The sequence below is a fragment of the Rhizobium sp. 007 genome, from assembly GCF_015353075.1.
GTDB lineage: Bacteria > Pseudomonadota > Alphaproteobacteria > Rhizobiales > Rhizobiaceae > Rhizobium.
The window spans coordinates 1-114650 of sequence record NZ_CP064190.1; the positions used below are offsets into that span (position 1 = coordinate 1).

The window sequence follows — 114650 nt, forward strand, 5'->3', positions numbered from 1 at the left end:
TTAGAGAATCGCACTTCCCGGAATCACAGTCAAGAGTCAACGCCACACCGGCGTAGCCTTTTCTTTGCCTTGTGAAAGGTGAGGAATATGGAAACGGGATATATAACGACGCCCTTCGGGCGGCGGCCGATGACGCTTGCCTTGGTGAAGCGTCAGGTGGCGACGGAGCAGACCGTGACGGCTAGCGCCGTGGATAAATGGCGGGTGTTTCGCGACGTAGGTGACGCCCGCTCGCGTCTTGGCCTCCAGGATCGGGCACTCACCGTCTTGAATGCGCTCCTGTCATTCTTTCCAGCTGTCGAGCTCAGCAGCGAGAAAAACCTGATCGTCTTTCCTTCGAACGCCCAGCTATCGGCACGGGCAAATGGGATCGCCGGGACGACGCTACGCAAGTGCCTGGGGATGCTTGTCGAGGCCGGCATCATCATCCGGAAGGATAGTCCCAATGGCAAGCGCTACGCTCGAAAAGGCGATGAAGGTGACATCGAAGATGCTTACGGTTTCAGCCTTGCTCCTCTCATCGCGCGTGCGAGTGAGTTTGCGGCCCTGGCCCAGGACGTCGCTGCCGAACAGCGACGGTTCCGTATCACGAAGGACCGCCTCACGATCGTCAGGCGAGATGTCCGCAAGCTCATCAGTGTTGGAATGGAAGAGAACCTGCCTGGTGACTGGGTGGCTGCAGAAGCGTGCTTTGTCGAGATAGTTGGACGCTTTGCGCGCCGACCGACATTGCAGGATTTGGCCAGAAGCCTCGATGAGATGAGCCTCCTGCATGATGAGGTTTCCAGGATGTTGGAAACACAGGAAGAAACCCAAAAAAGCGACGGCAATGACATCGCATTTGGATGGCACATACAGAATTCAAACACCGAATCTTGCAATGAATCTGAACCTCGCTTCGAAAAGAAGCAGGGCGAAAAGTCCGAGCCAACCAAGAAGACGGAGCGCAAGCAGGAACTGGAGGCTTTCCCGTTATCAATGGTGCTGCGCGCTTGCCCGGAAATTGGAAGCTTTGGGCCGGGCGGATCAATTGGAAGCTGGCGGGAGATGATGTCGGCCGCGGTAACGGTCCGTTCGATGCTCGGTATCAGCCCGTCGGCCTACGAAGATGCCTGCGAGGTAATGGGGCAAACGGCCGCATCGATCGCCATCGCATGCATTTACGAGCGGGCGGGCCACATCAACTCGGCCGGCGGCTATCTCCGGGATCTGACCGCAAAGGCGCGGCGCGGCGAGTTTTCGCTTGGACCGATGCTTTTCGCGCAGCTTAGGGCAAACGCGGTCCCAGCGAACGTGTCAGCATGAAGCGACAGTGATCTGAGCGGATTGTCGCGCTAAGGTACTGATATAAAACGGAGAAATAGAAGAGTTTCCGGCTGGCAACTTTAGGCTCAATTGCAGGACCGACGGGGCGCCGATACTCTCTCGCTGCCACTCATTAAGTCGTTGAACCGGCATAGCATTCTCCATATCTTGCGCTGAGCATTTGGGTTGAGGTCTGAAAAACTATGATTGCTCTAACATCTACGACGGTGGAGGTCGACGATGACGTCACGGGTCTCCAGTGGGCGGTTAGTGACTTCGAAGCACTGGCGAAATTGATCGCAGTCATCGCGCTTGGGCAGGCGCAGCACGCTGTGAGGATCATCGACGCGCTCGAACCTCATGGCCCTGCTTTATCAGACGAGGAACTTTTCCGTGGAGCGCGCGGTCAAATGTCGATCCGCGGGCAAACGGATCGCGCAGAAAGATGTCTCGCGCTACCATCGGGACGGCTTTCTGTTTGAATGCATTTCCTGGATTGTTGCGCGTCAGTCGAGCAGTTCCCGCACCTTCATGAAGGATCCGCACATTGCTGCCACGACGCAAGGTCTCGACGGCCTCGCGATCGAAATGGATCCGACTGAGCCGGTGATGGTTGGTGCAACTATCTTCGAGGACAAATGCACGGAAATCCGCGCCAGAATTTTAAGGGCGAGGTGCTCGTGACCTTTGGGGAGCACCTCGCCAGCAAACGAATGCGCGATCTGGTTGCCAATGCGGTGAGTTTGATCCGGGAGCGCGGGCTTAATGGGACTGAAGAAACGAAGGCGGCCGCCAGGGTGCTGGACAAGAGCTTTCGGACCTATCGGGCTGCGCTGACCGTCGGAGCCGAGGTATCGACGACTAAGAGACGAAGAAGCTCTTCAAGGGTTACAACGGTCTCGCCAATATCAACAAGGACCAGCGCGTTGGAGCAACATTGATCGTCAGCGATTTGCGCGACTGGTTTCAGAAACTCGCTGAAGAAGTAATCAAAGCACTCAAGCAATTTGAAGCCGACCATGTTTGACATTCGCACATCCGAACTTCTTCGAGCCGCGCCTAGTTTGCCCGAGCTCGACGCCCAACAAATCCCACAGATGCTGACGCGGCACTATGCCGAGCTCGTCTCGGCAAGGCTAAAGGGAGAAGATGACGTTGCGCCCAAGGAGGAAACATGGTCGCTCGATCGCATTGCTGACGCATACGAGATTGTGGCGTCAATTGAAGTGGATCCGGAACTTCGCCGGGCTGCTGCCTTCGTTGTATGTTGATCTATGGCGATACCGGCATGGGCAAGACCAAAATCATCCGCAAGTTCCTTCGCGATCCCGCGCCGATTTTCGATCGAGGCACCGGCATGACGACCATGCCGGTAGTGGCGATGCAGATGCCCGCGGAGCCGGTCGAGCGCGACGTCTATGGTGAACTTCTCAACGCAATGAGCGCACCTGGACCGATAGGCGACGCCACCTTTCGGCTGAAAACGACCTGCCGCAGTCTGATGCGCAGCATGAGCGTGCGTATGCTGAGCATCGACGAGATTCACGCGATGCTGACCGGCACCTACCGGCAACAGCGCATCTTTCTCAATGTCATCCGGTTTCTGGCGAACGATTTGAAGGTGCCGCTGATTTGTGCCGGAACAGACCTTGCGCGACAGGCGCTGCTGACCGATCCGCAGCTCGCAGAGCGGTTCGAGACGTTTCAGCTGAAGAGGTGGGTCAACGACCAGCAACTTTTGGCGAGCCTGGGCACCATCCTCCCGCTGAGGCGCCCTTCGGATCTCGGGTCCGCGCCTGTTCGTCGGCGAATTCTGGAACTCACCGACGGCGTCACGGTGCGGATATTTCGTTTGATCGAGACTGCGGCCGCAGAGGCGGTCCGCAGCGGCAAAGAGGCAATGACCCTTGAAAGCTTCGACGGCGAGGACCTGGTTTTGCCGCAGGTCGCCATGGCACAGCATACGGAGCGCCAACTCCGGCGACAGGTGGCACGGTGAGACACGTGCGGCTGCTTCCGGTCGCACCCCGTCCTTTTGCGGACGAACTGCTCACATCCTGGCAATGCCGTCTTGCCTCCCGCTATTCCAGCACGCCACCGCAGATCGAGGCCTGGCTTGGCGGCCGGCCGGCCTCAATGCGCGAAAGCTTCGAGGCGCGGGATTCGCAGCCAGACGAAGACACGACTTGGCGCTGGGCGCGCGGCTGCAGGCTAAAGGAATGCGATCTCCAGCAGCTGGCACTATCCGAGCTAGGGCGGCCTGAAGACTGCTACGTCAGGAGTGCGCTGAACCGAGGGGTTTGCGCCGTTTGCTTAGACGAGGGTGCCGAGAGGGGCGGCGACCACTATTGTCGGCGAAGTTGGGCTCATGTGGAAGCGGTCGCATGCCACAAGCACGGTGTCCGCCTGCAGAGCGCCTGTCAGCGTTGTATTCGCAACGGATATTCCAGTTTCGATCAATGCCGGAAGGCGTCAGGCTCATCTGTCCTTCTTGCGCTTCGGTGATCTCGGCAAGAGGGCGACGGCAACCACGACAGAACAGGATGCTGGAATCGATGTCAGCAATCGGTAGTGCGATCGACGAGAGGGGAACGCGGCTCAATGCTCTGACGGCCGCTAGCCGCTTTCTCTGGGCGCCATTGCAGAACGGATTGCCGTATATCACGTGCCTCGGGATTTCGCTTCCGTATGGGAAGCCGCCGCCGTCATCGACTGCACCTTCGCCGTTATCCACGCTGCCTCTCGCTTGGCGGGCCGCCTCCATCGAAGCCATGGCTGAGCTTGCAGGCTTGGTCGAGTGTCGTGAAGTCGGAACCGTCCCGCCCTTCGTGCATGAAGCCTTCAGGAAGATCCGGGGAGGGGAGGGAGAGCAGGCGCCGGAAGAACCCGCCGCCGCGGCTCAGGATGAAGGCGCTGAGCTGAAACTGCGGAGCGATGGCGATTACCGTCGCCTGGCGCTGCAGATTCTCAAAAGCCAAGCCTGGAAGACCATGCCGTCGAACAACGGCAGGAAAAAGAACCGCGCGATCGGTCGCCTGATGAACCGTGCCCTCAGCGGCGGATAAGGCCAAACCGGTGGGCTTCGTCCATCAGGTCCCGGACGGAGGAGGGCTGCCATTTCTTGCCGCCTCGCGCGGGCCGTTCTCCCATCTGGTCCAGTTGAGAGGCGATGTCTCGCAGCGATAGATCTGGATCGGCAATGGCGATCGCCGCTACGAGCTTCATCAGATGGTCTTCCGGAGCACGGCGAGGCGACCGGGTGAGAAGTTCCTTCTCAGCGAGCTTTTCGCGGACCATGCGATGGACGGCGCGACGAAGGCGCTCAACGGTCCAGTCGTGGCCACGACGATTGAGAACCCGCACGACATTGTCCCAGCTGTGCTGAGGCCGGAGCTGCCGCACTGTCGGCAGCCAAGTTTGCGCGGACGCAATGAGTTCGTCGAGATACAATTTCTCGCGTGCTTTCGAAACCGCCTTGATCGCTTCCGGCCGGCGCTCTCGCAGACCGGGATTTCCAGGAAGCTTCCCTCGCGCTTTCGCAGCTTTGATGCCAGCCTTCGTGCGTTCTGCGATAAGCGCTCGCTCGAGTTGGGCGACAGCACCGAGAACCTGAAGCGAGAACATGCCCTGTGGCGTTGAAGTATCGATCGGATCACGAATGGATCGGAAATGAGCTCCGCGTTGCTCAAGGTCCTCGATCACCTGCAGCAGGTGGCTGACCGATCGGGCCAGCCGATCGAGGCGGACGACGACGAGGACGTCTCCCGCGCTGAGCTCTCCAAGCAGCCGCGTCAAGACCGGCCGAGCACGCGATGCCCCGGAGCCATGTTCTTGGTAGATGCGATCGCAGCCAGCGGCACGCAGTTCATCCATCTGGGCGTCGTGGACCTGGTCGTCCGTCGAGACGCGCGCATAGCCGATGAGCCGCTTCGGAGGTTGGGGGACGTTAACTGTTTGTCTCTTTGCCATCTGGCTTTTCAGCGACCCATTTCGAGGTGTTTTGTACAGATAAGAAATGCCTGAGAAAATGTTCAGTTGCAAGCGTGTTTTATGCCACGAATACAGCCCCACCAGACTCGAAACAGATACATGGACGAGGGTCGGGCCGTTAAGGCGCAGAAACGCGCGCTGACGGGCTTTTGTGGCTGAAACGCCTGAAAAGTAACGGATCTAGAGGAGGGGAGGGCGGGGAGCTGCGCTCGGACGCCGCTACTGAACTGCTGAGGGAACTACAGCGAGTTGGGGAAGCGCTGTAAAGGCGCTTCGAAGTCCCGGCATCAGCGCCCAGTACGTTGCCGAAATCTGCTCGAAAGGCCGGGAATCCAGGCGTTTCCGGTCATTCAGGGAGGCCGAAATCAGTGAGTTGCGGCGCTGTGGCAATCGCTTCCAATAAGCGGTACTTATCGGAAGTCAGAAGCGCGTTGGAAATTCGCAGCCATGGCGGAAGCTAAGGTAGATATCGCTTCTGGTTAATAGCGTATTTACCATGATTTCAATGCGTTACGATCTCGCCAAATTGCCATCCAGACCCTGCTGCCGCCGATTGCCGACGCAGGCTCGGCCTTGGCGCGGCTCGACGAGCGCATCGCCTGCTCAGCCGTAGGAAATGGATGGATCGAACGATCCCATTTCGCAGATGCCTGCGCCTCGCTGTGGATCGACGGCGAATTCGTCCATCTCGAAGACCTCGTCCTCCACGACGCCACCCGCGACATCCGCACTCCGACCGACGAACTCACCATCGCCCGCGACGTCCTGAAAACCCGCCGACGCATCGCGACCCAGCCGCCCGGCTGGGCATTGTCGGCCGACGGTCTCTGTACCCTCCGCGGCCAGGCGTGGCCTGGACCATCTTTTGGTGGCGACGGCGTCGCCGAGAGGGAAGGTGCCGCGGCGCGTATCGATGAGGCTGGAGAAGGGGAGGGGAAGGACAGCGATGACAGCGCCAGCCTGCTTGACGCCGAGTTCGCCGCCATCGATGCGGTATTGGCCCGGTCCGAACCGGCGCTCAAGCAAGCAAGGACGCCGAACCGCGTCGGTTCCCGGGAAAAGGATCCGCTGGTTTATGATCTCGACTGGGATGAAGATGCGAGGCTCGACGAATGGCACGGCGTGCTGCGGCGAACGCAAGATTTGCCGGCGGTGTTGCAGGCCATAGTTGCCCTCGACGCCTGGAACGAATTGTCGGTGCTGCAGCATGCGCCCTGGCTCGGCCGGTTGTCCGCCGCCTCGATCCTGCGCGAGGCCGGCGTCACCACTGCGGGGCATCTGGCCGCCATCAATCTTGGCCTCAAAACCATTCCCGTCGATCGCCGCCGGTATCGCGACCGCGAAACCCGGCTGCTTGCCTTTGCCCACGGTTTTTTGGCAGCTGCCGAGATCGGCCTCAAGGAACACGACCGTCTGGCGCTGGCGCGAAAAATGATGGAGCGGAAACTGGATGGGCGCCGCACGTCGTCAAAACTGCCGGAGTTGGCCGAACTGGTCATTGCGCGGCCGCTGGTGTCGGCCGGTATGGTGGCCAAAACCCTCGACGTCACACCGCAGGCGGCGCAGCGTATTGTTTTGGAACTGGGGCTCAGGGAGATGACGGGGAGGGGAAGGTTTCGGGCATGGGGGATTATGTAATATGGAGTGGAAATTGATTATTCGGATGAAAGGATTGAAGGTGGCACGCTTTGGATATGGGGCGCATAGAATGTTGAGGGAGATATGGCCATAGCGTCGCTTGTGATTTCAATTTTGGGTTTCTTGGTTGCGTTGGGCACTGCGATCGCCCGCTAAACGCCAAGCCAACTCGGCCGAGGTTCAGGCTATTCACGCCGAAACTCAGGCCGCGGCTGCTAAAAGCCAAGCCTCTTTGGCAGAGCGTCAGCTGGCGGATCTGCAGAAGAAAATCGGGATGGTAACTGATCCCGAAAAAATGTTTGAGATTCTACCCATTTGGTACATTGAACGCATGGGGCGCGATGACTGGGGATTTGGGCTACTTCTGACGTCGTCCGAGATCATGGCTGTCGCTCGAATTGAAGCGATCTCAAGTGAACGCCAGTGGATGGAAGTTACGATGCTCGAAAAAGGCCAAGGGCCCGTGGATATAAATGATATCTCTCTGCTCTACGCGCCTACCGACCGACTGAAGGCGTCCGTCAGGATCGCGAATGTGGAAGCTGCCTTCGAGCTCTGGACTAGCTAAGCTAGGAAGTCTGCCGGGATTTGGCAATCGCACAGTGCATCTGTGACCTGACAGCGCCCGTTCTGATTGACTAATTGGCGCGTCTCAGCGATCACATAAAACTTCTATCAACAAGTTCTTCACGCGAGATATTAGATGGTAAAGATCAACCGCCGTCCGGGCACACAGGACATTTCGTGGTTTCTCGATCAAAACGACGCTAAACGGCTTGATCTAGATCCTCCCTACCAACGCCGAAGCGTCTGGACGTCCAAGGATCGACGGTACTTCCTTGATACTGTGTTTCGGGGCTTTCCGTGCCCGCCAATCTATCTTCATAAGACAATCGATTCCAACGGGGCTTCTATCTATCACGTAGTTGACGGCAAACAGCGGATCGAGACGATACTTCGTTTCGCGAAAGGAAAGGTGCGTCTTCCAGAAGACTACGGCGATGATCGCCTGAATAATAAGCGTTGGCCGGATATCACGGCCGACACCGAGATGCGAAACCAGTTCCTCAACTATGCTTTCGTGGTTGAATATTTCGACGACGTCGACAGCACCGTCGTTAATGAAATCTTCTCGCGTATGAACAAAAACTCTCGCAAGCTTACGCAGCAGGAAATCCGGAATGCCCGCTTTGATGGGTGGTTGAGCCGGCAAATCGATAGCGAAGTAGAAGAAACGATCTGGAAGCAAATTGGTATCGTTACGACTGGCCGAGCGCGTCGCATGGCTGACGTGCAGTTCATCGCTGAGCTTTTTATGATCGTTTTGCAGGGGGAAATCATCGGCTTCAACCACGATGCCATCGACCTCGCTTTTGCCGAGCATGAGGACATCTCAGATCCGGACAACCCGTTCGATGCTGAGAAATTCACCAGGGCTCTAGTTGCAGCTCGTTCTTATCTTGCCAAGATGTATGATTGTGACCCCTCGATAGCAGGCTATCTTTCGAGCGTCTCTAATACTTATATCTTGTGGGCAGTACTGGTACTTTACGCTGAGAAATTGCCCGATCCCACAGCTCTTGTTAAACGGTACAGCGCATTCATGGGCGAGGTTTCCGCTGTTGGTGTAGAGCGCAAACGCATTGCCGCTATCGATCCAGATGACGGCGGTTCGGTTGAGGGCACGACGTTTAGTGACGAAGCAGAAGCGTACTTCGGTGCAAATCAAAGCGCGACAACTGAATATCCGCAGCGTCAACGGCGTTTACTTGCCTTAAAGAAGGCGCTGAAGATTGAAGATTGATAAGCGAACGAGAGACGCCTTCAACGATCAGTTGGCGATAAATCGACGTGTCAAGGAACAGGTCGACCTGCGCCAGAACCTATTCGACAAAAACTGGCATTTCGTTTCCCGCCTGAAGGAAGAGGAAAGCTTCGCTCTGAAAGTAGAGGCAGGGATTTGCGATGAGAATCTTGTCATCGACGACTTCTTTGCTTGCACCGTAGTTGTCAGAAACTCGACCGAAATCGCGGCGGCAACAAAGATCATCGAGGATAACTTCGCTGTTGTTAAGCGCAGACCCATTTCGCCCGATAAGACGAAAAGCCGACCTACAGAATTCCAATTTGATGACCTACGCATGTATGTTCGCCTCAAGCCTGGTTACGCTGGAGCGAGCGAGATCCATGGTGTCGTGTTCGAGGTCCAGGTCAAAACTTTCCTTCAGCATGCTTGGGCGATAGCAACGCACGACCTCACTTACAAAACTGACGAGGTAAATTGGGCCCGATTTCGGGTTGCATCACAAATTCGAGCCATGCTGGAACATGCGGAACTGTCAATTGAGCGCTTTGATAGTCTCGCCAGTTCCAATATTATTGCCAAAGAGTATCAGGAATACGTGGACGCCCATCGCATCATTTCCGCTTTGAGAGAGAGATTCGATCCTGTTGCGCTACCTAGGGATTTGCAGCGGCTTGCCCTCGCGATCAACGTGGCCTTGATGGCTTTGGGTGTAACCGCTGACGAATGTATGGAGTGCCTTGACAAGGACACCGCGGCGGGTCGCGGCGTCAAGGAGTTGAACCTGTCGCCGTACTCGATAGTTCTCCAGTCTGTCTTAGCGCACAAACAACTTGATACGGGAAAGCTTGCTGCAAAAGCCAGCAAAAAGCAGAAATACCGACCGATCATGCTGTCAAAGGCAGTCACCGTGCCTGACGCCGTCGCTCCGCTGTTTGAGAAAGTGATTAGGCTTTATTGACCCGGCGAGCGAATCCGGTCTTTCCTCTTTCGACTGAGCCGGGCACGGAACGCCTCCAGATCTTTACGACTGTATGAGTTGTGCTCAATGAAAAAATCGTCGGCGATGTTGGTTGCTCTTTCGTAGTCGCCATCCTTCATAGCGGAATCCGCGCGTGCAAAGGCGGTCCGCAGCGTAGTGATATCCGATTTTACGGTCACGACTCGAATGCGGCGAGCATCGCTCGGTTCGTGCTTGAGTAGCCCTGATCCATACGGGCGCCCTTCGATCTCAGCAGAAAGCTGTCCAAGCGAGGACACCATGCTCAGGGGCAACTGAAGCTTCAGCATCTCATCTTGCGGTGATTTGAAACGCAGCGCGTAAAGGGCGTTGGTGCACGGCAATTTGTCAGGATTGAGCGCAAGTCGTGGGAACAGATGCGACATGCCCGTCAGTACCGCGTCAGGCTCATCGTCGCCTTCAAATGGCTGGTGCCAAATTTTTCGCTTTTTGAACGTAACATTGGTATCAATGGTGGTGGCCGGCATAGTCTCGAGATAGGCGAGCACGCTTTTATCCGTTCCGAACGCAGTATCTAAGACGCCGACCTTTTGTCCCTGTTTGAATTGCCCAGCAATTGTTCTGGCAGAGAACATAAGCCCCGTCACCGTGGAGGCCTTGGTCGCCGCCATCCTTAAAAGGCGAGGCTTAATGCCTACCTCCTGAGCGCGCTTTCGGTCGAAGAGAAAGAATCGGCTATCCCCGAGCACGGCACCGATCTTGATATTGCAAATATCTCCGAGACAATCTGTGCCAATTTTTGAAAGTGGATCGTCACCATCATAGTGCGGTTGGTGGTGGGTGTATGGATCGCGCAGGCATGCAGAGGCCTCGGCGAGGCTCTCGACATAGAAACGTTTCAGAACGGCGCTATTCGTACCCTCTGCTGACCACCGGTCGCAGAATACCAGAACAGTTTTTTCAGCTGCTCCTTCGGTTTCGAATAGGTGCTGTTTGATTTCGATTTCAATGACGCTTTCGAAATGCTGCGCCAAGAATTGCCGCACGGACTTTGCATAGGTTGCATACAAATAATTCTGCGGCAGCACCCAAGCCATCCGTCCAAGCGGCGCCAGGAACGAGCAAGCGTGAATGACGAAGAAAGCCCAAAGATTTGCCTGCATCGGCAATTTCGCAAGTTTCGCGTCACGGAGTCGGGACGCTCGGACAAAAACCGCTTCGGAAATCTTGTGATGACGGACGTAAGGCGGATTTCCGACGATGGCATGGACGCCATCACATGCGATTTCGTTGCGGGTGATTCCCAGAAAATCGCCAAGTCGAAAGTTCTCTGCATTCGAGTCGGGATGGCGAACGCTAAGGGCTGCGAACGCGGAAGGATCGATGTCGGCGCCATAGATCGATGAAATAGGATGCTCAGCGCCCAACTCAGCTATCCGATTACGAGCACTTTCGATGAACTCGCAACCGCCGAAGCTAGGTTCTAGTACGCGATCAGCTGCCGTACGGATTGCCCATCCGCATAAGATGTCCGCCACGGCTCTTGACGTGTAGTACGCGCCGAGCGAGCGGCGCTCTTGGGAAAACTCTCGGCGGCCCAACCTGATTCCTTCCAGCGGATCGACGAGTTATGCAACAGCCGTGAGTAGATTTCACGCCCTAACTGATCGGGGCAGGGGCGAAAGCTACGTTTTTCACTGTTTTGCATCTACACCGAAGCAAGCGCCGTTTGTGCTGATCTCATATCTGGTCAGAATGCCCACTCTCGACGACCACAATGCCTCCCGATACGCTATTGAATGCGGAGCTAGATTAATCTACCGGCGTGATGCTCTTGGCATGAGCATGGCACTCGCCGTTCCGAAGCTGCTGGCAGCACTGCTTGTGCCGCTTGGCTTCCGACACGTCCATGCCGCCGAATTTGGCTTTCCATTTATAGATGCTGGCATCGCTGACGCCGTGTTTGCGGCAAAGCTCCGAGACCGGCGTGCCAGCCTCATGCTCTTTCAGGATGCCGATGATCTGTTCGTCTGTGAAACGGGTGCGCTTCATTTCCTGGTCCTCTCAATGGGCCAGAGCTTACTGCAAAATGGATTATTTCAACGGGGCAAGGTCAATTTGTTGGAAATAAACACCGGTAAGATCGAACTACGCGGGCTAGGTTTGAGTTCAAAGGCGCCGCCGGTCCTCTCATCATGTGGATTCTGTTCTTTGGCGATAGCCAGCGCTATCAAAATGCTCTGGTAGATCCGAGAATTCCCCAACAGGGCCGCGGCCCTATAGGGTTCCCATGTTTCAGGACACGCACGACCCTAGTCTCCCTGCCTCGACGGAGCCTAAATCGGCTGATCTCAGTTGGGGCACGCCTCCTTTCCCGACATTTGCCGTACCCTTCAGCTGTTCCGTTACTAAGTCCATATAGCGCTTGGCTTCGAACGGCTTGCTTTTACCGACAACAATGAAGTATTCGGCGCCCGCGGAGGACGTTATTTTGAAGGGAATCGGATAGGTGACCCCTTTGTCTACGGGCTGCGCTGACACGCCTTCCGGCGAAATCGCGTAAAGCCCTTCCTTATAATTCCATCCAGCAACAGCCACCCAGCCGTCGGCCGAGCGCGCATAGGTAAGCGTGATGTCCGATCCGACCGGACAGGGAATGCCATTGGCGTCGACAGGCCTTTCTGCGCTTGGCGCGAGCACCTCGAATTTCGTTGCGATAGCTCGGTCGGGCTCAAAGAGCTGAGGCCACGGAGCCAAGCGCGCCGCCACCCAGAACAACCCGCTTCCCAGCAAAGCCTCCTGCGCGGCCTCTACGGCAATTACCGCAACAAGAAGCCCCGAGATGATCTGTGCCCACCTGGGGAGGCGGGAAATTGCGGTCCAGAGTTTTGCCAGTATTTCCAAGAGTTCCTTCATTCGCGTGGTTCCTCACAGCAGCGGAACGAGGGGGAAATCTAACAGGTCAGAGCCCTGGTGCCATATATAGTCAGGTGTCTGAGTTGCACCGGAAAGCTCGTTCTTTACTATCTCAGGTAGCATTTTTGTCATCGTGTCTATAATCTCCCTCACGGACAGGTAGTTGGCTCCGGCGCGGCGAACTCCCGTCCCCTTGATCACCTGAAGGAGCCCCCGCGTGAAGAACCCGTTCCCGTTTCTGACGTCCTCATAAGAAAGGGCGCCACCTAGGTTCGCCGTTAGCGCAATTTTGCCTCCCTCGAAGCTCTTCTGCTGCGCTTCTAGTGAGCTGTAACTGAAATCGCTGAAATCACCCTTCGCGTTGCCCACGAGTCCGGCGTGGCATGCATCGAGAATGAGAACGACGTGCCGAGCCTTTAGGCCGAGTGCCCATTCACGGAGATGTTTGAGACGGAGCGCAGTTGAGTCGAGATTTTGGAGATCGGAGTCGTGAAGCAATAGAAAGACCTGATCCGGAGCGCCGGGTAATCTTGAAACCGTGTCCGGAAAAGAAGAACAGGACAAGATCATTTTCTCCGACTGCGCCGACCGTAGCAAAGGCTGCTTCAAGCTCTCGGTGTCCAGCCTTTGCGCCAACGAGATCGACGACTTCCCATCCCCTTCCAAGCCCCCCCTCTCGTATGACCCCGGCAACGTCCGCTGCGTCCTTGTCTGCAAATTGCAAATCGACAAGGCCAACTTGGTTGCTAGGGACCTCACTTCGAGCCGGCAGGTTCTTATAGTCGGCGATGCCGACAACGACAGCAATCTTGCGATTGTAGGGAAGGTCCCGAGGCCCATTCGCGTCTGCGGGTTTAGGGTTCGGCGTAGCGCCTTTGCTAGCTAAAAGGTCAGCGCTTTTGACGCTATCGACCGGTCCGTCCTGATAAAGTGTCAAAACCGCTTCAAGCCGAACCGACTGCACTAGAAAAGGATAACGCGAGCTGTCGTACTTGCTCCAGAGCGTTCGGGCAAGAGCTTCATCGGGATTAAATCGTCTCGACTGAATGATGCGGTATAAGGCGATAAGCTCCTGCTGGTCCTCAGCTGACCCTATTGCGCTCGCTAAATCCGCAAGGGTTTGGCTGCGCCACTTGCGGATATTGGCAATTACCGGGTCGACCTGGGCCTGGCCTTCAAACAGGCTCCGGTAGATCGTCTTGAGGTATTCATCGGTCGCTTGGGACGCCTCGGCGAGAAGGGATGGCCATCTGGGATCGTCTTTGGAGAATCCAGCCGCCACCCACGATTTGAGCCGAAGAGGGTCCAGTCGCTCGTTTGGGGGGCTCCCCGCAGGATCAACCTCCGCTCCGGCCGCAATCAGCAATTCTGCAATTTCGTGAAACCCGCCTCCGAGGTGATACCAACTCAAGGCCGCATCGAGCGGACGCTCCAGTAGGTTAGGAGGATCAGCCTTCGGCGGCGCGGGAGAGGCACCCCGCCGAAGTAGAAGCATCACGGTTTCGACGTGTCCTGCTTCCGCCGCTGCGGCTAGCGCATACTGGCCCATGTAAGGCACGTTTGGGTCGAGCCCGCGATCCAGCAAGGCACGTACGAGCCGGGAATGTCCAGCCCGGCTAGCATCAATGAATCGATTGTAAAGCTCTTATCCTCGATAAACCGGTTTTCCGGCCCGAGTCGGCCGCAAGGATCCGAAGTGAAGCATCTTCGAAACGGGCAATTGCGGCTTGCTGGCTCCAGTACATTATTGGGACGCAGATATACGGTAGGCGGTTTTCCGCTCAGGATGGAGCCGACCTGATCGGCAGGAAGCCCTCCTCATCGACCTCCAGGGCGTCGGACCAGACGTAGTCGCCGGTAATATTGATATGGTCCCAGCCCAACGGCGACAGTTTGGGGATCATCTTCTCATCGAATGGCCTGCCTTGCCGGCGCATGGCCTCCGTGATCCGTCCGAGATACCGGCAATTGAAGAGTACGATGGCGGCCGTGACGAGATTGAGGGCTGCGGCCCGGCTCGCTTGGTTTTCATGGCTCCGGTCCCGGAAGCGTCCCAGGCGATGGAAGGCGACGGCGCGGGCAAGGGTGTTTCGCGCTTCGCCCTTGTTGAGTTCTGCGGTGACGAGTTGCCGAAGAGCGGGATCCTCAAACCATCGTAAGGTGAAGAGGGTGCGTTCGATTCGCCCGATTTCGCGCAAGGCCGCTGCCAGACTGTTCTGCTGCCGGTAGGCGGACAGCTTCTTCAGGATAAGGGAAGGTGTGACCACCTTGTCGGCGAGTGCCCGGATTACCTTGCCGATTTCATCGGCATGCCCCAGGATTAGGTGAGCGTCGAGCCGGTGTCCAAACAGCGGCGCCAGACGGCCATATCTTGTTTTCGGTTCGAATGCATAGAGTTTGCGGTCCGACAGGCGCGGAATTCGAGGCTCAAAGGAGCGGCCCAGCAGCGCTGCGATGGCGAAGACGATATCGGAAACTCCGCCGCCATCGACATGCAACGCCCCGATGTCGACATTGCTTTCGTGGCCGAGAATGCCATCCAATGCATGGATGTTGCCCTTTTCAGAAGGAAAGACAGCCAAGGACCTGCTGAACGTGCCGCCGGCATTGGCCGGAAGGTCCGCGAAGGGACTCAGGTCGCGCCAATCTGAAATAAAGGGCACGGCGGCGGTTTCGGACTGTTTCCGCGACCGAGCACGCTGAAGAGTAGTGTCCATAGCAAACGTGCAAGCAGTAGGATCAGGATGGGTGCCGAGAAACTGAGGGTCATCAGCTCCGCCAGTTCGAGACCGCCCGCTGCCGTAAAGAACAATAGCCAAGCAAACAGCATCAATACTGCGCGAACGAGTACGATGCGGGAAGGTTGACCGAGGATCGACGTACATCCCCGAATATGCCCGAGCACTGCCGCCAAGATTATGATGACAAGGCTTCGCATAAACAGGATTTCTGTGACCGCGTAATCGGCAACGAGCCATTTGGCCAACGCATCCTGCAATGCGAAACAGGCATAGCCGGCACAGGCAAGTACAATTCCCACAAGAGGGGGCCTGTCGGCAGTTTCAAAGGTCATATGATATCTCGGAAAAATCTGGCGCGATGTATCCAGGGAGTTGGCGGTATTAAATCGAGAGGTACCGTTGCCCGGCCCTTTTTTCAGGAAGGACCAGGCGATACTATTGCCGATGCGCGTCAAACCGCTTCATGTAATATCTGCGCAAGGTCAGAGATCCGCCATAGGAAGCCGTCCGGTTCGCAGCTCTGCAGAGCGGAGTACATCCGTTCGGATTGATGTGCGGCGCCTATGAAGGCGCAGCTGCGCATTTTCGCGCGGCGAGCGGCTTCGAGACCAGTGACGCTATCCTCAATCACCAGGCACTCTGACGGCTGGACACCCATTGCCTCCGCAGCAAGAAGGAAGACTGCGGGATCTGGCTTATGTAGACCAAGGTCGTGAGAAGAAAAGAACCTCGGCCCTATCAGATTGAAGATCTTTGCAGAGCGCATGCGCAGGATAAGATCTTTTCGTGTTGCGTTCGAAGCGACGCAGAACGGAATACGCAGGGTCGTCTAAGCATCGACAGTTCCAGCCGTGGGTGCGAGGCCGGCAAGGATTGCCTTGCGCCATTCAACGTCGACCTCCTCCATGAAGCGCTCGGGCAGCGAAACGGTGGCGAGTGCTTCAAGCAGGGTCGCTTCTTGAGCGCGCGGAACACCGGCGAGCGTCGCTGCGATATCGGCCGGTGAGACGGTCCGACCGAGTTCAGCGAGTTTGCTGGAGATGATCTGCGCCACAAGTGTCTCTGTCTCAACCAATGTTCCGTCGAAATCGAATATGATCAGCTTCGGCGGCACGGCAGTAATTGCATGGCTTAATGAAGTACCAATCATCGACTTGCTTTCATCCCGAGATCGAGCGTGACAAAAATGGGTTGGTGGTCCGACCCGGCTGCCTCTTGGTCGATCCTCATCGAAATCAACGACGGAACGTAGTCTTCTGTGACAAAGCAATGGTCGAGCCGCATGGCCTGTTTCTCTGGCCGCTTGAAAGTCCAGCCTTCTGCTTCGCCGTGTCCGGTCATAACCCAGGCATCGAACAGGCCGTCGGCCGGCATGACCCTCTTACGCAGCATCGGCGACGCATCACCTAGCAGGTGTTCATATTCAGGCGCGCCCGGCTCAAAGTTCATATCCCCCATGATGACGCCGCCGCGAGGCCACGCCGGCAATGGCCCGGGGAAACCGGCGTCATCTGGCTCTGCACCGCCCCACGGCGCGCCGCGGCGCGCGGCGTCGAGCATGATCGCCCGCAGCGCCTCGGCTTGCGGCATGCGGTTCAAAGGGGAAACATGATCAAGATGCGTGCAGCAGAAGCGCAGCGGCGAGACAGGCGTGGCGATCACGGTCTCCAACAGCGTACGCTGGAGATGAAGCGTTCCGTAGAGGCCAATCTTCGGAAGCGTGTGGTTGGTAGCACTTTGGATGGGCCAACGCGACAAAACCATATTACCGAATTTATGGCGCAGGCCGGGCCGGCCGCCGGTTACGCTTTCGTTGAGGTGAAGGTCAATACCAGGCCCGTAGGTCCAAAATTCGCGGCCCAGCAGACCAGCGATTTCAGCGGGCTGATCGACGAAATTCCTTAGCGGATTTCCGATTTCCACTTCTTGCAACGCGATGATGTCGGCGTCACCAAGGTCAGAGACGATTCTGGCAAGATCGTGCCGTTCGTCCTTCCCGACCCCGTACTGAATGTTGTAGCTCGCAAGTGTTATCTGCACGGTTGTTGGCTCGTTTCCTGTTTGGATAGTGGTAGAGATACGAAGGGATTTGGCCCGATTTCCCTTCTGGCAATCGGGCCTTCACTCATTTCAGAAGATCGGCCGTCTTTGTAGCGATGCGTTTTAAACCGTCTTCTGGCGATAGTTTTCCGCGTTGAACGAGGTCGATCACGTTGCGCTGAGCGCGCCAGATCTCAACACCGTTTGAACCGGGATACGCATACCAAGGCCCAGCAATTTCTGCTTGTGTGGCAGCAGTGCGGTAGTTTGGGTTGGAGGAATAGAACGGCGCCAATAGGGCAGCGGCTTTCTTGTTCGTCGGCATGTAACCGGTGGTTTCAGTGATCCGAGCTGGTGCCTCCGGTCCTGTAACGAATTTCACGAACTCCCAGGCTAGTTTTTGCTTCTCAGGATCCTTTGCGAGAATCACCGCCGCATTTCCACCCGAAGGAAGGCGGCCGCTCACCCTGTCAGTAAGTGGATAAGGCGCAGTTCGCATCGCGAAGCGGTCGCCGATCGTCTGCATGAAAGAGCGAACAGAAGAAGGCGAGGTTATGTAGAAGCCGAGCTTCCCAGCAAAGAACAGTTCCTTGTAGGAGTTTTGCGACGTCGCAACATCCATGTCAGCCGCCTCCGCGATGTGGCGCAGAAACCGCAACGTTTCGAGACCAAGAATGTTGTCGTATCCGACCGCCTTCTCATCCTTGGTAAGCATGGCGCCGCCACGCTCGAGAATCGCTGCCTGCCAGAGCCAATCACTCTCGACGGATCCGACGGAATAGTTCATTCCGCAGACGTCTCCACCAAGCGCATTAATCTTGCGCGCCAACGCAATCACACCTTCCCAATCGGACGGGAAGTGGTCGGGGTCGGCTCCAGCTTTCTTTACAAGGTCCGCGTTGTAATAGACGATCGGCGTGGAGGCATTGAAGGGAATGCCGTATTGAACGCCATCGACTTGGCCCAAAGAGAGAATGGCGGGCGAGTAATTCTGCTCCAGCCATTCTTTACTTTCGGCGCCGATAAACGGCGTTAGAGGAACTGCCTGCCCGCGAGACTTCAATGTCGTCACGAGAGGGCGCAGCACCGAAAATCCCGAGAAGTAGACGTCCGGCAGGTTGCCGGTCATGGCATTCCGGGTGACGACAAGGTTCGCTTCGTTGTAATCAGGCGGGGAAACCCGGAACTCGACCCTGACGCCGGGATGAGCTTTCATGAATGCATCAGCGAGCGGCTGGTAGTTACCGTGGTCCCCGGGCCAGGCGTGGAGGACCTCGATTGTCGTTTCCGCCTGCGCAGGCGCGATCGACACCATCGCAAGGCCCCTGGCCAGGCCGAGCCATCTGATTGTACGATTGAACATGGGTTTCATCTCCGTGGAAAGCGCCCATGGGCGCCGTTGGCTCGGCCGCCGTGGGATCGGTGCCGGATAATGGACTAGTGGACTACTTGATTGCACCCATCGTGATGCCCTCGACAAAGTGGCGCTGGGCGATGAGAAAGACAAGCGCAAGAGGAATGGTGATCAGCGTCGCGGCAGCCATGAGAGAGCCGTAGGAGTCACCACCGTCAGCATCACGGAAGAACAGGATGCCGAGCGTTGGCGGCGCAAGATCCGCCGACGAGATCGCAATCAGTGGCCAATAAAGGTCGTTCCAGTGGTAGGTTACCGAGAATACACTGAAGGCTGCAATTACGGGCATCGATGCAGGCAGGATGATGCGAAGCAGGATCGTCGTGTGCGAACAGCGGTCAAGACGTGCGGCCTCAATAACCTCGTCCGGGAAGGCGCGCAGAAACTGGCTGAAAAGCAGGATCGCCAAGGGGGAGACGAGAAAAGGGGCGACCAGCGCGAAATAGGTGTCCAGTGCCTGTATCCAGGAGAGCCCCAAGAAGATCGGCAACGCGATCGCCTGAAACGGGACCAGGAGCGCGAGCACCACCAACGCTAACAGAGGCCTTTTCCCGTGGAAGCGGAGTTTGGCGATAGCGTAAGCGCAAGGAAGCGCCGTGGCGACTTGCGCAGCTAGTATGAGAGTGCACACGATAATGCCATTCAGCATAAAAGAGAGAACGGGCGTCTCCGAAAGCACACGTCCGTAGTTCTCCTCGATGGCAAGACTGCGCGGCAGAAACATTCGCGAAACGTCGAAGATCTCAGCCGGGTCACGTATGGAACTGAGGATCATCCACGCGAACGGGTCGATATCACGGCGAAGAACACGGGCAAAACGGGCCAAGACGGTAAGGCCAGAATGAACGGCATCCTCGATCCATTGTTCGAGTTTCCCCGAAGCCCGGCTACGAAACATACCTCGAAATCGCATGGAAAAGCTGCGCAAAACCGCAAACGTCGGTGATCCCTGTTTGAGGGCATCGACTTTCCGCGCCTGATTTATTGTCAGCGTTCCGCGCGGCTTTATGCAAAGAGTAGCGGCTATAACCGGTGAGATTAAATGACCAGTGTGCGGATCGCGCACAGGCGCATCGTCGGATGTCTTGTCGGCAAGATCGATCCGAGCCGGTACCGCACCATCTTTATCCCGTTCCGGCTTCTCGGCTCGGCGCCAGGTTGCCAGGAGGCGTTCAAGATTGGAGAAGCTGCCGGTATATCCGCGGTGCTTGATGTCGTGAAACAGGTGCCGCCCACGGCGGTTACCATCCTTCCAACACTGGGTGAGAAACGCCTCGAAGTATAGAGGAGATGTCGGCTGTAGCGCGCTCCTGCGTCGATCGGGTGGCGTCGCGAAAGTCAGCCATTTCGCGATGCTGCGTCGGCCATATCCTGTACGACGTGCAATTTCCGAGCACGACAGACCTTCTGTGCTCAAGGCGTGTACTGTCTTGAAGACATCCTTCCGGGACTGCTGATGTGCCCGGCGAAGCTGATTGCGCCTCGACCTCTCAGGGAGTTGGTTACGCGTCGCTCGATCGTCGTGATCAATCTCGATGTTCCCGTCAGGCAGCAATGCTCTGCCTGCAGCGCGACCGCAAAGACTCATCTGTTCCTCGATAGCGAGCCGCAAATTTTGAATGAGATGAAAGCGATCCGCCACCTGAGATGCTTGCGGCGCACCTTCACGAGCAGCTTGCGCGTAAAGCCCGCATCGATCTCGGCTTACCACCTCAATAGACGGGTGCTGCTTCAACCATCGTGCAACGCTTACCACGCTCCGGTCCTCGAGAATGTCCAAGACCTTTCGGCGTTCAAGATCGACAATGATCGTGCCGTAGCGCCAAGATTTCCTCCAACTCCAGTCATCGATACCGACGATACCTGCCGGGGGGTCGTCGTCGATCCGTGCAGCATTGCGCTTCAAGTGCCGAAGGATGGTGTCGTCACTGATCGACATCCCAAGCCGCCTCATCAAGCGCTCTCCGGGCCGCCCGCCTGTACTGTGACCGAGCAGGCCGACTATTTCGGCGACCCTCGTTGTCCTGCGGGCGTAAGGGGAGGCAATCGCTGGGGCCCGGTCAGTGAACGTTTGCCGTCTGCACTGCCGATATGTGCAACGCCAGCGGCTCAACTGGAGCTTCACCGTCACGGCATTACCTTGGATCGGCAGGTCTTGAAGCCTGCGGTACGACCAGCCGTGCCGAGTTCTGCTCCGCCATCGACAATCAGGGCATATGCCAGACGTTGGCCCGTAGGCAGACACAACCCAATCACCTTGTTCGCTGGATATGACGCTCTGCACTTTAATGCCCGGACCGGGCGACCATTTCGATTTCGTTCGCATGCCAGCCCATAGCGGCGTCACTCCTAACGATTTGTTAACCACACAAAGTGAGGAAGACCCCGATTAAGTGCCAAACGACAACCGGATGTCGCATGGCACCATTTACTTGAGATGCCGAGCACGCAACCGAGGTCTATGCCAAGTAGGAAGCAACGGCCAATCATCGATCAATATCCGTTGTCTTTAAGGAACTGATCAATTGCGGCCTTCATGATGACGGTCATCTTCACGTCGTTCTCGATAGCGGCTTTCTCCAACCGTTTCTTCGTCTCGTAATCCAACGGGCAGTTGACGTAGTGCTTGGATTCGCGATCGCGTGCCCTCTTCAGGTCACGCAAGCGAACTCTAGAATCCTCACGCTGCAGTGCTTTGCTCACTGCCCGCTCGCGCCGGGCCTCTTCAGTCGGCGCAATGAGATGGCTCGCAGGTAGGTCAACACTATGGGACAGAGGCTGATTTTCAATCCTCGCCTCTTCTGTTGGCACGCTGGGAGCCAACGTAGCAGTGTCCTCCGCAGTCGACTGGTTCACCGGAAGGCTACGCCGCGGTGCGACTGCAAAATCAGATACCGTTGTTTGCCCCTTAGCCATTGGCCGCTACCTCTTTCTGTCCCAAGAGCAGTCCTTCGATGTTCTGAACTAGGCTCATTACTTCCGCTCTCGCTTTTTTCACCGGATTCGTGAGTTCCAGCATTTGCAGAGTCCCGTAACCGTTTCGAATTTCGCGGTAGCAATTGCGCTCCATGAGTTCGGTGTCGAGCAGGTAGGAGTCGTAGCCACCTTCCTTTAGATTCTGCACAAACGGTCTGATCAGCCGATACGCTTCCAGCATTCTGGCTGGCAACGTGATCCTGGTGACAAAATTGGCGTGCGGGATCATCCGCCCTACTTTGTCGGAGATATTGGCCGTGTCGGTCGCGGCTTGTCCCGCCGCCTTAATCTCATCTTGGTTCGGCTGAATCGGCGTCAGCACAATATGGGACCCGGCGATAATGGTATCTTTTAGTACGGTGTCCTGACCGGGCGTGTCCATCAAAACGACGTCGAACTTGTGCGCTTCGTTTTCCAGGACCTGCTGGACGGTGGTTTGACGGGCAGCGGTTATGAGCTCGATGTTATCAGGCAGGTTGTCCTTTGCCTCACAGCGCTTCCACCATTCCTGCAGATTTTGGCGGCCGTCTGCATCAACTAGAAGGACACGCTTTCCCTGAAGCGCATATTCCCCGGCGATCAAGATTGCCGCCGTAGTCTTCCCAGCTCCACCTTTGCCGCTCACGGCCGAAATGCACAATGGCATACGTGACAACTCCCCTGCGAGCCGAAGCACGTTTCGGCGCGCTTTGTTGGTTCGAATGGTGGTTCCGCACCGCACGTAAACATGATGCGAGCAATTGCTCAAATGATACTGCAACATGCTTCTACCATATGGTGTAGCCGATCTGACATATTAAACCAAGTACACATCACACGAATAATCATCCTCATGCTGCGTTAGTAGCCTCATGTGCACATGTCGTGTGAACATATGGAGCCACTAACTCGTGTGGAATATTCACACGATGCGGAACCTCGCGACATGCCGCCTGAAGTGCCGGCAGATCAGTGAACCCCGGAGCCGCGTAAGGCCGGCTGCGACGCTCACACGGAAGCTGCAAGGGCGAAGAGCGAAGCGTCCCTTGCAGCTGAGTACGAGGGGCGGACAAAGGCCTTCAGAAGCGGATTTCGGAGGTGAACCCTGGTGAGCGTTCCCACGAAAAGCAACCGGGGCGAAGTCCCGGTTCTAAAAATCAAATTGGCGAGCGAAGCGAGTTTGACTCGAAGTGTTGTTTCGTTGAATTTCCCCGTAGTAAAGCTGGCAGGATACGGAAAAATGTGCTACGACGTTTTTCCACAATCGAGGGGACGTGCCCTCGATAGACTGACGCAAGCGCCAGTAGGGGGCCAAAGGCCATATGAGCGACGGGAAATTCAACACTCCTTTGGAGCCGGTGAAGAAAGATCGAACCGTGCATGTCCGCGTGTCGGGCGACGAACATGCGGCGATCGAGAACGCCGCCGAGGTAGCTAAGATGACCGTATCCAGCTTTTTCCGGTCATTGCTGTTGGAGGGCGCAGGCGTCCGGCCGATCCTAACGGGGGATGACCGCCTGGTGATGGCGGCTTTGCTCGAAGACATGCGGATGATCGGAATCAACCTCAATCAGGTTGCAAGGGCGCTCAACAGTGGCCGGGGCGTCCATCCAAGCGAGCTGAATATCAACCTCGAAAACGTGCAACGCATTCAGGCGGCGGTGATGAGCGAGCTTCGCTCTCTATCGCGACGGGCTGGTTATCAGCGTCGAGGGGAGAAGTAGCCGTTGGAAATCTTCTTCGGCGCGTTCACCGGCGAATGGGAGCAGCGACGCGCAGCGCTGTTGCATGAGATGACGTCAGGTGGACGTGGTGCCGCGGCTGAGGAAGAAATGCGGAAGCGTCTGAAGCAGTTGTCTCAACTCGGTGCTGCAGGTGGCGGCGGAGGCGCAGGCGGCGCTTCCGGTGGTCGTGGACCCGCGTCGAAGGGCAGGGGCGCTCCTCTAGCGCGGGTGGCGCCGGCGACAGTGGTTGCCCGACCGATGGAGGCGCGGCTAGCGGCCGTCGCAAAGGGAAGCCAGCCAGCAGTTGTCAAAATGGCGTCTTATGGGGGCGGAGCCCGCGTAGGGGCGATGTTGAACTACGTGTCCCGATCAGGAGAGCTGAAGGTTGAGGACGAAAACGGCAGGATCCTTGAGGGCCGCGAGGAATTGGCCCGGGTGCGCGGTGATTGGGATCATCTTTTCCAGAACCGCGCCGAAAGTCGCGACATCGGGAGCTTCAGCGTTGAGATAACGGGCTCTATGCTTGCATCCGACGATGCTTTGCACGAGTTGGTGCGGAGCACCTTATCGAGCGGCTTTGGCGATCGTCGCTATGCCTATGCGGTTGAGAAACGTGAGGACGGTTCAGTATCGGTTCAAGGCCTATTGGTGCTCAGAAGCGGGCAGGGGGAGCGGCTGACAGGAGACGCCAAAGCGGCTGGCATCATCCAGGGACGGTATGACGCCAGTGCCGTCGCCAGCGAGGCCGGTGCGACCTTCTCGTTTCAAGGGTACGGGAATGGCGTCGAGTTCGGCGCCATCCGTTTGCGTGGTCTGGTCGACCAGTATCAGGAAGTTCGCGACGATCGGGGTCGGCCGATATCTGACGAACAGGCGGCAGGGGATCTGATACAAAAGGAATGGCGCGGCGAGCTGCACAGCCGAAAGAGCCGCGACGTGATGCACGTCATCATGTCGGCGCGGGCCGGAACGGACGTAGCGGCTTTCGAGGGTGCCGCGCGCGATTTTCTAGCGCACCAGTTCGCGGGCCATCGTTATGTTTTCGCTATGCACGATCCTACCAGCGACCCGAAAGAGGCAGGGGAGGGGGGTAAGCGACCGCACGTTCATGCGCATGCGATCATCGCCATGAAATCGGATGCCGGCGATCGCATAGAGACGACTCCAGCCGTGTTTCGCGAATGGCGATCGGTCATGGCCGAAAAGGCGCGGGAGCACGGCATTGAAATGGAAATGACTGATCGGCGCGAGTTTGCCAATCCGCCCGCCTTCACGCGGACGCAGGTTCGGCCAGTGAGCCGCAACGGTCGCACGGAGCATGTCGGGACGAGCGAGCCGGCGCAGGCGCGGTATGACGCCAAGCGCAGCGGCCGACGCACGATCGCAAAAAGCGACAGGAGCCGGCAATACATCATAAAGGCGCAGGAATCGTGGCAGAAGGTCGCCATGGCGAGTGGAGATCGTCAGACCGTTGCCTATGCTATACAGCACCGAGAATACTTAGCAGCCGGGCTTTCGGCGGCAATGAAGGACGCCAGCGTCAATGTCATTCACGCAGATTTCGGATCGAATTTCCGCGCCAATTTGATTACATTGCAGGAAATGGTTTTGGAGGGTCAAGAGTTGCGCGAGACGTCACGAGCAGAGTTCGAGGCTTATGAGAAGAAGGTGGAAACGGCGTTGTTCAAGCTGGAGCGCACCGTGGCCCCAGATGACCGAGCCGACTTTGATGAGGTGGCGGGCTTGGCCCGAGATTTCGTGAACCAAAAGCGTGAGCTGGTCGAACTATACGAGCAACGTAGAGAGGCCTCAGCGGAGCAGGGCGACCAAGACGCGGGCAAAGAACCCCGAGATGCGGTCAATGACGCATGGGATGCAGCGGTCGTGAAACACGGTGAGGCTGTCGTCGTGGCCGGCAACGAAGCCATGGTGGACGTCGACCACTACCGCGAGGGGCTTGACCGGATCGAGGCTGGTGAGTTATCGGCCGAGGGCAAGGAGGCAATGCAGGCCGGGCTTGATCAAGCGATGGAGCGAGCCGCGCAAATGGCGATCGAAGGCAACTGCTATCTGCGAGAGGTTGCCAAGCAGGACCATGATCTGCAACGGGCGATCGATCAGGCGGACAACAATGTCCCGTCGCGGAACGATGACCGCGAAGAGGTCATCAAAGGAGTGCAGGCCGTGATAGTCGAGCGTATTGATCGACTTGATGAGCGTTTGAACAATCAGGATTCGCCAAATTTCATCTCAGAGGATAGCTACGCGATAAGAGGCGAGGCTAGTGCCGAACGCCAATTCCTCTCGGATATGAGTGCTCAGCTCGATAGGCTCGGAGCAGGTGAGATTCTTGATCTCTCGCGGACCGAGGTTGACTATGGTTACGATGATGAGGACGCGTATTCGGCGCGCATGAGCGGGCTCGAATATGAGCCCGAGATCGAAAGGGATAGGCGAGAGCATGAGGGCCATGTCGAAAGTGTTGCTCCTCAATTGGAGCAACTGAAAGCGCATGGCGTTACCGTCGAGACCAGCTTCAGGGTCGTCGAACCGACGCGGATTGATGAAGCCTCCTATCTCGCTGAGATGCACAAAGAGTTTGACCCCGATGCTGAGCCCGACCGTCAGGACGATGCTCGGGAGGCCCACGAGCTGGCGTCGACGGTTAATGCTACAAATCGCCTGCAAGATCGTCTAAATAAAGAGAGTGAAGCTGATCAGCGCAGCGGAGATACAACACAGACTGACCCCGCCCAACAGCACGTTCCTCGCCTCGAGGAGCTTGAACGGGAACAAATAGAACAGAGGGAACGCGACCGCGACGATCGGGACCGTTAAGGGATATGTTGAACGATAACCGGCAACAATACGTCATCCAGAGCAATGACCCGAAAGGCGACGAGGGGTTTGGCAAGTTCTTCGCCGTCGTTATCGCATTTGTATTTTTTCTAGGCTGCGTTCAGGTGGCCTCGGAAACGGTTACGGCTTGGTATCGTGACTCGATGGATTGGGTAAACGAGACAGCGATCTACCTGGGAAGCCTCTGGCCCTTCTAAAGTCGGGGCTCATTTTAGGAAGTCAGCATAAAGCATGCTGACTTCATATCAGCGGGTCTTACTCCGAAGACTCTTTTGCCAGCGTTTTCACCAGGTCGACGAGCTTCCGTCGGATCTTGCCGTCCTCAATCTTCACAAAGGCGCGATTGAGAGCCAGCCCCTCGACGGAAATCAGGAACTGCGTGATTTCCCTGCCGGCTCCCAGCTTCGGCTCCAGCGGATTGGAAGAGCCCCCTGGCCCCTCCTCGAAAAACCAGGCAACCGGGACGCCGAGAATGTTTGCGATGGCCTGCAGGCGGCTAGAGCCGACACGATTTGTGCCCTTCTCGTATTTCTGCACCTGCTGGAAGGTGATGCCGAGCCCTTCTGCCAGCGTCGTTTGGCTCAACCCTATAAGCGTGCGTTGCAAGCGGATGCGGCTGCCAAATTGGTTGCGCAGCCAATGAAATGCACCGCGCCGTGAGAAGGTAAACTATGGTCGCCTCTGCGTTACGACTTCGTCTGTGAATGCGCAATGTAGTACATCAGTCGTCAAGCGGAGACGTGAACCCAAACTCCCGCAGCACACGCCGCGCCTGTTCATAGGCCGATGCGAGGTCCGCGTTTGCGGGCTGCCAAGACTCGAACAGCTCAGCGCGTCGCTGACCAAGCGACAGATATGCGGATTTGAATCCTTCGTGATCGGCCGGCGTGAGTGAAGCCTTCGACAGCTTCTCCGTCCATATATGCAGAATGACCCGTTCCTCGGCGTCCAGCGCATCGTTCCGTTCCTGAACCTCATGAAAGCGCGCCTCAGCCTGCCGGTACGCATGCAACGCCGTCGCTGTGCTCGCCCGCAAATGCAAAGAGTTCCATTGCCTTCTTTGCAACCCCCATTTCCCCATTGGTTCACCTTACAGAAAGCCCGCTTGTCATTCGATATTAGCTCCTGATCACTATACGGCTGCCACCCCAACCTCGACGGGATCAGGAACCGTCGTGTTGAAGATGTCCATGAAATTGCGGCGCGCGCCTGGTGATTTGTCGCCGAGCTTTTCGACTTTCGCTTCGACAGTTGCTTTGAGCTGCGCAGCCTTTGGCATCAGGCCCTCCTCAATCGCTCTTATCCGAGCTTCCATGGCGGCAAGGCTGGCGGATCCTGTCGCATCAGCCTTCGCAGTCGCCGGCTTCGGCTTGGGCTGCAACGCCTTTTTGTTGACGGTTCGTTTGGCGGTGGTAGTCGTTTCCTCCTCGGCTACGGTCGCGTCCTGCTTTGCCGGAGCAGACGTAATGATCGCGGCCGCGGCCGGCTGCTTTTCTTTTGTGGGCGCCGGCGAGGTTATTTCGATGGAAGGAACTCCGCCCTTCGCATACTCCGGAGTGGTTGCAGGAACGGCTTTCGGGAGTAGATATTCGACCTCCGGCACCTGCGGGATATTGGCCTGCGAAAATTCTTCAGCCGATTTGAACGGGTTCGTTTTGAAGAATCGAAGCTTTTCCCCGAAGATCGGTCTTTGCCCTTCGATGAGCAGGATCATCTTGTTCTCCGGCATTTGCCGGACTTCCTGCGGCATCATCAGATCGCGCTCGCGAATCTGCTCTACTTTCGTGCGGCGAGGTAGGCCCATCAGCTCGATCGTGCGAGATTCCGACTGATAGCGGATCGTGCGTTTTCCAAGCGCTCGCGAGGCGTATTCCGCCGTGGCCTGGTCGTTGGCGCCGAGGACGAGCTGATAGCCGCAATTGCCGAGCAGAGAATGCCGGGAGGTTTCGCCGTAGATCTCATCCAGGTTTTTCAGGTCCTGGATGATGAAGGCGAGCTTGATGTTATAGCCGGCCACATAGGGCAGCTTCGTCATGATTTCGTCCATCCGCTTCAACTGCCGGAACTCGTCGAGGAGGAAATAGACCGGAAGAGAATTGGGATCGTGCTCCAGAGTGAGGATGTCCATCACTTGCTGTACGAACAGGGTGAGGAGAGGGCGAAGCAGGGTTATGTCGGTGATGTTCGGCGCCAGATAGATCGACATCGGCCGACGCTTCATCGCGCGCAAATCCATGTCGGTGACATTGGTTGCCGCGACGATCCGCTCATTTTTAAATGGCCGCATGGCCTTCTGGATATCCATAAGCGCGGAAGCGGCCGCGCGTTCGGATAGAGCGATATAGGAATTGAAGCTCTCAAGTGTGAACTTGGACAGGGAGGGTTCTTTTTCCTTAATGTACTTCATCAGCGCCTGCAGATCGACGCCGCTGTTGAAGAAGGAATTGACCTCGCCGAGGTTCCGGCGATCCCGATAGAAGGGGCTTTCGGTGATGTAGCTGATGACGCCGGCAAGGACTTGTTGCGCCGTCGCTTGCCAAACGGAGTTTTCCGATTCCGTGTTTTCGGGCACCAAAATGCCGGCGATGTTTTGGATGTCAGTGGTGCGATTTCCCCGTTCCGTCCGGACGAAATCGAGCGGATTATAGCGATTGGTCTTTTCCGAGCCCGGCGCGAATAGGAAGACCTGGCTGCCGTTCTGTCGGCGATAGCCCGCGGTTGCCTTGAAAACCTCGCCTTTTAGGTCAGTGACGATCATCGAGCCTTCGTGCATGAGCGCATTGGGGATGACATAGCCCGCGCCCTTACCGGAGCGCGTCGGACCGATGATCAAATGATGCCGATCGTCCTTCGTGCGGAGAATGTTGCGCCCTCTGCGGCCAAAGATATGGCCGTGTTTGCGGAACCATTTGCCACGCCGAAGCGAGGCGATGTCCTGAAACGCCGCGTCGCCCAAGGGGCTGCTCGTCGGCTTCAGGCCGATGTATGCGACCAGGCCGGCGACGATCAGTGCCGGCACCATCGAACCAAGCGCAACCTTCTGCAGGGCAGGGCTTGAGCGATAAATCCAGAACTGCTGAATTGGAACAAACGGGTTGCTCGTGATCGTCGTTTCGAGAACCCGTCCATCCTTGTAGAAGAGCTGAAGACCCAGGCCGTAGCCAAGCATCCAGACAACGAAAGCTATCCCGACGCAAAAGAGCAGATAGAGGGCTTGGAGCTCCTTGGTCACGTCTCATCCCGGGCAAAGAAGATTTCGGAGACACCGCGCTTGCCGCCGTCACGGCGGAGCTGGATGACGATCGGGATCACCATCTGGATATACGACATGAGATCCTGCTTGGAAAAACCCGCTGACATGCCGGCTTGCTGCATCATCATGGCGAGCTGTTCATAGGCGCCCATCGGCGTATCGGCGTGAACTGTGGACATGCTGCCCGGATGGCCGGTGTTGATCGCGCGCAGGAAGGAGAACGCCTCCGCGCCACGAATTTCGCCGACGAACAGACGGTCAGGACGCATGCGCAACGACGACTCGAGCAGGTTTTGAATGGTCACGTCTGCAGTGCCCTGATCACCTTTCGACGCGATCAGGTGAACCGTGTTCGCCTGCGGCGGGAAAAGCTCGCGTGTGTCCTCGAGCGTAATGATCCGCTCATGCGGATCCACGCTTTTCAGGCAGGCGTTAAGGAAGGTCGTCTTGCCGGATGACGTGCCGCCGCTGATCAGGATAGAGACTCGCTTGGTGATAGCGGTGTGGATGAAATCGTAAATCCGGCTTGCGCGCAGGTGTCCGATCAATTCCCGGTCAATGTCGCTAAGGCCGCCGACGGCCACAGATACTTTGTCGAGCGAACCGTTATCGCGATACTCCTCGAGCGTGAAGTTGTTCACGACCTGCTTGCGTATCGAGATCGAGCCACCGTCAGGGGCAGCCGGCGGTAGGACGATCTGAATACGTTCGCCAGTCGGAAGCGCCGCGCTCAGTATCGGCTTGGAACGGCTGATAAACTGGTTGGTCGCCGCCGCAACACGCTCGCCGATGTTCTGGATTTCATCAGCCGTCAGGGCGTCGATGAAATGGTGTTCCATATGATCGGCGCCGAACCGCTCCACATAGACGTGGCCCGGCTTATTGGCGGCGATTTCGACCGCCTTTGGGTCATCAAGGAACTGCTTGATCGGTTCGAGGGCGCGATTGAGGAAGTAGTGCGGATCGCGTTTGATCGTGTTACCTGCCGCGACGTTCACGTTGAATCTCCTTCATCGCTTCGGTCACCGGATCGTCGTACATGGCGCTAAAATCGACGTCCTGGCGCACGTAGACAAAGATTCGCTCGCCTTGGCTGACGCTGATGGTGGGAGGAATACGGAGATTTTCACTGAGTACCGTATTCGCCATGTCGCTAAAGGTCTGCGCGATCGTCTCCCGTGCAATCTCTTCGCCTCGTGCGGCATCGTCGCTGTTGTTGGAGGCTTCCTGACTGCCATATCCGGTCAGATAGCTGGCAGCGCCGCCGACGATAGAAAGCATGATCGACGCTCCAAATCGTTCGCGAAACTTATTGTCGACATGCCCGGTCAAGCCAGATCGGCCCAGGCTGTCCGTGCCGATCGAGTTGAGGCGTACGGAAACGCCATCATCTCGAATGAGCCTGGTCCAGATGACGAAGATACGCTTTTGTCCGCGAGTCACCTCCGACTGATATTCGCCAATGAGGCGCGTTCCGGTCGGGATCAGAATACGCCGGCCGTCGAAGGAATAGACATCTTGGGAGGTAATGGCGCGAATCTGGCCGGGCAGGTCGCTGTTAATGGCCGTCTCGAGGATGCCGGGGATCAAGGTTCCCTCCGGTATCATCGCGTCGATACGCTCGATCTGCCGGGCCTTAGCGCTCCGATCGGCAAGGCCCGCCGCCGCAGCCAGGTACTTGCTGTTCCGGTCCTCACCGGCAACGCTCAGCCCGGAATCGCCTTGGCCTGTCAGGCTGCCGTTACCGCTTCCGTTTCCTTTTTGATCGAGCTTGATCAGGCCCGACTTGTAGCGCTCGGGAAACGCTTCGACCGGCGCAGCTTCGGGCGTCTCTTCAACGACCTCTGGCGGCGCTGGAACCTTGAACTCAGTCGTATCGACGGCTTCCTCAACCGCTTCAGGTGGCGTCGGCAGTTTGATGACTTCTTGTTCGGGCTCCGGTTCCGGCTTTTGTTCGTCGCGGACAAAGGACGGCGGCCGGAATGTCGTAGTCTGAAACTCCTCGTCGCTGTCAGCAACATCGCGTGGCTTTTCGTTCGCTGTCGCAAGGACAAAATAGGCGGCCACAGCGCCGCCCAGGAGAAGGGCGGCCATACCGAGAGTTTGGTTTCGTCCTGCATTGCGATAGCTGACCGCCGTTTCGTCGGCCGTCGTCATGGCTTCAAGTTCGGGGCTGCGCTTCATTAGTTGCCGCTCCTCCTACGTTCCGTCGCCTTGGTGTCATGGGCCGGACCGAGAATGTCCGGATCCGGAGCGCCGAAGTCAGGCTTGCGAAGGTTGAAGATGCATGTCCACTGGTTGCCATCGCGGAGCGTATATTGCGTCGCCACACCGTCGACGACGATGTATTCGCCCTCCTTGCGGAAATTGCGCAGCGTCTCAGAGAAGTCCGACTGCACGGCAAAAATCGCGGGAACGCGGCTGCCGAACTTGAAGAAGGTCTTTTTCCCGTCGTCGAAAATCATCGTAGGCTTCAGTGCTGGGTCACCTGAAAACGAATAGTCGATATTGACGTTGGCCTTGTCGAGATTTGACATGTTCGGGTTTGCAGCCCGGTACTCCGCTTCCTTGCGCAGCGAAGCATTCAGGTCCTTCTCAGGATAGACGAACCGGATTCCGAAGATCTGCTTGCCATCGGTCGGAGCATGGTCGTTGAGCTCGAGGAAATAGATCCTCTTGCTCGTCACGACGTTCATGTTGGTGGCGACGTTCTTCGCAATTGGCTTGACGAACAGGATATTGCCCTTCTCAGACGGGGCGACCTGCCAACTATCTGTGTCGCCGAGCGATATCGTTTCGAATTTTTCGTCCTCATCAAAGATGATCATGGTGGAGATGCCGTAGGTGGCAGAAACTTTCACCACATTGTTCGACTGGTAGACGACGCTGGTGACACGCGAATCGAGCGAGCCCGGCCGTGGCGCCTGCGCAGCGTTGACGTGAGTCATCGTCGCGGCCATGACGGTCGCAGAAAGCAGGAGGCGTTTGATCATTTATCGTCTCCAGGCGTCACCGTCTCTTGATCGCGACGGTAGTTGTAGACCTGGAAGCCCAGCGGGTTTTCGAAGCGCCATTCATTGGTCGACGGCGTGTCCGTATAGCGATAGCGGACGACCGAAATGTAATGCCGGGTGATGGAATCCGTGTCCGTTTTCTCCGTGGTTGAAAACCGCACTAGGGCCGTGCTGGCATTAGAAAAGGTGACGGATTTGATATCGACCGTCACACTCTTGTTCTTCCCCAAAGCCCGGGCAGGATTGTTGGGATTTGCCGCGCTATAGAGTTCCTGCAGCTCACGGGCCGCGTCGCCCGTGGAGAGTAGGGCGGCAATGCCGAAATTCTGCTCAATCGCAAAGGGGTCGTATCCCTCACGCGAGCGAATATAACGCACGACGTTGGCCTGCGTGACCGCCTGCTGATCTGTAAGATTCGCCGAGCGTGTGAGACCGGTTTTGATCTCCATATATCCGGTGTTCTTGTCGACCTCGACGATGTAGGGTTCGAAGCTCTTCAGCGGTACGAGCATCACCAGCGTCGTTAAGGACAGCAAGGTTATTGCGCCGAAAATCGTGGTGACGAACCATGCGAGCGTGCGAGACCGCTTGGCCTTCTTTACGATTTCGTGCTCCCACCGATCGCCGTCTTGAAAATAGCTCCGAAGAACTGCTTCATTTGTTTCTGCCATTCGTCTAGCCCTTAAACCTAGCCCTTACTTTCGCGCCTCAGCGAGGCGTGCTGTTGTTGCTGATGCGGTTTTGCATCGCCTCAGCGCTGGCGTTTCGTATGTTGGCTCGCATGCCTTCTTGTGTGCGCGCCCTGGCTTGCATTCCCGCATTGCCTGCTGCTCCCGCTAGGCGCTGCCCTCCCGACAGGGCCGAAACCGGCGCCGATATGCCAGCAAATCGGCCGACTGCGCGCGCGACATTGCCGAGACCGGCAGCCACACCACCGGTAATCCCTTGCGCGAGAACCTGAATATTAAAGAGGACAAACGCGCCTGCTGCGCAGAGCAGCAAGAAAGCGGAGATGTCACTGAGCTGAAGGCGCCTTTGGCTTGCAGCGCTGCTGACCTTTGTCAGTTCCGGGTCCATTGCTGCAATAAGGAATGCCGCCACGACATAAACGAACAGCGGGATCAATGCATACATCAGCACCTGTTGAAACCAGGCGACGCCCAAACCCCTCGTCTGGTCGAAAAGCATGCAACCGATGAAGATGGGAGCCGTCCCGATCAAGACCCACATCATCACCTTTGCAAGCAGAAGGATTGCCAATGCTACCGCGATGAAAACAGCGACGGCGAACATGATCAGAAAACCGACCATCGACGGCAACACCGAAAAATATCCTGACTGTTCCGCGAAGGCTGAAGCTGCCTCGTTGGCCGTTCGCCAGATCATCGACAGGCCGTTTGTCGGTTCCGTGATACCGGTCCCTGTGGCGGTGAGGATAGCTCGGCCAACGTCCTCCGGGGTGTCGTTCAACCAAGAATAGAAGAGGGTGTTAAAATAGTCCCAATTCCTTACCAGCGCGAGGATGATCAACATACGCGCCACCCGGCCGATAATTTCGCTGACGCTGACGCGAGCGGTTCCCATGAACAGTTGGAGACCGTAAAAGCCCACATACGCGATGAACATGATCGTCAGTAGCGGCATGACCTCATTGCCGACGATCCCGTAGGCTCGCGACGAGAAATTCGCTCCGGTCTGTTCAATTCTTTCCAGCAACGCCCCAAGAAAGTCGTTCATCGCCAACCGTCCTTAATTCGCCGCCATGGCGTCAATAGCCGCGAGGGCGTCGGCTGCGTTGCCATTGACACTTGTCATCGGCCCACATTCGAAGCGAGGATCTGACGCATAGGAGGTTAGGTTGGCAGGCCTCTTGCAGGGAGCGGTCTTTTCCTTCGCCGCCGTGCCGCAGCCGGCGAGGCCGGCCACGATCAAGAAAGGAAAAAACACCTTCGCTGGTATGGTGATTTTACTGGTCACTGTAGCTGAGAGCCTTCTTAGAATTAGAGATGTCGGTCAGGCGTCTTTGGTTGTCGGCCTGGAGCGACGATACGGCTCCGTTCATCACGCCGATCAGCTCGTTGATCGTCAGCCCGGCTTGCACCTGAAGCTGAGTGTTCTGATCGATCGAGCCCTTAATGTCCTTGGCTTGGCCGATATTTGCGCCAGCCTGCTCGAAAGACGAGCGGCGAGTCTGGACGGCCTGCTGCGAACCGGTGACGAGGGCAGCGACGCCAAGAACGGTGTTCACCATCTCCTCGTAGGACTTGTCGCCGGAAAAGGAGCTGCCCGACTGGCCGGACAGATTTTTCACCAGTTGCAGGCCGTTGATGAAGGTCGTTGCGACCTTGGCGACATCGCCGCCCATACCCCCGAAGTTTGGAACGCCACCCGACATCAGGCTATCGAACGACGGCATCTGTGCGACGCTGAAGCCATTGCCAACGGCAAGATTTTGCATCTGGTTGGCATCGCTTCCACGGTCGCCGGTCACTGCTTGAAGGGTTTCCTGGACCGTTTTCAGCACTTCCTTGTTAGTGCCAAGGATATCATCGGTCGTCTTCGACGTTCGCTGCGCAATCTCAAGATTGGCACCGTCGATCACCGGGACCTGCGCCAAAGCCGAGGACGCAAGGGCGGCCACCGAATACGCCGTCAAAATCAAACGTTTCATGGCAGTTCTCCTCATTGAGCGTTCAACATCAGTTCTACGTTGTCCTCGCGTTCCCGCTTTTGGACGCAAGCCTTCTCCGTCGGGCTCCATTCGAGCTCCTGGCGCGGATCGCACAAACCGGTCGTTTCGCGATCCTCCTTATCGTCATCATCCTTGAAATCGCTCGTGCGCGAGGATCCGGACAGGCCGCTAAGATCAACCGCGTTACGGGAGTTCATCAGATCCGCCATCGTTGTGCCGAGGCGGATGACCTGGTTCATCATTTCGAGATTGGCATTGCGGGCACCGGAGTTGTGGTCCCAACTGTCCTGGATTGTGCCGCTGGACATCGCGCTCAACTGTTGCAGCCACGACGCGACGTTGCCGCCGCCTTCCCCGATCGCCTGCGACGTCGCCATGGAATTGATGGTAGAATCTCGCATCCCGGTAAAGGACGTCGATCCACCGCCATAGTTCACCGGGATATTGGCAACGTCGGAACCGCCGAAGGCAGGAAGCCACTTTTGGGTGATGTTCGCGACATACCCTTGCGTTTCCTTGAATGGAGGAATCCCGCCATACTTCTGTACGTTGCCGGGTCCCGCATTGTAGGCGGCCAGCGCCAGATTGGTGTTGCCGTTGAACCGGCGAAGCTGTTGCTTCAGGTAGCGCGCCCCGCCTCGGAGATTGTCTTCGATATTGTGCGGGTCGACCCCGAGATCTTTTGCCGTGCCAGGCATGAGTTGAGAAAGCCCGATCGCGCCGACCGGTGATTTCGCACACGGATTGAACCGGCTTTCCTGATAGACGAGCGCCATGAAGAGGCTTTCGTCGACGCCTTCTTCCTGGGCAACTCGCTTCACAAGGCCCGTGATTTCCGGGTTGGCCGTTGCGGCGGAAGCGGCGTCACCGCTGCGACCTGGACGATACATCGAGCAGGTCACGCTCTTGCTGACCGTATGACGGTCACTATCCGTCTTCTCGATTTCCGTCGTCGTCTGGCCGCGTTTGGTGTCGGTCTCGAGCACCTTGCCGTCAAGCACCGGCACCTGAGAGTGCGCCGTTCCGGAGGCACCAAGGCACAGCGCAGAAATCACCCACAAAGCAGGACTCTTCCTCATTCGGCCTTCTCCCATCCGCAAAATTCAGCCAACCAATTTTCAGGCTCGTCACCATATTGTTCCCGAAGCGCCGCGCACTCCTCGACAGTCTCCTTGCGGCCGGAAAGCACCTTCACGAGATCGGGCATGGCGGAGAGATCGAGCCGAGCGATAACCGAGTCATTGCCGTGCTTGATCAGGAAAGTTCGCTTTTCGGGCGGAGTGTTCTTGATGAAGTTGAATTCCTTCACCGTCAGGCCAAAGCGCTTGATGTAGCTCTCTTCGTCGGCCCGCGGGTTCGGAAAGTGAATGTTCGTCGCCGACTGCTCGATCAGCGTATGCGAGGCTTTTGCCTTGGCGATATCCGCCGCGGACTGGGTGCCGAAGCCAACAATGCCGTTGAGCTTGCGGATGGTTTTCATCTTGTCGACGATGAACGCCGAAAATGTTTCGTCCATAAGGAGCTGCCAGCCCTCGTCCATGAAGAGCATGACCGGGTTTCCGTCGAGCAGCTCGTCAAGACGATGATAGAGGTACATCAGCGCCGGCGTGCGGAGATCCTCGTTGCCGAGGATGTTCGTCATGTCGAACCCAAACACGCTGCGCCCCGAGAAAGAGAGGACGTCGCGCTGGGCGTTGAAAAGCCACGCTTTTTCTCCTTCGATCCAAGGCCGCAGGCGAGAGTGAAGGTCATTGGCATCCGCCCGCGACCGGCCCACAAGGAGGGCGGCCAGGTTCGCTAAATTGCGCTCCGTCGCAGGTTCCTGCATCAGGCGGACGATCGCCCTTTCAAGCGTATCCTCGTCTTCCTGAGTGAAGTCGCTGCGATCACCGGAGCGCAGCATTGCCTTCAAGAGGCGAAGGAGGAATTCGCGGTTTGGGCCGGTATTTTCGAGCTGCAGCGGGTTAAAGCCGGTCGGCGTTCCCGGTGACAGCACCTCATATGAACCGCCAATCGCCCTTACGAAGATTTCCGCGCCGCGATCCTTGTCGAAGAACACGGCTTTCGGCGTCGGTGAAACGCGCATCGCCTGTGCGAGCAGGAAAGTCAAAGCGACCGTCTTACCGGAGCCGGTTGGTCCTGTGACGAGGAAGTGCCCGATGTCGCGGCGATGGAAGTTGAACCAGTACGGCGTCTGCGACGTGGTTTCGAGGATCGTGATCGGCAGTCCCCAATGAGTGCGATCGGCCTGGCCCGTCGCGAAATTGTGCATCGAGGACAAGCCGGAGAAATTCGCGCTCGACAGCATCGCTTTGCGGGCGATGTAGCTGTGGTTGCCGGGCAGTTGCGCCCAAAAGCCTGCTTCCAGGTTCAGATCTTCGCGAAGCCAGTTGATATTCATGTCGGTAAGGCAGGCGCCGAGTTCGGAAACCGTGCGGCTGAGGCCTTGGAGGTCGCGGGAGAGGCATAGAAGCGAAAGATGATGGAAGCCGAAGACGGCTTCCTGGTTCATCAGGCTATTGAGCGCATAGTCGATATCCTGCTCGACCGAGCTGCCGGATTCGTCCGACGCTCTGATTTGCCGCTGCAAGCGGCTAATTCGCTCTTGGGCGATCGGCTTGTCGGCGATCGTGAAGGATTGCGTCAGAATGAATTCGTGGTTCACCTGCAACAAGCCATCGAGCATGCCCGGGCCGGTAAAAGGCGGGTATTCCTTGATCGACAGGAGCGCGCCAAAGCGGTTGTCTTCATCTACCGCCGCTTGAGCCTGCATGGTCCGTTTGCTGAAATGGAGTCGCGACGTGCCCACGTAATTGCGGATACCCATGCGTGGCAGGCGCATTTTACGCGGCACGCCGCATGTCAGAATCGTATTGAAAAATTCGCAGGGCTCGGAGTAGGGCTCGCCCCTTTCCTTCTCCTCCTGTCCTTCGATCTTGGCCTCGTCGTCATTCCTGCGACGATAGGTAATGCCGAGCGCCCGCGCTCCATATTTGTGCAGATCGCGCACGATGTTGCCGATCAGCTCTTCAAGCTCTGTAACATCTTCGCGCGTTTGCTGGACCCGAGCATCTTTGTTGGCCCTGTCGAAGATCCTTTTCAGCGTGTCGCCGACGCCAAGAGCGCCCCGCATGCCAGAGCGCACAATGGTCAGGTAAATCTCGTTCGTGAACATGCGCTTATGGCGCAGTTGCTCCATATAACGCTTGTTCAAAAGATTGCAGAACGATGAGTCATACGCGCCGCCAATCTCTGTTTCGACATCTCGGCGGATCACGGTCGACCAAAGAGAATAGCGGCTGGATCCCAAGGCTCGGATCATCGTGTTTTGCACGACCGAGCGCATGTTGAGCTCAGCCTGGTCTTCCGTTTGGAAGAACAGGCCATCAAGTTTGATGACGCTCAAAAGTGAGCCGTTTTCCAGTCCGATCACCGTATCGGAGACGTGCCGCAGATAGGGTATATGAGTCGACATGGGCCGCTCATTGCTGGCGACCTTTCCAAATCCAAGCTCTTCTTTGACGACTTTCAGCATGATTACGGTCCGTAAGAGTTGGTGCCCCAAAAGCGCTTGTTGGGCGTGCGCGGCGTCTTGCGCGACGTCACCTGCAGCACGTCGAGGATCTTGTTGTCCCAGGTGCAGAGCGAGAATAGGACGAGGTAGGCAACCGGCGCGATCAGCAGCGCCAGAAGGTGGTTTGTTGCCAGCCAGCCAATGATGGTGACGCCGACGATCAGCACCACCGCCATATAAGGCACACCCCAAAGCGTTGGGGACCGTGTTAATCCGATCACCAGCGGCGTCAGAGATGGCTTTTCGTCCTGAAACTCGCTCATGATCAGTTGCCGCCGCCGACAGACGAAATCATCTGGTCAACGATCGACGGCGCACCGAAAACAAGACCAATGCCAATGACGACCGCGCCCGCCGTGAACCACGAAAGACGGCCGGCGAAGGCGAGGAAGCCAAGTCCGATGACGGCAATGATCGCCATCAGGCGGCCGAAAGGACCGGTGATGAAATCGACGATCATCTGGACTGCGGTTTGAAGCGGCGCGAAGGCGCCTCCTCCAGCAGCCTGCGCAAAGGCGATATCGGCGCCAACGATCTGGATAGCGGCCACGAGACCGAACAAAGCCGCAAGCTTGACGGCCTGAGACTTCCCTGTTTGCATTGCAATCTGCATACTTCTCTCCTTCAAAAGTGCATCACACCGCCGACAAACGTGCCGGTTTTCTTCACAGCGATGACACCAGCGTCCCCGCTGTCACTCGCATCCGAGACCGCTTGCTGAGCGGGCTTTCTGGATTTGCCTTTTGCCGCCGGCATGGGCAGCCCGAGCTGATAGTTCACGACCTTGGCGACGTATCCGATCGTTTCTTGAAAGGGCGGGATGCCACCGTGTTCATAGATCCGCTGTTCGCCGCTGTTGTAGGCGGCCGCGACGAGTAGCGGGTTTTGGAACTCATCGAGCAGTACCCGCAGATACTTCATGCCGCCCTCGATGTTCTGCGCCGGATCACAGACATCCTTGACGCCAAAACGAGCGGCCGTAGCCGGCATGAGCTGCATCGGCCCGCGAGCGCCCTTGGGCGAGTTGCGGCTTTGATCAAAGCCGCTCTCTGCCCAGGCGATTGCCGCCGCGAAGACTTCATCGACGCTGTACTTCCGCGCCGTCTGGATCACCAAAGACTTAATTTCGTCAGTGTTTAGCGGAGACGGACCACATTCATGCACTTCATTGGTGCTGCTGTTTGCCTGAAAATGTGCATCAAATTGCTTTATTGAGCCTGTCGGTAGTTGCACATTTTCAGCGTTTTGCGCCGCGCCAATGACGGTCGCAGAATAGCCTAAAGCTGCATCAATATGGTTCGATCCCCTAAATTTTGGTTGGTTTTCATCTGCGTTGTCGGTCTGCTTTACGACTCCATCGGTGCCAAGAACGAACTCCTTTTCGGACCCATGCCATCGTTCCTCAAAGTTCGTTGCCAGCTCAGTATTACTCTTAGTCTGCCAAGTTCTTTTATTATCAGCAATATTTTCAGTTTTATGACCGTCTTGGGCGTGACAAATCCCGCCCAGGATCATGGTCAAAAGGGCAGTCCCCGCCAATGCGGCCTTACCCGAACTGCCTGCAATTCTAGCCCTTTTTTCCATCGGCCCCCGCCACTTGCGGTGTTGTGATTGACACGAAAACTGAGTAAGTTGGTGAACGCGTGACATCGATGTGGTTCAGCGATACACTTTTTTGCTGCACACTTAAACCCCTTTTCGCGTGGCAATAGACGGAAGCAATATGGGTAAGGGCTAGAAAATGAAACGGATGATAATTGCTGCAGTCGCAAGTTGCGTAATGGCAACACCCGCCTTGTCCGTTACGGACATCAACAAGGACTACATTAAGTCCCTGGTAGCACCGGGAAAGACCGTGCTGGTGATCGAGTATTATGACGGGAGCGGCAAAGTCGGCGACCGCAAAGGCTATGCAACAACAGCCGGCTTCAAGGCTGTTTCGCCAACTGACTTCCGTGTAGACGAGAAAACGACACTGCACCTTTATGGGCTTGAGCCTTGCAAAGGCGAGATGGTCAATCGCAACGAAGACTTCTCCGGGACATGCACCGACTTTGCGCAGCAGCAGCTTCAAATCATGCTGCAAAACCCCAAGGTCGTATTTTGCCGCGCCTTCGTGAGCGAGCAAGGTGCCCCGGTCCAGAACGCGACTTGCTACGGCTACTATAATTTTCCCGGAAGTCTCGATTCCGTCGATATGTTTGAAGAGCAACTTCTATCGCTCGGTGCACTCCGCCTCTCAAAGAAGCCAGACGGAACGCCTGTTCGTCCAGATCTCGCCAAGGCCGAGGAAATCGGCCAGAAGGGCTCATTCGGAATGTGGGCCGATCCGAGGGTTAAGGGCCAATGAGGAAAACTCTCATCCTCCTGTCGGTCCTCTTGCCAGCATCAGTCGCCGCAGCGCCCGATGGATATTTCGATCTACTGCCTGGCGTCACTTTGGAAACGGGCGATACGTGGTCCTCGGACGGCAAGCGCTTCCGGCTCTATGGCGTTCAATCATGTTTGCGCGGCACTTCATATACCGACAAGCACGGGCAGAAGCGCGATTGCGGCGAGGCCTCCCTTGCCGTGTTTGCTGCCTACATCAAGGACACCAAACCTGTTTGCGCCCCGGTGGCGAAGAAGGATGATACCGCCTACGTCGTCTGCTACGCCACCGTCGGAAAACAACGGCTCGACCTCGCGAACGTCCTGATCACAAGTGGATACGCCTTCGCAGCCCTCAACGGTGAGGGCCTGCCCTATCACGTCCCTTATGCCGTGGCCGAACAACTTGCTCGGGATAAGCGAGCAGGCCTCTGGCAATTTGAAGACGTGCAGCACCCGGCCATTCTCCTGAGCCGTGAGGTGAATGCACGAAAAAAGAAGGCAAACCCATGAAGCGATACCTGTCCGCGGCCGCGGTTCTTACCGCGATCGTCCAACCCGCTACGGCAGCTGATCTCGTCAAGAACCCGGCGGTGACGATCAGGCAGCAGCAGGATTGGTCCAATGTTCCGATATATCCCGTCTACAAAGGACGTGTTGCGGTCATGGATGGCCGAACCCTATGGTATCCTCAATATGCACAGCGCGTGCGCCTCGTCGACATCGATGCGTGCGAGCTCCCCCAATGGGCTCTTGATCCGAAATGGCTGAACCGTGAATGGCAGAAGGCACCTTCGCCAGTCCCTTGCGGCCCGCTCGCCAAAGCCTGGCTCAAAAGGACCTTAGGTAACAAGTCGGTCGAATGCAGCGTCGTATCCTATGGCAATGACGGAATCCCGCAGGCGCGTTGCACGTCAGGCGGGCGCGACATTGCGGTGGAAATGCTTCGCGTCGGCTGGGCGCGTCTGGCGTCCCCTAACTCATACAACAGTCAGTACCTAGCTTATCAGCGGCACGCCATGGCCGCTCGCTATGGCATGTGGGCCACCTATGTCCTCGACATGAACGAATGGCGACGTAAGGCAGTGGACAAGACGTTAGAGCGCCAGCCGATCGCTGATGCCAACCTCCTCGCCGAGCGCGAAAGTGAGATTTCACCTCCCTTCATCGACGCACGCAGGAAGCCTAAGAGGACAGACCGATAGTTGCCCGACTTCGCGCATATTGCGAACTCGTTCGCAACGGATCCGCTGGCGAGCCTGCTGCTCGCCATTCCGCTGTCGTTCGCGCTGATCGTCGTCTCGGAAAAAATCTGGTGGGTGCACGCGCCGTTGGCCGTGGGGCTTCTGATCGTCTCAATCCTCTTTCTCGATCAACGTCATCTGGCGCTCGACTGCTTCCTGGCCGGTCTCTTCGCCTTTCCGCCGCTATGCCGGGACATCCCCAATCAGCCGCTTCTCTTTCGGATCGGGATCTTCTGGTTCTCAGCCTTCGCGCTCATCGCTGCCGTCATCTATGCGGCTGGGGATCGGGTGCAACACGTCGTTCCGATCGACAAGCTGTTCGTCGGTCGGGCTTCTTCAGCCGCAACGATCAATGAGGACCAACTGACATGAAACGTCTGCTCTATGCCGCCGCCAGCCTTACCGTTCTTGCTTTCGCGCCAACAGGCGCAAAGGCTGAGGATGCTTCCTGGGGCTGCCAGGTGCTGCTTTGCGCCGCCTCACAAAACCCGTCATGGCAAGGCGTTCCCTACTGCGTCCCGCCGATGAAAAAGCTCATCTCCGCAATGTCAAAGCCGGGGTTCGATTGGCCTATTTGCCACGAGGCGAAAGCCGGAGAACCTGGCCGGGAAGTCTTCGAGGAATGCCCTGCGGGCTCTCAGCCCGCCTCGAGCAGCAATGGAGATGATTATGGTTTCCGCGATGAAAAGGATCTGTGTGTCCGCATCGTAGACAAGTGCAAGGATCGCTCCGAATTCCATCGCCTATATGGAAACGATGAAGCCAATGAGCAGAGCCGTATCACGCTCGAGGTCATTCGAAGCGGTCGCGATGACGATTTCTGGAATCAAGACAACGGCTGCAAGGTGAAAGTAACTTCGCCCCGGCCCCGTCGGGCGGACCCCTGGTTTTTTGACATTCCAAACGACAAGGGCGTCAAAGAGCGCTTCTGGTTTAATCTCAGAACCTAAGGGGGAGCCCTATGAACCAAAATATCCTATTGGTGGTCGCAGCGAGCGTCGGCCTCGTGGCCGGAGCTGGGGGCACCTATCTAGCGACCGCAGAGCCAAAGGTGGAAGCTCAGGCTATTTCAAAGGCCGAATTGGTCGCCGCTATCTCCGCCGACCCGTCCCTCTGCCCGATCCCGACAGTCGAGGCGCCGTCGGAGGCCGAAGCAACAACGGCCTACCGCAAAGCTCACGCGGCGTCTCCCCTCGTTTGGGACAGGAACAATATGCCGGAAATTTCCGTGGCGCTCGGACAATGCGACAAAGCCGCTTCAAGCAGCTAGTGCTGCCCGCTTTCGTCTCCGAATGAGTTCAAGGGTGCGGGCCATCTCGTTGGTCTGCATCATGAGCGCTTCGTCGCCTGACAATCCCGGCTTTGATCCGATGAAGTCTGGCTTTGACGCAAGTGCAACATGAACAGATATGCGCGCCGATTGATCAGTCTCATTGGCCGATCCACCCAAAAATGCTCCAACACCATGCTGCTTACAATACAGCACCGCCTCCATAGAATTGTTGATGCCGCCCAGGTCAGGCATCTTGATTTGAATGTAGTCGGCGGCCTTCTCGTCGCAAAATGCTCTAATATCAGACAAATTGTTGCACCAGTCGTCGGCGATTATTCCCACATTGATGCCGGATTTCTTCAGTTCATTTCGAAGGGTCTTCATCCGTTCGATCTGGTGCTCTCTGGTTCTTTCCAAAACGGGTGTCTCTACGAGTAGTTGAAGCGGCCCTGCGGCCTCAGCGGCCCTGCCGATTAACTCTGAAACCATAGCAATGTCTTGAGCAAAAATATCACCAAGTAACCCATAGAAATCGAAATGAAGAGTCGGCCGGTAATGCTCCACGCCGATGGCAACTACGCGAGATGAGATTTCACGGATGTGCTCAAGCAACTTCTCTCCGTTCCGTCCGATTTTGCTTTCGATGTCCGTAAAGTATGTGTGTGGCAGTATCTCTGGACGCTTCAGTATCATGCGATCAAGTTGCAGAGTATTGTGCGGCTCACAGCTCACAGAGATTGCGATTGGGCTTGTTGAGACCGACGTCTGATATTCGCGTGCGAGAACCTCGGCCATTGTCTCTTTGTGATTTAGCGAAACAGCATGCAGAATCGCCTGCGTCAACCCATATCGCAACGCCACCGGCAATTGCTGGCCGTCGACAACGAAATCGTCGAACTCTTTGGCAAGTCGACGGAATTCCGAGATTGGCTGGCCGCGTAGACGATCCGTCACCGCACCCTCGAGCTGGATCAGCCCTTCGCTGCTCCGAAAAAGAGGATCTCTCCCCGAAACGCCTGCGAAAACGACGTCGCAGCAATCGCCAAAGGCAACTTGGCCGTCCTCGAGGATCAACATAATTGAGACGGCATCGGCAGGCTCAACGATGTCGACAAACCCAGGTGTCTTCGGGCTGCCCCGATAGATGAACCCGTCTGGCGTCGCGCCAGCCTTCACAGCCGCGAAGTCAATATGAAAGTAACCAGACCGGCCGCCGGAGCAGACAACGCTATCAATTTTCATGTCGTGTCCCAATTTTGTGCTGCAACCAGACGACAAGCTGACATCTATTTGCGAGGGGTGTTTCCGGGGTTGTGTCTTGACCTAACAATGCCGGCGAACCTATGCCGCATCGCTATCATCACTCTCCACGATGAACTGCACTCGATCGCCGGCCCAGACTGATTCTGAATAGCAGATCGGGCGTCCAGTCTCGTCGACATCGACCTTCTGCGTGCAGAGCACCCAGCGGGAGCGCGGCTGTTGAAGCACGCGCGCCTCATAGTGGGTCGGCGGGCGCGTGGTGATAGCGGTATGAAGGCGGGTATAATCGTGTATTCCGTAGGTCTTCAAATGTAAACTTGAGCCTTGCTCCAATTTGAGCTGGGCAAATCCAGGGAACCGTTCGGACGGATAGTACATTTGGCCGAACGCGATAATGACGCCATCCGCGAGCGATACACTCTCAACGACAACCACTAGATCGCCCGCCTTGATTTTAAGGCGCTGCGAAACCTGGTCCGATGCGGGCACTTCCTCGACCCTCTTCAATATCTTGCCAGGATCGACTCCTTGACGTTTTAGATTCTCTGAATACCGGGTTCGCTTCGAAATCTCATAGTTGATGATCCCATCGTGAACGAACGTGCCGCGGCCTTGTTCGATGCGCACGAGGCCATCATCTTCGAGCATCGACATTGCGCGGCGGACTGTGTTTCGGCTAACGTCGAAGCGGGATGCGAGTTCTGGCTCTGTTGGAAGACGCGACCCGGGACCGAGACCTTGAGTGGAGATATCCTCGACGATTTTTTCACCAATTTGCCGCCAAAGAGCCTCTCCAGATTTTCGTTCAAGCACTGTCTAGCTTCTCCTATCTGTGGAATTCCGAGCATTGTCGATTGTGGTTATCGGATCATTTTAGTTCAGTTCGAAGGCTGCATCCAGCCGGTCGCGAAACCAATCCCCGACAAGCGTTACGGATAGGGCGGTCAGGAATATCACCGTGCCGGGGGCGACCGCCGTCCACCAAGCGGTTGTCATGAATTCGCGCCCGCTGCCGATCATCAGGCCAAGGCTTGTCAGCGGGGGCTGGATTCCGAGGCCGAGGAAACTCAAGCCGCTTTCAAGGAGAATAATGCCTGGAAAGTTGAGCGTAATCTGCACGAGCAATGCCCCGCCAATGTTTGGAAGAACATGCCTAGAGTATATGCGGATTGGATGAAAACCAAGATTGCGTAGCGCTTCAACGTATCCCAACTCTTTTGCAGAGAGGACCAGGCCACGAACTAGTCGCGCATAGACCTCCCAGCCGTAGAGTCCGAGCAAGATGACAAAAAGGAATACGCTGTTTCCAAAGAAAGCCAGCGCGGCCAGGGCGAAGATCATGAATGGGATAGAGGCCTGAAAATCGACAAGCGCTGAAAGAATATCCTCCCAGAGACCCTGAAAGTGAGCTGCCAGAAAGCCAAGTAGTGTGCCGAATCCGGCTCCTACTAAAGTTCCAGTGATCGCAATTAACAGGCTAAAGCGCAGAGAAAACAGAACGCGGCTGAAGACATCTCGACCAAGTTCGTCGGTTCCAAAATAGTATCCGTGCGGCCCACCCAAAAACGATGGCGGTTTGAGGCGGATGAGGAGGTTTTGATCATTGTAGCCATACGGGGCGAGAATGTCCGCTAGCGCCGCACTCATCGCAGCCACTACCAGAAACAATATCGCGCCCACGATCACAAGACTTGGGAGCCGTCTCGTCGATGTGAGCTCGTTCCTTCTTCCGATCGGATCCACAGCGGCTTGCTCCGTCATCGCGATATCCCTCCCGTCTTCGAGCCGATCCTCGGATCAAGCCAGCCATAGATTAGATCGACCAGAAGATTGGCCATCACCATGGTTAGGGCCGAGATAAAGACGATCGTTTGCACAACAGCCACCTCGCGTGCTGCGACTGCGGTTACCGTGAGTCGGCCAATACCAGGCCAAGCAAAAACCGTTTCAACGATTACTGCTCCGCTTAATAGTTGGCCGACAATGAGCCCGAGCATTGTGACGATAGGAAGCGCTGCGTTGGGAAGGGCATAGCGTAAAACGCGCCATGATGAGGGTAATCCGTTCGCCAATGCCGTCTTCATGTATGCTTGTGACAGTACATCCAGCATCGACGCTCGCGTGAAACGCGCAAGTGTTGCTGCATTCCACAGGCCAATAGTCAGCGCGGGCATAACTAGGTGAGCCAAAGTCGCGCTTCCTGAACTCGGAAGCCACCGCAATGACATCGAAAACAGCATAATGAGCAAGATCCCGAAGAAAAAAGTTGGGACGCTATGACCGACGACCGCGAGGGAGATGACACTACGATCGACAATGGAATTTCGCATCACTGCTGCGGCGATGCCTGCCGGCAAGCCGACGATGAGCGCCACGGTCAGTCCCGCGAAACCAAGCATCAACGTTGCGGGAATTCGCTCAGTCACCACTTGGAGCGCCGGACGTCCGTCGCGGAAGGACGTACCAAAATCGCCGTGCAGGACGCTTGCAACATACCGAATATACTGAACATAAATCGGTGCATCCATGCCCCAGCGGGCGCGATACTGCTCAACGACGCTTGCGGGAGTGTCTTCGGGCAGCAGTATTTTGATCGGATCGCCAGCGAGACGAAGCATCAGAAAAACAAATGTGACGACGAGAACCAGAGAAAGGAGGGCCCGAAGAGTTCTCACAATCAGGAACCGAGTGCTCATGCGCGGCCACCGCCTTCAGTGTCTGCCGGCACAGCCGAGTGGCAGGCCACCTGGCGTCCTTGGCGAACATCCACCAACGCGGGCTCAACCCATCGGCAAATGTCGCGTGAGAAGGGACACCGGCGTTGGAATCGGCAGCCAGACGTTTCCGATGCTGGATCCTGCAGTTCGCCACCGAGCAATCGCCCAGCCGAGGGATGTTGCCGGCGTGTCGTGGGCACCGCCGCCAGAAGGGCTTGCGTGTAGGGATGATAGGGATTCTTGAATATGTCGGCCGTGGGAGCGATTTCGACAATACGTCCGAGGTACATGACAGCAACGCGATGGCTAATATGCCTCACGACCCGTAAGTCATGGGAGATGAACAGGTAGCTCAAGCCGAATACCTGTTGCATTTCCATTAGGAGGTTCACTATCTGAGCTTGCACCGAAACATCGAGTGCAGAAACCGGCTCATCGCAGACGATTAGCTTCGCCTGCATCGCCAGGGCCCGGGCAATAGCGATGCGCTGCCGCTGGCCACCTGATAGCTCGCGCGGAAGTCGATGCTCGATGCTGGCTCCGCCAAGGCCAACCCGATCCAGCGCGTCGACCATCTGGTTGTGGCGCGCGCGCTTACCGCCGGCCAATCCATGAACGGAAAGAACTTCCTCTATCTGAGCGCCAACAGGCATCCGAGGGTCCAAAGCACCGGCAGAGTCCTGGAAAATCATCTGCATGTTGCGTCGAGACTTCCGCCAGGCAGCTTCGCTAAGCTTGAATAGGTCTGCGTTCTCGTAATGAACAGTTCCACTCGTCGGCTTCATGAGCCCGAGCGCAATTCGTCCCGTTGTCGATTTCCCAGATCCGCTCTCGCCTACAAGCGCGAGCGTTTCTTTGCGGCCAATGGAAAATGTTACATCATCGACCGCCTTTATCGTGCGTGCCTTCGGCCCAAACAAGCCGCGAGCCGACGCGAACGACCGCGACACGGCCGTTACTGTCAGTAATGAAGCCGGGTTCATTCGCCAGTTCCCAACGGAAAATGGCATGCTATGACGGCCCCGCTCGACGTAGTCGTGCGATGGGGCGTCACCTGCCAACATTTAGTTTGCGCCGCCTGACAGCGAGGCGCGAATGCGCAACCAATCGTCGCGTTGGAAAGCGATGCCACACTACCCGGTATCGTGACCAATGTGTCTGCCACTCGATTGATGTCGGGCGACGCATCAATCAAGCCGCGGGTATAAGGATGCCTCGGCTGATCCAGCACGGTGTCGGTTGCGGCCTCTTCCACGATTTCGCCGGAATACATAACGGCAATTCGATCGGAGGTCTGGGCAATGACACCAAGGTCATGGGAGACGAGGATGATTGCCATCCCGAGCTCGCGGCGGAGGTCACTCAGCAAGGTCAGTATCTGAGCTTGTATGGTAACGTCGAGGGCGGTCGTGGGCTCATCTGCGATGAGAAGTTTCGGCTCGCATGATAGCGCCATGGCGATCATTGTGCGTTGGCACATTCCACCCGAGAGCTCGTGGGGAAAATCATTCAATCGTGCCCGCGCGGCGGGCATCCGTACGAGGTCGAGAAGTCTCACCGCCTCCGCAAGCGCTGCCGTACGCGACAAGCCCTTGTGAACGATAAGCTTGTCGGCAATCTGGGTTCCGACGCGGCGCACAGGATTTAGCGAGCCCATCGGATCCTGAAAGATCATAGCGATCTCTCGGCCACGCAAACGGGCGAGCTTTTCGGACGATAAGCGTTGCACGTCTGATCCATTGAAGTGGATTTGGCCCTCGATTTGCGCGTTATCCGGTAGGAGGGACAGGATCGCCGAGCAAAGAGTGCTCTTGCCACAGCCACTCTCGCCGACGATGCCCAAACATTCCCCAACGCGAACGCTAAGCGAAATGCCCCTGACGGCATGGATAGGGCCATCACGGCCCGAGAGCCGAACGCTGAAATTCTCGATCCGCAATAGGTCGTTGCCGTAGGGTGTTGGCGAAGGAGTGGGTGCTGCGATACCTCGCAGCGCCCGACCGCTTTCTTCGAAACTCAGTTCAATCAGCGACACTAGCGCGGCCCCTAGTTTGCGGCTCGAGCAAAGGCGAGATTGTCTGGACGGAAGTCCGTTCTGTAATCTGCGGTCGGCAACCAAAGAATACGGCGCTTCGCCGCGAAGAACTGTGGCGTCCGGTAGAGCGGGAACGCGGGAACCTCGTCGCCCAGGATATCGAGGATACCCCGGAAAGTTTCCCTTTGGCTGTCCCCGTCGAGCGTTGCCAGCTTATTGGCGAGAGTGTCGAGTCCTGGGACACCGTTCGGAAAGCCGCGTTGGCGAGTAAGGGATTGATTGCCGAAGAAGCACGACCCCAAGGCTTCCGGTGCGGCGAACTCGAAACCACAACCTCCCATTACGGCCGCACGGCCAGGAGCGAAAGCCTGCGACCAATTCTCGACGATTTCGAGCTTGGCGTTGACACCGACTGCCTGCCACATGGCTTGGATGGCCTGCATGACAGTCTCGCCATTGACGTAATAATTGGCCAGCACCCGAAGCGTTACAGGCGCGCCCGAGTATCCTGCTTCCTTGAGCAATTTCCGCGCGCGATCGGGATCAAACTTAAATCCTTGCCGGCTTTGATCGTACAACGCACCAAGGGCGGGTAGTTGGAACTGGTTCTCGACGTTGGTCTTTCCATTCCAAATTGATTGGACGATCGCGTCGCGATCTATTGAGAGCGCTAGAGCTTGGCGAACTCGTTTGTCCGCAACGACCGGTTCGGTGGCCACCATCCAGAGCTGTTGCATTTGATCCAATAGGGATGGCAACACGTGGAGGTCGGTGGTTGCCTCGATCGTCGCGAACTGGTCGGGCGTGATCTGCGTAATCAGATCGAATTCGCCACTGACCAGTCCGGCCACGCGGGCTGCGGTCTCAGGCACCTCCCGAAAGGTGATCGTGTTGAAGCTCGGGCGCCCGCCAAAATAGTCGTCGAAAGCGGAAAATTTGATATGGTCGCCGTCTTTCCATTCGACGAATTTTAGGGGTCCCGTACCGATCGGTGCTCGTTTGAACGCCGCTTGCCCCTTTGTCGTATATGCGCGCTTGTTGACGATCGCCGCAGAATAATGCGCTAACTTCAACTCGATTGTCGGATCGGTCTCGCAGCTTACAATTCGCACCTTATAGCGGGAAACGACTTCGGCAGGCTTCCAGCATCCAAAAAACGCTTTGGCCGACGGGAGCATTGCACTCTCGCCAAAGATTCGCTCCGAGGAAAAGGTGAAGGCAACGTCATCGGAGGTGAACTCGTCTCCGTTGTGGAATTTTACGCCTTGCCGGAGATCAAGCTCGACAGTACGGCCGTCAATCCGTCTCCACGCCATCGCCAGCGCCGGAACGAGAATAGAACCCTTCGACGGATCGAGGCTCTCGGCTTTGTAGTCCCGCCTGATGAGGTTGTCGAAAACCGAACCGTAGACCCGCAATTCCGTGGCAAGCGGTGTATCGGCAGGGTCCATCTTCGACCCGAGGGAGTTCACAGCGATTGTGAGATTGGGGCGGTCTTGAGCGCTAGCCCCCGTTCCTAAGAGCGTAGCGGCAATTGCTAGGGCGCCAGCCAAAGCAGGTATGCGAGGAAGCCAAAATTGCATGACGAAATGCCTTTCTTAGTTGGCGTTCGAGGACGGGATCAACCCGCGCTAACGCCGGTCTGAGGAGCTTCAGCCGAGTGTCCGGCACTTGGGGGTGTTCGCTTTCGGCGTTTGTTGCCCGCCGGCCCAATCACGCCATGAGTAATCGCCCTGTTTCCTCGCCGAGGGACGCCAAGGGGAGGTGTGGGACAGTTCGCATGGCACCGTGGCGTGCCAAAAGTTCGGTAATGTCGTTGGGTACGATGCCGGGCGGTTCGGCGAGGGTGAATTCGAAGCCACCTGCGTCGTCTAACCAATAGTGGACGACGCCTGGTTTCAACAAAGCACGAAAAGATCGCGGCATCCGCAATATCTGCGCTGTACTCGGTGCCCAAACCATTGCGATCGAGCCAGTTACGAAACTGCGGTAGTGATGATTGTGGCCGGACGCTACGAGGCGGAGGTTGGCATCTCCAAGTGCGGCTAGTAGGCGGTTGCGGCCCTCCGGGACCACGCAAATATCAGGGGAACTATCCTCATCGAGCCTTTCCACGCACAGCGGCTTGTGAAGAAAAATGGCGAGTGGGCGGGTCCGGTCGCGCGATACGATGTCGAGTAACCAGTCATACTGGTCCTCCTCTCTTTGCACATTGCTGCCAAGGAGGAACGCATTGAGACCTATGAGGCGCCATGCGCCGAGCTCGCGGGTCCAGCGATCTGTGCCGAATACTCCTAAGTAGCGCTCGATCCGTTCGTGATTGACGTGTTGTCCTAGATAGGGGTTGGGGTTCAGGTCGCCAATATCGTGGTTTCCAGGCACGGCCGACCACGGAACAGTAATTCGATCCAACTGCGACCTAGCAAAGACGTGGTCTTCTAAGCAATCCGGATCGTCAAGCGCGTGATCTCCTGTCGATACAACCATATCGGGATTCTCGCGCGCAATATACGAAAGGCAAGACTCCCACCCGTGTTGATTGTACGCGCGGACCTCGCTGAGATGTAAATCGGAAACTTGGATAACATGATGCCGTGTCATATTCGTACTTAAGTCTTCGATCAGATACACCTGAAGCTCCCATGAAATACATGAGGCTTAAATAGGTAGGAACGTTTACAGGTTTGTGACGGTGGCAGGATTTTTTGCAGAGAAACTTCATGTGATGAGGTCGGGTCCCTGCGCTTCGAGGAGAGGGCTGAGCAAAGCGGCGATGGGACCGCACCTAGATCAATGCGGCACGAGAATTTACTTAGCCGGCGACGGCGCCTGTTGGGGAAGACCAGACCCATACTTTTCTGCTACAACACGTCGCGTATCGCGACCTTCTTCCATCTCTAGAGGAAGCTCTCCCTTCGGGATTTCTGTGCGAGAGACGTGCGACTGCATCGTTGTCGGGGACGGTGGGGTTAAGAACGCGCGGGCGGGTTTGAGGGAGGTCGCGGTCGTGCTGCAACCTGGCTACCCGGCGGCAACGTCGCCTCATCGTCTGCGCAGCCATCGGACTCGATGCCCAGGAACCGTCGGAATGAAGTTAGCTTCGGAGTGGGGAGAACCGGGTCAACGGTTGGGCTAGGCTGGCGCTGCAACCTATGTGAACGTGTGCATCGACCTGCCGTGAACTTGAGCAGCGAGGTGTCGGCGCCGATATCATTGCCCACGTAGCCAGCCCTATCGAGTGCGCAGCGACAATGAGATGGACTGGCGCGTGCGGTTGCCGCTCGAACGCTCCAACCTGCGTGGCGGATCGTTCAAAACCGGCCCACCCTACCGTGGGCCCGCCACGTGATCAGCGGGCCCTACACATAGCGCATTCACAAGGGCGGCCTACCAATCCAAAGCGCGGCGGTGTGACGACAATGACGCTCAGAGCTGCGTACACCGGGATCGGAATGAACCAAGACGGCGGCCGAGGAAAGGTCAGCCCAAACGACCTCGGCTGAGGTTGCCGATGGATCGATGATGCATCAACGCTATGCTTCGGGACATTTCGTTGCGCTGAATCATGAGCGCTTCGTCGCCACCTCGGCCAGGCTTCGCAACCATAAAGTCCGGCTGAGTCGCAAGAGCGATATGTGTCGAGACACGCGCAGATTGATCCGTCTCGTTATAGCTTCCCCCGAGAAAGGCACCCATTCTGTGTTCTTTGCAATAAAGGACTGCCTCGATCGTATTATTAATACCCCCGAGATCGGGCATTTTGATTTGCACGAAATCGCTTGCGTCGGCGGCGATTAGCGCTTTGATGTCGTCGAAGGTATTGCACCACTCATCCGCGATAATTGGAACGTTGATCCCTGCCGCTCGTAGTTGCACACGGATTTCGTGAAAAAGCGTGAGGTGTTCGTCGCGCGTCGCGCCGGTTACCGGTCCCTCGATAACTAAGTCGAAGGGCTTCGCTGCTTCGGAGGCGCGGCCAAGACACGCTACAATCGCCGACACGTTGTTGCTAAACAGATCGCCCAGAGTTCCGCCCATGTCGACAACTATGCGAGGTTGGTACCCCGGGTCTCCGATCGCCAGAATGCGCGACGCCACGTACCGGATGTACTCAAATAAATTCTCCGCGCCAGCGGTAAGTTGTTGCTGCGCATTTTGGTAGTACGAGTGCGGAAGCAGATCCACGCGTTTAAGTATCATGCGGTCGAGTTGCTTTGGGTCATCAAGTTCGCCAGTCGAAAGTATAGGTATTGGAGTAGTCGAAATACCTGTCTCGTATTCTCGTGCTACGACCTCCGCCATCGTCTCTCTTCCAATGAGCGATACAGCATGGAGAAGCGCCTGCGTGATCCCGTAACGCACCGCAATATGAAGTTTCGTGCCACGACTGTCGTGGGCATCAAATTCCTCTGCAACTGTTTTAAAGGAACTGATATCCCGACCTCTCAACATGCCAGCAACTTCACCATTTAAACGGTCCAGGTGCATGGAAGGGAGGAAAATGGGATCTCTGCCGTATACGCCTGAGTAGACCACGTCAGTGCAGTCACCGAATGCTACTTGGCCGTCTTCGAGTACTAATACCACCGAGATTGTCTTCGCTGGCTCGGCGATAGTGCTGAAATGTGGGGTCGCAACTGGTCCCTTATAAGTAAAGCCGTCGACAACGCGCCCCAACCGAACCGCCGCGAAATCGATGTGGAAATACGCAGATTGACCGGTTGGAAATATAACGTCGCTAATTTTCACGATAAGTCTCCCCTGTTCAAAGATGCAAATGCATACGAACTAACTTGGGGGATGTAGTTACCATCGGGCAGTCCTCCCCATGCAAACTTGAAACGCTGCAAGTGCTAGAAAAAACAAAATCGCTGAAGTCAGGAACGAAAGCTTTAGTCCATAAAATAGTAGGTCTGGCCCACCAGTCGCAACTATTCCGTAGACGGCAACCCCAATTGCGCCAGTTCCTTGCTTGGCAGTATTTAGGAAAGCACCTGCCGTGCCGGCCCGGTCGAGCGCTACGCTTCCCAAGAGAATGTCGGTCGCAGCCGGCGCTATCAGCCCCGCCATTCCCACTGGGATGAGCAGAAAGGCGACAATGCTCGGATCAACTAAGCTCTCCGACATGTAGAAATAAAGCACAAAGTACCCAATGCACGCGACCGTTAAGCCGGCGATTAGTGGTAGGCGCGGACCGAATACGCTGCCGAGCCAGCCACCTCCGATGCTCGCCAACACGAAGGCAAAGCTGAACGGCAGAAAAGCTAGCCCTGTTTCCGCGGGAGAATAATCGTGCTGTCGCTGGAAGTAGAGCGAAAGCACAAACACGACGCCATAGTAAGTTATATTTGTCACGCAACTAACGGCAATGGCGGCAGTGAACCCTGCTCGGCCAAAGAGATCCAAAGGCAATACGGATTCGCCTCGCCGCCGTCCCATAATAAGCGCGGACACGCCTGCTGTGACAGCTAGGAGAAGGAAGCCGACCACCAGCGGTTCCGTGAGGCCACGTCGCCCCGCCTCGATCGCAGCGGCGATGAAACCCAGGAGCGTGAGGGCTACAAATGTTTGTCCCACAAGATCGAACCGCGCCTTGGCATTTCTCGGTGTGGCGCGAATATAGCGAAGCGCGAAGAGGGCAGTTGCCAGACACAAAATACCCTCGGCCGCAAACGCATTCCGCCATCCAGCAATCGTCATGAGGTATCCGCCGACTACCGGGTTAAGCGCAACTGCCGCTCCGCCCACGGCCGTCCAGACTGCGATCGACCGTGCTCTGAGCCGAGGGTTTCCGTCACATTCCCTGGCAATGAGTGCAAGGGAACATGGGATAATGAGCGCTGACGCCATACCGGCTAGCGCTTGGGAGACGACGAGGGATGCGATAGTTGTGCCGGCCGCGGTGCCAAAAGAACCGAAGGCGAAAATGCCGACACCCCAAAGAAACGTTGGTCGCAACCCGAGACGATCGCACAGCGTACCCCCCGATAGAAGAAGGGCTGCGAACGCGAGCATATATGCGTTCACGATCCACTGCAGTGAAGAGACGTCTGCACCAAACTCAATCTGGATCCGATAAATAGCAAGATTCAGAATCGCTGTATTGCACTGGACAATGACATGGCCCAAGCATGTGACTATTAGAGTGTTTTGTATTGTCATGTGATGAGTTCCGGCCGCGGCCATCCCACTCTCCTTAGACTTCGGATCGGACACATAAAATCGATCGCCCTAAATGAAGCAGGGACGCTAATCTTAGTGCGACTTATCGAATAGGTTACGAACGAGTGGAAATGATCGGCTGGCCGCCCGGTCCGCTCGCCGCGCAATCTGCCTAAACTGCTTCGACTGTCCAACTGTGAGTGTTGTAAGATAAATTCAGGTTCGGACGATCTCCGATAAGTTCGTCAATCGCGCAAATGATATTCGTCCATCGTTCTGGCCCGGCTTGGCTCTGAATATCGAAGGACAAGCGGAACATGTTCAGATATTGGTCCCTAGTTGTTAGCTCACTGTGCCAGCCTTCGACGTGTATGCATTGGGAAAGTGAGGTATCGCTCGTCAATATTTGGGAGAGGCGTGGGAACAATTCCTCTATATCTTCGTATACGCGGCGAATTCCGGGAACCATGCTTCTGACGATCCCGTCGACCTCGCGTTGGAAGGGGTCGTTGGCAAGGTCGCGCAGGCACCAAATCGCCGTGAACTGCCCGCCCGGCCGCAGGATCCTCCGTATCTCCCGCAAGGCGCACTTGTGATCCGTCCAATGAAATGCATCGCCCATCCAGGTCCAGTCGACACAGGCGTCGGGAAGGCCGGTCGCCTCCGCAGTGCCCGCCTGCCAGGAAACCTCCTGTGCGGCTCCAACCGCGTTCGTTCCCACATCGCGCATTTCATCGCTCGGTTCTATCGCAAGCCCACGCCAGCCCGCCCACGCAATCATGTTGGTTAGGGTCCCGGTGCCCGCACCGATATCTGCAAAAGTTCCGTTTGGTGCCCCTCTCGCGGCTCGCAGGAGATCGATGACTTCGCGCGAGTACAAGTACCTGAAGAGGTACGCTGGCGCGACGCGCGAGAAGTCATTCGATGTCTTTCCGAGTAAAGGGCGCATTGTGTAACTCCGATATGGATTTATCACTCATCGTATACGTGAGTGTTCCAATTTGTTTGAGCGGCGGTTGGAACTCTATTGAACTGAACGGCTATGCCGCCGGCGTTCTGTGGAAAACTCCGCGGGAGATAGTCCGTGGCCCTTCCAAAATCCGGCGCGCTAAGCGTCTCAGCCCAGGCGGCGATCTCTTTGAGCATAGGCGTCTCAACGTTCAGTCGATGCGCGATTGCCACGAGCAGTGACAGTCCGAAATGGGTGTCCTCGTAGAAAATTCGATGAGAAAAATCGATTCCAAATCCAATCCCATTGCTAGCGCGGACTAGCGGAACCATTCCCTTGAATGCTCGATTCGTTTTGAAGATGGCGTGAAGGCTCGAGCCGTCGGCTATAAAGTCTTGATAGTTTCGGAGAAGATCGTCACGCAGCGGCGTCAAGGATGCAAGATCGCACCCGTGTTCGACTCTCACCCTTTCGATCAGCCGATACTGCTCGGCAGCACATTCTTCAATATAGGCTGCGCCAAGTTCGGTCAGGTCGCGCCACCAGCCGTGGTGGCCAGTGAAGTTGGCGTCCGGGTTATCCGAATGCGGGCCGATAAGACCGTAGAGGGCCGGCATGTGCAGCACCGGGTTGCCGAACGCCAGTGTGAGTTCGAGAAAACTGCTGGCGACGATAAAATCAACCCGGAAAAGATGCTCCAGTATGTGCTTTAGCTCATCAACCTGGTCGCCTGGGCCCGGTTTGTGACAAGCGAATACGTGGGTCCTCGGGCCGCCACCGGCAGCTACGGAAACGCCAGGCACCAAATTGTATGCTGTGTACGGCGCATCTTTGGTTCCCCAGATCACGACGTTCGGTGGCAACATGCTATCGGCTAGCCAATCGAAACCGGCATTGCCCGGAATGGCCCCGACAAAGACGGGATGATGCCGGTCAACGAAGGGGGCTATCGACGCAAGGATGAGCGCCCTTACATGAGCCGGAACAGCCAAGATTACAACGTCCGCGCCGACAATCGTGTCGCGAGGACTGTTCGAAATATTCTGCGGGCGACCTCGACACTCGCTTCCATCGGGAAGGACCGCCAAAAATCCTTTGGGCGGCATGGCGGCGCAGAGCTCAGTTGCTTTTCGAGTGTAAACCGAAATCTCCACGCCCGTGACATGCGAAAACAGGGCGGCATAGAGGTGCGCTGTTCGTCCGCCGCCGCAAATACACACCTTTAACGTTCGCATAGATGTTTCCTACAAATTGATCACTCAGCGTCTGTTCTTCAATAAAGATCGCATGCCTGGTGAGCGGGTTTCCGGCAGAAAGTCTCTATGAGACCTCGTCGCGCCTGCCGGCAATCGCTGCTGCCGTCTCCACTAGGCCGTCGACGAGGCGCTGATTGTCAGCTGCGCGACGCGCAGCGATTCGCAGATAGCGACCGCCCTCGCCCATCGTTTTTCCGCTGTTGTGCCGAACAAGAATGCGATGCCGCTCGAGGAGTGCATCGGCCAGAGCCGGTCCGTCCGGCCATTCGTCCGGAGTACGGCACAGCGCGAAGTTAGCGTGAGGCGGAATGACGATCATTCCTGGGATCGAGGAGAGCAGCCCAAATAAATTGTCGCGGTCGGCTCGAACCTGTTTCCAACTCGCCTCTGCTTCCGAGCGGAGGGAGCCGATGCGGCTGAGGAAGAATTCTGCAAGCGAATTCACATTCCAGATCGGAAGAAATTCTCGCAGCCTCTCCGCAAAGGCAGTGTTTGATGAGAGGACATAACCAACACGCAGACCGCAGGAACCATAGATTTTTCCAAGACTCTTTAAAACCACGACGTTACTGAGAGCATCCAAGTCAGATTCTAAACTTTCGTGATGGCCCAGATCTGCAAACTCGACGAACGACTCGTCCAGAAGAAGCATTTTGCCGCGCTCTCCGAGGCGTGTCGCCAATTTGACCAGCTTTTCCTTTCCGACAACTCTTGACGTCGGATTGTTCGGAGAGATTACAATTGCCGCATCAACGTCGGTCTTCTCGACGAAGCTCGCGAATTCGTCGACGTCGAGATCGAACGACGGAGCACTGAGGGGAAATCGGACCAGGCGACCGGGAAGCGCAGTGTATTCGTAGGGGTTAAACGAAGGTGTAGGAACGGCGATCCGAAGACCAAGCCCTCTGAGAAGCACCGGAATGATCTCGGCAACACCGTTGCACACCACGAGTCGATTGGGGTCCTGTTCGATGAGCTCCCCAATCTGCTTTGCGATCTGTTGATGCGGCGACGGGTAGCTGCCAAGCAATTTTGGAAGAGCGACCCGAAGCTCTTCGAGGAGCGTACTTGGCGGGAAATAGTTATTTACCAAGAGAACATGGTCCGCCAGGTCATGTTGCCAATATCCGCCGGGCAAATCATTTACCAGACGACTACCTGCGGTAGACGTATTCCCAGCAAATGGGTGAAGAGCAGTTGATACGTTTGCGCCAGCGGTCATGAGAAGGTCCTATCCGTTCGTTTTGATGTCCGCGATTGCCGCGCGGCTGACCTATCCGATTGCGCGAATAACGAGACTGGCCGAGGCAATGACCGAGAATAGTGCGATGGCCGTGTACATGAGCCCGTTCGGAGCTTTCACCCGTATCGAGGCGACATGTAACGCTGCAAGTAGTAGGAAGCTTAGGTTTACGATGACCACAAAATTACCTGGGGGAATAATGGGCCGTAGAAGAAAGAGAAGCGCTAGCGCCGGGATATCGTAGGACAGCGGCACTCCCAGGAAGCGACCGTCGTTCGATAGTCCAAAATTGGCAAAATAACTGAGCCTAATCGCGCCCGCTAGCAGCAATGCCGTGCCAGTCGCTAGCGAAAGGCTCGATGCTTGGCTGAGTTGGATGATAATGACGGCGGGCAACACGGCGCCGTAAATAATGTCCCCGAATCCGTCGAGGCTTTTTCCCATCTTTGCGATATTAGGTTCGCGGTTTTTCGTGCGTCCTGCCACGACGCCGTCAAGATGGTCAGCCAAGACTGCCCAAAGAGCTGCTCCAACAGCCAGGTCGAGGTGACCAGCCATGGCGAGGTAAAGGCTAAGTGCGGAGCAAAGGAGGCCGCCGGTGGTGATCGCGTTGGCCGGGTCGATTAGGTATTTAAGCACTGCGACTCCTCCGTCATCTCACATCATCAAACGTGGCGGCGAGCCAGTACTCGCGCCCGGCCAGCTCCGCCGCTCCGTTAGGGTTCTTGGAAGTAGCGATTGAAGCGATCGATATGCTCGTTCGTCCCGAAACGCGCCGGTTGGTGCGCGGCTATATTCGGGGCTGGCGAAAACAGATCCTCGGCAATTCGGAGGTCCGCCTCGCTGTCGATTTCGTACCAAGAGATCGTCGCAACGGGTCGCGCCGAGCTTCAGGCCCTTCTTTTCAATCAGATGCCCAAGCAGCTCTTCGGTGTAGGCCTTGGTCGCCCCCGACCCGATCAGGTCGTCGAGCACCGGTACAATCACCTTCCTCAAGGTCTCTCCCGAGAACCTTAGGAGGTTCATCGTCTTGAAAAGCGCCGGGCCGCCCGTCACCGATAAGTTGGCGGCGGTCTGCTTCATGCGGACCTCGGTGATGATTCCGTCGGGGCCGAGAACGACCGCGGAACCTTCCATCCTCTCATCGAATGGGGCGACATCGGCAGCATCGCTGGACGGATCTTCGCGAAGCCGGCCCAATGCGTCCTCTTCGAAGAAGACGTCGCCCCCCAGCAGATAGCTATCTCCCTGCAGCAGGGCCTCACGCGCCAACCACAGGGAGTAAGCGCTGCCGGTCTTATCGAACACCGAGGATTCGATGTAGTCGATCTCGAGCCCTCCAAATCTTCGGCCGCACGCGTATTGAATGGCGTCCTTGCGGTAGCCGACGACGATCGATACATCCCGGACGCCGATCGCTTCCAGATTGCGCAGCGCGTTGTGGAGGATCGAGACGCCGTGGACCTCGACGAGGGGCTTCGGCCGAAGATCGGTCAGCGGCCGTAGCCTCGTTCCGAAACCCGCTGCAAGAATCACGGCCATCTGTGGTACGCGAGACGTCGTCATTTTGAGCTGTCCTTCCTCTCTTTGCGTGCGGCAGCGCCGCCGTCGGCGGATCATTCCCAGGCGTTCAGAGTTTCAACGAGCTGTCCGAGACCGGCTTTGAGACGGTCGAGCGGAATCCCATAGGAGAGACGTAGGCCCAGTGGATCGCCGAAGGCCGTGCCCGACACCCCGGCGACACCTGCTCTCGAGAGAAGGGTGTGGACGACGTCATCGGCGTTTCGGGTCGCGCCATTCAAAATTGTTGGGCGCAGCAGGTCCGAAAGGTCGAGGTAGAAGTAGAATCCGCCTTGGGCCCGTGGCACCGGCACGCGCTCGAGAGACGAGAGAATTTTCAGGCCCTGCTGCCTCGCGCTTGCCAGCTGCGCGCGCAGCTGGTTCTCGTAACTGCCGTCACCCCGCTCGAGGTGGGCGAGCACCGTGTGCTGCGCGATCACATTCGGGTTTGATGTGGTGTGGGACTGCAGCGCCTTGACAGTGCTGATGAAGTCCCTTGGGCCGGCAAGGTAGCCGATCCGCCACCCGGTGAGCGCCAGGGTCTTGGAGAACACGTTGATGATCAACGTCCGCGAGCGGACCTCGGGCGCCACAGTAACAATGGAATGATGGATGTGGGTCGAATGCGTGAACGCCCCGTAGCATTCGTCGAAGATCACCCAGAAGTCGTGTTCGATCGCGAGCGCGGCGATGCCGGCCAGGGTTGCGCGGTCGTAGACCACCCCCGTGGGATTGCCTGGCGTGTTGACGATGATTGCGCGGGTCTTGCCTGTAATGGCACTCTTGAGGTCTTCCAGCCGCGGCACGAACCCGTTTCCTCGGGTATCGACGAAGACGGGCTTCGCGCCGGCGATCAGCACCTGGGCTGGGAAGGTCGTCCAGTAGGGAGCTGGAACGATGACCTCGTCGCCCGGGTTCAGCAGAACCATCGCGGTGTTGAACAGGGCCTGCTTGGCGCCGGTCGTCACGGCGATCTCGTCGGCCGTCCAGATCTGGCTGGTTTCCACCGAAACCTTGCGCGCCAAAGCGTCCCGCAATTCCGCCATCCCGACGGTGTCGGTATAGCGGTTGACGCCCTTGTTGATGGCATCGATGGCGCCGTCGCGGATAGTCGGGGCAAGGTCGCTCCAGATCTCGCCGGCGGTAAGATCGATGATCTCCTTTCCGGCATCGGCCGCCGCTTTTGCTGCAGCGCGGGCGGCGGCAGTGCCCGATGATCCAAACAAGGTTGTCCGTTGCGCCAGCATCTGCGCGTCCCTCCAGCAGCATTTTCTATGATTTCGTCGGCAGGCGTCGGTGTCAGGCGGAGCCGACCAGAGGCCCTTGAACCCGGCCCGCTCGGCGAGAGCGTCGTGAGCCTCCATGAGAAATGCGACCTCGTTGGAGAGCACCAGGTTCCGCAGAATCGCCGCGGGTGCCTTTTCATAATGGCCGTTCTTTGTATTCGGAGCCGTCGATGCAAGTCGTGTCATTGTCATCACCTTCATAAAGCTGACGTTCAATGACTTTGGTAAAGTAATCAAGTGGTATAAATAATATATTATCCTCTATATTATTCATGGAATCCTATATTCCAGAATATATCGCACGGAGCCAAGCGGTTACTCAATATAGGAGAGAATATAGAGGATCCTATATCCTAAAATATATCCTACATGCCTCCGAAACCCTGCTATGAGGCGGCCGAGAATCGCTGGAAATCCCCTCATCAGCGATGTGCACCCAACAGCAGAGGACGCGGGAAGGCGGCGGACGATAAGAATGGATGTGCGGAGAGGGCGTTGTCACGTTGTTTGAATGTGGCCACGTGAGGCCGACCCTGCGCTTTTCAGGCAGGCCGTGCACTCACGGCTTCCCACGCGGCCATTGCCTGGCGTCGATGGGTTCGAATTTGTGCTGCGGAGCGATTGGTCTGGGAAGGGACGAAGAGATTTCGGACGACGGAGAAGATCGACACGAAATGTTGCAATGAGCCAACCGACCGGAAACCCTGTCGCGTTCGCTCCCGTTTTCTCAACGGCAGGTGAGAATTCTCCGCCCGGTTGTTCAAGCCTTTATGCGAGCGGTGTTCCACGTTCGGCATGACCTGGCGTTTGGCCGCCCCGTAGGAGCGCAATTTGTCGGTGATCATACGCTTTGGCGGCATGCCCTGCTTCTTCAGAAGTCGCGTCAGCAGGCGCTTGGCCGCCTTGGTGTTACGGCGCGTCTGGACGATCTCGTCGAGCACATATCCGTCCTGATCAACCGCTCTCCACAACCAGCATTTCTGACCGTTGATGCGCACCACGACTTCATCGAGGTGCCAGACATCGCCTTTCGTCGGCGCCTTGCGGCGTATGCGGCGCGCATAATCAAGGCCATGCTTTCGGCACCATCGGCGGATGGTCTCGTAGGAAACGACGATCCCGCGATCGAGCAGCATTTCCTCGACATCGCGCAGGCTCAGATTAAAGCGAAAGTAGAGCCAGACAGCACGGGCTACGATTTCGATCGGATAGCGGTGGTTCTTGTAGGTCGGTGCACTCACGGTCATGGGTGCGCTGCTACCTCAATTTCCTTACCGCTCAATCAATGTGACAGTACCGGCGGGTCAGCTTCTTGATAAACCGGTGGTCCTGCTCAATCGTGTTGTTGAGGTATTTGACCTGCCGGATCTCGATCAGCCAGAACCATCCATACAACAGCAGCAGCCAGTTGATGTTTTGCAATCCTGCCAGGTTCGCGCCGCTCTTGTCGATGACGACCTTTTCGGGCCAGCCATTGGTCTTAATCGTGCGGGCGAAGAAAGCGCTGGCCGCGGCCTCATCGCGGTGCTCAGACAGCATGAAATCAAGGGTTTTGCCGAATTTGTCGACAGCCCGATAGAAATAGGTCCACTTGCCTTTGACCTGGATATAGGTCTCGTCCATCCGCCAGGAGCTGCTGGTTGCGGATTTGCGCCGCTGGGCCTGGGAGGCAATCAGGGGCGAATATTTCACGACCCATCTGTTCAGCGTCGCGTGGTCAACGGTAACGCCGCGCTCGGCCATAATCTCTTCCAGATCACAATAGGAGACCGCATATCTCACGTAGAAAAATACCGCGTATAAAATCACGTCTTTCGGGTAATGACTGCCTTTGAAATCGACCATGATCGGGAAACTCAATCTGCCTGCTCATCTTCAACCCGGATCTACGCCTACCATACTGGTTGCAAACCCGGTGAAAAGTTTTGCGACAGAACCAATTATGTCGCCGAATCCGTCGATGCCGGTTCGGTGTGCGCCCAGCCACCACGCCGTCCAGATGATCCGCGAGAACGGCCCACAAAGCCACCGCTATCGCTATTTCGATCTGGCGATTCAAAGCGAGATACAGAGAAATCGATGAGCACAGCAAACCGGCCGTGGTTATGGCATTGGCAGGATCGATGAGGTAGCGAAGCATGCTTTGTCTCCAGGCACAAACGGCTAACAGGCCATCTCACGTGTGATGAACATCGCCTCCGCGATGCGCAGATCAGCCTCGCAGTCGATCTCGTACCACCTGACATCATCGCATTTGGCAGCCGCGATCCGAAGACCCTCACGTTCGATAAGCTGCGACAGCAGCTCCTCGGTATAGGACGTCACGGCGCCACAGCCGATGAGATCGTTGAGATACGGAACGATGGTCTGCCGCAAATCTTCGCCGGCAAAACGGATGAGATTCATGGTCTTGAAAAGAGGCTGCGCTCCCTCGTTGAGATCCGACGCGGTTTGCTTCATCCTGACCTCGGAAATGTAGCCCTTGTCATTAAGAATGACCGCGGAACCTTCCATCGATCGCTCGAACGGCGCGACCGCAGCGACATTACCTGCATCGCATAGAGTCAGATTGCGGAGGGCGTCGAGTTCGAAAAACACATCGCCTTCCAGCAGGTAGGCATCGCCTGACAGCAAGGCATGGCGAGCCAACCAAAGCGAGTATGCGCTGCCGGTCTTGTCGAAGACCGTAGATTCGACATAGCTGATGTGGATGTTCCCAAACCAATTGCCGCAAGAATACTGGATGGCGTCCTTGCGGTAGCCGACAACGATGGTCACCTCCCCGACGCCAAGGGCTTCAAGGTTGTGCAAAGCGTTGTGAAGGATCGGGGTCCCGTTCACCTCGACCAAAGGCTTTGGCCGAAGATCGGTGAGCGGTCGAAGGCGAGAGCCCATGCCCGCAGCCAATATGACAGCTCTCGTTGGAGCATTCGTTGCCATAGCAGTTCCCCTCCTATTGTTGACACGGACGCGTCTTGCCGTCTTCCCAAGCGTTGAGAAACTTGACTAGCCGACCAAGGCCTGATTCCAGCTTGTCGGGCGGAACGCCGTAGGAAAGGCGAAGGCTGAACGGGTCGCCGAACGCGGTCCCGGAGACCGTCGCGACCCCCGCTTGTGCGATCAGTTCCCAAACCAGCATGTCCGCGTCGCGGTCGCCGATCACCAGCGTCCAGGGCTCCGGCGCCAGAATGCTTTTGAGGTCGAGATAGAAATAGAAGCCGCCCATTGCCGTCGGTGCCTGGATCCTGGACAGACCCGAAAGGACGCCAAGCCCGACCTGCCGCGCAGTTGAGAGCTGCGATCGAAGCAGTTGCTCATAGCTGCCGTCGCTGTTCTGGAGATGGTAAAGCACAGCGTGCTGGGCGATCACGTTAGGGTTTGATGTCGTGTGGGACTGGAGCGCGTTCACGGCACTGATAACGTAATCCGGACCCGCGAGATATCCGATCCTCCAGCCGGTCAACGCAAGCGATTTGCTGAAAGCGTTGACGATCAGTGTCCGAGACCGCACCTCCGGGAGGACCGATACGATCGAATGATGGGCTACGTCGGTGTGGATGAACTCGCCGTAGCATTCATCGAAGATGATCCAAAGGTCATGGTGGATCGCAAGCTGCCCGATGCCACGTAGTATTTCGGCGTCGTAGACGGTGCCCGTAGGATTGTTCGGCGTGTTGATCACGATCGCACGGGTCTGTGCGGTGAGTGCAGTTTCGATGTCCTCGATGCGAAGTGCGTAACCATTGGACCGAGTGTCTACATGGACAGATATACCGCCGGCGATCCGCACCTGAGCGGGAAATGTCGTCCAATAGGGCGCCGGGATGATGACCTCGTCGCCAGGATTGAGCAGCACCATGGCAGCATTGAAGAGAGCCTGTTTGGCGCCGGTTGTAACCGCGATCTCGTTGGCTGCCCACAACTGACCGGTCTCTGTCGAAACCTTCCTAGCTAGCGCTTCGCGCAATTCCATTATGCCCACCGTATCTGTGTAGCGGTTCACTCCCTGCCGGATTGCTTCGATCGCGCCCTCCCGAATTGTTGGAGCGAGATCAGCCCAGATCTCGCCGGCGGTCAGGTCGATGATCTCCTTGCCGGCATCGGAGGCTGCCTTCGCCGCGGCGCGCGCTGCAGCGGTCCGGGATGATTTGAAGAGACTCGTCCTGTGCGCAAGCATGTGCGCCTCCTGGCGATCGCGTGTTAAAGTCCTCCGCCGGCATGCCAGCGGCACAATTAGCCGTGCTTCGGTAGATATCGCTCTTCCGCCGCCGCGAGTTCCTCGTAACGCAGCAATCCGAATACTTCGTCGAGCGTCGCAACCTCCGGCTCGATGCCGGCGATGCTTTCCTCGGCGAAAATCCGGCTGCAAACCTCTCGCATGCCGGCCACGGCCGCGCGCATGGCGTGGTTGGCCCAGATGACGGTCGAGATGCCGGCCTCCCGATACGCCGAAACGGGTGTCCGGTAGTATTTCGTGGGCACGATCACAACCGGCATCTTGTTCTGCCACTGATCTGCGAACGCAAGAACCTCCGCGGGCTCGCTTTTCCGCGAATGAATAAGTATGGCGTCCGCCCCAGCTGCGGCATAAGCCTCCGCGCGTGCCAGTGCCTCATCGAGGCCGTGGCCGGCAATCAGGGCCTCGATCCGAGCGACCAAAACGAGATCACCACCGGTAGTGTCCTTCACCGCCTTGAGGCGTCCGGAGAACTCGCCGATTTCGGCCAGCGGATGCCGGTCGCCGACAAAGGAGTTCATCTTCGGAAAACCCTTGTCCTCGAGGCACACGCCCGCCGCGCCGCGCTGCAGCAGCTTTGCCGCGAGCAACCGTGCATTGTTGAAGTTACCGAAACCACTGTCGCCATCGACAAGGATTGGCAGATCACTTGCATGTGCCATGCGGCTGACGACCTCAACGACGTCGGTCCAACTCGCCTCGTTCGCATCGCGGTAGCCGAGGCTCGCCGAAATCGAGAGGCCGGACGCCCAAAGGCCGGCAAACCCGGCCTGGCGCGCTATGGCGGCCGAAAGGCCATCATGAGCTTCCATCAGAAAGGCGAGCTCGTTCGATTGGATCAAGGTGCGTAACGCTGCCGTGCGATCCTCGACAGTGCCGATGCTCTTCGGCACGTAGGGCGTAGCCTTTGATCCCTCGACCGAACCGCACTCTCCAATTGCGCCTTCGATCTCTACTCCCTGTGGCATCACTTCGGTTGTTGACGATTTCAGCATAGTCACGCCTCCTTCATAAGGAGACGTCTACTGAAAACACTATAGAAGCAAGTGGAGAACAAAATATAAGTTTGTATATATTAGTGCCAGATTCGCTATGCGCCAATAACTCGTTGATTATAAACCGTTAAAACAAAACTACGAAAGTATATGTGCACGTATATTTTTATTTATATTCCAGCTTGGCGGAGATGGGGTGGAAATCCCACCTCTGCTGTGGCAATGGCAGCCACGCTGCATGACGGGAGGAGTGATTGGAGCATCCTCGGAATAAAGAGGGCGCTTCTTCTGCCCTTTCGAAATCCCAGTTGACTGAGCCGGCTGGAGCGCCGAGGCGGCCGGCATTGCTCCACCACCTCCCCCTGAATTGGCGATCTCGCTCAGTTGCCGCTCAAAGGTCGCCGCATCTGCGGACGGAGCCGCGGGTGGGTATTGCCAAGTTGTTTGACCTTTCTGCGTGGGCTATTCGAGCTGGATGAATACCCCATATCAAATGCCGCGCCTGAAAGGCTTTCGCTTTGCCCGTGAAATCATTGCCTATGCGGTGTGGGCTGCGCTCAGCACCGCCGATGTGGAAGACCTGCTCGCCGAACGCGGTGTCATTGTCAGCCGGGAAGCAATCCGGCTTTGGGTCAATCGTTTCGGGCGGCATTTTGCAGATTGTGTTCGGCGAGATCGGCCTGCGCCTCGCGACAAGTGGCACGTCGACGAGGGTGTGCCGCGAGGTACCCACAGCAGTGTGGGAGCCGAGCTGCACGGAAGATGAGGGTATGGCCCCTCGAAACCGACCGTCAGGGGTAGGTTTCAAACCACTGCAAGCTGCGACGGTAAAGAGCCGTGGTGGTGAGCGTTGCAGAAAAGGCGGATCTCAATCCGTCAGGTGAGGTTTAGAGAGACGAGCGCAAGCGAACCGCTGATGACGTGTCGAAAAGTGCAAGATGATGTCGAAACCGGGAGGAATTCGTTAGCCCGGGACGAGTCTGGGGGGCGACCTGATTTCTGCCCAGGCGGCATCCGGCATGAAGGCGGCGTGACTCTTAACCAGGCTTTCGTGTGGAACGTGGGAACCTGTCGCTCCGATGTTAAGGGAGAAACCCAAGCAGGCGGTCCCTGTGAGGGTGAGATTACCGAAGCGGGGCACAGGGACGGAGCAGCCCGTAGTAGCGTTGAAGGCCCTGTAATGGGGCTGGAGCGAAGGGGTTGCGTTGTTCAGCTCTTGAGTGAGGACAACCGGCGACGGGAGGATCCTCGTGGATAGAGCAAAGCCGTATGCGATTCCGAAAAGGGAGGTGTGGGAAGCCTATAAGAGGGTTAGAGCCAACCAAGGAGCGGCTGGCATTGACGGCCAGACGATTGCGGACTTTGAGGCTGATCTTACGAACAACCTGTACAAGCTCTGGAATCGGCTGACGTCGGGCAGCTACTTTCCGCCGCCGGTGCTGCGGGTCGATATACCCAAGAGCGATGGGAAGACGCGTCCGCTGGGCATACCCACAGTCGCCGATCGCATTGCGCAGATGGTGGTCAAACGCCATCTGGAACCGACGGTGGAGCCTAAATTCCATCCGGATTCCTATGGGTATCGGCCCGGCAAATCGGCACTCGATGCGATCGGCGTGGCCCGGCAGCGATGCTGGCGTTACAACTGGGTTCTTGATCTCGATATCAAGGCTTTCTTCGATAGCATCGATCCGGACCTGCTGATGCGGGCTGTGCGCAAGCACACCGATTGCCCGTGGGCGCTTCTCTACATCGAGCGATGGCTAGAAGCGCCAGTGCAGATGCCGGACGGAAGTCTCGTCGCCAGAGAACGGGGAACGCCACAGGGCGGGGTGATCACTCCCTGAACGCAAAAGGTAACTTTACGTTCGAGCGGACAATTCCACTCGATCGTTCTCGTTCTGTACTTGATCTGCGTCTCAAAAGGTAATATTCATATGACGCATGCCGCGATCAACCGATGCGCAAAAAGCGGAACGCCTCAATACGGCCCATGGGTTGCTCGCGCGTGGGCTGAGTGTGACGGAGGCTGCCTTGTCCTTGTCGCGTCAATTCGCATTATCCCGGCGTCAAGCCTATCGGTACATCGAGGAGGCGCAGTCGATCGGCCGCCCGGTGCCGGTTGTCGAGCCGGTGACGGCGGTGACGTTCAAGCTTCCGCCGAGTTTGGTCGATGCTGTCCGGGCTCGGGCGGCGGCGGAAGGGACAACCATCAGCGATATGGTGAGTCGGGCGCTGCGAGCGTTTCTCGGCGAAGCTGGCGGCCATGGCTGACCGGCGCGGCCATGATCGCAGCGTCGAGTTCGAGCATAGCTTCGATCGTCTCCATGCCGTCAAACTGGAGCAGGTCTACGGGATTTTGGTCCCAGAGCAGGTGCGTGCCATCGGCACAGAGCCGTGCGTGAGGGGGAATAACGATGAAGGTCGCCGCGATCTACGCCAGGGTATCCTCCGAACAACAAAAGGAGGAGAACACGATCGCCAGCCAGACAGCAGCGCTGGTCGAGTTCGCGCACGAGCAGGGATACAGCGTCCCCGATGAGTGGGTGATCGAGGATGAGGGCTTCAGTGGCGCCAGCCTGTTACGGCCTGGTCTGGAGCGAATGCGCGATCTGGCTGCAGAGGGTCACTTCAGGCCATCCTGATCTACGCGCCGGACCGGCTGAGTCGCAAATATGCCTATCAGGTCCTGCTGACCGAGGAGTTTGCCCGTCATGGCGTGGAGACGATCTTCCTGAAGGCACCACATTCGGACACGCCGGAAGATCAGTTGATGCTGCAATTCCAGGGCATGATCGCCGAGTACGAGCGGGCACAGATTCTCGAACGATCCCGCCGTGGCAAGCGCCACCGCGCCAAGGCCGGGGAAGTCTCTGTGCTGTGCGGCGCGCCCTATGGTTATCGCTACATTCGCAAGACCAGCGATGCGCCGGCACGTTACGAGATCGACACCGCTGAATACGAGAAATATACGGTGGACGGCCTGAGCATCGGCGCGATCGCCCGGCTGTTGCGCGAGATGGGGCTGCCCACGCGCCGACGGGTGACCCGCTGGGAGCGCTCGGTCGTTTGGGCGATCCTGCGCAACCCGGCCTACAAGGGTACAGCCTGCTTTAACAAGACACAGGTCGGGGCGAGACAGAAGGTGACGAAGCCTTTCCGCTTGTCAGGGCGGGCGGTCCATGGGGAAAAGAGCAGTGGTCACGAACGGCCGCGCGATGAATGGATTGAGATACCGGTCCCGGCGATCGTCAGTGACGAGACATTCACGCTGGCGGCAGAGCGCCTGGCTGATAACAAGCGCTTCGCGCCCCGCCGGACCATCGAGCCCAGCATCGTCCAGGGATTGGTCTCTTGTCGTAAATGCGGCTATGCGTTGTCACGGACGTCGACTCGCAGTTCGGCGCGCAAAATCCACTACTACCGCTGCCTTGGCTCGGACGCATGGCGCCATCTTTGCGGGGCGGTGTGCGACAGCAAGCCGATCCGCCAGGATCTGCTCGATCAGATCGTGTGGCAGGAAGTCATCCGCCTGATTGAAGACCCGACACTCATCCAGGTCGAACTCGACCGGCGCCTTGATGCCGCCCGTGCGGCCGAACCGACGAAGCGGCGCCAGGAAGCACTCGAACGCGAACTGACACGGATAGGGAAAAGCAAGGAGCGCCTGCTCACGGCCTATCAAGAGGATCTCGTATCCCTCGACGAACTACGCCGCCGGATGCCGGAACTTCGTGCCCGCGAGCAATCCATGCACGCCGAACTGCAGGCGATCGTCGATCAAGCCGCCGACCGGATGTCGTTCCTACGCTTGGCCGAAACCTTGACCGCCTTCCTTCAGCGGCTGCGCGAGTCGGCGGGATCGCTGGACATTACCGAGCGCCAGAAAATCGTCCGACTCCTGGTCAAGGAAGTATTGGTCGACAACGATACCATCATGATCCGGCATTCGATCCCGTCACATCCCAAAATGCCACCCAGCGGCAGCGAGCCGCACTCAAGTGGCACATTGCCGACGGACGACAAAAGTTACCTTTTGCGTTCAGGGAGTGATCAGCCCCCTCTTGGCAAACCTCTTTCTTCACTATGCGTTTGACATGTGGATGTGTCGGAATTTCCCGGACATTCCGTTTGAGCGCTATGCTGACGACGCGATCTGTCATTGTCGGACCGAGGACCAGGCGATGGCGCTTCAGAAAGCTCTGGACGCGCGTTTTACTGACTGCGGGCTGACGCTTCATCCTGACAAGACTAAAATCGTCTACTGTAAGGATGAAAGTCGGCGAGGTACTCACCCGGTCTACAAGTTCGACTTTCTCGGCTACACTTTCCAGCCGAGACTGGTGAGCAAGAAGGCCGGGGGCATGAGTGTCTCATTCAGTCCCGCTGCCAGTCCAACGGCGCTCAAGGCGATCCGGGGCACGATCCGTAGTTGGTCCTTGCACCTTCGCAGTGACAAGGCTCTCGATGATCTGGCACGGATGTTCAACTCATACATCCGCGGCTGGATCAATTACTATGGTCGGTTCTGTCCTTCAGCTCTCCAACCTACGCTCTGGAGCATCGAACGATACTTGGCTCGATGGGCTACGGGAAAGTACAAGTCCTTGCGTAGGCACAAGCGGCGATCCCGACATTGGCTTTTGCGCATCGCGCAGCGCCAACCTCGGTTGTTCGCCCATTGGCCTCTGCTTCATGGATACGGTCGAACAATGGGAGCCGGATGATGCGAGAGTATCACGTCCGGTTCTGAGAGAGCGTGGGGGTGAAACTCCCCCGCGCCACTCGCCGTGTGGTGGCCATCAATGGCAAGAAGCAGTGGCTCTGGCGTGCCATCGATCAGGACGGCTTCGTCCTCGAAGTGCTGGTGCAAAGCCGCCGAAATGCCAAGGCGGCAAAGCGCCTGATGCGCAAGTTGCTGAAGGCTCAAGGGCGGACACCACGGGTCATGATCACCGACAAGCTCCGGTCCTATGATGCCGCCAGGCGCGACCTCATGCCCGGTGTCGAACACCGGTCGCACAAAGGCCTCAATAATCGAGCGGAAAATTCGCACCAGCCGACCCGACGACGCGAAAGGATCATGAAACGCTTCAAGTCGGCACGCCAGCTTCAGCGGTTCGTTTCCATCCATGATCCGATTGCCAACCTGTTCCACTTTCCCCGCAATACGCTGTCATCGGCTCAACATCGAGACCTGCGTAACGCCGCCATGCAAATCTGGAACAAAATCGCGTGTGTCGCCGCAGCCTGACAGCCGTCCCGGCCAGCTATCGCTGCATCAATCCGCTGATAACTTTACAGTGCCGGCGCGCCACCACCCGACGGCGTAGTCTCAAAATGGTGCCAGCCATCCGGGAGATCTTCTTCAAGCGGCAAATGAAAGTAGGTGCGGTGGAGATCATGATGCAGCCCGTCTCGCTCGAAAGTGCGATAGCTGTCGCCCAGGAGCCGAAACCCCGTTCGGTCCAACAGCCCGGTTTCCTCGCCGAATCCACGGCGGGCGGCATCAATCATCTGTTCCCCCACTTCAACTGTGCCTCCCGGCACTTGTATGGGAACTTCAGGAAAATCCGGTTCATCGAACACCAAAAGACCACGAGACGTGGTGCCGTAGACCAAGGCTTTCTCAATCAAAATGCCCCTCCATGCGGGATCAGCCTTAATCGACTGAAAAGTCAGAAATCTGATGACATCTGTAACAGCCGGGCCATTTCCCGGTGGGAACGGAGCACTGCCACCGGGACATTTGGCCCATGCCGATCGATAGATTGGATGAAGATCGGTGCGTATTTCTTCTCGAAATTCCAGATATAGGAAAGGAACTCCCGGTTTGGCAGCCGTTCAGGGCAACCCGGCGCCATGGCTGGTCGCACCGAACCATAGAAGCGGCCAACGCGTCTTGCCAGTCCAAACAAGGCGACACGCCGGGGAACACGCACCCACAGAACCAGATCAGTGTGCGCTAATCTGAGATCGAAAGACGATGCGCCGCTGCCGTCCATGACCCATCGGCTGCGCCGGGTCATTTCAGCGATGAGAGTCCTTTGCTCCTGACGGTCACGCTCTTTCCAGCCCGGCAACCATCTTACATCGCGATCGAGTGATTGGAATTCCAGATTAAACGAATTGGCGATCTTCTGGGAAAAAGTCGTCTTTCCCCCTCCAGAGCAACCGATTACGAGAACTCGATTGGCTCTTGCCAGTTTCGCCGCCGCTTCGCTTAAAGCCACGTATCGAGGCATCGCACGTATCCTTGTCGATCAGGCTTTTGGGGAAGCGGCTTCAATTAGCAGATGCCGAACCGGATCTCGCTGCACAAATTCCGCCTCTACGTGCTTCAGCACATGGCGCTGTCCTGCAAATGGCACCATCGCCAAGGCCGCCTCGAACGACACCCATCGAAATTCGCTGTGCTCGTGGTTGATCATCACCGCCGCATCTGCATCCACGAAGACCGGTAGCATGCTGATGGCATCACGATCGGCCTCATAGAATTGCTCGCATATATCTGCGGAATACAGGCGGCCACAGGTCAGACCCGTTTCTTCGCGAACTTCACGCAACGCCGCTTCCCATGCCTTTTCACCGTCTTCGATGCCGCCAGCTATCTGGCACCATTCACCAACCATCGACGCAGAAGCAGTACTTCGCATCGAGAGCCAACTTCGCGGATCAGGACGACCGACACAGCAAAGGAGCGGATGGGAATATCGGCCATGAATCTAGTTCTCCAAGTGGGATGCATCCGCCAAGCGGAGGACTGCACGGCTCCGCCAATAATCCTCCTGCCGAAGGTGGGTGATGCTGCCCGATTTTGCCGGAAAGCTGACAAAGCCAACAGCTTCGATCGGCATCATGATCCAGGCCGCGATGACGAAGGTGAGCGCAAAACCATGAGTGACGATGATCTGGGTTTCGCAGGGGCGTGATGCAATGCGATCTATGGATCGATAGACCCGCTCTGCGATTTCACGTCTGGTCTCACCGTCCTCGATTCCGCCTCGATGGTCCATCCTATCGTAGTCGGGAGCTGGGATCTGGCGTGCATCGAGCCATGCTTGCGGCATGCCACCAGCAGAACCATAGCTGAGTTCCCGGAGATCGCTGGTGGTTTCGATCGGGCAGAGAAAGCGGTCAGCGATAATTGCGGCAGTTTGCGAAGCCCGTAATAGATCGGAGCTGAAAATTTCCACGGGAGTGTCACCGATTGTTGCGGCCAACTGATCAGCTGTGACTCCCGCGTCAGCTTCACCTTGCGCGGTCAGGCCAGTATCGTACCAGCCTCCAACCTTGCTTTCGACGTGATGGATAGACTGAGTATGCGTGACAACAAATAGGTTCTTCATGGCAATTCGTTTTGAATTTCTGTCGCGATAATCCCGATCAAAGCGACGGTTTTGCAATCGAACTTTGCACCGTCGCAGAAGTCAACTTTTGCGACAAGGTTTCTTGCTTCGCTATGTCGTGCTGATGTCGCGCCCAAATGCGTTTCACCTGTGCCTCGCTACATCCAGTAAGTTTCGCAGTCCTGCTGATACTGTTGCCGCCAGACCGGAAGGCAATAATGCGTTCGTGTGTCACCAGGTCAGCTTGGCGTCCGGCATACTTCCCGCTCGCCTTTGCCAGTTCGATGCCCTGCCGCTGGCGCTCTCGGCGATCCTCGAAATCATCCCGAGCCATTTGCAGCGCGAGCTTCAGAAGCATCCCTTGGATCGACTCGAGCACGATCTTCGCGACGCCATCGGCACTTGCCGCTAAGTCGCTCAGATCCACGATACCGGGGACGGCAAGGCGCGCACCCTTATCGCGAATTGCTGCGATAAGCTTTTCAGCTTCAGGCAAAGGCAGACGGCTGACGGTCAATCTTCTCCGCAACGACAACCTCGCCCGGCTGAAGGTCGGAGATCAGCCGTAACAGCTCCGGCCGATCGGCGCGAGCACCGGATGCTTTCTCGCGGTAGACGCCGGCGATATAGTATCCGGCTTCCCTCGCCTCAACGATGATCGATTCCTGACGATCGAGATCCTGCCCTTGCGTGCTGACACGCAGATAAACACGAGCAATGCGCATTTCCCCTCCAGGACGGCTCAGCGCTTAGCTTACTGGCCTAGCTCAAAATTTGAAAGAGCGATCCTATTTCAACAGGCTTTAGTGGCCTATTTTATTGAGCCTATGCCGGCACAATATCTCCGATGGCGTGAACACAAGGCCAAGGTCGGCTACCACCCACGTCCGTTGAGGATAACCTTGGGGTGATTCGTAGCGCGTAACTTTACACGCTAAGGACGGGCATCTAGGCTCGAGGCAATGATTCGATAGTGGCCCACCACCATGAACACCACCAGACGTCCGTCTATGAAAACACCGCCTCATCCAGGCCAATTCGTGCGCTTCAAGATCATCGGGCCGCGTGGGCTGTCGGTGAAAGACGCGGCTTTTGCTTTGGGGATCCACCGGGTCGCGCTTTCCCGGTTCCTGAATGAACAGGCGGCGCTCTCGCCGGAAATGGCTATTCGCCTCGAAAAAGCTTTCGGGGCCGACATGGAATACTTGATGAGAATGCAAACTGAATACGATATCTCGCAGGCAAAACTAAAATTCACAAGCGTTAAAGTCGTCCAGAATTTCCAGTGCAATGAACAAAACAGAAGTAACTCTGAAACCCTCACGAGGGAATTTAGATCCCGCTTCATCGAAGCCAGTACAAATACAAACTCGGAAGACAAAAAGCCTGCGTAGGCTTTTGAAATACTAACGTGCAAATACAAAGCGGGGATCGAAATGGGTAAAACGGCGCTAAAAGTCGTAGCTGGCATGGACGTAAGCCTGAACAAACGAGCAAAGGCAGCGGGGTCGTCCAGCCAGAGGCCGCAAACCAAAGCCAATGCGGCTATGAACCCAAGCGTCATTGACGACGAAATTTTTCTATCTCCGATACTACAACGCAAGGCGTTTTACGCAGACGAACAGACGATAATTCTGAACATGGATGTATCCGATGCGCTTGAGCTGCTGGCGCAGACGGGAATGATGGTGAACTGCATTGTTACTTCACCACCGTTCTACGGACAGCGCGACTATGGCGTTGACGGGCAAATAGGCTTGGAGGAGCACCCCTCGGCCTTCATCGAAAAGCTTGTCGCCACACTTGACGGGTGCGACCCGATCTTAGCACCCAACGGCAGCATGTGGGTCAACATCGGCGATACCTATTGGAGCGGGAAGGGGGAGCATAAAAGCGGAGAGGCGAAACAAAACGCCCGCCGCTTCGGCATCCGTCCGCAGGACAAAAAAGGTGACGGCAAATGGTGCATACCAAAGCAGCTGCTGCTGATACCGCATCGCTTCGCGATCGCGATGCAGGACAACGGATGGACGGTCCGCAACGATAACGTATGGCTGAAACCAAACCCAATCCCCGATCAGGTGCGGGATCGGTGCTCGATTTCGCACGAGTACGTTTTCCACATCGTTAAAGAACGTTGGTACTACTTCAACAAGGAACCCGTAGGCCGTGTGACCGACTCTGGCTCGGTGCTGCCGCCGCTGGATACGTGGGAAGTACCGCCAGTTCGTGGACTACACCACGGCCACAAAGCCCGTTTCTCAGAAGAGCTCGTCCGCATTCCGATTCTCACGACTACACCTTCAAGAGGAGTCGTTCTCGATCCTTTTGCAGGGAGTGGCACGAGCCTCGTCTTCGCACGAAAGAATGGATTCCGGGCCATTGGAATCGATATCAAAAAAGACTTCTGCAAGATGATGGTGAAAAATCTTGAGAAGTTAGAGTGCGGAGCGATCTAGTGGCGACTTACCTTTCAGCAAAAAGGATTGAAAAAGCGATCCAGCAACTTGGTGATTCACGCGCCAAGAGAACGCCCCTGTTTGACTTTATGATCGTTAAACGCACGCTTGCCATAAAGGGCGCCAGTAGTGTTGCGATCGCCGAGTCAGAGCCGGCCTTTATCCAGGCGCTGGAGGAGATTGGCGCGGCCGGCCTGGGAGATGACGATCATTACTACTTCAACCCCCTCGCGCTGCTGGAAGCTGGGAAAACTGGCTATAGGCCACAACGCTACCGTTCTAACGGCACGAACTCGACGATATCCGGTACCCCGTGGCGGGGAATAATTGACCTCAGCGACGAAAAGCCTCGCAAGGCCAGTCTTGCCCCGGGATACGATGCGCGGCTTCCCAAGCTGGTGCTATCCACGGACAAGCGGAAGCTTCTGCCGAACCTTACGGAGGCAGCCGTTTGTTTCTGGCGGGGCCAAGAACTCGATCCCTTGCTTGTCGAACTTTCGACCGACGCCGATCGCCTAAAGCGTTTGACGGATGAATTCGTAGCCAAAGTGGGCCTCACATCCGGCGAGATTAGCGCGGTTTTCGATAGTGCTGTGGACGCCAGTGGCACAGATGATGGAGGTCCCTTTGTAACGGCTCCACCCAGCCCGCAGGACTACCTGCCCGCCAAAACGCTGGCTGCAGGCGAGACCAAGGAGGAAAACCTATCAGAGGTTTCGTTCGGACTTGTCGCCGCGCTCGCAGCCAAGAATTTTGCGATTCTCACCGGCCCTTCTGGCACAGGCAAATCCCGCGCGGCGCTCAAACTCGCCGAGGGCTTGCAGCGCCACTATGCTGGCCAAGTTGAAGGTTCGATTTTCGAGTTAGTCGCTGTGGGACCGGACTGGACTTCACCGAAACGGCTTCTCGGTTTTCGCACCCCGTTCGGGAAGGAGCGGAAGCTTCCGGACGGCACATCGTCGCACGAGAGCTACGAGATTACGGACACTATCCGGCTTATCCTTCGTGCCAGTCATTCAGACGCGGCAGACATTCCGCATTTCCTCATCTTCGACGAGATGAATCTGTCCCATGTGGAGCGGTACTTCGCGCCCTTTCTGTCGCTAATTGAGGCCGCCAGCATTCTAGATGCAGAGAGCGGTATTTCGCTTATCGGCACGGACGATCTGAAGCTCATCGCCGCAGTCCTAGAAGCGGATAGCCCGGGCTGTCGAGAAGCGGCAGCAGCGACAGCCATGCTCGCAGAGGGGCGAGATTTTATACTGCCGGCGAACCTGTTCTTTGTTGGAACCGTCAACGTTGACGAAACAACCTATATGTTTTCCCCGAAGGTTTTGGACCGCGCGCATGTGATTGAGTTGGATGCGGAGCGTCCCAGCGGCTACCTCCTCGCTGCGAGCCGAACCGAACCGGGCGGTACCATCAACGTCGGTCAAGCTGACATTGCATTGAAACGGGGTATCGAGGCGCGCGAAACCCAAAAATATGCGGTGAGTAATCCCGCCACGATCTTGGATAACTTAACACATGCAGGGTTCACAGCAGCCGAACTGGAGCCTGTTCGCGACGGTCTGGTGGTAGCTCTTGACGGAACTTATGACCTTATTTCGCCCGTTGGTTTTTCATTCGGTTATCGAATCTCTAAGGAGGTATTCATCTACATTGCAGAGTGGATGACTAACCGCCTGGCAGGTGGCGCCGATAAGGCGACGGTTCTGGCCAGCTGGCAGAATGCACTGGACCAAGCACTCTTGCAAAAAGTTCTGCCCAAGATTCATGGAAATCGGCGTACCTTGGGTGACAGTCTGCGTGCGCTCTCGGCGTTCTACGCGGGCAATGATGCAAGCTCGACCCCCAGCGCCAGCTACACGTTGGGGCTTGGGACTAAGGTAGAGATACCCGCTGCGCAAAAGCTGACGATCGCTGGTGCGGCCGATCAACTCCCTCGCTCCCGGCGAAAGTTGGATGCCATGCATGATCGTTTGCATGCGACCGGTTATGTGTCGTTCGTAAGCTGACGCAATGACCGTTCCTCTCCACAGAGTTCGCTTCTCATGGGGACCCAAAACCCATCTCGAAATAGAATGGTCGAAAGGGCGCGGCCGGGAGATTCCTGACCTTCCCGACGTACCGCTCCTCGTTTTTGCGGAGGAAGAAGTCGATCCCGACGACCATGCCGCGCGGGGCATCCCGCCAATATGCTGGCGGGGGGATACTCCTGTCCTGTTTGAGCGGTTTCAGCTCAGAGAGAACACCGAATATCTCATCGATGTGACGCTCCCGAAAACCATGGGCGAGCTTCTGACGAATAGCCCACGCCCGAAAGGTTGGCCGTTCAGAGAAAGGCTGGCGACAGTTTTTAGAAGCGATCCGCCTCGCCGATGGCGGGAAAATGCCGACGGAAGCACAACGATTTCGGGGTTGCTGAGGCTACGGAGCCATGCAGGCATCCTGGACCTAAGCCTAGCGGAAAATGTGCCGCTGATCGCCGAGGTCGTTTGTCGCAAAATTGGATATCTTGACGAGTTTCGGGCTTTGCTGGACGAGGTAGCGGAGGAGTTCTCCGAGCTCCTCCTTCAATACGATAGCCCCGTGAGCGCATCGTTCAATCTGGCGGACGTGACGCCGGAAACGGAAGCGGCGCTTCTGTTTCAACTGCGTCATACGATGGCAGAACGGAACCTTCCGGTTGCACTGGATGAGATCCGGCGCTCCTTTCATACCCGCTTGGATCAGTGGCGGGGGACAGAGGATATCGGGTCTGTGCAGGAACCCGATATTCCGGCTTTTATCGAGGAATTCGAGCCATCCGTTGTTGTGAAAGGCGGGCCCCTTGCTCAGCTTTTCCGGGGATACAGCCCCCGCGAATTCCCGGTGATTGAAGCACGGGAAACCATTGACACTGCAGAGAACCGTTACGTCAAATTCTTTCTTGAGGAGCTACAGCTTATCGCCCAGCGGCTCGCAGGCAGCCTGTCGCGCAACGGAAGAACCGCTTCTCTCCGCGAAGTTGAAGACTGGATACATACCCTCGATGAAGAGATGTCTTCCGGGCAGTGGCGAAGGATAGGCAATTTCCGAAGCTTTCCCTCGAATTCGCAGGTACTTCAGAAGCGTCGAGGGTATCGTGAAATTCTAAAGCTCGATCTTTCCTTGAGGATGAGCCTTGAGCTGCCTTGGAAGCGTGCGGAGCACCTGGCGGACGGATTGATCGGCGACATCCGTCCTGTGAGCGAGCTGTATGAATACTGGTGTTTCTTCCTTCTGCGGCGCACTTTGGCAGAACTTGCGGAAGCGGAATTGCCGAGCGACGGATCGCTAATCGATACAGCAGACGGCGGTTTACAGGTGCGCCTTCTCCGGGGCAAGCGCAGCCGGGTCAGCTACCTGTATCGACGGGACGCAACCCGCTCCCTCGAAATGAACCTGTTCTACAACCGTACTTTCCCGCGTCCGACTCGTGATCTCTCGATATGGTACGGCAGCTATACAGCCAAGTTCGACCCTGACTACAGCATCGAGATCATTGTCGAGGGGGAAGGTATCTCGCAGAGGCATTGGCTCCATTTTGACGCCAAATACCGGCTCGACTCTGTGGATCTCGGGGCGCTGTCCGCGATCGAGGAATTGCCTGATGAAGTTGAGGATGCCGACTATGAAAAGGAACTCGCCCGTGTCCACCGGCAGGACGACCTTTTCAAGATGCATACCTACCGGGATGGAATTCTCAGCAGTCGCGGTGCCTATATCCTCTTTCCTGGAGATGGAACGTCAACCAGGCTTGCCGGTAAGCGAAAGAACCTCTTTGTGCGGCACCCATCAGCCTTCACCGGAAGCCCCGAGTATCTATTTCCTAGCGTTGGGGCATTTGACCTTTGCCCGGGCAGGGATGGCGTTCAGCGACCGCTAATCAGGGAGTTCCTGAGGCAAGTCCTTGATGCTGTCTTCATGGGCACCCCTTATCAAGAGGAGGTTGGCCTGCTTTAAGGGGTGTATACCTTCGCGAGAATCAGCTGCAATCGCTCAGTATGAGAGCCGTCGTACAGCCGTGAACGGCATAGGTGTCTTGTCTTCCCAGTTCTGCCCGACGATCTTAGTCTGACGAAGAGCCGAATACGCGATGGCGCCATTTGCCTCGAGTTCAGTCAGCATGACACCCATCTCATTGTTGAAGGCTAACTTGTCGGCAAATGAAGCTTCGTGACGGATATCCTGAACATCTCTGAGATAATCGAAGAGCGCCGCTGCCGTCTGCTTGGCGTCTTGGCTCAGCTCGTCCTCCATATGGAGCAACAACCCCGTCGAGATGTCTGCGAGCCCGAGGGCATCGCCGCTTTGGACACGGGTTACAGGCAGGCGCATATGATCCGGAAACTGTTTCTCCATCGACTCCGGGCTCGTGCCGTTTATCTCTCCGAGGATCTTATGGACCGACGTAATGAAGTCGGGGGTATCGAATATGTCGGGGTTCTCATAACCAAGGCCGCGCGCAAGTGCCCGACGGGTAGTAACGCTGGCTGCGTTGCCGGCTTCCACGCGCTGGATCGTTCTTACGTCCAGACCGGCGTTTTCCGCGACGGCCTCCTGTGACCAATTAAACGTTTCGCGGATGCATTTAACCCAGAATCCGAGAACTTTCGGATCCAGCCTCGTCGCGTTGATTGTCATGTAAGGAAGCCTTTCGATTGTGTGATTTAAGGCCACCATAGCTTCTGTCCCGATGCCGCAACACGACACCACTACGACAGTTGCCCGACTGATGCTATGAAATCTGAAACTCGGGTTATGCGACGAGGCATTGTCTGCAGGATTGCGGGCAAGCTCGCGCGAGAGCGGGTTAAGGACAGTCACGGACGTTCTTACGTCTGCTTGAGACGCATCAAGGAGGCTTGACTGGGCATTCGCATTTGCTCACAGTAGCAGTGGCCTTAGCGCACAGGCCGGTGTGCCCACCCATGCGAAGCAATGACAGTGCGTCGATTCTGGTCAACTTTGAACCGGTCCCGATTGGGCGGATTTGACTAGCAGTGGGCACATGGTCGGATCCGTGTCTTTCAGGAATTGGATCATGGCTACGGCAGAATCCCTCGACTTCATCAGGGCCCTTTCGAAGAAGCTCGCACGCGCGCGACGTATTAAGCAATTCGTTGCTCTCGACGAGACTGCCCAGCAAATGGGCTATCCACACTGGAACGCTCTAACGTCAGCTCACAAGAAGGGGTGGCGACCGAGTTTGGCGCAGATCGACGTAATAAGGGCGATCGTCGACGCCGTGAACCCTCTAAAAGCCCAAGAATCTGCCACCGCGGGTTTGGACGCACTTTGCTCCGTGCCAGGTACTACGATAGTTGCCTCGATCGCCAGAGATCCCGCTGACCCCTTCTCGGCCGACGAGATACTGGGCGAACTCGATGGCCACAAATTTAGTCTCAGCGTCGACTGTGACGATGTGTTCATGCAAGGCCGCGGATGGCGGGTAGTTGTTCCCGAGGCGCCGTCAGCGACACCCGAAACCAGTGTTACCGATAGGCGGATTAAGTCGAACCCAATCCTGAACGAGGGCTTTGTAGAAAAGGCCCTCAGGGTAGCCCAGATCCGCGCTGAGCAGGTGCGCGCCCGGATTGCATCGGACTGGCCCCGCCGATCAACGGTGCCTGACGCCAATGGAAAAGTGCAGCACCCGTTATTCGAGTCATGTTCCGATCGGTGGTTCTGCTTCCATTGCGATCAGGTAATTACCGGGACACAGATCTCCAAAAACCTTTGGCACTGCCCCGCCTGCAGCGCCTCGCCGATCGACATCCAACCAGCGGATGAACGGGTGGCCTGGCACAATGAGGGGTGTGTCGAAGCTCAATGAAGCTTGGCACTTAGGCCGTGGTAGCGTCGGTTTCCGTCGCCGCTGCCGCGGCCCAAAACGCTCGCTTCGCCACCGCCGATAAAGTCGGCAGCACTGTGGTCTGAGCACATCATTGTGCAGTCGGCATAAGAAGGGGACTCAGGAGACCGATGCGAGCCAATCGCGAGGGTCTTCCAAGACGGAATTCATCTCATTGGCGTTCAGAGTGCCCCGTGTGGCGATCAGGTAAGCCGCCATATAGGTGAGCTTTTGCCTTGATTCCCGATTGGTCCGCGGCAAGTAATTGACGATCGCCAGCCGGCCAACTTCTTCGTCTCGCGCGACGTCCAACAGTCCTTTTGCATCGGCGACGCTCGCAACGCCACCAACTGTCCTGCGTTCATCCAATACGCGAATGGCATCCGCAGCCGCCATTTGCGCCGCGATATGCCGATCCATCAACTCACCAAGGGAAACCGCAGTTTCCGCGCTATTCTCTTCTTTGTGTCCGGTCCCACCCGAAGGCCTCACGATTTCCACATTAGAAATACCAGTCAAAGCCGTGCAAAAGCCTGAAGAAAAGTATCCCCTACTACGGGACCGAAGCGAATCCGAAATTAACATCCCAAAACCCACCTGTTGTCCGCACCAATTTGAAGGCGCCACTACGTTGCATTTAAACGCATTGATTGAGGACGAAGGCACGATAGGGTAAGAAATCAAACGAAACCAAACGAAACCAGAGCTCGCAAGCCCTTGTTAAAAAATGGAAAGTTTTTTCTCCCTCCGCCGAAGGACGGGAGCGATTTCAAAGAATTATTCAAGCGATTAGCCGTGGCGGGAGCAGGGCGACCATTGGGCAGCGATGGTTTTCCTGCAGGGCCATGGACGCCCGAGCTTCTTGCAGAGGCGATTTCACATATAGATTCCAACCGGATTGGGGTCGATCTTCGAACGGTGCAGCTTTGGTTTCAAGAAAACGAGAAGGGGATTAGCACTGCCAACATTCGTTGGCTGGCAAGGATTTTTGGGTGCGATGATCCGGTGGCAACCAGCGAATGGCAGATGGAGCTTGGTGCGGCGCAATCTCGGTTAACGGCCAAGAGACGAGATTTGAAGAAATCAGGGGCCGGCGCTGCGCTCGCGGTTCCAGAAATGTCATGGACTGCAACCGTGGAGGATGACACAGAGTCCCGGGCAGAGCTGGCCATAGAGAGTGATGCCAAGTGGCCGAATCGGCGTTTCAGTTTGGCAATGAGATCGGAAGCGCTTTTTACCCGCGGATCTCCCTTGAATTTGCCGGCGTCGGTATTTGCCGGTGCCACCGCTCTTGGCTTTTTGTCGTACATCACGGGTATTCACAGCGCCACTTACGTCCGGGCGGATGGCGTCGTGAAGCAGGTTGGGTTTCTTTGGGCACCGAATTGGACATTCCTCTTCATGGTGCTTCTACCACTGTTTCTTGCGATCGTAACAGAGCTGTTGGTCTTCTGGAAATACGAAGCGCGCTTAAAGCTTATGGCCCAGGGCACCCGTATGAAAAGCGAAAATGCTTGGGCGCGAAACGTCGAAGCTTCTTCGTATACATATTGGGCGGTTTTCTTGATTTGTGTATTGTTCGCCGGTCTTTTTCAGTGGATCGGCGTGTGCTTGATCCCATTGATCAACGGTGGTGATGACTACGCGACGAGTTGGGGCACGTTGGCTATTGTGCGCCCTGAAGTTATATCGGTGCCAATGTCGATTGTGTTCACGGCTCTCGCATATCTATACATGTGCCTGTGCTTTTACCTGTTCTTCGCTGGTCTCATTTTGCTTCACACGGTGGTCCATGATCTTTGGAAAACTGGAGAGACAGCGAAGACCCGACCGGAGGTGGAATCTCGACACGAGCTCGATGAACTTGGCCTCAGGGTGATGCGCGGAATTTTTCGGTGCACTGTTTTGGGTGTTTTGGTCGCCATATGCATGAAGGCCCAAAGCTCTTACCTGACATCGAATGGAGAGAACATCGTGGACTGGTTGCTCGGCGATATGTCATCAGCGCTGTATGAGCATAAAGATGTTAGCAACGGGTTCAGCTATAGAATGCCGACACACTACAGCAGCCTTCTTGTCGCTATTTCAACCTGTGTTGTCTTTCTCATTGCTACCATCCGTTTAAGCGCGGGCCGTCGATATCCTATGCTTTTGTGGAAGATGTCGGCGGTTGTAGGGTTGCTCGTTGCTGCCTACCTCCTGATCGGTGCATTTGCTGGCTTTTCGATCCTCTTGGGCATCGGAACGCTGCTCGGGATATACGGCCTCTGTGATCCAGGGTTCGGGCATAGCGAACGAGTGAGGTAGGAAATCAGAGTGTATCATAGTTGGCTTGATCGTTGGGATGAGCGGCGGGCGCGGCGCGGCGAAGAGGGGAAGGAGAGAACGGCCGTCGTCCTTGACGCGGAACGCGCCTTTCCAGGCGCCAAGAAGATAACAAGTCTCGAGGAGTTTTGTGTTCTTGCGGATCATGCAGTGGCTGATCCAGCCTTCTTCGATGAGCCGAGTGGGAGCGATCAAGGCTTTCAAAGGCAAGACGGGTGGCTGAAATTTTCATCGGGCATCTCAACTGACATTGAGGAGAACGATGTCGTCTGGGCGAAAATCACAGAAAGCGGGTCGTTTGATCAGGCATTGGTGATTTTTCACCACTGGAATGCGAGGTCCCGAAATCGACAGATTGCCAGCTTTTTCTCGAGGAACGGCATCACGGTCGTCGAGATTGCTATGCCCTATCACTTCGAGCGCAGCCGTCCTGGTTCCCTGCACGCCGATTACATGCTTAGCGCCAACCTTGGTCGAACGATCCAATCCGTAAGGCAGGCCGTATTGGATGGGCGAAAGGTCATTCGTTGGTTAAAGGGCGAAGGCTATCGAGACATTTCGGTTCTCGGTATGAGCTTGGGTTCCTGGGTCGCTGGATCGATCGCAGCGCTCGACCCAGCTGTGTCAAAAGTCTCGTTATTTCTGACGGCGGGGAGTCTGGCCGATATGGTATGGACGGGTCGCGCGACACGAGCGATACGCGACAGCCTTGAGGCTGAAATTGATCTTACCGGTCTCCGAAGGGCTTGGGGGCCGCTTAACCTGGAGAATTACGCGCATCGTCTGGCGCGACCGGATCTCGATCTTCACGTTGTGATAGCGAAGAGAGATAAAGTGGTGCTGCCAGAGCTGTCGGAGAGGTTCATACAGAGGCTGAAGGACGTCGGAGCTAGGCCAAATATCTTGGAATTAAACTGTGGTCACTATTCACTCGCCATGCCACCCTACATTTTGTTGGCCGGTCTGAGCTTGAAGCGGTTTCTATCGTGTACTGACAAGGCCCGGCGAACATGAGCTGGGCGTCGCGCGTCCGTTTAGGCCGCGGACTTTCATATGGATACTTTAAGCAAATGCTGTTGAAATAGACGGTATGGCAAAAGTCCCGCGTCCGCCTCGCTCGAAACCGCTCCTCACCGATGAGAGCGGCCAGCTCCAAAGTCGCCGTGTCCGGAAACGGAACCCGGCGCAACCCGCCCTGCCCTTCGATCCCATGCCGGATCGAGTGGAACCCGCCCTGGCTTTGCTGAAGCAACGTCCACCGGCAGAAGGGTACGCTTGGGAAGTCAAATGGGACGGGTATCGAATTCACGTCCACGTCGAGGCCGGTCGAATACGTGTTCTAACGAGAGGCGGATACGACTGGTCGCATCGCTTCCCGGCCATCGTGGACACTGCCAAGGAGTTGGGACCGGCGTCTATGATCCTTGATGGCGAGGCCTGCATGTTCGATGATCAGGGCCGCTCGGATTTCAACTTGTTGCAATCTAGCCTGGGCGCAGACGGCCGACGGAGCGGGAATCTCGTATCGCCCGCAATCATGATGACCTTCGACCTGCTCTATTTCGATGGCCACGATCTGCGAGGGCTCGAATACCACGCTCGCCGCCATCTGCTCGAAGACCTGCTGCAGGGCAAGGAAGGCGCTATCCGACTTTCCGAAGAGATCGACGCCGATCCTGTTGACCTTCTGGATCACGCCTGCAGGCTCGGACTGGAAGGGATCGTAGGGAAGAAACGCGACAGCGTATACCGATCAGGCAAAACGGGCGACTGGATCAAATGCAAATGCGTCCAGAGCGAAGCATTCCTCATCGTTGGGTATGAGCCCTCCGTGGGCTCTTTTGGAGGCTTCCGCTCTCTCCAGCTTGCGGCCTATCGCGGCGACGATCTGCGCTACGTGGGCAGCGTAGGAACTGGATTCAAAGAGCGGGCGTCGCTCGCTCTGCGGACCTCTATGGACAAGCTGCCTTGGAAGCGAAAGCAGCCGCCGGTTCCATATTCAGGCAAGCGCAAGGTGATATGGATTCAGCCGACGCTCATCGCGGCGATTGAATACAGCGCCTGGACCTCGGATAACAAGTTGCGCCACCCGTCCTACAAAGGTTTGCGAGAAGTGCAAGACAATGCCGAGGTTTACCGGCTAGGCGAAAACGAGGGAACATGAAGCGGTCACTCAAGGGAAACATCTATCGATCTTTCGGCCTGCATATCCGCGCCAATAAGGCGGATGCGGAAAACGAGGAAGGGCGGCTGCTCATAGCCGAACACCGCAAGCCGGAAAATCGTCGTCCGCGTAAGGTGACTTATGATGAGATCATGTCTGACCTTGCGTCCGGAACGCCTGGTCGCTTCCTCGACCGCAAAGTGCAGGCTCTGATGTCCTTCGACCTGTGGCCGCCCACATCGATGACAGAAAGCTTCGACAAGGTGCAGGAGCGAGGCGTCGACAATGCGTGGACGACATCGGTCAAAGGCGTTGAGCACTTGATCATCGTTTCGCACCCGGACATTTACGGGACTATCTGCCTCGAATTTGGCCCGCATCGAGCAACGTTTACGGCTGACGGCTCGACCTACCAGGTGAAAGGCAAGTCAGCCGCCATGGCGCTGATGGCCGTCCATACCCTCATGAACCGACTGCGTTATGGGTCTCCGGAGGAAAAGGCCGATCTCGGACAATGGGTGACTGTGATCTCGGAGTGAGCCGGTGCTGACGCCTGAATGGGAATTAGGAAGGGGAAATATGACCGAAAGCGCCGATCTCGACCGAATGGCACAGGAAGTCCGCAAAGCAGCTGAAGAGTGCGGCGCGATGATCCTGGAAACCATCCTCGCAAGCGAAAATCTTCCAGCGGTCGCCGTCGATGGCGATACCTTCCCGTCCCTCGTCAAACACCTTCGCCCCAAGTTGATTTACATGGTGCTGACGAAATTCGAGGCCACGGAGGACGTCGAATCGCACTTCGAACAAGAGCTGGACCGCGATCTCAAGAAGCTGGCGTCGAAATGGAAGGCGAAGGACGGTCAATCTGCTCGGCTGGTCCTTGGCCTCGTGGCAGACGGTGTACTGCATGGGATCGTCGAGACAGCGGACTGGTTCGATGAATTCGACATCGAGGCCGACGAGCTGGCGGAGGCTCGACAGCAGGCCGAAGCCGATGCCTTCGCTCGCCTTCAGGAGGCCGACGCCAAGAGCCGTGAAACCGAGGAAAAGAAGCGGCTCGCTCCCATCGTGAAAAAGCTGCTCGCTGATCCGCGTTTTGTCGCATCAAAGATCAGCGCCGCCAAAAGATTGACATTGGCGGAAACGCTGTTTCCTGAGGAAAGCCGAACCACGCTTCGGAAGGCGGTAGATCAAGCTGCGAACGAGGTGTGGCTGGCAAGTCCGGCCAGCAACACGTAACTGGGAAAATCGACCAACGGATTATGGAGACCCCGGAAAAAGCGTTGGCACGAGATCAGCGCGGTAGCTGACCTAAAATCCAACGATTTCCCTGTTTGTTGCCGCAGCCCAAGCACCTCAGGCGGGGTTGCAAAGAATGGAGCATGGCATTGCCCCATTTTCGTCGCAGCTCGTATCGGTCGATCCACCCTTCCCGCTCGCATGAGGGGCAGCTACCGCCCAGGGTATTCCACTGCGAAAGATCATCGATAGCCGTACCTAGCGGGTCCTGGACAAGCCCGATATACGTGATCGCATCCCTGCTCGGGCGACCTATTTCAATGCCGCGACGATGTTTCATCGTTCCACATTTGTTCGCATCCGGGCAGGGTGTCAAGGCGACGGAGAGGGAGCGAATGGAATTCGAGGGAAAGACGACGGCCGAGCTGTTGACGATGCACGCGGCTATCATGGAAGAGCTGCGCGGCCGGAATGTCCTCAGGAGCGCCAACAACCCGACCGGGGACCTGGCCGAATACCTCTTCTGCGCCGCTTTCGGCTGGCAGCAGGCCGCGAATTCAGTCAAGGGGTATGACGCCCTCGACGGTGCTGGAATCAGATACCAGGTGAAAGGCCGCCGTATCCATCAGCGCAAACAAATCCCGGCAGCTCTCCGCGATCCGCGACCTGAATGGTTTCGACATCCTCGCCGTCGTTCTATTCGACGATGATTACCAGATCGTCAGGGCAGCGCTGATTCCGGCGGCCACGGTCAAGGAAAAGGCCGTCTATATCGCACACACCAACAGCCACAAATTTCTGGCAAGGGATGGCGTCTGGGAAGTTGCCGGTGTGATGGACGTGACGGATAGGCTCCGGGCCGTGCCGTAATGGATTAGGTTCGGTCGACTGAGCGTGTCCGTGGGGTACGACTCGCAAGTCATTTCGCGCGCGATCGCGTCCAGTGCGTCCCGCTTAAAACCCCTGCGTTTGCACGGGGTTTTTCTCTCACTCGAATGGGATCGTCTGGATAAAAGCCGCGAGCCGCTGCGCCTCCTTCATTGTCAGATCGGCAGGCAGCGAAAGCGTGACCGATTGGTCAGGCCGGAGCTGGAAGGGGTGCTGAATAAAGCCTTCGGCCTGCTCACTCACTTCACCAGGGACGTCGGCGTCGTCCTCTGCATCCAGATCATCCGGATTGATCGCCTCAACGCTAACTGCCTCACCCTTGGCAACCTCACCGAGAGAGATCAGGCTATGGCTCCATTCCATGCGCGTCTTATATCCCTTTCTCCCGTTCTTAAACTCGCCGCAGCCAATTCCTTCCAGCTCTTTGAAGATCCGAATGACCTCGGAGTAGGAAAGCTTCACCAAGAAGGCTATACGATCGGCATACGATTCCGAAACGGCCTTTTTGCGCGCAGCAAATGAATCTAACATGGCCCTTGCGTTGTTATCGCGCTTATAAATGTCTCTAAGACCAGAAACCATTGTGTCTTCAATCGTTTTGTTCATTCAAATCTCCTTTTTACAACCAACACCTTAGTTTGGAGAGATTATAGCCTTATTCTCTTTTAGTCAAGCCTTACGCGCTTTAAAAAATTTATAAGACATACTATGAAGCTGTTAGGCTATTTTCCTCATAGGAAAATAGTGGCGACACAGAGCGTACAGGTAAAATAGGGGGGGCGTTCGCGGGACGCGGCGGAATCCTCCGCTAAGGCTCTGGCTGTAGGACTACCGAGATAAATGCGTCACAACTCGGCAGCACTACTGAGCTGCCCAGCGCTTTTTTCAGGTCAGGAAATGGGTCCCGCCCCATCGCTTTTGCGATCTTCCGCCAGGCCAGTCCGCCCATGCCAGGTATCCGCAGAATCTCGACTGTAGACAGGTGTTGCATGTCTCCAACCACCTCATATCCGAGCTGGTTTAGCTCAGCGAGGAGCCATGGCTTGAGTTTCAAATCCGCAAGTTTCGTGTCCATGTCGAGATAAGATCAGCCCTTGGAGCGCCCCGCAATTGTAGAATTATACAAACCTGGATTCGGAACTCTGCGCGGAGTCGCCAAGGCAAGGGGCTGATCTATTCATTCCGTTCCTTCGCCAAGGGCCTTCAAGACCCCAAGAGCCCGTTTCCGAACCGTGGCATCCTCAATGCGAGTGAACGTCCGAATGAGTTCAATCCCTTCACCGCTGGTGGCGAACTTCATGATTTCCGCGTGGAGGCGAACTTTTGGATCAGCGCTGATCTCGCCGGCGTCATCGGGCATCTCATCGAAAAAGTACGAAACCGGGACTTGCAGGGCAATTGCGATCAGTTGAAGGCGGCTCGCTCCCACCCGATTGATGCCCTTCTCGTATTTCTGCACCTGCTGAAACGTATGGCGCGGCTGGCGCCGCGCCATCGTTATCGCCGTCGTTGCTGGTGCTATTGATGTTCGTTTGGGACTCTACGCGACTAAGCAGGCTGAGAACGGCACGCAACGTTTCCTCGTCGAAGGTCCGAAGCTTTTCGATCGAGGCCAACAGAAGGGCCGCTGCAGTATCGGTCTTGCCCCACAGATGGGGAGCGGCCGGCGACAGCATTTCTTCCGGACTCGCGCCGAGGACCTCACAGAGATGGACGAGTCTGCTAACGGTGAGCCGGGAAACGTTATTTTCATAGCGCTCATAAACCCGCTCGCTAAGACCAAGCATGGTCGCCAGTTTCTTCCGAGCCAATCGCCGCCTGTCGCGGGCTTGCCGGAGGCCGATGCTGATTTGCCCTTCAAGTTCGGCGCTGAGAACAACCTGACCGGCGAATGGCTTGCGATAGATCGATTTGCCAATCAGGGGATCGTCTATTTGCTGCAAACCGAGATCTAAAATCCATTGCTCGAGAGACGGCCCTGCCATTCGTCCTGCCGATTATTACTAGTGGTATGGACCTTTCTAACCCAAACGGTTGTATTTGGGGAGCCCCTAAAACGCCGTAAATGGAATCAATTTGGCGCATCGTTGACGCGAGCCCGCTCTATGCCTACGGCACGAAGCCCGCTAAAAAGCGGTCTTCGCCCGTACGGGTAACGATCGGCTGCGCAAGAGCCGCTGCGCCGCCAGATCCTTGACTGCACCAATTTGCCTCTAAATCCCGTTTACAGGCCGCTTCAAAATCAGCATATTACCTGCCGGAAAATAGCAATCACGAGTTGGTGATGACAAGTCGCTAGCCCTTCTTGTCATGCACCGCGGGGGCCGTCCTGATCTATGAGAGGGCGGCCCTTTCCACATCTGAAATGGCGGCCTGACGGCCGGCTCTGCCTTCCTGAAGGAGGGAAAGAGGGCGCCGCCCTCTCTCCCTCACAAGGTAAAAAACGGTCTCCCCGTCCTTCCTCCCCTCGCCTTCGGCTCGCTCCGTGCAGGATCGACGCGGATCCGCATGCGCGGATTTTGCGTCGCCCCTTCGGCTCAGGCCTCGGGCGGGCGAACCCCCTCCGTTTTGTTCCCTTGCCTCCCTCTCTCCCGCTGCTCCGCGCGAACTCGGGGAGCAGGAGCGGGGCTCCTGCCCCTCGGGCAGACGCTAGACCGCTTCGCGGAAAGGAAAGGGCTAGAACAATGATGCGCGTCAACACTGCTTACCTGCTGGACCCGGAGACCACGATTTTTAGGCCGGTGGAGCTTCCGGTCGATACGGGTATCCGGCCGATTTATGACTTGATCGGTTGCCGACTGCTTGAAGTCGTACGGTTTGACGAGCGGCACACACTTTTCGTCGACGAGGACGGATTGCGGGACGGGCTAACCGCCTTCACCATCTTTGAGGGTTTCCCGCAGCCGATCGGCGGCAAGATCGTGCTCGTGGGGGGCGATGGCAGCACCCCGTACACCTCCCCCCTCATCAGCCTTGAAGACGCGGCCAAGCATTTCAAATGCTGCCGCCCGGTTCTGGACCCGGTGTTTGCCAAGGCCGATGAGATTTCGGCCGGTGGCATCATCATCGCCGGAGCGCTCGCAGGCTTGCAATGCCGCATCGAGCGCCGCGCCCCTGTCATTGTCGAAGGAGAGGCGTGATGAAAATCGCAGCACTCGAAAACAACATCCTCGCCATCGTCGCAGGAACCTTCGCCGCAACCATTGCGGCGGAGGACATCGAGGCGCAGTTTCACGCCCTCACTCACTTTCCTGACCGGCGCACGAACGCCGAGCTTTCAGAGCTTGCGGAGCGGTTGAACCAGTTCGCCGCTTACGTTGCCGAGCTTTGGGACAAAGCCTGCGCTCCGGTTCCGGAACCGGAAATTGAAACCTTCACCCGCCGTCACGTCGAATTGACACGGCGCTATTGGGCGGCGGAAGGCCGTTGCATGAACTGGTTTATCACCGGTCCCGCTCGCTTCCCCGTCGCCCGCAATGAAAAGCGCATGAAGATTGCCGACGCGCGCCGCGCCGACCTGAAGGCGCACGAGGCGATGGCCCGCAAGGCAGTGAAGCGGAAGGCGTTCCCGCATGGTGCGGATGATGAGCCGATCCGTTCCGGCGATCCGGTGGCCCTACAGAGGATCATGACACGTATCGAGGAGACGGCGCTTGCCATCGACCGGATGAAAGCCGCAAACGCGATCATCCGGCGGATGGAAAAGGACCTCGCCAGCGACGAGGACATGATTGCCGCCGTCGTCGCGAACGCCAGTCTTTCCCCGGAAGCCGCAGCCAGCGGCATCAAACTAGCACCATGGCAGTCCCGGCGCGGTTTCACCACGACCAACAGCCGTGCCGAGCTTCGCCGCCTGCAGCAGCGCCTTGCTGTCCTCGCAAGGATGAAGGAGCGTGGCACCCAAAGCCAGGAGGTCGAGACGAACGCTGGAGCCGTCGAGATCAAGGAAAACGCCGATATCGCGCGTATCCAGTTGATCTTTCCCGGCAAGCCGGACGACCCGACGCGGCGCGTGTTGAAGGCGAACGGCTTCCGCTGGTCGCCCTCGCAAGGCGCTTGGCAACGGCACTTGAACGAGTCCGGACGCTACGCCGCCCAGCGTGTGTTGAAGACGATCAGCGGCGCCAACGCCGCCTGATCGGGGTCGGTTGCGGCTGGGGGCGGAATGACACACTCTCATGAGCGATTTAGGTTTTCCGGGCGCGTTTAGGCTACCCCACTGACGCGAGGTTGGTCAATTTCATGTAGCCTGTGCACGGTGCTGGAGATGCCAGTCCGAACCGATGGTTATCATACTCTCATCCGCGGATTTTTAACCGCCTGACCATATTCGATGCGGGCTTGCCTCTCTCTAAGAACGGCTATCTATCCCAACGTGTGTCGAGGGTTCCCTGATCTTTGGCCGCCATCTCCAGCATGCTGCACAGGCAGAAATAAAGCAGGCCGCGATCAGGCCGGCAGTGATCTGACGAGGTATATCACCAATCTCGGCTGCCAGGGTCGCGGCGATTGTGGTATTCACACCGCGTAGCGCGCGCAATGCGTCAACCAGAGGCGCAAACCGCCAAGTCTTTATCGCGTCTTCAATCGTTTGATCCAATGTTGCAATGCGATCCTCGATCTGGTGGAAAGCGCGCTTCAATTCCTCGAAGGCCAATTGCTGATGCGGGTAGCGGAACTTCCGCAGCTCGTTGATCCAGCGCCAATGGATTTTCGTCCAATAGCTCGGCCGAGTATATCGAAGGCCGTGGCGAAGCAGGAAGCTCAGAAGTTGCTGCTTTGCGATCTTCAGTGCTTCCGTTGCCTGCTTGCGGGTTCGGATCAGGTCCCGCATGGCTTCCTGCTCTTCGTCAGGTGTCCAAATGGGCGTCAATTCACCGGAGCGCCATAGCCGCGCCAGCATCTCCGCATCGCGACGGTCGGTCTTGATCCGATCTCCAACACGGCGTGGGATCATGGCCGGGGAGACGACCGCACAATCAAATCCAAGCATTGTAAGCAACCGGTGCAGGCCGTATCCGCATGGCCCCGCCTCATAGCAGAAAACCGGGTTGGCGCCGGCGGAGACAAGTCGCTTGGTGAGCCGCAAAACTGAATCGGCTGTATTCTCTATGACGCCGTGGAACCGGACCTCGCCGTTCCGCCCATCGTCTGCGCTCGCAACCGCTATCGTGTCAGCGTGAACATCAAGACCTACATAAACAATACGTTCCATGAACTTTTTCCTTTCGACCATAGTGGTTCGTAAGGAAAACCGAGCGGCGGCTACGCCGCAAATCGCTCATCTGGTCTAAGCGGTCATGCAACGTGTACGCGACGAAGTATTTTTCCGCACACTCGTCGTTGGACATGCTTTCACGGACAGCAGAAGTCGGCCCAAACCGCGCGACGATCAGGATGAGCCGGCGAATCTCGTCTTGATCGTCGCGGTCTGTATCATATTTAACGCCCTCGGCACACATAAAGCGAACGCATAGCTGCCTGCTTGCAGCTATGCCGCGCGTGTTCGATCGGCCTCTAATTGCGCAGTTTCCTCAACCTGAAGCAAATCTGGTCGAGCGTTCGAGGCCGTTCCATCCAAGGCCATGGTCTGCAGCCAGTGCCTGAACTGCTGAGCTTGCTCACTATGCGAACACCTCGGTTCGCTACCGATCCAGTAGGTCGATCCGCTTGCCCGTACATGAGGCAACACCGGCGTGAGCGAGCCATCCGCGACAAGGTCCGCCACGACAACGTTCGACACCACCAAGACACCACGACCGGCCAGGACCGCTTCGAGAGCGATGTAGAAATGTGAGAAGCGCGCCGCATTTCGCTCGTCCGACGGTGCGCCCGCGACTCCATTGCGGCGCGCTTCCTTCAACCAGCTAGATAGTTCTCCCGGACGCGTCTCGGCCTTCATGAAGGGAACACCGTCAAGGTCATCGAGGTGGCACCAGGCCGATCCCGTCTTTGCAACAAGTATGAGTTCCTCGCTAAGCAGCGGCTCCGGAGAAAGCGCTTCGGGCAAGATTTCGCCGCGGCGGATAACAACATCAAAAGGCAGTACCTGCCAATTCTCTGGCGTATGAGTCTGGCGGACCGAGACATCGATGTCCGGGAACGCTGCTTCGAACATCGGCAGCTTGGGCAGCAGCCACCGCATGGCAAAGGATGCTGGCGCGATGATATTGAGCGGCTTGCGGATGAGACGCGGCGCCATTTCCTGCGCAACGGCCGCGATCGTGTCGAAGGCTTCCCCCGTCACCTGAGCCAATCGCCTGGCGGCGGGCGACGGGGCCATGCGGCGACGGTTCTCTTCGAACAGCGGCTGGCCAAACCACTCCTCGAGGATTGCGACCTGCTTGCTGATTGCGCTTTGCGTTACACACAGCTCATCGGCTGCTGCGGTCACGCTTCCGGTCCGCACAACAGTCTCAAGCGCGATCAGCGCGCGGGGCGGCGGAAGTGATCGACGCATGTAGTTTCCTTTTTCTCATAGTAGAGAGTAGTTAAATTCATTTTACTCGCCGATCAAGCCCCAATAATATTTCAGCAACTAAAGTAACAGTGATGGCAATATTCTAAAATATACTATTGTACATCATTATTGTGACAGCCAGATAAAACGAGGTTCAGATGCACGATTCGTTGGCAAAAGCGACGCGGCCGGACGATGCTGTCCTGGTCAATGGCCGATCCTACGCCTGGCCCACACGGCCGGCAGTCGTGATTTGCTTTGATGGTTGCGATCCCGCCTACATCGCCGCGGCGAAGGCCAAGGGATGCATCCCGACGATCGAGCGTATGATGAGCCAAGGCTTCTTTACCGAAGCCCTTTCGGCCATGCCGAGCTTCACCAATCCAAACAACGTCTCCATCGTGTGCGGTGCGCCGCCCGCCGTGCATGGTGTTTCCGGCAACTTTTATCTCGACCGTCAGACGGGCGAGACGGTGATGATGACCGACGCCGAGCCGATGCGGGCTGGCACCATCTTTGCCGGCTTCTCTCAGGCAGGCGCGAACGTCATCGCTATCACGGCAAAGGACAAACTGCGCAAGGCGCTGGCCTCCGGCATGACCGGGATCGCGTTCTCCGCGGAGAAGGCCGATGTCTGCACCCAGGAGGAGCATGGTATCGACAAGGTGACGGAGCTCGTCGGACGGCCTGCCCCACACTCCTATTCCGCCGACTTGTCGCTGTTTGTCCTTGACGCAGGAATAAAGCTTCTGGAGACCCGCAAGCCGGACATTCTCTATCTCTCGCTGTCGGATTACGTTCAGCACAAGCATGCTCCGGACGCGCCGGACGCGCTCGATTTCATGGCTGAAGTCGACCGGCGGGTTGAGCGCCTGCTCCATCTCGGCGCTGTCGTCGGCATTGTCGCCGACCATGGCATGAACGACATGAGCAGGGCCGATGGCAGCCCCAACGTGCTCTACCTCGGCGACTGGCTCGATCAGGCCTTCGGCGCGGGCGCGACGCGGGTGATCTGCCCCATCACCGATCCCTTCGTTCGCCATCATGGCGCCCTGGGGGGCTTTGTCCGCGTCCATATCCTGGACGATGGCATTGATCACGCAAAGCTCCTGGCCGCCATTCGTGCTTTGCCGGAAGTCGAGATCGCCTTGCCGCGCGCCGAAGCCTGCGCCCGCTTCGAACTGCCTGAAGACCGTGAGGGCGACATCGCCGTGATCGCCCATAAAGGTGTAGCACTCGGCGCACGCGCAGCTGATCACGATCTTAAACAGCTTGCCGGGGAGCGCCTGCGGTCGCATGGCGGCCTTGCGGAACAAAAGGTTCCGTTCCTGATCTCGCATGCGCTTAACGAAGACTATGCCCGCGGTGCGAACGAAATGCAGCTGCGCAATTTCGACATCTTCGACTTCGTGCTGAACGGTTTGCGCACATGAGCAGCCGGGCCATCACCGTCATACTGGATGGTCTTCGACGAGACCTCGTCCGACCGGAGACCATGCCAAACCTCCTTGCTCTGACGGAGCGGGGTACGAGCTTTGAAGGCCATCGGAGCACCGCGCCGTCCGTCACACGCGTTTGTGCGTCGACGTTTGCGACCGGATGCTTTCCATCCCGCCATACGCTGGAGGCCAACACCTACGCGCTCGAGCAAGCCGGACGATTTGTCGTGGCCGACACGGGACTGCCGGACTTTCTGGCCCTGAAAAAGCGTTTGACGGGGCAGGGTCTCGCAGTGCCGACCATGGCAGAGCGGTTGCGCGGCTGCGGTGGGGTGGCGGTCTTCTCCAACGTCTCGCCCGGCGCGGCTTATGTTCATGACCCTGAGGGGTTTGGACATGTTTATCACCGAGCGGGGTCCTTCGGTCCCGGTCGCAGGATACTGCCTGAGGCCGAAAGCCTCAGTGTCAGCCCCGACCTAAACGGTGACGCGGCGATGGCTGAACGGTTTATCGCCCATCTCGAAGCGGATCCGACCGCTCTGTCCATTATGTGGTGCGGGCATCCAGACACCACGCAGCACGAGGAGCCCCTAGGCTCGCCAGTACATCTTGCAGCGCTACGCCACGTCGATCAGCGCGTTCGCCGCGTTGCCGATGTTGTCGATCGGCTGCGGGGCAAAGGCGAAGACATCCTTTTTATCGTCGGCGCTGACCACGGTCATCAGACGGTCCATGCCATCATCGACGTGGACGCGGAGCTTCGAGCGCTTGGACAGGGCGATCTTCTTGACAGCGGCGATCTTGCGGTGGCCCCGAACGGAACGGCGGTACTGCTCTATGCTCGCGAAGCGGTACACGACCGCGTTGTCGCGCTTGCCGACCGACTAAGGCCGCTTCCATGGGTCGGGCAGATGTTCACCGGATCCAAACTGGCGGAGATTGGCCAGGCGACTGCACGGGGCCTGGCGATGTTCATCTCGCTTGCGGAGACGGACGAACCGAATGCGTTCGACATTCCGGGTCAAAGCTATGCCGCAAAACCGCTCGCCGGCAAGCCTGACCGGCTCGGTTGTGGCCAGCATGGCGGCCTCGGCCGCTACGAGCAGTCTCCATTTCTCGTGATCGACGGCGCGGGGTTCCCTGCAGGGACGTGCCGCTCGGATGCCACTTCAATCATGGACCTCGCGCCGACCATTGCTTTCCACCTCAACCAGCCAACGGACCACTTTGACGGACGACCGTTGCAATCGAAAGGGACCAACTGACATGCTGAAGGATTTTCGAGTGAGCCGCCGCGAGGCGATGCGCCTCACGGCGCTGGGTGTTGCCGCGACAGCTCTGCCGCTGTCGGCGCTGGCTCAGTCCAAGGGGCAAGATACCTTGCGCGTTGCCGTGGCGCCCTACCTGCCGACCCAGTCGGACACGGAAAAGGCCTATCGACCGCTCAACCAGTTTTTGGCCGACAGCGTCGGAATGAAGCTCGACATGAAGGTCGCAAGCGACTGGGCCGGTGTGTCGACTGCGATCTCTTCGGGACAAGCGGACGTCGCGTTGATGGGCCCTTGGGGCTACGCGCTATGCCACGCGAATTCCGGCGCCGAAATCTTCGCGACCGAAACCAGCGACGGCGCCCCCACCTATAAGGCAATCATCGTCGGCCGCAAGGGATTGGACTTCTCCAGCTTCCCGAAAGATGCCAAGGGGCTCAGCATTGCCTTTGGCGACAGCGGAGGATTTTCCGCCTGGATGTATCCGCAATACTGGTTCAACAAGCAGGGCATCGATCCACGCAGCTACTTCAAATACACAGAAGGCGTCGCGCCAGCCGCTATCATGACCAGTGTCGCCTCGGGTCAGATCGATCTCGGATGCATTTGGGATTCCTTGCGTTGGCAGATGATCCACAACGGCACAATCACAGAGGATTCTCATCAGGTCGTTTATGCTTCCGAACCGCTTCCGAACGGCGGCTATGTTCATCGTGCCGATTTGGACAAGGGCATCGTTAGCAAACTACAGGACGCGCTCGCATCAATCGACGCCAAGAAGGCGCGCCAGCTTAACATCCCGGAACCCAATACCGGCTTCGTCCGCGACTCCCACGCCAGTTACACGGTGGTTGACGAGATGGGCAAAACCCTCGGGCTACTCTGATCCGGCATCGGCGGCGGCCCAGGCTTTGCCGAGCCGCCGCTTTTCTGAAAGGTACGAAGATGAGCCAAATGACCGAGGCTGACGCGGTTTTCTCAGCGGCAGATGTTTCAAGCGCCAATAATCCACTGCGCGTAGGTGACCGCTACGTCGAGCCGCGGCGGCGGCGTTTAACCCGGCGCAACCTTCCCACAGTGATCTTACTGGGTGTTGCGATCACCTGGCTTATCGTGTCCTTCTGGCTTTCGGAGATCGATCTGGGCAGGCTGATAGAAGGGCTACCGAGGTTAATCAACTGGCTCGGAAAGGCGTGGCCGCCGAACGTGAAAGAGTTTGACTGGGTGATCTACCGCGCCTTTCAGACACTGGCCATCGCCACAGCCGCAACCTTCATCGCCTCGATCCTGGCTCTGCCGCTTGGCGTGATGGCGGCCCGCAACCTGTCGGGTGCGGCTTTCGCCGTCCCCTTGCGCATGATGCTCAATGCACTGCGCGGCATCGACACCATCATCTTCGCGCTGCTGTTCGTTGTTGCGGTCGGCCTTGGTCCGTTCGCGGGCGTCCTCGGCATGATCCTGCATTCGATCGGCGTGATCGGCAAGCTCTATAGCGAAGCGATCGAGACGCTCGATCCAGGCCCGATCGACGCCGCCCGCATTACCGGTGCGAACGGAGCGAAGCTAACCTCTTTTGCCGTGCTGCCGGCCGCGCTGCCGAGCTTCACCTCGACCGCGCTCTATATGTGGGAAGGCAACGTTCGCACTTCGACCGTTCTTGGCCTTGTCGGGGCCGGCGGGATCGGCATGGAAATCAAAAATTCCATCGATCTCCTTAATTTTCCGAGGCTCCTGACCCTAACGGTCGTTATGCTGGTCCTCGTCGCAGCGATTGACTGGTTGAGTTCGACGCTTCGTCGCAAGTTGGTGTGAGTTCTCAGATGATGTCTCTTCTCGAAATCCGAAACCTGTGCAAGAAGTTCGATCAGACGAATGCACTCGACAGGGTCGACTTCACGCTGAACCCCGGCGAGTTGACAGTGCTGCTTGGCCCAAGCGGCAGCGGCAAGTCCACACTTTTCAAAAGCATCATGGGCCTGGTGACACCGGACTCCGGCGACATTCTGTTCGAGGGCACCAGCCTGCCGAAGCTCAGTGGCGCTGCGAGGCAGCAAAGGCTGCGCGATCTGGGCCTTATCTTCCAAGGCGGCAATCTTGTGAATCGGTTATGTGCGATCGACAATGTGCTTGGCGGCCGATTGGCACATGTGCCGACATGGCGCGTGGTTACGCGGCGCTATCCTGATGCCGATCGACAGAAGGCATTAGCGACGCTCGATGCCGTCGGCCTTCTCGATCGAGCCTATCAACGCGCTGACAGCCTATCCGGTGGACAGCAACAGCGTGTGGCGATCGCCCGCGTCATGGCGCAGGAATGCCGATTGGTTCTGGCAGATGAGCCAGTGGCAAGCCTTGATCCTGAGACCGCCGGAACCGTCCTTGCGACGCTGAAGCAGGCTACACGCGCGCAAGGCATTGGCGTACTGTGCAGTCTGCATCAGCTGAACTACGCCACCGACTACGCGGACCGCATCATTGCCATGCGCCATGGCCGGCTGGTACTGGACGTGTCGCGGGATGAGTTTGGTCGACACGATCTTTCGATGCTTTATTGCAAGGCGGCCTGAGATGACGATGCTTTCGGCGCGTCAGTTGGCGAAAGATATTGAATCACGAATTCTCTCGCCGGACGTATCGGTGCGTTGCTCTATTGCCGCCATCAACCAGCAGGAAGAGATGGTGCATGCCTTTCGGTTTCGGCGTTCGGAAGATAGCCTGATGGAGGCAGCGAAAGCGCCGGGGCCGCTGGCGGGAATACCTTTTGCCGCCAAGGACGTATTCGACACAATTGATTGCCCGACTGCTTATGGCACGGCCATCTATGACGGGCATCAGCCCGCTCGAGATGCGGCGGTGGTCGCGCTAGCCAGGATGCGGGGCGCCGTTTTGATGGGTAAGTCGGTCGCAACGGAGTTCTCGCTCTTTGGGCCCGGACCGACCCGCAATCCCTGGAATCCTGCTCATACTCCAGGGGGGTCGTCATCAGGTTCGGCCGCCGCTGTCGCAGCGGGAATGGTGGCATTCTCGTTTGGGACACAAACGGCAGGATCAACGATCCGCCCGGCTGCCTTCTGCGGGATTGCTGGGTTCAAGCCGAGCTTCGGTCTCATCCCTGTGACGGGGGTAAAGCCGCTAGCACACTCACTGGATACTGTTGGCGTTTTTGCGGCGAAGATCCCGGATGTGGTCTTCGTGTTGAGTGCGCTTTCAGGTCATGAAAGCGCTACCGACGATTCGAGCTCCTCTTTCCGCATTGGCGTTTGCACAGGGTGGAAAGGCGCAAGCGCCGGAAATGACGCGCTCGAATCGCTCGAGTGGGCCATCTGCCTTGCCGAGCAGGCTGGAGCTCATATCGTTCGGTTGAAGCTTCCGGCGACGCTTGAAATCGCGCATGACGCTCACCGTGTCATCATGGCCTTTGAAGCAGTTCGTGCGCTCTCTCTCGAGCACAAGGAGCATCGACCGCGCCTCAGCCACCGGATTCGATCTTTCCTCGACCGAGGAGAGATGGTGTCGATCGAGTGTTATCAACGCGCGCAGAAGCAAGCGTCGGATGCAAGGCGCGCCGTCGCAGATATCTTCCGCGACGTGGACGCGATTCTGACCCCGAGCGCGCCAGGTCCAGCACCTCTTGGGCTGGAGCATACCGGATCCTCCGAGTTCAATCAGCTTTGGAGCCTGCTTCATCTTCCCGTAGCCAACGTGCCAGGATACCCTTCATCAAATGGGCTTCCGCTCGGCTTGCAGGTGATCGGACCGATCCTCATGGATCAACGCACGCTTTCAATCGCAGCGTTCTTGGAGTCCGCTCTTGATCGCAAGTAGCATGCGGACGTCTATTCCGCTTTCCTTGATCCCCCGATCGAAGTTTTGGCCTGGCTCTGTGGGACTACACGCCATACCTTGTGCAGGGCAGAGACGAGGTGGTTGTTCTCAAAGGAACTGCGTACCGTCAAGCGGATGTAGCGGTCAGAATCCCGCATAGCCTGATATGCGCACTCCCGTATTAGAATGTTGTGCTCGATGGCAAGAATGCGCTTCAACATAGTGCCTGTCGGCCATTCATCTGGAAGTCTGCAGAAGACGTAGTTGGTCGCCGAAGGAGTGACTTGCATCCCATCGATCGCACGAAGGGAGGCCTCAAAGTTCTCGCGTTCAATGCGGATCCGGTGGAGGCTTTCCAAGAGTTCTGCTTCATACTCGGGAAGCAGCCAGAGCGCATATTCGCCGATGCCGTTGACGTTCCACAAGGGCAGCCGATCGCGCACCGTAGCTACAAGATCCTCGTCAGCGCTCAGCATGTAACCGAGACGCATGCCGCCCAAACCATATACTTTTCCGAGGCTCTTCAGCACAATGAGGTTTGGGTGGTCGGACAAGTATGGTTCAATACTCTCCGCGCGACCATTTGCCGGGAAATCTATAAAGGACTCGTCTACAATCAGCCGGCATGCCGCTGATTCCAGTACGCGGGCAAGCCGTCTCAGATCCTGTGAGGCGACAAGGCGACCGGACGGGTTGTTAGGATTGATGACGACAGCTGCGGTCGCGCCTCTCTCTCGTGCAAAATCCCCAAATTTGTTGACGTCGAGGTCGAACAACGGCTCCCGGAGCAAAAAGCAGAAGACGCGCTCGGCTGGCAGCGCAATCTGGAAGCCATTGAACGTTGGCGTTGGTATCGCTAGATACGGGTCGAGCACAGCATATAGTGCTTGTATAAGGTCGGCGACCCCATTCCCGACGGCGACGTGCTGAGGAGGGCGCCGAGTCATCTCCCCAACTCGCCTCGCCAGATGTTCGTGGCCGGAGGGATAGAACCGGAGCACCTGTGGGAGTCGCGCCGCCAACTGGTCGAAGAAACTTTGCGGCGGAAAAAACGGATTACACAGCAACAGATGTTCTGCAATGGGACGGCTCCAGTACCCTCCCGCCGTCCCGCTCACCCTCGCGTATCGCTCTTCGGCAGGCGCCAGGAGGAAGTTTGCGATCTCAAGGTCAACCGCGTCCTCGATCCTAACGCAAACTGCGGGCCCCTTTTCGTTCTCTCGAAATTCCTTATGCGAGCGCGCGGGGAGCGGCAGAGACTCGAGATTGCGTCCTAGTCGCGCCTGCCGCTCGATCCAGAATCTCAACGGCCCATCAACGGACGCTTGGTCGAGTAAGCACAAGCAAGGTTCGCTGTCACGCTTTCGCGGAGGCGCCGTCTCTGGGGATGGACGCCATCCGGCAATCCAATTGGTCGTGGGACGAGACAATACTTGTCGAATTGCCTCTGTTGAGCATGCGATATTTGCAGCAGCAACGAGCAGTCGGCATGGCCCCGCGTGCAGCTCGTCCAACACTGCAGCAAGCACGCTCTGTTCGTTTCCAATATCCAACACAACTATCGTTACGCCATCAGGAGTCGTCTTCTCGAGAACCTTCCGCACAGCCGACGAAGCATTTCCTACGAAGATCTTTGCGATTCCGACTTCCACAAGCTGCGATATGAGACGTTGGATCAACGGCAGGCCCTGCACGAGCGCGAGAGGCGCTGCCACTGAACCGCCCCATGTGTGTATCCGATGCTCTGGCGAAGCGTCGATGATGACCGCGACGACGTCTTTGCACGCCTCCATCATAGCTTCCATCCCGCTGGTTCGAGGTTCATCTTGGGGGCTCCTGCTAATCGGTGCCCCGAATTTGCGCTCGCTTCGTCCGCGGTGACATATGGCAACCGTGCCGATAAGGACAGCACCGGCCCAAGTGTCGCTGTCCCGACTTCCCCAAACAGCACGAACCCGAACACCGCAGCGTAGATGAGCTGCAGGAAGTCAAAAGGCGCAATGAACGACACGTCCGCGGAACGCAACGCGTAGGTCACATAGATGTGCGACAGGGCCGAAGCGACGCCGAGTGACAAGAGGATGGGCAGCGCTTGGATCGGCGGTGTACGCCAGAACCATATTGCAAGCGGGAGCGACAGAAGGGCCACCACGGCCACGAAGTGAGTGACGATCGACAGAGCGTCGAGCTCTGTCGCCAATCCTTTGACACACAAGATCGCCATGGCACCGGATACAGCTGATACGAGCGCCGGAAGGACGCTCATATTGGTTCCAGCGTTCGCGAAGCTGAGACGCGGCGCGCCTGCAAAGAGGAGGGCAACCACCATCGCGAGTAACAGGTACAAAGTCGCGCTCAACTCGATGATCACCAGCGCTGGGACCGTCGCGCCGTAAATTATACCGGCAACCCCGTCAACGCTCTTGCCCGACTTGTCTGTGTCCGAGGATCGTCCCCGTGTCGGAGCTGCAACCGAGCTATCAAGATGGTCCGTGAGGCGCCAACGCATATCGACGTTCCTCCGTCCGGACTTATAAAACCGACGGGCGCCTGGGCGCTGCATCGAGAGTCGCCTCCGGAGCGAACAAGCGTTCGGCCGCGCGAACGTCGCTCTCGTTGTCGGCCTCGAACGAACGCAGTCTGTCATGTGCATGGCTGAAAGGTTCAATTTGCCCTGGTCCACCAGGGAGCCGAGCACTTGCTCGGTGTAGGCGGCCGGGTGCTGCGCTACTTGGTCGAGTGCTGGATCGAGAATGTCCGCTGCTGTTGCTTGTGAAACGCGGAAGAGATTAATGGTCTTGTAAAGCGACATGCCGGCTCGCCGAAACGTCTCCGCGTTCTGCCTCATACGGAACTCGGCGATTCGCCCATCTGGCGCGAGCGCCGCGGCCGATCCTTCCAACGTCTCGTCGAACACAGCGAGAGCGGATGCGTCCACCGCCCCGTAAGCAAGGAGCCCACCCGCGACGGTGGTCTCGAAGACCACATCCCTCCGAGCAGGATCGTATCGCCGCGGCAGGGCGTATCGCGTGCTCGCCAGAGGGAGTAGGCACTCCCCGTCCGGTGGAAGACCGACGACTCGGCGTACGGGTTCCCGCATGAGCGCTCGATTGCCTCCCTGCGATAGCCGACGACTATCGTCGCCTGAGCAACACCCACCTCTGCCCGCCGCGACCGTGCTGCGCGTAGGATCGGAGTTCCCAGGATGGGGATTAGCGACTCCGGCTTCCGCCGCTGTGCAAGCGGACGGAGTGGCGATCCCGAGGCCTGCCGCAAGGATTACCTCCTGTCGGGGTGCGTTCCTATTGGTCATCGCCGCTTCCTTCGAGCGCGTTTAGCGCAGAGCGTTCAGCGCTGCGACCAGCTGCGGCAAACCCTCGCGCAGATCTTCGCCAGATACCCCGTAAAAAATCCTGAGACCGTGTTTGTCACCGAACGCGCTGCCGGACACAGTCGCTGTGCCCGCCTCCTGTATAAGGTAGGCAGCCAAGTCATCGACGGTATCAATCGTGCGGGCGACGTGGCGTCGTCCCAAGAGCTCCCGTACATCGAGATAGAAATAGAAGCCACCCTGCGCGTGTGGCCGCGGAACGTCGCGGAGCCTCTGGAGCATCCCCAGACCCGCCTCGCGATTGATTTCGAGCTGCCCCATTGCCCAACGATGAAATTGGCCGTCGTCCGAGCGGAGATGCTCCAGGACTGCGTACTGGCTGATCACGTTGGGGCACGACGTGATGTGGCTCTGCAAGGCCCGAACGGACGCGATTATGTTCGGGGGCGCCAACATATAGCCGACGCGCCAACCTGCAATCGCGAGCGTCTTGGAAAACGAATCGATGATGATGGTGCGCTCCCGAACCTCCGGGATCAGTGAGACAAGATGATGGTGTTGGTAGGGCGGATAGACAAAGGACCTGTAGCACTGATCGAAAATGATCCACAGATTGTGCTTGATCGCGATTTCGGCTACAGCGCGCAGATGACTCTCGTCGTACACAACGCCGGTCGGATTGTTCGGCGTGTTAACGATGATCGCACGGGTCCTTTCTGTCACCGCTTCCGAGATACTGCCGATGTCCATCTGCCCGTCTGCGGTATGCTGAATGTGCACAGGCAAGGCACCTCCAAGCCGAATCTGGGCTGGATAGGTCTGCCAGTAGGGCTGGGGGATGATGACCTCGTCACCGGGGTCGAGTAGGATGAACGTCAAATAGAACAGGCCCGGCTTCGCACCAGCGGTCACCGCGACCTCGTCCGCCGTCCACTCCTGACCTGTATCGCGTGAGAACTGCTCCGCAATGGCCAACCTCAATTCGGGCAATCCGATGGTATCGGTGTACCGGGTTTTCCCGCCTTTTACCGCCGCGATCGCGGCATCGGTCACCAGGTCCGATGTGCCGAGCGCGAACTCGCCGATGGTGAAATCAATGACGCGGCCGCGCTCGGCTGCAGGTTTCGCCGCCGCCCTTGCAGCTGATGTTCCAGACGGGCGCATGCCTTGTGCCCGCGCTGCAGGCGACGGGACGCGATGGACTTCTTCATGATCAAACATCTGAGATCCTGTTTTCGTGGCGTGGTGAATGCGTGGGTATCGGTTTTTCAACGTGTCCCCTGCCATAGCCGTGGCAGGTAACGCAACGAGGGAACTTCAAAAGTCGTGCCAGCTGTGCAGAAAGAACCTCAAAAAAATCTTCTGCTTGTTATTCAATGGCTTAAGTGATCTTGCAGCAGAACCAAGCCGAACAGCCCCCGTGCCACGCACTCGACAAAACCGACAGTCGTGTCGGTCATGTAAGCAAGTACGTCCTCTGTCCACGAGGCTAGCGAGCTTCGACACCTCAGCCTGTCTGGTTGGCGACCTGGCGCCGCTTTCCGTTAAGAGGCGATGAAAGATAACCGTCACGAATACATCTATGGCAGTACCGATCCCAAGGCTAATGAGGGGCTTGGAACGGTCATGGAATCGTTTTCGTCGGATTTCTTGGCTTGTTGCAGGTTGCGCTCCGTACAGTTTCTGCGTGGTATCGAGACACGTTGGCTTGGCTAAACGAAACCGCGACCTATCTTTTGCGGGCTTCTGGCCTTTCTAAACGGAAAGTTCAATTTTCGAGATCGGCATGAAGCATGCCGATCTCATACTAACGGCCAGTGATCGAGACCGAGCAGCTCCCTGATCGTCTGCGACTTGAGGATTGAACGATGAGCAAGCCCCTGCGGGAAGACGGCCCCCCTTTGACGGAAAGGGTGAATGACTACGACGAGGTCCACTCCGCGAGCTACCTGCGCCTACTCGACGCCGACGCGGAGGGCGCGGACTGGCGCGAAGCAGTCAGGATCATTTTCGGCATCGATCCCGATGTTGATCCCGTTTGCGCCAAGCGTATTCATGAGACGCATCTCGCTCGGGCCCGCTGGATGACGGAAGTCGGTTACCGGCACCTGCTCGATCCGCGCATGCAATAGTCGTTTCTATTTCTGCAGCTTTGAGCAGAACCGGCGAGCAAGAGCAAGTGGCGGGCTCCGCCCCCGAATTCTTAGAGTTGAGAATTCAACCGCAGCCTGCTTAAATTCGCGCAACCTCCCAATTCATAGAGTACCTTGCGCGGAACACCGTCCGCGGGGGGACTTGCTATGATGGGGCTGTGTCATACCGGGATCACGTTTTTCGCTTGGCTCAAGTGGTGGCCGCATCTGGTGCAAGCGCGCGATAGAGCGTCGCGCGGCGTACCCCAAGAGAAGAGTTCCTCGTCAAGAGGAATTTTTTCTTATGCGCTGTATGAACCGTTTCGATTAGGTCTCGCCTATGAATCGCAAGCCTTTGTCCGTCAGGCCCAGAGACGTCAAGCTTCCTTGCGTCAACACGGGATGCTGAACCATCGCAAGCTTATGATCGAGCAGGACGCGGATGCGTCGCCACGGTACGAGTTCTTCGCCACTCACGATCGCCGTCATGTCGGCCATGGCATTGCGGCGTTGAGGCTCTGTCATTACTGATCGACTATGCTCATGCGGTTCCTCCTTGACCCCCCTGGTGTCTTCAGAAACGCTCGTTATTGTCCTCTTCATAGCCAGGATAGTCATCTTCCTTGGCGTAGTATTCCGCCGCGTCATACGTGCTCGTCTTCTTGAAACGGTTCGCCAGATTATTATCAACCGCAACAAGGCGTGACAGGCCGTGAATTTTCAGGCGGCACGCCACGCACTCGAATTGGCTCGGCAGGTAATCCTGCGTTTCGACGACCAAGCCTTGCTCAGCATCCAGCTTCACAACCGCGGGCGTAATCGCCTCGCCCTGAACAAGTGCGATCGACGTGCAAGCAGGACAAGTCACGCGATGTCCCACCTGCCGCATTGCCCATACCTTTGCCGATTCCACCAAAGAAGGACGCTCGTCATCGCCCAGCGCGAGCCATTCCTTTCGGTGAGCCTCGACGTCGGCCAAAACCGCCTTCGCGCTCTTGTCTGCCTCCGCGGCAATGAGCTTTTCTGCAACCTCAGCTTCCAAGCCGTCGATAAAGTCCGTTAACGTCAGACCCATCGTCGCAAGGAGCGCCTTGTATGCCGCATAGAATTGCGGTTGCCAGGAAGAGCTGGCAATTCCCTCAAACACCGCTTCGCCTGAATGAAGTTCGCTGTTGCGCCGTCGGAGCTATGGCTGAAACTGGGTGATGACGGTTTGAGAAGGGCGGCGTATCGAGGCGGGTGATGAAGCCTGCCAGAACCTCTCAAGGAGAGCGATACGCCATGAACGAGACGATCAAAGCCGCAGAGCGCCGCTTGATCAGCCTCGTCACCCAAATTGCAGCATAGCTCTGCGCCGTCCCGTGTGCACCACACAGAAGCTATGGTTCTCCGAAACGAATAATTCCGGATAGATCCCAGTCAGCCGCTTGAACACTTCCGTGACAGTGATCGATTTTGGCGCGGTTTTACCCTCATTGGGCTCAAACCCGAGCGCATGGTACAGGTTGGTCCAGTTTTTATCATTGTCGGCAAGCAAGGCCGGGCTGACATTTGACAGGGCGGCCCTGCCCAGTAGTTCCAGAGCCAGGCTGGACCAGAGCGCCTGCTCCCATCCGTCGGCAGACTCCGCCATCCGTTCGGCATAGCGCAGCGCTTTCGCGAACAACGCTTCGGCATCCCAGTTATCAGGTGTCGGCCCGGGCTCAATCGTCTTCTTCACTGCAGCCTCCCCAAATACACGCGCTCAAGCCTGCGTCCCTCGCAACCGGACGGGACCAGCGCTCGGGCATGGAGCATGCGCCAGTTATCAATGACCAATGTATCGCCTCGCGTCGCGAGCGCGATCGGCTGGCACGCTCGGAGACGCATCGCCTCCCGGAATTGCGCGGAGCCCTCCTCGCCGGCTTTGCTGGCGGGCTGTATAAATACCTCATCCCATCTCAGGATGGCACCCTCTTCCACCGGCTGATAGATTCGCAGCAGCGGAAGTTTTCCCTGGACCGGACGGACGATCGCCCGTGCGAGAAGGTCAAGTCCGACGCTACGGGCCAGCTCGGCCCCGTCAATCAGCATTGTCGGCACTTCCCAGAAGCCGACGACACAGCGCAGCATTAGGTAGCGCGGCGGCGCGCGCCAGTGCGCCATGTCGGTATGAAACGGAAAGGCCTGGAGCCCATAGAGCCCGCTATAGGAGTTTGGCGTCGAGGCTTCTTTCGCGGCCGGCGTCAGGGTGTGCACGGGATCGCCGTCGCCAAGCGACAACGGCTGGCCGAACGACGCGGCCACATCGCCAGCCGATCACTCCGGCCGCCAAGCCGGCATCAGGGCATAGCCGCGTTCGAGCACCTGGTCCCGAAGGCTGTTCATCCAACCATCCGTTGCTGGTTTCTCTGTCAGCACGATAGCCGGATGCCACCCTCACGCGCAATCTCACTTTTGCCAGCGGAGTTCGCCGGCGACGCGGAGCGCTACATACTCGGAGCGGCGACGGCGAACGGGCGGTCTCCGGCCGATACTACATGGAACCGCTTGCCGGGGGCAGTCGGTCCCGGTTTCCGCCCTGCGGTCGGCGCTTCTCTAATCGGCGTGTCGAGGTCAAGCGCCTTTCGCGCATTTTCTGGGCGGAACGAGTGAGATCGTCGTCCGCAGTCGGCCACAAAGATGACTTTGCGGCTTGGCGAGTATGGACTAGGCGCTGTAGATAGTAGGCCATTTGAAAGCCCTCCATATTTGCTGAGACCCGATGACCCCACCTAAAATTCGACCAGCGGAGCCTTCTGATTTACCTGGCATTTTGGCTCTCTATCGTCAGCTCAACCCCGGCGATCCTGTTCTCGATCTTCCCTCAGCCGAACCAACGTGGTTGGCATTGCTTTCGTGCGGCCTGACAACAGTGTTGGTGGCCGAAATGGAAGGAAAGCTTGTGTCGTCCTGCACACTTGCGATTGTGCCGAACCTGTCTCGGGGCGCTCGCCCTTATGGTGTGATCGAAAACGTGGTTACCGACGCAGATTATCGTCGGATGGGACTGGGACGCGCTGTTTTGCATGCTGCACGCGACAAGGGGTGGGAAGCCAACTGCTACAAGGTGCTGCTTGCGACGGGCTCCCAAAGGGAGTCGACTTTGCGGTTCTACGAGGGGGCAGGCTTTCAGCGAGGCGGAAAGACGTATTTCGAGATTCGCCGACCTTAACCCCGGACAGCGACTTCATGTCCGCTTGTGGCGCAATCCAGCTGCGCCTGCCCTTTTAACCGGTCAAGCGGTGCGCGAAGTGGCTTCGGCCGCTGCGCCGCTTCGCCTGGTATGCTCATTGTTTCCTTCAGTAGGGAAAGGGCGCTCTGCCCCCTCTCCCCTGCAAGGGGAAAATCGGCCTCCCCGTCCTTCCTCAGCTCGCTCGGCTCGCTTCGTGCAGGATCGACGCGGATCCGCATCCGCGGATTTGCGTCGCCCCTTCGGGCGGGTGATCCCCCTCCGATTTGTCCCCTTGCCCCCTCTCCCCCGCTGTTCCGCACGAGCTCGGGGAGCAGGAGCGGGGCTCCTGCCCCTTCGGGCACGAGACCGCTTCGCGGGAAAAAGGGAAAAGGGAATATCATGACCGAGATCATCACCATCGCATTGAACAAGCTGGACGCCGATCCGAAGAACGTCCGCAAGGCCTACAGCGCCGAGGGCGTCGAGGCGCTGGCCGCCAACATTCGAGAAGACGGCTACCGCCTGTTACAGAACCTCGTTGTTCGCAAGGGCGAGAAGAAGGGCCGCTATTTCGTGACGGCGGGCGGCCGACGCCTTGCCGCACTCAATCTGCTGGCCAAGGCGGGGGAGATCGCCAAGGATTTCCCCGTCGAGTGCAAGGAGCGCGAAGGCGAGATCGCCACGGAAATCAGCCTTGCCGAGAACATCTTGCGCGAGGACATGCACCCGCTCGACCAGTACGAGGCATTCGACGCGCTTGCCAAGCAAGGCAAGGACGTTGCCGACATCGCGGCCCGTTTCGGCACGACCGAAATCATCGTTCGCAAGCGGCTGGCGCTCGCCCGAGTGTCGCCGGTCCTGTTGCAGCTTTATCGCGATGAGGACATGAGCTTTGCGCAGCTATCGGCCTTCACCATCAGCGATGACCACGAAAGGCAGGTGACGGTTTGGAACGCGCTTCCCTCTTGGAACCGCGATGCGCATTCGATCCGGCGTGCGCTCACCGAGGAAATGATTGCCGCGACGGATAAGCGCGTGCAATTCATCGGCGGACTGGCGGCTTACGAGGAAGCCGGGGGAGCAGTCAAACGTGACTTGTTCGATGACCGTAACGCCGGATATGCGACGGATGCCGCCTTGGTCGAAAAGCTCGTAGCGGAAAAGCTCGAGGCGACCGCCTCGAACGTTCGCGCCGAAGGCTGGAAATGGGTAGAGTGCTCCCCAACCGCCCCCGCTGGCTATCATGCCATGAAGCGCCACTATCCGGAGGCGATTGCTCTTTCCGAGGAAGATCAGGCCGCGCTTGATGCCGCACAGACCGAATATGACGAGCTTGCCGAGTTGATCGAAAACGGCGTGGCCGACGACGAGGCAGAGACAAAGCTGACGGAGGTCGAAAAACGGATAGACGCGCTCAATGCCCGGACGGAAGGGTACAGCCCCGAGGCGTTGGAACAGGCGGGAACCCTCGTTTTCCTCGACTATTACGGTCGGCTTGCCATCGAGCGCGGTCTCGTAAAGCCGGACGAAAACGCCGAGATGGAGGACAGGGATGATGATGGTGAGGGCCACCCGAGCGGCAAGGGCACGGAAGCACCCAAAGTCCCGTCTATCAACCATTCGGCGGCCCTGATTGAGGACCTTACGGCACATAAGACTGCTGCGCTGCGCATCGAACTGGCGAACAATCCGGAGGTCGCCCTTGTTGCCGTCGTTCATGCGATGCTGTTGCGCGTGGCCTACCCGTACAACACGGAGCAGAGCGCCCTTCAATTGTCGCTGACATACGAGCGCTTGGAGCCGTCGATCAAGGACGCCGAAAGCTGCAAGGGCCTGGCCGCCTTCAATGACCTTGCAGACAACTACGGCCATCACCTGCCCGGCAATCCTGCCGATCTGTTCGATTGGCTCTTGGAGCAGCCGCAGGACAGCGTGCTTTCGCTGCTGGCGTTCGGCGCAGCGCACGCGGTCAATGCGGTGGAGAAGAAGTTCACGGACCGGAAAAAGGGTATCGAGCAGGCGAACCAGCTTGGCCACGCGCTCAAGGTGCATATGTCGGATTGGTTCGAGACGACCGGCGACAGCTATTTTAAGCACGTCAACCGGACGACCATTGAACTTGTGGTGGCCGAGGCGAAGGGCGGTGAAGCGGAATTGTCGGTGAGAGCCGCGACTAAGAAGTCCGAGGCGGTGACAATCGCGGACCGCCTTGTTAACGGAAGCGGCTGGCTACCGGCCCCTGTTCGGATATCCTCACCCGAACAGATCGACGAGGGCAAAAGCTCTGCCGAAGACGAGCAGTTCCCCCAAGCGGCTGAGTAACCAGTCGCGGGCCGGTCACGTTACCCGCGTGATCGGCCCTCCCGCTGTTTGGAGCGCACCGATGATTGCGGGCAGGATCGACCTGGCCCGCAATCATGTTGAGGGGAGGCCCGACCCCCTCCCCTCAGTCCCCTTCCCGCCCGGTTTCGGACGGCGCGATTGCGTATTTGTGTTGATGAGGATATGAAAAAAAGGATATGATAATATCCTCGAAAGGATATATGCCGATGCCGCTTTACATCAAGGATCCCGAGGTGGACAGGCTCACCGAGGAGCTTATCGGTCTCACGAAATCCAGCAAGGTTGAGGCGGTTAAAGCCGCGCTCAAGCACGAGATCGCCAACCACAGAGGTAGTCTGCCAATGCGCGAGCGGCTTGCCAAGTCCCTCGCCATGGCGCGCGAAGCTGGCCCGTTCGCTCCCGGCGACCATAAGCGCGAAACAGATGAAATGTGGGGCGAAGACTGAATGCTGTTCGTTGATGCGTCTGTCGTCGTCGCCATCCTCGCCCAGGAGCAAGACGCCGCCGAACTCATGGGCCGGTTAGAACGGGACGGCGGTCCTTTTTACGTATCAGCCGTGGTCCGTATGGAGGCCACCCTGTCGCTGACGCGCAGGCTGGCCGAGGCGACCGGTAAGGACAAGCCCGCCACTGCCGAAATGATGGAGATCGCCCGCCGCTTGGTCGATCAATTCGTTGCCGATCTGGAAGCGCGCGAGGCAATGATTTCCGGCGATGTAGGTAGCAAAGCTCTCGATGCCGCTCGGCAGTTTGGAAAAATTGTGAATCATCCGGCCAAGCTGAATATGGGCGATTGCTTCACCTATGCCTGCGCCAAGGCTTACCGCATGCGGATTGCCTACAAGGGCGATGATTTCGGCCAGACCGATCTAGGCTGGTAGAATCAC

General features: G+C 57.3%; 110 protein-coding genes and 11 pseudogenes. 50 read left to right on the forward strand and 71 right to left on the reverse strand.

Annotated features, from left to right (window positions below; genetic code table 11):
- Positions 1–87 precede the first annotated feature (87 nt).
- Together repC and ISN39_RS33295 are read left to right on the forward strand one after the other, a co-directional pair.
- The gene (gene repC / locus ISN39_RS33290; RefSeq protein ID WP_194732238.1) at positions 88–1305 is read left to right on the forward strand and encodes a plasmid replication protein RepC; all 1218 of its coding nucleotides are present in this window, start codon (positions 88–90) and stop codon (positions 1303–1305) included.
- 393 nt (positions 1306–1698) lie between these two features.
- On the forward strand, positions 1699–1989 hold the full coding sequence (locus tag ISN39_RS33295) for a hypothetical protein (RefSeq protein WP_194732239.1): 291 nt from the start codon (positions 1699–1701) through the stop codon (positions 1987–1989).
- A gap of 136 nt (positions 1990–2125) precedes the next feature.
- Here ISN39_RS33295 and ISN39_RS33300 read toward each other — a convergent pair whose 3' ends face one another.
- A complete protein-coding gene (locus ISN39_RS33300; RefSeq protein ID WP_194732240.1) occupies positions 2126–2335 on the reverse strand; it encodes a hypothetical protein in 210 nt (69 codons plus the stop codon).
- Between ISN39_RS33300 and ISN39_RS33305 the strand changes: the two genes are divergently transcribed.
- The 3 genes from ISN39_RS33305 (at position 2325) to ISN39_RS33320 (ending at position 4370) form a co-directional block, all read left to right on the forward strand.
- Complete coding sequence (locus ISN39_RS33305; RefSeq protein WP_194732241.1) at positions 2325–2576, forward strand: hypothetical protein; 252 nt, start codon at positions 2325–2327, stop codon at positions 2574–2576. The two genes, ISN39_RS33300 and ISN39_RS33305, sit on opposite strands and share 11 nt — an antisense overlap.
- 17 nt (positions 2577–2593) lie before the next feature.
- Positions 2594–3304, forward strand: coding sequence for a TniB family NTP-binding protein (locus tag ISN39_RS33310; RefSeq protein ID WP_246763583.1), 711 nt, complete (start codon positions 2594–2596; stop codon positions 3302–3304).
- A gap of 772 nt (positions 3305–4076) precedes the next feature.
- A complete protein-coding gene (locus ISN39_RS33320; RefSeq protein ID WP_194732244.1) occupies positions 4077–4370 on the forward strand; it encodes a hypothetical protein in 294 nt (97 codons plus the stop codon).
- On the opposite strand, the gene ISN39_RS33325 is transcribed toward ISN39_RS33320, so the two are convergent.
- The gene (locus tag ISN39_RS33325) at positions 4357–5274 is read right to left on the reverse strand and encodes a recombinase family protein (RefSeq protein WP_194732245.1); all 918 of its coding nucleotides are present in this window, start codon (positions 5272–5274) and stop codon (positions 4357–4359) included. The two genes, ISN39_RS33320 and ISN39_RS33325, sit on opposite strands and share 14 nt — an antisense overlap.
- Before the next feature lie 517 nt (positions 5275–5791).
- On the opposite strand from ISN39_RS33325, the pseudogene ISN39_RS33330 reads away from it, so the two are divergent.
- The 4 genes and pseudogenes from ISN39_RS33330 to ISN39_RS33345 all read left to right on the forward strand — a co-directional run bounded on the left by ISN39_RS33330 (position 5792) and on the right by ISN39_RS33345 (position 9698).
- Positions 5792–6933, forward strand: a pseudogene (locus ISN39_RS33330) (RHE_PE00001 family protein).
- Positions 6934–7060: 127 nt separating this feature from the next.
- The gene (locus ISN39_RS33335; RefSeq protein WP_194732246.1) at positions 7061–7501 is read left to right on the forward strand and encodes a hypothetical protein; all 441 of its coding nucleotides are present in this window, start codon (positions 7061–7063) and stop codon (positions 7499–7501) included.
- A gap of 135 nt (positions 7502–7636) precedes the next feature.
- Positions 7637–8737 carry a DUF262 domain-containing protein gene (locus tag ISN39_RS33340; protein ID WP_194732247.1) on the forward strand — a complete coding sequence of 367 codons (1101 nt, stop codon included), beginning with the start codon at positions 7637–7639 and terminating at the stop codon, positions 8735–8737.
- Positions 8727–9698, forward strand: a complete 972-nt coding sequence (locus ISN39_RS33345; protein ID WP_194732248.1) for a hypothetical protein — start codon at positions 8727–8729, stop codon at positions 9696–9698. Before ISN39_RS33340 ends, ISN39_RS33345 begins: the two co-directional genes overlap by 11 nt.
- Here ISN39_RS33345 and ISN39_RS33350 read toward each other — a convergent pair.
- From ISN39_RS33350 to ISN39_RS33415, 14 genes and pseudogenes are all read right to left on the reverse strand, one after another.
- Positions 9692–11299: an N-6 DNA methylase gene (locus tag ISN39_RS33350; RefSeq protein ID WP_194732249.1), complete on the reverse strand. Its 1608-nt coding sequence runs from the start codon at positions 11297–11299 to the stop codon at positions 9692–9694. The genes ISN39_RS33345 and ISN39_RS33350 overlap by 7 nt on opposite strands.
- Positions 11300–11510: 211 nt before the next feature.
- Positions 11511–11750, reverse strand: a complete 240-nt coding sequence (locus tag ISN39_RS33355) for a transposase (protein WP_348652032.1) — start codon at positions 11748–11750, stop codon at positions 11511–11513.
- Between the two features lie 243 nt (positions 11751–11993).
- Positions 11994–12614 carry a hypothetical protein gene (locus ISN39_RS33360; protein ID WP_194732250.1) on the reverse strand — a complete coding sequence of 207 codons (621 nt, stop codon included), beginning with the start codon at positions 12612–12614 and terminating at the stop codon, positions 11994–11996.
- Between the two features lie 12 nt (positions 12615–12626).
- Positions 12627–12983 carry a hypothetical protein gene (locus ISN39_RS33365; protein ID WP_194732251.1) on the reverse strand — a complete coding sequence of 119 codons (357 nt, stop codon included), beginning with the start codon at positions 12981–12983 and terminating at the stop codon, positions 12627–12629.
- A 64-nt stretch (positions 12984–13047) separates the two neighbouring features.
- Complete coding sequence (locus ISN39_RS33370) at positions 13048–14241, reverse strand: ankyrin repeat domain-containing protein (RefSeq protein WP_281438351.1); 1194 nt, start codon at positions 14239–14241, stop codon at positions 13048–13050.
- A 154-nt stretch (positions 14242–14395) separates the two neighbouring features.
- Entirely contained in the window at positions 14396–15331 is a 936-nt protein-coding gene (locus ISN39_RS33375) for a Tn3 family transposase (RefSeq protein WP_348652035.1), read from the reverse strand.
- Positions 15247–15810, reverse strand: coding sequence for a hypothetical protein (locus ISN39_RS33380; RefSeq protein WP_194732253.1), 564 nt, complete (start codon positions 15808–15810; stop codon positions 15247–15249). The genes ISN39_RS33375 and ISN39_RS33380 overlap by 85 nt, the downstream gene beginning before the upstream one ends.
- Before the next feature lie 374 nt (positions 15811–16184).
- On the reverse strand, positions 16185–16505 hold the full coding sequence (locus ISN39_RS33390) for an HAD hydrolase-like protein (RefSeq protein WP_194732254.1): 321 nt from the start codon (positions 16503–16505) through the stop codon (positions 16185–16187).
- On the reverse strand, positions 16502–17395 hold the full coding sequence (locus ISN39_RS33395; protein ID WP_194732255.1) for an endonuclease/exonuclease/phosphatase family protein: 894 nt from the start codon (positions 17393–17395) through the stop codon (positions 16502–16504). The genes ISN39_RS33390 and ISN39_RS33395 overlap by 4 nt, the downstream gene beginning before the upstream one ends.
- Positions 17396–17480: 85 nt before the next feature.
- Positions 17481–18758, reverse strand: coding sequence for an ABC transporter substrate-binding protein (locus ISN39_RS33400; RefSeq protein ID WP_194732256.1), 1278 nt, complete (start codon positions 18756–18758; stop codon positions 17481–17483).
- Positions 18759–18840: 82 nt separating this feature from the next.
- Complete coding sequence (locus ISN39_RS37320; RefSeq protein ID WP_348652036.1) at positions 18841–19584, reverse strand: carbohydrate ABC transporter permease; 744 nt, start codon at positions 19582–19584, stop codon at positions 18841–18843.
- 12 nt (positions 19585–19596) lie between these two features.
- Positions 19597–21135 (reverse strand): annotated as a pseudogene (locus ISN39_RS33405) (ISL3 family transposase); the annotation flags it as partial.
- Between the two features lie 167 nt (positions 21136–21302).
- Entirely contained in the window at positions 21303–21725 is a 423-nt protein-coding gene (locus ISN39_RS37325) for a hypothetical protein (RefSeq protein ID WP_246763586.1), read from the reverse strand.
- Positions 21718–22431 (reverse strand): ParA family protein, encoded by a 714-nt coding sequence (locus ISN39_RS33415; RefSeq protein ID WP_096771607.1) that lies wholly within the window; start codon positions 22429–22431, stop codon positions 21718–21720. The genes ISN39_RS37325 and ISN39_RS33415 overlap by 8 nt, the downstream gene beginning before the upstream one ends.
- A 655-nt stretch (positions 22432–23086) precedes the next feature.
- On the opposite strand from ISN39_RS33415, the gene mobC reads away from it, so the two are divergent.
- The 3 genes from mobC to ISN39_RS36025 are packed head-to-tail and all read left to right on the forward strand — an operon-like array spanning position 23087 to position 26544.
- A complete protein-coding gene (mobC, locus tag ISN39_RS33420; RefSeq protein ID WP_194732257.1) occupies positions 23087–23488 on the forward strand; it encodes a plasmid mobilization relaxosome protein MobC in 402 nt (133 codons plus the stop codon).
- 3 nt (positions 23489–23491) lie between these two features.
- Positions 23492–26326 (forward strand): conjugal transfer protein TraA, encoded by a 2835-nt coding sequence (locus ISN39_RS33425; RefSeq protein ID WP_194732258.1) that lies wholly within the window; start codon positions 23492–23494, stop codon positions 26324–26326.
- A 5-nt stretch (positions 26327–26331) separates the two neighbouring features.
- Positions 26332–26544 carry a hypothetical protein gene (locus ISN39_RS36025; RefSeq protein WP_210388721.1) on the forward strand — a complete coding sequence of 71 codons (213 nt, stop codon included), beginning with the start codon at positions 26332–26334 and terminating at the stop codon, positions 26542–26544.
- A 58-nt stretch (positions 26545–26602) separates the two neighbouring features.
- On the opposite strand, the gene ISN39_RS33430 is transcribed toward ISN39_RS36025, so the two are convergent.
- From ISN39_RS33430 to ISN39_RS33495, 15 genes are all read right to left on the reverse strand, one after another.
- A complete protein-coding gene (locus tag ISN39_RS33430; protein WP_194732334.1) occupies positions 26603–26983 on the reverse strand; it encodes a helix-turn-helix transcriptional regulator in 381 nt (126 codons plus the stop codon).
- 85 nt (positions 26984–27068) lie between these two features.
- Positions 27069–27428: a hypothetical protein gene (locus tag ISN39_RS33435; RefSeq protein ID WP_194732259.1), complete on the reverse strand. Its 360-nt coding sequence runs from the start codon at positions 27426–27428 to the stop codon at positions 27069–27071.
- Positions 27429–27479: 51 nt separating this feature from the next.
- The gene (locus ISN39_RS33440) at positions 27480–29579 is read right to left on the reverse strand and encodes a type IV secretory system conjugative DNA transfer family protein (protein WP_194732260.1); all 2100 of its coding nucleotides are present in this window, start codon (positions 29577–29579) and stop codon (positions 27480–27482) included.
- Complete coding sequence (gene virB11 / locus ISN39_RS33445) at positions 29576–30598, reverse strand: P-type DNA transfer ATPase VirB11 (RefSeq protein WP_194732261.1); 1023 nt, start codon at positions 30596–30598, stop codon at positions 29576–29578. Before virB11 ends, ISN39_RS33440 begins: the two co-directional genes overlap by 4 nt.
- Positions 30579–31784, reverse strand: coding sequence for a type IV secretion system protein VirB10 (virB10, locus tag ISN39_RS33450; RefSeq protein ID WP_194732262.1), 1206 nt, complete (start codon positions 31782–31784; stop codon positions 30579–30581). The genes virB11 and virB10 overlap by 20 nt, the downstream gene beginning before the upstream one ends.
- On the reverse strand, positions 31784–32593 hold the full coding sequence (gene virB9, locus ISN39_RS33455; protein ID WP_194732263.1) for a P-type conjugative transfer protein VirB9: 810 nt from the start codon (positions 32591–32593) through the stop codon (positions 31784–31786). The genes virB10 and virB9 overlap by 1 nt, the downstream gene beginning before the upstream one ends.
- Complete coding sequence (locus ISN39_RS33460) at positions 32590–33285, reverse strand: type IV secretion system protein (protein ID WP_127635980.1); 696 nt, start codon at positions 33283–33285, stop codon at positions 32590–32592. The genes virB9 and ISN39_RS33460 overlap by 4 nt, the downstream gene beginning before the upstream one ends.
- A 37-nt stretch (positions 33286–33322) precedes the next feature.
- A complete protein-coding gene (locus ISN39_RS33465) occupies positions 33323–34351 on the reverse strand; it encodes a type IV secretion system protein (protein ID WP_194732264.1) in 1029 nt (342 codons plus the stop codon).
- A gap of 12 nt (positions 34352–34363) precedes the next feature.
- Positions 34364–34591: a hypothetical protein gene (locus tag ISN39_RS37330; protein WP_246763587.1), complete on the reverse strand. Its 228-nt coding sequence runs from the start codon at positions 34589–34591 to the stop codon at positions 34364–34366.
- Positions 34581–35285 (reverse strand): type IV secretion system protein, encoded by a 705-nt coding sequence (locus ISN39_RS33470; protein ID WP_194732265.1) that lies wholly within the window; start codon positions 35283–35285, stop codon positions 34581–34583. The genes ISN39_RS37330 and ISN39_RS33470 overlap by 11 nt, the downstream gene beginning before the upstream one ends.
- An 11-nt stretch (positions 35286–35296) precedes the next feature.
- Positions 35297–36385 (reverse strand): lytic transglycosylase domain-containing protein, encoded by a 1089-nt coding sequence (locus ISN39_RS33475; RefSeq protein WP_194732266.1) that lies wholly within the window; start codon positions 36383–36385, stop codon positions 35297–35299.
- Entirely contained in the window at positions 36382–38841 is a 2460-nt protein-coding gene (locus ISN39_RS33480) for a VirB4 family type IV secretion/conjugal transfer ATPase (RefSeq protein WP_194732267.1), read from the reverse strand. Before ISN39_RS33480 ends, ISN39_RS33475 begins: the two co-directional genes overlap by 4 nt.
- A 2-nt stretch (positions 38842–38843) precedes the next feature.
- Entirely contained in the window at positions 38844–39143 is a 300-nt protein-coding gene (locus tag ISN39_RS33485; RefSeq protein WP_194732268.1) for a VirB3 family type IV secretion system protein, read from the reverse strand.
- A 2-nt stretch (positions 39144–39145) separates the two neighbouring features.
- On the reverse strand, positions 39146–39493 hold the full coding sequence (locus tag ISN39_RS33490; protein WP_097596271.1) for a TrbC/VirB2 family protein: 348 nt from the start codon (positions 39491–39493) through the stop codon (positions 39146–39148).
- Between the two features lie 11 nt (positions 39494–39504).
- On the reverse strand, positions 39505–40464 hold the full coding sequence (locus ISN39_RS33495; protein WP_194732269.1) for a lytic transglycosylase domain-containing protein: 960 nt from the start codon (positions 40462–40464) through the stop codon (positions 39505–39507).
- Between the two features lie 157 nt (positions 40465–40621).
- On the opposite strand from ISN39_RS33495, the gene ISN39_RS33500 reads away from it, so the two are divergent.
- Genes ISN39_RS33500 through ISN39_RS33525 form a run of 6 tightly spaced genes read left to right on the forward strand, consistent with a single transcriptional unit; the run spans position 40622 to position 43764 of the window.
- On the forward strand, positions 40622–41230 hold the full coding sequence (locus tag ISN39_RS33500; protein ID WP_194732270.1) for a hypothetical protein: 609 nt from the start codon (positions 40622–40624) through the stop codon (positions 41228–41230).
- Positions 41227–41763, forward strand: coding sequence for a thermonuclease family protein (locus ISN39_RS33505; RefSeq protein ID WP_194732271.1), 537 nt, complete (start codon positions 41227–41229; stop codon positions 41761–41763). The genes ISN39_RS33500 and ISN39_RS33505 overlap by 4 nt, the downstream gene beginning before the upstream one ends.
- On the forward strand, positions 41760–42455 hold the full coding sequence (locus ISN39_RS33510; RefSeq protein WP_194732272.1) for a thermonuclease family protein: 696 nt from the start codon (positions 41760–41762) through the stop codon (positions 42453–42455). The genes ISN39_RS33505 and ISN39_RS33510 overlap by 4 nt, the downstream gene beginning before the upstream one ends.
- Entirely contained in the window at positions 42456–42866 is a 411-nt protein-coding gene (locus tag ISN39_RS33515; protein ID WP_194732273.1) for a hypothetical protein, read from the forward strand.
- Positions 42863–43444 carry a hypothetical protein gene (locus tag ISN39_RS33520; RefSeq protein ID WP_194732274.1) on the forward strand — a complete coding sequence of 194 codons (582 nt, stop codon included), beginning with the start codon at positions 42863–42865 and terminating at the stop codon, positions 43442–43444. Before ISN39_RS33515 ends, ISN39_RS33520 begins: the two co-directional genes overlap by 4 nt.
- A gap of 11 nt (positions 43445–43455) precedes the next feature.
- Positions 43456–43764, forward strand: a complete 309-nt coding sequence (locus ISN39_RS33525) for a hypothetical protein (RefSeq protein WP_246763588.1) — start codon at positions 43456–43458, stop codon at positions 43762–43764.
- Here ISN39_RS33525 and ISN39_RS33530 read toward each other — a convergent pair.
- The 21 genes and pseudogenes from ISN39_RS33530 to aepX all read right to left on the reverse strand — a co-directional run bounded on the left by ISN39_RS33530 (position 43753) and on the right by aepX (position 67470).
- Positions 43753–45009 carry a methylaspartate ammonia-lyase gene (locus ISN39_RS33530; RefSeq protein WP_194732275.1) on the reverse strand — a complete coding sequence of 419 codons (1257 nt, stop codon included), beginning with the start codon at positions 45007–45009 and terminating at the stop codon, positions 43753–43755. The two genes, ISN39_RS33525 and ISN39_RS33530, sit on opposite strands and share 12 nt — an antisense overlap.
- A gap of 99 nt (positions 45010–45108) precedes the next feature.
- Positions 45109–45843 (reverse strand): phosphonate metabolism transcriptional regulator PhnF, encoded by a 735-nt coding sequence (gene phnF, locus ISN39_RS33535; protein WP_194732276.1) that lies wholly within the window; start codon positions 45841–45843, stop codon positions 45109–45111.
- Between the two features lie 60 nt (positions 45844–45903).
- On the reverse strand, positions 45904–46791 hold the full coding sequence (locus ISN39_RS33540; protein ID WP_194732277.1) for an ABC transporter permease: 888 nt from the start codon (positions 46789–46791) through the stop codon (positions 45904–45906).
- Positions 46788–47726 carry an ABC transporter permease gene (locus tag ISN39_RS33545; protein WP_194732278.1) on the reverse strand — a complete coding sequence of 313 codons (939 nt, stop codon included), beginning with the start codon at positions 47724–47726 and terminating at the stop codon, positions 46788–46790. Before ISN39_RS33545 ends, ISN39_RS33540 begins: the two co-directional genes overlap by 4 nt.
- Positions 47723–48730 (reverse strand): ABC transporter ATP-binding protein, encoded by a 1008-nt coding sequence (locus tag ISN39_RS33550; RefSeq protein ID WP_194732279.1) that lies wholly within the window; start codon positions 48728–48730, stop codon positions 47723–47725. The genes ISN39_RS33545 and ISN39_RS33550 overlap by 4 nt, the downstream gene beginning before the upstream one ends.
- A complete protein-coding gene (locus tag ISN39_RS33555; protein ID WP_194732280.1) occupies positions 48727–49782 on the reverse strand; it encodes an ABC transporter ATP-binding protein in 1056 nt (351 codons plus the stop codon). Before ISN39_RS33555 ends, ISN39_RS33550 begins: the two co-directional genes overlap by 4 nt.
- Before the next feature lie 11 nt (positions 49783–49793).
- Positions 49794–51365 carry an ABC transporter substrate-binding protein gene (locus tag ISN39_RS33560; protein WP_194732281.1) on the reverse strand — a complete coding sequence of 524 codons (1572 nt, stop codon included), beginning with the start codon at positions 51363–51365 and terminating at the stop codon, positions 49794–49796.
- Positions 51366–51495: 130 nt separating this feature from the next.
- On the reverse strand, positions 51496–52413 hold the full coding sequence (locus ISN39_RS33565) for a metallophosphoesterase (protein WP_194732282.1): 918 nt from the start codon (positions 52411–52413) through the stop codon (positions 51496–51498).
- 849 nt (positions 52414–53262) lie between these two features.
- Positions 53263–54531, reverse strand: coding sequence for a methylaspartate ammonia-lyase (locus ISN39_RS33570; protein ID WP_194732283.1), 1269 nt, complete (start codon positions 54529–54531; stop codon positions 53263–53265).
- 57 nt (positions 54532–54588) lie between these two features.
- On the reverse strand, positions 54589–55968 hold the full coding sequence (locus ISN39_RS33575; RefSeq protein WP_194732284.1) for an MFS transporter: 1380 nt from the start codon (positions 55966–55968) through the stop codon (positions 54589–54591).
- Positions 55969–56116: 148 nt separating this feature from the next.
- Positions 56117–56893 (reverse strand): class I SAM-dependent methyltransferase, encoded by a 777-nt coding sequence (locus ISN39_RS33580; RefSeq protein WP_194732285.1) that lies wholly within the window; start codon positions 56891–56893, stop codon positions 56117–56119.
- Positions 56894–56916: 23 nt separating this feature from the next.
- A complete protein-coding gene (locus ISN39_RS33585; RefSeq protein WP_194732286.1) occupies positions 56917–58128 on the reverse strand; it encodes an NAD/NADP octopine/nopaline dehydrogenase family protein in 1212 nt (403 codons plus the stop codon).
- An 85-nt stretch (positions 58129–58213) separates the two neighbouring features.
- On the reverse strand, positions 58214–59371 hold the full coding sequence (locus ISN39_RS33590) for an aminotransferase class I/II-fold pyridoxal phosphate-dependent enzyme (protein WP_194732287.1): 1158 nt from the start codon (positions 59369–59371) through the stop codon (positions 58214–58216).
- Between the two features lie 51 nt (positions 59372–59422).
- Positions 59423–60031 carry a CDP-alcohol phosphatidyltransferase family protein gene (locus tag ISN39_RS33595; RefSeq protein ID WP_194732288.1) on the reverse strand — a complete coding sequence of 203 codons (609 nt, stop codon included), beginning with the start codon at positions 60029–60031 and terminating at the stop codon, positions 59423–59425.
- Between the two features lie 77 nt (positions 60032–60108).
- Positions 60109–60958 (reverse strand): annotated as a pseudogene (locus tag ISN39_RS33600) (phosphocholine cytidylyltransferase family protein).
- Positions 60959–61008: 50 nt separating this feature from the next.
- Complete coding sequence (locus tag ISN39_RS33605) at positions 61009–62199, reverse strand: aminotransferase class I/II-fold pyridoxal phosphate-dependent enzyme (RefSeq protein ID WP_194732289.1); 1191 nt, start codon at positions 62197–62199, stop codon at positions 61009–61011.
- A 581-nt stretch (positions 62200–62780) separates the two neighbouring features.
- Positions 62781–63485, reverse strand: a complete 705-nt coding sequence (locus ISN39_RS33610) for an IS6 family transposase (protein ID WP_194732290.1) — start codon at positions 63483–63485, stop codon at positions 62781–62783.
- A 52-nt stretch (positions 63486–63537) separates the two neighbouring features.
- Positions 63538–64083: pseudogene (locus ISN39_RS33615) on the reverse strand (IS6 family transposase); the annotation flags it as partial.
- A 318-nt stretch (positions 64084–64401) separates the two neighbouring features.
- The gene (locus tag ISN39_RS33625; RefSeq protein WP_194732291.1) at positions 64402–65178 is read right to left on the reverse strand and encodes a phosphocholine cytidylyltransferase family protein; all 777 of its coding nucleotides are present in this window, start codon (positions 65176–65178) and stop codon (positions 64402–64404) included.
- A 13-nt stretch (positions 65179–65191) separates the two neighbouring features.
- A complete protein-coding gene (locus ISN39_RS33630) occupies positions 65192–66415 on the reverse strand; it encodes an aminotransferase class I/II-fold pyridoxal phosphate-dependent enzyme (RefSeq protein ID WP_194732292.1) in 1224 nt (407 codons plus the stop codon).
- A 56-nt stretch (positions 66416–66471) separates the two neighbouring features.
- Positions 66472–67470: a phosphoenolpyruvate mutase gene (gene aepX, locus ISN39_RS33635; RefSeq protein ID WP_194732293.1), complete on the reverse strand. Its 999-nt coding sequence runs from the start codon at positions 67468–67470 to the stop codon at positions 66472–66474.
- Between the two features lie 475 nt (positions 67471–67945).
- On the opposite strand from aepX, the pseudogene ISN39_RS33640 reads away from it, so the two are divergent.
- From ISN39_RS33640 to ISN39_RS33665, 7 genes and pseudogenes are all read left to right on the forward strand, one after another.
- Positions 67946–68182: pseudogene (locus ISN39_RS33640) on the forward strand (IS6 family transposase); the annotation flags it as partial.
- A gap of 538 nt (positions 68183–68720) precedes the next feature.
- Positions 68721–69314, forward strand: a pseudogene (locus ISN39_RS33645) (reverse transcriptase domain-containing protein); the annotation flags it as partial.
- A gap of 190 nt (positions 69315–69504) precedes the next feature.
- On the forward strand, positions 69505–69744 hold the full coding sequence (locus ISN39_RS33650; protein WP_246763590.1) for a ribbon-helix-helix protein, CopG family: 240 nt from the start codon (positions 69505–69507) through the stop codon (positions 69742–69744).
- Between the two features lie 143 nt (positions 69745–69887).
- Positions 69888–70115, forward strand: coding sequence for a recombinase family protein (locus tag ISN39_RS37780; RefSeq protein WP_281438350.1), 228 nt, complete (start codon positions 69888–69890; stop codon positions 70113–70115).
- Between the two features lie 44 nt (positions 70116–70159).
- The gene (locus tag ISN39_RS37345; protein ID WP_281438352.1) at positions 70160–71566 is read left to right on the forward strand and encodes a recombinase family protein; all 1407 of its coding nucleotides are present in this window, start codon (positions 70160–70162) and stop codon (positions 71564–71566) included.
- Positions 71520–72197, forward strand: a complete 678-nt coding sequence (locus ISN39_RS33660; RefSeq protein WP_246763591.1) for a group II intron maturase-specific domain-containing protein — start codon at positions 71520–71522, stop codon at positions 72195–72197. The genes ISN39_RS37345 and ISN39_RS33660 overlap by 47 nt, the downstream gene beginning before the upstream one ends.
- A gap of 65 nt (positions 72198–72262) precedes the next feature.
- Positions 72263–72724 (forward strand): annotated as a pseudogene (locus tag ISN39_RS33665) (IS6 family transposase); the annotation flags it as partial.
- Positions 72725–72768: 44 nt separating this feature from the next.
- Here ISN39_RS33665 and ISN39_RS33670 read toward each other — a convergent pair.
- The 5 genes and pseudogenes from ISN39_RS33670 to ISN39_RS33690 all read right to left on the reverse strand — a co-directional run bounded on the left by ISN39_RS33670 (position 72769) and on the right by ISN39_RS33690 (position 75544).
- On the reverse strand, positions 72769–73107 hold the full coding sequence (locus ISN39_RS33670) for an NUDIX domain-containing protein (RefSeq protein WP_246763592.1): 339 nt from the start codon (positions 73105–73107) through the stop codon (positions 72769–72771).
- A 41-nt stretch (positions 73108–73148) separates the two neighbouring features.
- Positions 73149–73715, reverse strand: coding sequence for an AAA family ATPase (locus ISN39_RS33675; RefSeq protein WP_194732295.1), 567 nt, complete (start codon positions 73713–73715; stop codon positions 73149–73151).
- An 18-nt stretch (positions 73716–73733) separates the two neighbouring features.
- Positions 73734–74191: pseudogene (locus ISN39_RS33680) on the reverse strand (NUDIX domain-containing protein).
- 4 nt (positions 74192–74195) lie between these two features.
- Complete coding sequence (locus ISN39_RS33685; protein WP_194732296.1) at positions 74196–74819, reverse strand: histidine phosphatase family protein; 624 nt, start codon at positions 74817–74819, stop codon at positions 74196–74198.
- Positions 74820–74856: 37 nt separating this feature from the next.
- Positions 74857–75544: pseudogene (locus ISN39_RS33690) on the reverse strand (recombinase family protein).
- A 261-nt stretch (positions 75545–75805) separates the two neighbouring features.
- Here ISN39_RS33690 and ISN39_RS38280 point away from each other — a divergent pair.
- The 4 genes from ISN39_RS38280 to ISN39_RS33710 are packed head-to-tail and all read left to right on the forward strand — an operon-like array spanning position 75806 to position 81265.
- Positions 75806–76213, forward strand: coding sequence for a HigA family addiction module antitoxin (locus ISN39_RS38280; protein ID WP_348652033.1), 408 nt, complete (start codon positions 75806–75808; stop codon positions 76211–76213).
- A 42-nt stretch (positions 76214–76255) separates the two neighbouring features.
- The gene (locus ISN39_RS33700) at positions 76256–77278 is read left to right on the forward strand and encodes a site-specific DNA-methyltransferase (protein ID WP_348652034.1); all 1023 of its coding nucleotides are present in this window, start codon (positions 76256–76258) and stop codon (positions 77276–77278) included.
- Complete coding sequence (locus tag ISN39_RS33705; RefSeq protein WP_194732297.1) at positions 77278–79296, forward strand: DNA methyltransferase; 2019 nt, start codon at positions 77278–77280, stop codon at positions 79294–79296. The genes ISN39_RS33700 and ISN39_RS33705 overlap by 1 nt, the downstream gene beginning before the upstream one ends.
- Before the next feature lie 4 nt (positions 79297–79300).
- On the forward strand, positions 79301–81265 hold the full coding sequence (locus tag ISN39_RS33710; RefSeq protein ID WP_194732298.1) for a DUF2357 domain-containing protein: 1965 nt from the start codon (positions 79301–79303) through the stop codon (positions 81263–81265).
- Positions 81266–81301: 36 nt separating this feature from the next.
- Here ISN39_RS33710 and ISN39_RS33715 read toward each other — a convergent pair whose 3' ends face one another.
- Complete coding sequence (locus ISN39_RS33715) at positions 81302–81946, reverse strand: helix-turn-helix transcriptional regulator (protein WP_194732299.1); 645 nt, start codon at positions 81944–81946, stop codon at positions 81302–81304.
- Between the two features lie 400 nt (positions 81947–82346).
- Between ISN39_RS33715 and ISN39_RS33720 the strand changes: the two genes are divergently transcribed.
- The gene (locus ISN39_RS33720) at positions 82347–83138 is read left to right on the forward strand and encodes a hypothetical protein (protein ID WP_194732300.1); all 792 of its coding nucleotides are present in this window, start codon (positions 82347–82349) and stop codon (positions 83136–83138) included.
- Between the two features lie 138 nt (positions 83139–83276).
- Here the strand turns inward: ISN39_RS33720 and ISN39_RS33725 are convergent, their stop codons facing one another.
- Positions 83277–83576, reverse strand: a complete 300-nt coding sequence (locus ISN39_RS33725) for a hypothetical protein (RefSeq protein ID WP_194732339.1) — start codon at positions 83574–83576, stop codon at positions 83277–83279.
- Positions 83577–83873: 297 nt separating this feature from the next.
- Here ISN39_RS33725 and ISN39_RS33730 point away from each other — a divergent pair.
- From ISN39_RS33730 to ISN39_RS33755, 6 genes and pseudogenes are all read left to right on the forward strand, one after another.
- Positions 83874–85483 (forward strand): annotated as a pseudogene (locus ISN39_RS33730) (hypothetical protein).
- On the forward strand, positions 85473–86495 hold the full coding sequence (locus tag ISN39_RS33735) for a dienelactone hydrolase-related enzyme (RefSeq protein WP_194732302.1): 1023 nt from the start codon (positions 85473–85475) through the stop codon (positions 86493–86495). The pseudogene ISN39_RS33730 and the gene ISN39_RS33735 overlap by 11 nt, the downstream one beginning before the upstream one ends.
- A gap of 76 nt (positions 86496–86571) precedes the next feature.
- Positions 86572–87645 carry a non-homologous end-joining DNA ligase gene (gene ligD / locus ISN39_RS33740; RefSeq protein ID WP_194732303.1) on the forward strand — a complete coding sequence of 358 codons (1074 nt, stop codon included), beginning with the start codon at positions 86572–86574 and terminating at the stop codon, positions 87643–87645.
- Entirely contained in the window at positions 87642–88184 is a 543-nt protein-coding gene (locus ISN39_RS33745; protein ID WP_194732304.1) for a hypothetical protein, read from the forward strand. The genes ligD and ISN39_RS33745 overlap by 4 nt, the downstream gene beginning before the upstream one ends.
- Positions 88185–88224: 40 nt before the next feature.
- Entirely contained in the window at positions 88225–88884 is a 660-nt protein-coding gene (locus ISN39_RS33750) for a hypothetical protein (protein ID WP_194732305.1), read from the forward strand.
- A gap of 395 nt (positions 88885–89279) precedes the next feature.
- The gene (locus ISN39_RS33755; protein ID WP_246763593.1) at positions 89280–89594 is read left to right on the forward strand and encodes a hypothetical protein; all 315 of its coding nucleotides are present in this window, start codon (positions 89280–89282) and stop codon (positions 89592–89594) included.
- Positions 89595–89871: 277 nt separating this feature from the next.
- Here the strand turns inward: ISN39_RS33755 and ISN39_RS33760 are convergent, their stop codons facing one another.
- From ISN39_RS33760 to ISN39_RS33765, 3 genes and pseudogenes are all read right to left on the reverse strand, one after another.
- Positions 89872–90378, reverse strand: coding sequence for a hypothetical protein (locus tag ISN39_RS33760; protein ID WP_194732306.1), 507 nt, complete (start codon positions 90376–90378; stop codon positions 89872–89874).
- Between the two features lie 274 nt (positions 90379–90652).
- Positions 90653–90847: pseudogene (locus ISN39_RS37350) on the reverse strand (hypothetical protein); the annotation flags it as partial.
- 286 nt (positions 90848–91133) lie between these two features.
- Positions 91134–91559, reverse strand: a complete 426-nt coding sequence (locus ISN39_RS33765; protein WP_246763605.1) for a helix-turn-helix transcriptional regulator — start codon at positions 91557–91559, stop codon at positions 91134–91136.
- Between ISN39_RS33765 and ISN39_RS37355 the strand changes: the two genes are divergently transcribed.
- From ISN39_RS37355 to ISN39_RS33775, 3 genes are all read left to right on the forward strand, one after another.
- Positions 91482–91727 (forward strand): hypothetical protein, encoded by a 246-nt coding sequence (locus ISN39_RS37355; protein WP_246763606.1) that lies wholly within the window; start codon positions 91482–91484, stop codon positions 91725–91727. The genes ISN39_RS33765 and ISN39_RS37355 overlap by 78 nt on opposite strands.
- Positions 91728–92456: 729 nt before the next feature.
- Positions 92457–92912 carry a protein psiB gene (locus ISN39_RS33770; RefSeq protein WP_194732308.1) on the forward strand — a complete coding sequence of 152 codons (456 nt, stop codon included), beginning with the start codon at positions 92457–92459 and terminating at the stop codon, positions 92910–92912.
- The gene (locus ISN39_RS33775) at positions 92912–93910 is read left to right on the forward strand and encodes a hypothetical protein (protein WP_246763594.1); all 999 of its coding nucleotides are present in this window, start codon (positions 92912–92914) and stop codon (positions 93908–93910) included. Before ISN39_RS33770 ends, ISN39_RS33775 begins: the two co-directional genes overlap by 1 nt.
- A 213-nt stretch (positions 93911–94123) precedes the next feature.
- Here the strand turns inward: ISN39_RS33775 and ISN39_RS33780 are convergent, their stop codons facing one another.
- Positions 94124–94987: an IS110 family transposase gene (locus tag ISN39_RS33780; RefSeq protein ID WP_246763595.1), complete on the reverse strand. Its 864-nt coding sequence runs from the start codon at positions 94985–94987 to the stop codon at positions 94124–94126.
- 276 nt (positions 94988–95263) lie between these two features.
- Positions 95264–96232 (reverse strand): LysR substrate-binding domain-containing protein, encoded by a 969-nt coding sequence (locus ISN39_RS33785; RefSeq protein ID WP_194732310.1) that lies wholly within the window; start codon positions 96230–96232, stop codon positions 95264–95266.
- Positions 96233–96390: 158 nt separating this feature from the next.
- Between ISN39_RS33785 and phnA the strand changes: the two genes are divergently transcribed.
- The 6 genes from phnA (at position 96391) to ISN39_RS33815 (ending at position 102764) form a co-directional block, all read left to right on the forward strand.
- Positions 96391–97665, forward strand: coding sequence for a phosphonoacetate hydrolase (gene phnA, locus ISN39_RS33790; protein WP_194732311.1), 1275 nt, complete (start codon positions 96391–96393; stop codon positions 97663–97665).
- Positions 97662–98936, forward strand: coding sequence for an alkaline phosphatase family protein (locus ISN39_RS33795; RefSeq protein WP_194732312.1), 1275 nt, complete (start codon positions 97662–97664; stop codon positions 98934–98936). Before phnA ends, ISN39_RS33795 begins: the two co-directional genes overlap by 4 nt.
- A gap of 1 nt (position 98937) precedes the next feature.
- The gene (gene phnD / locus ISN39_RS33800; RefSeq protein WP_194732313.1) at positions 98938–99825 is read left to right on the forward strand and encodes a phosphate/phosphite/phosphonate ABC transporter substrate-binding protein; all 888 of its coding nucleotides are present in this window, start codon (positions 98938–98940) and stop codon (positions 99823–99825) included.
- Positions 99826–99893: 68 nt separating this feature from the next.
- Positions 99894–100751, forward strand: coding sequence for a phosphonate ABC transporter, permease protein PhnE (phnE, locus tag ISN39_RS33805; RefSeq protein WP_194732314.1), 858 nt, complete (start codon positions 99894–99896; stop codon positions 100749–100751).
- Positions 100752–100759: 8 nt separating this feature from the next.
- On the forward strand, positions 100760–101506 hold the full coding sequence (gene phnC, locus ISN39_RS33810) for a phosphonate ABC transporter ATP-binding protein (protein WP_194732315.1): 747 nt from the start codon (positions 100760–100762) through the stop codon (positions 101504–101506).
- A gap of 1 nt (position 101507) precedes the next feature.
- The gene (locus ISN39_RS33815) at positions 101508–102764 is read left to right on the forward strand and encodes an amidase (RefSeq protein ID WP_210388722.1); all 1257 of its coding nucleotides are present in this window, start codon (positions 101508–101510) and stop codon (positions 102762–102764) included.
- Between the two features lie 11 nt (positions 102765–102775).
- Here ISN39_RS33815 and ISN39_RS33820 read toward each other — a convergent pair whose 3' ends face one another.
- From ISN39_RS33820 to ISN39_RS33830, 3 genes are all read right to left on the reverse strand, one after another.
- The gene (locus ISN39_RS33820) at positions 102776–104560 is read right to left on the reverse strand and encodes a histidinol-phosphate transaminase (protein ID WP_194732317.1); all 1785 of its coding nucleotides are present in this window, start codon (positions 104558–104560) and stop codon (positions 102776–102778) included.
- Positions 104557–105750: a DMT family transporter gene (locus ISN39_RS33825; RefSeq protein ID WP_194732318.1), complete on the reverse strand. Its 1194-nt coding sequence runs from the start codon at positions 105748–105750 to the stop codon at positions 104557–104559. The genes ISN39_RS33820 and ISN39_RS33825 overlap by 4 nt, the downstream gene beginning before the upstream one ends.
- Positions 105751–106098: 348 nt before the next feature.
- Complete coding sequence (locus ISN39_RS33830) at positions 106099–107316, reverse strand: aminotransferase class I/II-fold pyridoxal phosphate-dependent enzyme (RefSeq protein WP_246763597.1); 1218 nt, start codon at positions 107314–107316, stop codon at positions 106099–106101.
- 647 nt (positions 107317–107963) lie between these two features.
- Here ISN39_RS33830 and ISN39_RS33835 point away from each other — a divergent pair.
- Positions 107964–108227, forward strand: a complete 264-nt coding sequence (locus ISN39_RS33835; RefSeq protein ID WP_194732319.1) for a DUF2285 domain-containing protein — start codon at positions 107964–107966, stop codon at positions 108225–108227.
- Positions 108228–108554: 327 nt separating this feature from the next.
- Here ISN39_RS33835 and ISN39_RS33840 read toward each other — a convergent pair whose 3' ends face one another.
- The 4 genes from ISN39_RS33840 to ISN39_RS33855 form a co-directional block, all read right to left on the reverse strand.
- Positions 108555–108752, reverse strand: coding sequence for a hypothetical protein (locus ISN39_RS33840; RefSeq protein ID WP_194732320.1), 198 nt, complete (start codon positions 108750–108752; stop codon positions 108555–108557).
- 49 nt (positions 108753–108801) lie between these two features.
- Entirely contained in the window at positions 108802–109374 is a 573-nt protein-coding gene (locus ISN39_RS33845; RefSeq protein WP_194732321.1) for a hypothetical protein, read from the reverse strand.
- A 180-nt stretch (positions 109375–109554) separates the two neighbouring features.
- Positions 109555–109947 (reverse strand): hypothetical protein, encoded by a 393-nt coding sequence (locus tag ISN39_RS33850; protein ID WP_194732322.1) that lies wholly within the window; start codon positions 109945–109947, stop codon positions 109555–109557.
- On the reverse strand, positions 109944–110513 hold the full coding sequence (locus tag ISN39_RS33855) for a TauD/TfdA family dioxygenase (RefSeq protein ID WP_246763598.1): 570 nt from the start codon (positions 110511–110513) through the stop codon (positions 109944–109946). Before ISN39_RS33855 ends, ISN39_RS33850 begins: the two co-directional genes overlap by 4 nt.
- A gap of 457 nt (positions 110514–110970) precedes the next feature.
- Between ISN39_RS33855 and ISN39_RS33860 the strand changes: the two genes are divergently transcribed.
- The 4 genes from ISN39_RS33860 to ISN39_RS33875 all read left to right on the forward strand — a co-directional run bounded on the left by ISN39_RS33860 (position 110971) and on the right by ISN39_RS33875 (position 114644).
- Complete coding sequence (locus ISN39_RS33860; protein ID WP_194732323.1) at positions 110971–111420, forward strand: GNAT family N-acetyltransferase; 450 nt, start codon at positions 110971–110973, stop codon at positions 111418–111420.
- 399 nt (positions 111421–111819) lie between these two features.
- Positions 111820–113742 (forward strand): ParB/RepB/Spo0J family partition protein, encoded by a 1923-nt coding sequence (locus ISN39_RS33865; RefSeq protein WP_194732324.1) that lies wholly within the window; start codon positions 111820–111822, stop codon positions 113740–113742.
- A gap of 227 nt (positions 113743–113969) precedes the next feature.
- Positions 113970–114209 (forward strand): type II toxin-antitoxin system VapB family antitoxin, encoded by a 240-nt coding sequence (locus ISN39_RS33870; protein ID WP_096771613.1) that lies wholly within the window; start codon positions 113970–113972, stop codon positions 114207–114209.
- Positions 114210–114644, forward strand: coding sequence for a type II toxin-antitoxin system VapC family toxin (locus ISN39_RS33875; protein ID WP_194732325.1), 435 nt, complete (start codon positions 114210–114212; stop codon positions 114642–114644). It begins immediately after the preceding gene.
- The last annotated feature ends 6 nt before the right edge of the window (positions 114645–114650 follow it).

Excerpts from the sequence above, each read along its gene's own strand:
- ISN39_RS33630 (WP_194732292.1), bottom strand. The coding sequence starts at position 66,415 with ATGCTTGCGCACAGGACGAGTCTCTTCAAATCATCCCGGACCGCTGCA.
- ISN39_RS33325 (WP_194732245.1), bottom strand. The coding sequence starts at position 5,274 with ATGGCAAAGAGACAAACAGTTAACGTCCCCCAACCTCCGAAGCGGCTC.
- ISN39_RS37355 (WP_246763606.1), top strand. The coding sequence starts at position 91,482 with ATGGACGAGTCTGCTAACGGTGAGCCGGGAAACGTTATTTTCATAGCG.
- ISN39_RS33840 (WP_194732320.1), bottom strand. The coding sequence starts at position 108,752 with ATGACAGAGCCTCAACGCCGCAATGCCATGGCCGACATGACGGCGATC.
- ISN39_RS33355 (WP_348652032.1), bottom strand. The coding sequence starts at position 11,750 with ATGAAGCGCACCCGTTTCACAGACGAACAGATCATCGGCATCCTGAAA.
- ISN39_RS33755 (WP_246763593.1), top strand. The coding sequence starts at position 89,280 with ATGGAATTCGAGGGAAAGACGACGGCCGAGCTGTTGACGATGCACGCG.
- ISN39_RS33610 (WP_194732290.1), bottom strand. The coding sequence starts at position 63,485 with ATGACCGTGAGTGCACCGACCTACAAGAACCACCGCTATCCGATCGAA.
- ISN39_RS33435 (WP_194732259.1), bottom strand. The coding sequence starts at position 27,428 with ATGGGGAAATGGGGGTTGCAAAGAAGGCAATGGAACTCTTTGCATTTG.
- ISN39_RS33760 (WP_194732306.1), bottom strand. The coding sequence starts at position 90,378 with ATGAACAAAACGATTGAAGACACAATGGTTTCTGGTCTTAGAGACATT.
- ISN39_RS33465 (WP_194732264.1), bottom strand. The coding sequence starts at position 34,351 with ATGAACGACTTTCTTGGGGCGTTGCTGGAAAGAATTGAACAGACCGGA.
- ISN39_RS33785 (WP_194732310.1), bottom strand. The coding sequence starts at position 96,232 with ATGCGTCGATCACTTCCGCCGCCCCGCGCGCTGATCGCGCTTGAGACT.
- ISN39_RS33480 (WP_194732267.1), bottom strand. The coding sequence starts at position 38,841 with ATGCTGAAAGTCGTCAAAGAAGAGCTTGGATTTGGAAAGGTCGCCAGC.
- ISN39_RS33530 (WP_194732275.1), bottom strand. The coding sequence starts at position 45,009 with ATGAAAATTGATAGCGTTGTCTGCTCCGGCGGCCGGTCTGGTTACTTT.
- ISN39_RS33775 (WP_246763594.1), top strand. The coding sequence starts at position 92,912 with ATGAAAATCGCAGCACTCGAAAACAACATCCTCGCCATCGTCGCAGGA.
- ISN39_RS33375 (WP_348652035.1), bottom strand. The coding sequence starts at position 15,331 with ATGGACACTACTCTTCAGCGTGCTCGGTCGCGGAAACAGTCCGAAACC.
- ISN39_RS33560 (WP_194732281.1), bottom strand. The coding sequence starts at position 51,365 with ATGCAATTTTGGCTTCCTCGCATACCTGCTTTGGCTGGCGCCCTAGCA.
- ISN39_RS33360 (WP_194732250.1), bottom strand. The coding sequence starts at position 12,614 with ATGAAGGAACTCTTGGAAATACTGGCAAAACTCTGGACCGCAATTTCC.
- aepX (WP_194732293.1), bottom strand. The coding sequence starts at position 67,470 with ATGCTGAAATCGTCAACAACCGAAGTGATGCCACAGGGAGTAGAGATC.
- ISN39_RS33720 (WP_194732300.1), top strand. The coding sequence starts at position 82,347 with ATGGCTACGGCAGAATCCCTCGACTTCATCAGGGCCCTTTCGAAGAAG.
- ISN39_RS33390 (WP_194732254.1), bottom strand. The coding sequence starts at position 16,505 with ATGATTGGTACTTCATTAAGCCATGCAATTACTGCCGTGCCGCCGAAG.
- phnA (WP_194732311.1), top strand. The coding sequence starts at position 96,391 with ATGCACGATTCGTTGGCAAAAGCGACGCGGCCGGACGATGCTGTCCTG.
- ISN39_RS33770 (WP_194732308.1), top strand. The coding sequence starts at position 92,457 with ATGATGCGCGTCAACACTGCTTACCTGCTGGACCCGGAGACCACGATT.
- ISN39_RS33460 (WP_127635980.1), bottom strand. The coding sequence starts at position 33,285 with ATGGCAGAAACAAATGAAGCAGTTCTTCGGAGCTATTTTCAAGACGGC.
- ISN39_RS33300 (WP_194732240.1), bottom strand. The coding sequence starts at position 2,335 with ATGTCAAACATGGTCGGCTTCAAATTGCTTGAGTGCTTTGATTACTTC.
- ISN39_RS33835 (WP_194732319.1), top strand. The coding sequence starts at position 107,964 with ATGAGCAAGCCCCTGCGGGAAGACGGCCCCCCTTTGACGGAAAGGGTG.
- ISN39_RS33485 (WP_194732268.1), bottom strand. The coding sequence starts at position 39,143 with ATGAGCGAGTTTCAGGACGAAAAGCCATCTCTGACGCCGCTGGTGATC.
- ISN39_RS33585 (WP_194732286.1), bottom strand. The coding sequence starts at position 58,128 with ATGCGAACGTTAAAGGTGTGTATTTGCGGCGGCGGACGAACAGCGCAC.
- ISN39_RS37780 (WP_281438350.1), top strand. The coding sequence starts at position 69,888 with ATGAAGGTCGCCGCGATCTACGCCAGGGTATCCTCCGAACAACAAAAG.
- ISN39_RS33590 (WP_194732287.1), bottom strand. The coding sequence starts at position 59,371 with ATGACCGCTGGCGCAAACGTATCAACTGCTCTTCACCCATTTGCTGGG.
- ISN39_RS33820 (WP_194732317.1), bottom strand. The coding sequence starts at position 104,560 with ATGATGGAGGCGTGCAAAGACGTCGTCGCGGTCATCATCGACGCTTCG.
- ISN39_RS33490 (WP_097596271.1), bottom strand. The coding sequence starts at position 39,493 with ATGCAGATTGCAATGCAAACAGGGAAGTCTCAGGCCGTCAAGCTTGCG.
- ISN39_RS33495 (WP_194732269.1), bottom strand. The coding sequence starts at position 40,464 with ATGGAAAAAAGGGCTAGAATTGCAGGCAGTTCGGGTAAGGCCGCATTG.
- phnD (WP_194732313.1), top strand. The coding sequence starts at position 98,938 with ATGCTGAAGGATTTTCGAGTGAGCCGCCGCGAGGCGATGCGCCTCACG.
- ISN39_RS33865 (WP_194732324.1), top strand. The coding sequence starts at position 111,820 with ATGACCGAGATCATCACCATCGCATTGAACAAGCTGGACGCCGATCCG.
- mobC (WP_194732257.1), top strand. The coding sequence starts at position 23,087 with ATGAGCGACGGGAAATTCAACACTCCTTTGGAGCCGGTGAAGAAAGAT.
- ISN39_RS33715 (WP_194732299.1), bottom strand. The coding sequence starts at position 81,946 with ATGACAATCAACGCGACGAGGCTGGATCCGAAAGTTCTCGGATTCTGG.
- ISN39_RS33320 (WP_194732244.1), top strand. The coding sequence starts at position 4,077 with ATGGCTGAGCTTGCAGGCTTGGTCGAGTGTCGTGAAGTCGGAACCGTC.
- ISN39_RS33540 (WP_194732277.1), bottom strand. The coding sequence starts at position 46,791 with ATGACGGAGCAAGCCGCTGTGGATCCGATCGGAAGAAGGAACGAGCTC.
- ISN39_RS38280 (WP_348652033.1), top strand. The coding sequence starts at position 75,806 with ATGAACACCACCAGACGTCCGTCTATGAAAACACCGCCTCATCCAGGC.
- phnC (WP_194732315.1), top strand. The coding sequence starts at position 100,760 with ATGATGTCTCTTCTCGAAATCCGAAACCTGTGCAAGAAGTTCGATCAG.
- ISN39_RS33870 (WP_096771613.1), top strand. The coding sequence starts at position 113,970 with ATGCCGCTTTACATCAAGGATCCCGAGGTGGACAGGCTCACCGAGGAG.
- ISN39_RS33700 (WP_348652034.1), top strand. The coding sequence starts at position 76,256 with ATGGGTAAAACGGCGCTAAAAGTCGTAGCTGGCATGGACGTAAGCCTG.
- ISN39_RS33520 (WP_194732274.1), top strand. The coding sequence starts at position 42,863 with ATGAAACGTCTGCTCTATGCCGCCGCCAGCCTTACCGTTCTTGCTTTC.
- ISN39_RS33625 (WP_194732291.1), bottom strand. The coding sequence starts at position 65,178 with ATGGCAACGAATGCTCCAACGAGAGCTGTCATATTGGCTGCGGGCATG.
- virB10 (WP_194732262.1), bottom strand. The coding sequence starts at position 31,784 with ATGAAGCGCAGCCCCGAACTTGAAGCCATGACGACGGCCGACGAAACG.
- ISN39_RS33750 (WP_194732305.1), top strand. The coding sequence starts at position 88,225 with ATGACCGAAAGCGCCGATCTCGACCGAATGGCACAGGAAGTCCGCAAA.
- ISN39_RS37320 (WP_348652036.1), bottom strand. The coding sequence starts at position 19,584 with ATGATCCTCAGTTCCATACGTGACCCGGCTGAGATCTTCGACGTTTCG.
- ISN39_RS33550 (WP_194732279.1), bottom strand. The coding sequence starts at position 48,730 with ATGAACCCGGCTTCATTACTGACAGTAACGGCCGTGTCGCGGTCGTTC.
- ISN39_RS33605 (WP_194732289.1), bottom strand. The coding sequence starts at position 62,199 with ATGCTGGCGCAACGGACAACCTTGTTTGGATCATCGGGCACTGCCGCC.
- ISN39_RS33305 (WP_194732241.1), top strand. The coding sequence starts at position 2,325 with ATGTTTGACATTCGCACATCCGAACTTCTTCGAGCCGCGCCTAGTTTG.
- ISN39_RS33470 (WP_194732265.1), bottom strand. The coding sequence starts at position 35,285 with ATGAAACGTTTGATTTTGACGGCGTATTCGGTGGCCGCCCTTGCGTCC.
- ISN39_RS33725 (WP_194732339.1), bottom strand. The coding sequence starts at position 83,576 with ATGGATCGGCATATCGCGGCGCAAATGGCGGCTGCGGATGCCATTCGC.
- virB9 (WP_194732263.1), bottom strand. The coding sequence starts at position 32,593 with ATGATCAAACGCCTCCTGCTTTCTGCGACCGTCATGGCCGCGACGATG.
- ISN39_RS33415 (WP_096771607.1), bottom strand. The coding sequence starts at position 22,431 with ATGCCATTGTGCATTTCGGCCGTGAGCGGCAAAGGTGGAGCTGGGAAG.
- ISN39_RS33765 (WP_246763605.1), bottom strand. The coding sequence starts at position 91,559 with ATGCTTGGTCTTAGCGAGCGGGTTTATGAGCGCTATGAAAATAACGTT.
- ISN39_RS33500 (WP_194732270.1), top strand. The coding sequence starts at position 40,622 with ATGAAACGGATGATAATTGCTGCAGTCGCAAGTTGCGTAATGGCAACA.
- ISN39_RS33580 (WP_194732285.1), bottom strand. The coding sequence starts at position 56,893 with ATGCGCCCTTTACTCGGAAAGACATCGAATGACTTCTCGCGCGTCGCG.
- ISN39_RS33860 (WP_194732323.1), top strand. The coding sequence starts at position 110,971 with ATGACCCCACCTAAAATTCGACCAGCGGAGCCTTCTGATTTACCTGGC.
- ISN39_RS33875 (WP_194732325.1), top strand. The coding sequence starts at position 114,210 with ATGCTGTTCGTTGATGCGTCTGTCGTCGTCGCCATCCTCGCCCAGGAG.
- ISN39_RS36025 (WP_210388721.1), top strand. The coding sequence starts at position 26,332 with ATGTTGAACGATAACCGGCAACAATACGTCATCCAGAGCAATGACCCG.
- ISN39_RS33685 (WP_194732296.1), bottom strand. The coding sequence starts at position 74,819 with ATGAAGAACCTATTTGTTGTCACGCATACTCAGTCTATCCATCACGTC.
- ISN39_RS33830 (WP_246763597.1), bottom strand. The coding sequence starts at position 107,316 with ATGTTTGATCATGAAGAAGTCCATCGCGTCCCGTCGCCTGCAGCGCGG.
- ISN39_RS33510 (WP_194732272.1), top strand. The coding sequence starts at position 41,760 with ATGAAGCGATACCTGTCCGCGGCCGCGGTTCTTACCGCGATCGTCCAA.
- ISN39_RS33525 (WP_246763588.1), top strand. The coding sequence starts at position 43,456 with ATGAACCAAAATATCCTATTGGTGGTCGCAGCGAGCGTCGGCCTCGTG.
- ISN39_RS33745 (WP_194732304.1), top strand. The coding sequence starts at position 87,642 with ATGAAGCGGTCACTCAAGGGAAACATCTATCGATCTTTCGGCCTGCAT.
- phnE (WP_194732314.1), top strand. The coding sequence starts at position 99,894 with ATGACCGAGGCTGACGCGGTTTTCTCAGCGGCAGATGTTTCAAGCGCC.
- ISN39_RS37325 (WP_246763586.1), bottom strand. The coding sequence starts at position 21,725 with ATGGCTAAGGGGCAAACAACGGTATCTGATTTTGCAGTCGCACCGCGG.
- ISN39_RS33475 (WP_194732266.1), bottom strand. The coding sequence starts at position 36,385 with ATGAGGAAGAGTCCTGCTTTGTGGGTGATTTCTGCGCTGTGCCTTGGT.
- ISN39_RS33400 (WP_194732256.1), bottom strand. The coding sequence starts at position 18,758 with ATGTTCAATCGTACAATCAGATGGCTCGGCCTGGCCAGGGGCCTTGCG.
- ISN39_RS33780 (WP_246763595.1), bottom strand. The coding sequence starts at position 94,987 with ATGGAACGTATTGTTTATGTAGGTCTTGATGTTCACGCTGACACGATA.
- repC (WP_194732238.1), top strand. The coding sequence starts at position 88 with ATGGAAACGGGATATATAACGACGCCCTTCGGGCGGCGGCCGATGACG.
- ISN39_RS33505 (WP_194732271.1), top strand. The coding sequence starts at position 41,227 with ATGAGGAAAACTCTCATCCTCCTGTCGGTCCTCTTGCCAGCATCAGTC.
- ISN39_RS33795 (WP_194732312.1), top strand. The coding sequence starts at position 97,662 with ATGAGCAGCCGGGCCATCACCGTCATACTGGATGGTCTTCGACGAGAC.
- ISN39_RS33675 (WP_194732295.1), bottom strand. The coding sequence starts at position 73,715 with ATGCCTCGATACGTGGCTTTAAGCGAAGCGGCGGCGAAACTGGCAAGA.
- ISN39_RS33710 (WP_194732298.1), top strand. The coding sequence starts at position 79,301 with ATGACCGTTCCTCTCCACAGAGTTCGCTTCTCATGGGGACCCAAAACC.
- ligD (WP_194732303.1), top strand. The coding sequence starts at position 86,572 with ATGGCAAAAGTCCCGCGTCCGCCTCGCTCGAAACCGCTCCTCACCGAT.
- ISN39_RS33815 (WP_210388722.1), top strand. The coding sequence starts at position 101,508 with ATGACGATGCTTTCGGCGCGTCAGTTGGCGAAAGATATTGAATCACGA.
- ISN39_RS33575 (WP_194732284.1), bottom strand. The coding sequence starts at position 55,968 with ATGGCCGCGGCCGGAACTCATCACATGACAATACAAAACACTCTAATA.
- ISN39_RS33310 (WP_246763583.1), top strand. The coding sequence starts at position 2,594 with ATGGGCAAGACCAAAATCATCCGCAAGTTCCTTCGCGATCCCGCGCCG.
- ISN39_RS33340 (WP_194732247.1), top strand. The coding sequence starts at position 7,637 with ATGGTAAAGATCAACCGCCGTCCGGGCACACAGGACATTTCGTGGTTT.
- ISN39_RS33545 (WP_194732278.1), bottom strand. The coding sequence starts at position 47,726 with ATGAGCACTCGGTTCCTGATTGTGAGAACTCTTCGGGCCCTCCTTTCT.